Raw genomic sequence first — 112,840 nt, 5'->3', positions numbered from 1 at the left:
CCCGGTCGCAGATCTCGGGGGAGCGGACCCGCGAGTCCACCTCGATGGGGTGCGCCGTGGTCGCGATGAGCGCGACCCCGACGGTGTCGACGGCGCGGCGCAGCTGGTCGAGGATCAGCGCCGACACCGGTTCGGGGTCGGCGGGCAGCAGGGCGTCGATGTCGGTGACGAGCAGGACCCCGCCGGGGGCCAGGTCGGCGACGGCGGTGGTCACGCGGCGCAGCCGATCGTCGGCGGCGGTGGCGCCCACGCTCGGCCCGTCGAGCTCGACGACGCGACGGCCGGCGAGGACTGCGCGGGCGAGGGTGGCCTTGCCGACGCCGGCGGGCCCGGTGATCAGCACTCCGAGGTGGGGGGAGGCGCCGAGGGTGCGCAGCAATTCGGGCTCGTCGAGGGCCAGCTTCAGCCACTCGGTGAGCCTGCCGGCCTGGGTCTGCACGCCGACCAGGTCCTCCACCGGTGGCGGCGGCGGTGCGGGGATCGCGGGCCGGGCCGACGGGGCGGCGGCCGGGCGGGGGCCGGCGACGGCCCGCCCGGCCGGGGTGGTGCCCCAGCTCACTGCGGTGTTCGGTTGCACGCTCACCGGTGCGGCGGGGTCGACGGCGGTGACGGTGAGCAGTTCCGTGGTCCAGGCGATCCCGAACGTGCGGGACAGGGTGCGCGTGGTGGGGGCGGTGCTCGTGCCCGGTCCGAGATCGCGGGGCAGCAGCGACACCGCGTCGCCGACGGTGAGGACCTTGCCCAGCAGTGCCTGGCGCAGGGTGACGTCGTCGATCGTGTGGGTGGCGAGTGCCGATCCGGTGACCGCGACCGTGCGGGCGCCGTGGACGACGACCGGGCCGACGAGGACGGTGGCGTCCTCGCGCAGCCCCACGTTGGAGAGCGTCACGTCGTCGAGCAGGATCGTGCCGGTCGGCGTGCCAGCGGGGGCGAGGCCGGCGACGGCCGCGGTGCGGCGCCCCCCGATCAGCGCGATCGCGTCCCATTCGCGCAGGCCCAACGCGGTGAGCACCTCCGGGTGCACGCGGACGACGCCGCGGCGCGCATCGGCCGCGGAGGTGTTGAGGCGGACGGTCAACGCGAGTTCGGGGCTGCTCACCCCGCCGAGCCTAGAGCGTCGTCAGCGTCCGCGGGGGCGGCGCAGACCGAGTCGCGCGGCGGACTGCCGGGGTTGCGGGGCGCGCCGGATCGCGACCCGCCGTGGCCTCAGGGCGCGGTGCTCGGCGCGCAGGGCGCGCCGCTCGGACGGCTTGATGTTCCATGTCTCCGGCCGCGCCGCCACCCAGCGCTTGGAGCGGATCGCGAACGGGATGTGCGCCAGGTACAGGCCGATGAGGACGAGCATGAGCACGTACGGGTAGGTGACCAGCGCGGCCGCCGCGACCGCCACGAGTACCAGGAGGATCACCGCGTAGCGGGGCGGCACGGACACCGACTTCATCGCCAGGGTCGGTATCTGACTGACGACGAGGGCGGCGGTGAGCAGCGTCCAGGCGGCCACGACGGGGTAGGAGTCCCACCAGCCCTCACCCCACTGGATGTGCGCGGCGACCGGCGCCAGGGCGACGAGGGCGCCGGCGGGGGACGGCACGCCGACGAAGTACTCGCGGGCGTACGCGGGCACCGTGTCGTCCTCGAGCAGGGTGTTGAACCGGGCGAGGCGCAGGACGATGCTGACCGCGTACAGCAGGGAGATGATCCAGCCGAACGGGCTGCCGTCCAGCAGCGTCACGTACAGCACGAGGGCCGGGGCCACGCCGAACGCCACCGCGTCGGACAGCGAGTCCAGCTCGGCGCCGATCTTGGTCGTGGCGTCCAGCAGGCGGGCGATGCGCCCGTCGAGGGAGTCCAGCACCGCTGCCGCGCCGATCATGCCGAGGGCGGTGCCCAGCTGGCCGTCGAGGGCGAACTTCACCGCGGACAGGCCGGCGGAGAGCGCGAGGATCGTGATGACACTCGGCAGCAGCCGCACGGCCTGCGGGCGACCGCGGCGTTTGCGTTCCGGGGCTGCCGGGGAGGCGGCGGACGGGCTCACGGCAGCTGGGCGATGACGGTCTCGGCGCCGATCGTCTTCTGCCCGCGTTCGACGAGGAGGGTGCTGCCCGGGGGCAGGTAGGTGTCGACACGGGAACCGAAGCGGATGAGGCCGTAGGTGTCGCCGATCGGCAGCGTGTCGCCCGCCTTCGCATCGCACACGATGCGGCGGGCGAGCAGCCCGGCGATCTGGACGACGGCCACGTCGGCGCCGTCGCGGGTCTCGAGGAGCATGCTGTTGCGTTCGTTGACCTCGCTGGCATCGGCGAGGTCGGCCGAGAGGAACTGCCCGGGGCGGTGCACGACCTTGGTGACGGTGCCGCCGACGGGGCTGCGCTGGACGTGCACGTCGAGCACGGACAGGAAGATGCTCACCCGCGGCCGCGGCTCGGTGCCCATCTCGAGTTCGGCGGGCGGCACCGCGGTGTCGACGAGGGCCACCTCGCCGTCCGCCGGGGCCACGACGACGCCGACCCGGTTGGGCGGCACCCGGTGGGGGTGGCGGAAGAATCCTGCGGTGGCGGCGGCCGAGACGAGGCCGGCGCGACGGACCCACTTGCGGTTGCGGCCGAGCGCCGCGACGGCGAGCGGGGCGGCGACGAAGGGGATGCCTGCCGGGTGGAGCGGTGGAATCGTCTTGCGGACCAGTTCGAGAACGTGCTCGACGCTGGTGGGCGGTGGGGTTCCGGGGGGTGTGGGCTTTCGGGCCACGGCTCCTCTTAGTGTCGCGCGGTGTGACCCGCGGGCGTGCGGCCCGCGGGCTAACACAGCCTACGCGAGGAGGGTCACCGTGCGAGGGCCGCGCCCTCGGCCTCGCTCCTGATGCGCGCGAGGGTGGCGTTCATGCCGACCACCATGTCGTCGTCGAAGGCGGTCGCGCCGCCGAGGACCTTGTCGATGAGGAACTGCGAGACCTTGCTGGTCCCGGTGGGCGCCTCCCGTCGCTGGATCACCCGGGTGCCGGTGTCGGTGGGCTCGAGGGTGAACGACCAGACGGTGCGGTTCTCGTTGACCCGGAAGCGGAGCAGGCGCCCCGGCTCGAAGGCGAGCACCTTGGCGGTGGTGGGCCACACGAGCAGGCCCTTGCGGTTGACATTGATCGTCTTGGTCCCGACGCCGACGGGTCCGCCGAGCACGGCCATCTTCCGGCACTGCGGGCTCCACTCGCCCATCCGCTTCAGGTCGGAGATCACATGCCACACCTGCTGTGGCGATGCGGCGATCTCGACGGTGGCTTCGAGGGTCTTCGACACGGGGCCTCCCTGATTCTTCGCGTAACCGCGAGTTACAAATACTGCCCGTCGATCATAGCCGAGTCTGTGACGCCTGCCACCCGGACGTGCACCACCTGCCGGCGGGGAGGGCCCGCAACGAGCCGCGGCCGGGGCGCCTCCGGTGGCCAGCGCCTTCCCGTCCGGCGAGGGTCCGGCCGAGCAGTACCAGGCCCCACGGCCCGATCACCCAGACCGGCCACGGGTACACGGCCGCGCCGACGGCGATCGACACGATCGCCCAGATCACGAGGTTGATCGTCCCGGCTGCGGCCCAGGCTCCCCACTCGATCCGCTGATGCAGGGGGAGCCGGCGGTCCGCGGTGCGGGCCGGGGCGGGCGGGGGTGCGGGTGAGGCCGGGGGTGCCGCCGGAAGGTCGCTCAGTACCCGGTGCGCCTCGTCGGTGGTGACGGACCGATACACCTCGCCGACCCGCTGGTCGAACTCGCCGATCGTGAGCCGGCCGGCGGCGAGATGCCGGCCCAGCTCGTCGACGAGCCGCTCGCGTTCGGGGTCGGAGATCCGGACACCGTTGACGTATTCCATCGCTGCCTCCTGCGGAGGGTCGAGACCACTGAGGTTCCACAGTGGAATGTCGATACCACTATGGTGGATATGCCACAGTGGAATGTCAAGCCCCGGGGAAAGGTGTCCGCCATGGTCGACCGTCCGCTCGATGCCCCCGCGGCTCGTCCGCTCGATGCCCCCGCGGCTCGTCCGCTCGATGCCCCCGCGGCTCGTCCGCTCGATGCCCCCGCGGCTCGTCCGCTCAACGCCACCGCGGCGTCGCTGCTGGGATTCCTGCACGAGGGTCCGAAGACCGGGTGGGATCTGGTGGTGACCGCGCAGGAGCGGATCGGGAAATTCTGGTCGATCACGACCAGTCAGGTGTATCGCGAACTCGCCGCCATGGAACGGGCCGGTCTCGTCGAGGCGGGCGAGGTGGGCCCGCGCGACCGCAAGCCCTTCGCGCTCACCGCCTCCGGCCGCGCCGCATTCGCCGAGTGGATCGAACGCGAACCCGGACCGGAGAACATCCGCTACCCGCTGCTGCTCACCGTCGCGTTCGGCAGGCACCTGCCGCCCGGCAGGCTGGCCGAGATGCTCGCCGTCCACCGCGCCGCGCACGAACGCCGGCTCGCCGACTACGAGCGCGCCGCCGCCGAGCACTGTGCGGACCCGTACTCGTCGGCGACCCTGGACTTCGGCATCGTCTACGAACGGGCCGTGCTCGAGTGGTTCGGCCGGGTGGCGGACACGCTGGGGCCGGCCTCGTGAACCGGAGGCGTGGGACCGTGCCCACCTGACGATCGACGCGGCTGTGGCCGGTCCCGACGATGCGGTCACCACGATCCGGCGCGAAGCCGGCCTTCTCGACCCCGATTCGGCGGCGCGCCGGCCGGTGCCGGGGACACAATCCGGATAGCGCGTATCGATCGGGAGGTGGCCGTGGCCGAGGAGGTCGTCGTCGGGGTCGGTCCCGTCTCGACGGACGAGGTCCTGCGCGTGGCGCGGTCCGGCGTGCCGGTCCGGCTCTCCGCGGACGCGCTCGCCCTCATCGGCGCGGCCCGTGCCGTGGTCGACGCGCTCGCCCGCGACCCCCGGCCCGCGTACGGCATCACCACCGGGTTCGGGGCGCTCGCCACCCGCCACATTCCCCCGGAATCGCGAATCGATCTGCAGCGCAGCGTGATCCGCTCTCACGCCGCCGGGACCGGTCCCGAGGTGGAACGGGAGGTGGTCCGCGCGATGATGCTGCTGCGCCTGTCCACCTTCGCCACCGGGCACACCGGGGTCCGCCCCGGAACCGCCACGGCCTACGCCGCGATGCTGAGCGCGGGAATCACGCCGGTGGTGCCCGAGCACGGCAGCCTCGGCTGTTCCGGGGACCTCGCGCCGCTCGCCCACGTGGCCCTCGTCCTCACCGGCGAGGGCGAGACCCGCGACGCCGCCGGCACGCTCGTGCCGGCCGCGCAGGCCCTCGCCGCGGCGGGCCTCGCGCCCGTCGTGCTCGCCGAGAAGGAAGGGCTCGCCCTCATCAACGGCACCGACGGGATGCTGGGCATGCTGGTCCTTGCCTGCCACGACCTGCGCGCCCTGCTGCGGCTCGCCGACGTCACGGCCGCGATGAGCGTCGAGGCCCTGCTCGGCACCGACCGGGTCTTCGCCGCCGACCTGCACGCCCTGCGGCCGCACCCCGGCCAGGCCGTGGCCGCCGCCAACATGACCCGGCTCCTCGCCGGCTCCGCCGTCGTGGCCAGCCACCGGACCCCGGACTGCCCGGTGGTGCAGGATGCCTACTCGCTGCGGTGTGCCCCGCAGGTCGCGGGCGCCGCGCGCGACACCCTGACCCACGCCGAGCAGGTCGCCGGACGCGAACTCGCGGCCGCGATCGACAACCCGGTCGTCACCCGCGACGGCCGGATCGAGTCGAACGGCAACTTCCACGGCGCCCCGCTGGCGTACGTCCTCGACTTCCTCGCCGTCGTCGTCGCCGACGTCGCGAACATCAGCGAGCGCCGCACCGACCGGCTGCTCGACGTGGCCCGCAGCCACGGCCTGCCGCCGTTCCTCGCCCACGATCCCGGCGTCGACAGCGGGCACATGATCGCCCAGTACACCCAGGCCGCGCTCGTCGCCGACCTCAAGCGCCTCGCCGTGCCCGCCGCCGTCGACTCGATCCCGTCGTCGGCCATGCAGGAGGACCACGTCTCGATGGGCTGGTCCGCCGCCCGCAAGCTGCGCCGCGGCCTCGCCGCGCTGACCCGTGTCCTGGCCATCGAGGCACTCACCGCGGCACGCGCACTGGACCTGCGCGCCCCGCTCACCCCGGCCCCCGGCACCGGCGCGGTGGTCGCTGCGCTCCGCCGGCACGTGGCCGGGCCCGGCCCGGACCGGCATCTCGCCCCGGAGATCGACGCCGCGGCCCGGCTCGCCGCGAGCGGAGAACTCGTCGCCGCGGCGGAATCCGCGATCGGGGCCCTGGACTGATCGTCAGCGGAGCGGGTCGAACTGCCGCGGCACCGCCGCCCGCGCACCGGTCATCGCGCCGGCCAGCAGGCGGCCGGTCAGCGGGCCCAGCGCCACGCCCCACATGCCGTGACCGCCGGCGACGAACACGCGCGCGGAGCGGGTGCCGCCGACCAGCGGCAGACCGTCCGGGGTGCAGGGACGCGAGCCCACCCACTCCTCCGCCCGGGCGGCCCAGTCGACGCCGGTCAGCAGCGGCCGCGCCGCGTCGACGATGGCCTGGATCCGCCGCGGGTCGAGCGGGGCGTCGGGCCGGCGGAACTCCATCATCCCGGCGATGCGGAACCGATCGTGCAGCGGCGTGCACGCGACCCGCTGGGCCGGGAAGTAGATCGGGTTCTTCGGCAGGTGCGCCGGGCGCACGCTGAAGCTGTAGCCGCGACCGGCCTGCACCGGCATCCGGACCCCGAACGGCCGGGCCAGGTCGTTCAGCCGGGCCCCGGTGGCCAGCACCACCGCATCCGCCGCCCGGTCCCCGCCGCCGGTGCCCACCACGCGCACGTCCCGCGGGCCGTCCCGGACCGCCTGCACCTCGAACCCGGTGACGACCTCACCGCCACGGTCGCGCACCGACTCCGCCAGCGCGGCGACGAACCGCGGCGGGTCGACGAACCGCTGCCCCCGCAGCCGGATCCCGGCCCGCACCCCGTCGCCGAGCAGCGGCTCCAGGGTGCGGATCGTGTCCCCGTCGAGCAGGTCGAAATCCACCTCGCCGCCCGCCGCGACCACCTGCCGGAACTCCTCGACGAGCACGCGACGGTCGTCCTCGGACGCGAACGCTGCCAGGAACGGATCCGCCGGGCGGGTCTGTTCGACGACACCGCCGCGGGCCAGATCGTCGTAGGCGCCCAGCGCCATCCGGTTCACCTCGGCGAACACCGCCATCGCCGCGCGCCACCGGCGGGCGGTGCAGTGCCGCGCGAATCCCGCCAGGAACCGCCACAACCGCAGGTCGACCGCGGGCGGCACGTACACCGGGGACGACGGCGTGAGCATCGAACGGATCCCGTACCGCAGCACCGCCGGCTCCGGCAGCGGCAGGGTCAGCGCGGGGGCCAGCCAGCCCGCATTGCCCCACGACGCATCGGCGGCCACCCCGGTGCGGTCGAGCACCGTGACCTCGACGTCGCGCTCCTGCAGGAACCAGGCCGCCGACAACCCGACGAAGCCCGCCCCGACGACGACCACCCGACGAATCGCCATGACGCACTCCCGATCTCGAGGTACCCCATCACCTCCATCATGGACCGTCGCCGGGCTCGGTGCCCGCGAACCGGGGGTGGTCGCCCGCCGGCCGCCCCGTGACGATCCGGTGGATCAGCCGGGCCGCCGCCCGGGCCGTGCGCCCGTCGACGTCGACGGCCGGCGCCAGCTCGGCGACGTCGACGAGCGCGAGCCTGCCGCTGCGCGCCACGACGTCGCACACGTGCTGCACCACCTCGAACGCGACGCCGCAGGCCGCCGGGGCGCTCACCCCGGGCGCCACCCAGCCGGGCAGCACATCGAGGTCGATCGTCAGGTGCACCGCGTCCACCGCGCGGACGAACTCCTCGACGAACGTCTCCACGACGGGCAGGTTCGTCGCGCGGCACTCGTCGTCCAGCAGGTACCGCACCCCGAACTCGTCCGCGGCGGCGAACAGCGCGGCCGTGTTGCTCGGCTGCGCGATGCCCAGCACCGCGTAGCGCAGCGACCTGCCCTGTTCGCGTTTGCGTTCGGCCATCTGCCGGAACGGGGTGCCCGACGTGGCGACGGGCGCCGCCCGCAGGTCGAAGTGCGCGTCCAGGTTCAGCACACCCCAGCGGGTCCCGGCCCGCGCGGCCGCGGACCCGGCCCAGCCCAGGTAGCTGCCGAAGGCCACCTCGTGCCCGCCGCCGAGCACCACCACCGCATGCCCCGCGTCGAGCAGCGCGGTGACCGCCGCGCCGAGGCGGCGCTGCCCGTCCTCGAGGGCGCCGCCGCGCACCGCGACGTCGCCCGCGTCGTGGATCGTCGCCGGCGCCGGCAGCGCCAGCGACGCCAGGGCGCGCCGCAACGCGACCGGCCCGTCCGCCGCGCCGGGCCGCCCCTGGTTGCGGCGCACGCCCTCGTCGCTGCGGAATCCGATCAGGACCTGCGCCCGCGCGGCGTCCGCGGGCAGCGGCGCCACCACGTCGTGCCAGCGCAGGTGCTCGGGACCGGGGCCGTCGTCGCGGCCTGTCCACGGCGCCGGCGGCACGTCGACCGGAATCCTCACATCCGCAGTCCTTCCTGCCAGACCTCCCGGACCAGCTGCACTCCCGGCCGGTACGCCAGGTGCAGGTACGACGGCGCGTCCAACGCGATCAGATCTGCCCGTGCGCCCTCCCGGACGACGCCGACGTCGTCCCGGCGCAACGCCGCGGCGCCCCCGGCGGTCGCCGCGTGGACCGCCTCCTCCGGGCTCATGTGCATCTCGCGCACCGCCAGCGCGATGCAGAACGGCATGCTCGTGGTGTAAGAGGTGCCGGGGTTGCAGTCGGTGGCCAGCGCGACGGTGACATCCGCGTCCAGCAGTGCCCGCGCGTCCGGATACCGGTTGCGCGTGCAGAAGTCGGCGCCCGGCAGCAGCGTCGCCACCGTGCCCGAGCCGGCGAGCGCCGCCACGTCCGCCGCCGTCGTGTAGGTGACGTGGTCCACCGATGCCGCACCGACCTCCACCGCCAGCTGCACGCCCGGCCCGGGACCGAGCTGATTGCCGTGCACCCGCGGGGTGAGGCCGTGCGCCATCCCTGCCTGCAGCACGGCCCGGCACTGGTCGGCGTCGAACGCGCCCCGCTCGCAGAACACGTCGATCCACTTCGCGTGCGGCGCGCACACGGGGACCATCTCCTCGCACACCAGCCGGACGTAGTCGTCGGGGCGGTCCGCGAACTCCGGCGGCACGGCGTGCGCGGCGAGCAGCGTCGTCTCCGGCGTGAACACCTCGGCCACCCGTAGGCAACGCAGCTCGTCGGCGACGGACTGGCCGTACCCGGACTTGCACTCGACCGTGGTCGTCCCGGACTGCCACCCCTCGGCGACGAGCCGCGACACCGTCGCCCCCAGCGCGCGATCGGTCGCCGCGCGGGTCGCCGCGATCGTCGTGGCGATGCCGCCGGCGGTGTAGGGGGCACCGGCCATGCGGGCGGCGAATTCCTCGGCGCGCTCCCCGGCGAACACGAGATGCGTATGACTGTCGACGAATCCGGGCAGCACGGCGCGACCCTGCAGGTCGTGCCGGTCCGCGGCGGCCCCCTCGGGGACCCGGTCGCGCGGCCCCACCCACCGGATCAGACCCTCGCCGACGAGCACCGCGGCGTCCACGAGCACCCCCAGCGGGCCCCGGTCGAGTTCCGGGTCGTTCGTGACGAGGCAGCCGATGTTGTCGAGCAGTGTCCAGTTCCGCCCGGGCGACACGGCGTCAGCCCTCCCGCATCGGGATGCGCAGTCCGCGGCGCGCGGCGACCTCGGCGGCACGGGGGTAGCCGGCGTCGACGTGCCGGAGGACGCCGGTGCCGGGGTCGTTCGTCAGCACCCGCTCGAGCTTGCGCGCGGCGAGGTCGGTGCCGTCGGCGATGCACACCTGCCCGGCGTGCAGCGACCGGCCGATGCCGACCCCGCCACCGTGGTGGATCGACACCCACGACGCGCCGGACGCCGTGTTGACCAGGGCGTTGAGCAGCGGCCAGTCGGCGATCGCGTCCGAACCGTCGGCCATCGCCTCGGTCTCGCGGTACGGCGAGGCCACCGACCCGGCGTCGAGGTGGTCGCGGCCGATGGCGATCGGAGCGGCGACCTCTCCGGCGGCGACCATCTCGTTGAACCTCAGCCCGGCCCGGTCCCGTTCGCCGTAGCCGAGCCAGCAGATGCGGGCCGGCAGCCCCTGGAACGGCACCGCGCGCCCGGCCAGGGTGAGCCATCGGGCGAGATGCTCGTTCTCGGGGAACAGCTCGAGGACGGCACGGTCGGTGGCCGCGATGTCCGCGGGATCTCCCGACAGCGCGACCCAGCGGAACGGCCCGCGGCCCTCCTCGAACAGCGGACGGATGTAGGCGGGTACGAAGCCGGGGAACGCGAACGCCCGGTCGAAGCCGCCCTTGCGGGCCTCGTCGCGGATGGAGTTGCCGTAGTCGAACACCTCGGCGCCGCGATCGAGGAACCCGACCATGGCCTCCACGTGCCGGGCCATCGACCGGCGGGCCTGCTCGGTGAACCACACGGGGTCCTTCGCCGCGAGGGTGTGCCAGTCCTCGACCGTCACTCCGAGCGGCAGGTAGGACAGCGGGTCGTGGGCGGAGGTCTGGTCGGTGACGATGTCGATGGGGGCCTGCAGCGCGAGCAGCGCCGGCACGACGTCGGCGGCGTTGCCGACCACCCCGATCGAGCGGGGCTCGCGCGCATCCCGTGCCGCGAGCGCCGAGGCCAGCGCCGCCTCGACGCTGTCGGCCTTGGCGTCGAGGAAACCCTGCGCGAGCCGGCGGTCGACCCGGGCCTCGTCGACCTCGACGCAGATCGCGACGCCCTCGTTCATCGTGATCGCCAGGGGCTGCGCCCCGCCCATGCCGCCGAGGCCCGCGGTCAGGGTGACGGTGCCGGCGAGGCTGCCGCCGAACCGCTTGCGGGCGACGGCCCCGAACGTCTCGTAGGTGCCCTGCAGGATGCCCTGCGAGCCGATGTAGATCCAGGATCCGGCGGTCATCTGCCCGTACATCGTCAGCCCCAGCGCCTCCAGGCGGCGGAACTCCTCCCAGTTCGCCCAGTCGCCGACCAGATTCGAGTTGGCCAGCAGCACGCGCGGTGCCCACTCGTGGGTGCGCAGCACCCCGACGGGCTTGCCGGACTGCACGAGCAGCGTCTCGTCGCCACCGAGGGTCTCGAGGGTCCGCACGATCGCGTCGAATGCGGCCCAGTTGCGGGCCGCCCGGCCGGTGCCGCCGTAGACCACCAGGTCGTCCGGCCGTTCGGCGACGTCGGGATCGAGGTTGTTCATCAGCAGGCGCAACGCGCCCTCCTGTTGCCAGCCCCGGCACCGCAGCCCGGGACCGCGCGGGGCGCGCACGGGCCGCGGGCCCGGGAGGGCGGAGGGGGTCGTTCCGGTGGTCATGGGGCCTCCTCTCGAAACCGGCGAGGCGCGCCGGCGCCGCGACTCCATCCCATGACACTGCGGCGGACCGCCCCGCGACAACCGGTCCGGGCGGATGTGTCGGATCCGAGACCGAGCGGCCGGCCGCGGCCCGCCCCGGCGGCCCCTTGGAACAGCGGGGCGGCGCGGTCGTACGATTTCGTCGAACGTTCTGCTGTCGAAGGGAACCATCCATGACCACGGGTATCGAACAGCTCGAGTTTCAGGCGGAGACGCGTCAGCTGCTGGATCTGCTGATCCATTCGGTGTATTCGAACAAGGACACCTTCCTCCGGGAACTCGTCTCCAACTCGTCGGACGCGCTGGACAAGCTCAAGCTCGAGGCGTTCCGCAACAAGGACCTGCAGGTCGACACCTCGGATCTGCACATCGAGATCGAGGTCGACAAGGAGCAGCGCACCCTCACCGTCCGCGACAACGGCATCGGCATGTCCCGGGACGAGGTGGTCGACCTGATCGGCACCCTCGCGAAGTCGGGCACTGCGGAACTGCGGCGCAAGCTGCGCGAGGCGCAGGAGTCGGCCGCGCCGGAGGAACTCATCGGCCAGTTCGGGGTCGGCTTCTACTCGACCTTCATGGTGGCCGACAAGGTGACCCTGCTGACCCGCAAGGCCGGCGAGCACGACGGCACCCGGTGGGAGTCGAGCGGCGAGTCGACCTACACGATCGAGACGGTCGAGGGCGCACCCCAGGGCACGTCGGTGACGCTGCACCTCAAGCCGGAGGACACCGAGGATCACCTGTTCGACTACACGGCCGAGTGGAAGATCAAGGAGATCGTCAAGCGCTACTCGGATTTCATCGCCTGGCCGATCCGGATGCAGGTCGAACGCACCAAGCCCGCCGAGGGGGAGGGGTCCGTCGCCGAAGTGGTCCGCGAGACGGAGACCCTGAACTCGATGAAGGCGCTGTGGGCGCGCTCGAAGGACGACGTCTCCGCGGAGGAGTACAGCGAGTTCTACAAGCACGTCAGCCACGCGTGGGACGAGCCGCTCGAGGTCGTCCCGATGAAGGCCGAGGGCACATTCGAATACCAGGCGCTGCTGTTCATCCCGTCGCAGGCGCCGTTCGACCTGTTCATGCGCGAGCGCAAGACCGGGATCCACCTCTACGTCAAGCGCGTGTTCATCATGGACGACTGCGAGGAGCTGATCCCGGAGTACCTGCGGTTCGTCAAGGGCGTGGTCGACGCCCAGGACCTGTCGCTCAACGTCTCGCGCGAGATCCTGCAGCAGGACAGGCAGATCCGCGCGATCCGCCGGCGGCTCACCAAGAAGGTGCTGTCCACGATCCAGGACATGGCGACCACCGAGAAGGAGAAGTACCGGACCTTCTGGTCGCAGTTCGGCCGGGTCCTCAAGGAGGGTCTGCTCTCGGATTTCGACAACCGCGACACCCTGCTCGCCGTGTCCTCCTTCGAGTCCACGCACAGCGAGGACTCGACGACGACGCTCGCCGAGTACGTCTCGCGGATGAAGGAAGGCCAGGACGAGATCTTCTACATGACCGGCGAGTCCCGGCAGCAGATCGAGAGCTCCCCGCACATGGAGGCCTTCCGCGCCAAGGGCTTCGAGGTGTTGCTGCTCACCGACCCGGTCGACGAGATGTGGGTGGGGTCCGTGCCCGAGTTCGAGGGCAAGCCGTTCCAGTCGATCGCCAAGGGCGAGGTGGATCTCGGTACCGAGGACGAGAAGAAGGCCGCCGAGGCCGAGCGTGAGGAGCGGGAGAAGGAGTACGCCGACCTGCTGTCGTGGCTCGGCGAGACGCTCGACGAGCACGTGAAGCAGGTGCGGCTGTCGTCGCGGCTGACCACGTCGCCCGCATGCCTCGTCGGCGACACGTTCGCCATGTCGCCCGCCCTCGAACGGATGTACCGGGCGTCGGGCCAGCCCGTCCCGCACACCAAGCGCATCCTCGAGCTCAACCCGGACCACCCGTTGGTCACGGCGCTGCGCGACGCGCGCGCCCGGCACGCCGACGACCCGACGCTCGGCGAGACCGCCGAGTTGCTGTACGGCACCGCGCTGCTCGCCGAGGGCGGCGAACTCGACGACCCGGCGGCGTTCGCCCGTCTGCTCGCCGATCGCCTCGCACGCACGCTGTAACCGCTCACCCCTTCCGGCCGAATGTCACATCGCGTCGATCGAATCGACGTGGTGTGACATTCGGTCCGTGCGTGGTGAGGGTGCGGCGACCCGATAGGCTCACACCATGGCCGGCGTGGACGGGGTGTTGTTCGATATCGAGGGCGTGATCGTGACGTCGTGGGAGCCCGTGCCGGGCGCCGCCGAGGTGCTTGCCGGGCTCCGCGAGCGTGGGGTGCATCGGGCCTTCCTGACCAACACCACGTCGCGGACCTGCGCGCAGATCGCCGAGAGCCTCACCGGGCTGGGCATGCCGGTCGAGCCCGCCGAGATCGTGACGGCCGCGTCCCTCACCGCCGAGTACCTGCGCCAGACCTACCCGGACCGGCGCTGCTGGGTGCTCAACCACGGCGACGTGGAGGCGGACCTCGAGGGCATCGTGCGCGACGAGGACGATCCCGAGGTGGTCGTGCTCGGCGGGGCCGGGCCGGAGTTCAGCCACCGCGCCCTCAGCCGCGTCGCCGAGCTCATGCTCGACGGGGTGCCGGTGGTCGCGATGCACCGCGGCTCCACGTGGCAGTCCGCGGACGGCCTGCGCATCGACACCGGCGTGTACCTGCCCGGTCTCGAGGAACTCACCGGGCAGACCGTCGTCGCGGTCGGCAAGCCGTCGATGCGGGGCTTCCTCGCCGCGGCCGAGCTGATGGGCACCGAACCGGACCGGATGGCCGTGGTGGGCGACGATCTCCACGCGGAGGTCATCCCCGGCCAGCGCCTCGGCATGACGGGAATCCTGGTGCGCACCGGCAAGTTTCGGCAGTCGGTGCTCGACCTCGCGGTCGAGCGTCCCGATCGGGTGATCGATTCGGTCGCCGCCCTGCCGGAGCTCCTCGACACGCTGTGACGCCGTCTCGCCCCGGGCGGGTGTGACCGGTACCCTCGCCGCCGGGGGAGTCGCCCCCGTCCGGGCATCCGAGCCCAGCGAGTCCCGGCCCAGCGCAGAGGAGACCTTGTTGTCCATCCGATCCATCCGTGCCGTCGTAGTCCCCCGCCGCCTCCTCCGGGCCGGTGTCGTCGCCGCTCTCGGCGTCGCGTCGGCCGCCCTGCTCGGCGTGGGTACCGCGACGGCGGCGCCGGTGACGTGCGTGTCGCCGCCGTCGGCCAACGAGATCCTGGTCTCCGACGCCGCCAGCTGCGGCGCGACGGCCGCCGAGGGCGGCACGGCCCACTCCTTCGCCTCCGAGAGCGGCACCGCGGTGTCGGCGGCGCAGACGGCCGGCGCGGCCGAGGCCCACGCGACGGGGTTCGGGACCGCCCTGAGCGGCGCCCAGAACGGTGGCCGCTCCTACGCGTACGCCCTCGGCGGCGGACTGAGCCATTCCTCGGCGCAGGGCCCGGTGACGACGGTGTCGGTCGCGGGCTGGGGATCGGGGGCGACGGCCGATCCGACCGGGGTGACCTGCGTCGGCCCGCAGTCGTTCGCCGTCAACACGGCCACCGGTCAGTGGTGCGCCGTCGGAGTCGGTTCCACGCGTCGCTGAGAACACACCGCAGCGGTCTTGCGCGACGGGGGTGGCGGGTGCTCCAGACCTTGCACTCGCCACCCTTGAGTGCTAAGAATGCTCTTGGCACTCGCAACACGTGAGTGCCAGGTCGGGACGGTGAGGCCGGGAATATCGACACCCCTGGTCGTCCGTCGCGGGCACTGCTTCCGGCCGAAGGCGTACATGGGGCGACCCGACGAGCGGTCGCCCTGCGTGTCACCCCCATATCCGGAGGATCACTTCGCAATGGCCAAGATCATCGCGTTCGACGAAGAGGCCCGTCGCGGCCTCGAGCGGGGCCTGAACAGCCTCGCCGACGCTGTCAAGGTGACGTTGGGGCCCAAGGGTCGCAACGTCGTGCTCGAGAAGAAGTGGGGCGCCCCCACGATCACCAACGATGGTGTGTCCATCGCCAAGGAGATCGAGCTCGAGGACCCGTACGAGAAGATCGGCGCCGAGCTGGTCAAGGAAGTTGCCAAGAAGACGGACGACGTCGCGGGTGACGGCACCACCACCGCCACCGTGCTCGCCCAGGCGCTGGTGCGCGAGGGTCTGCGCAACGTCGCCGCCGGTGCGAACCCCCTCGGCCTCAAGCGCGGCATCGAGAAGGCCGTCGAGGCCGTCACTGCCAAGCTGCTCGACACCGCCAAGGAGGTCGAGACCAAGGAGCAGATCGGCGCCACCGCCGGCATCTCCGCGGGCGACCCCGCGATCGGTGAGCTGATCGCCGAGGCCATCGACAAGGTGGGCAAGGAAGGCGTCATCACCGTCGAGGAGTCCAACACCTTCGGCCTGCAGCTCGAGCTGACCGAGGGCATGCGCTTCGACAAGGGCTACATCTCGCTGTACTTCGCCACCGACGCCGAGCGTCAGGAGGCCGTGCTCGAGGACGCCTACATCCTGCTCGTGTCGGGCAAGATCTCGACCGTCAAGGACCTGCTGCCGCTGCTGGAGAAGGTCATCCAGTCCGGCAAGCCGCTGGCGATCATCGCCGAGGACGTCGAGGGTGAGGCTCTGTCCACCCTGGTCGTCAACAAGATCCGTGGCACCTTCAAGTCGGTCGCCATCAAGGCCCCCGGCTTCGGTGACCGCCGCAAGGCCCAGCTCGCCGACATCGCCATCCTCACCGGTGGCGAGGTCATCAGCGAAGAGGTCGGTCTCTCCCTCGAGACCGCCGGTCTCGAGCTGCTCGGCCGTGCGCGCAAGGTCGTCGTCACCAAGGACGAGACCACCATCGTCGACGGTGCCGGCGACGCCGACGCCATCGCCGGTCGCGTGAACCAGATTCGCGCCGAGATCGAGGCGTCGGACTCGGACTACGACCGCGAGAAGCTGCAGGAGCGTCTGGCCAAGCTGGCCGGCGGCGTTGCGGTCATCAAGGCCGGTGCCGCCACCGAGGTCGAGCTCAAGGAGCGCAAGCACCGCATCGAGGATGCCGTCCGCAACGCCAAGGCTGCGGTCGAGGAGGGCATCGTCGCCGGTGGTGGCGTCGCGCTGCTGCAGGCCGCGCCGGTTCTGGACGACCTGAAGCTCGAGGGTGACGAGGCCACCGGTGCCAACATCGTCAAGGTTGCCCTCGAGGCCCCGCTGAAGCAGATCGCCTTCAACGCCGGCCTCGAGCCCGGCGTCGTCGCCGAGAAGGTCCGCAACCTGCCCGCCGGCCACGGCCTCAACGCCGCCACCGGCGAGTACGAGGACCTGCTGGCTGCCGGCATCAACGACCCGGTCAAGGTCACCCGCTCGGCGCTGCAGAACGCGGCGTCCATCGCGGCCCTGTTCCTGACCACCGAGGCTGTCGTCGCCGACAAGCCGGAGAAGGCCGCCGCTCCCGCCGGCGACCCGACCGGCGGCATGGGTGGCATGGACTTCTGATCCACGCCCGACCGTCTTCGAGGCCCGGTTCCACTTCGGTGGGGCCGGGCCTCGTGGCGTCGAGGGCTCGGCCCGGGCCGAGCGGCGGGGAGCGCAGGCCCCGGCGTGCGCGAAGTTCCGCCGGGTGCAGGAATGCCTACCGCCGCCGGGAAATCGGGGAAATGTTCCGCCGCGCCGAGTGCTGGAGTGCAGTTCGGGGCGGCCGCGCGGCGCTTCCCGGGCGGCCGGGGACGCAATTCTTTTCGTTAAACATTCCGTTTTTCCGCACTCGCAATGCGGAAATCTTCGCGTTCCGGAATTTTCCGCTCTGCACCTGCATAAATGCCGCGGAAATGCATCGAGAACAAGGCTGCATTTCCGGGGTGTGAATTGTCTCACGCCCTGAATTCGCCGGCTCGCAGCGCACAATTCGCGGGGCCCGTGCCACACTCGGAATTGTGATCGGGAACGATCCGGTCGCGTGCAGAAGCGGCGGGCCGGAAATTCCGGCCGGTCGAGAAACACGAGACAAAGGAGTCGGACAATGCTCGGATCCGTTCAGGACATTCTCAACCTCCTGCTGGAGACCTTCGGTGACTTCACCGACATCCTCGGCACGGGCAGCGCGGAGGCCGGTGAGACCACCCAGCAGGCCGTGAGCTGATCGTCGGCCCGAGAGGGAGTCGGAGGGTTTCCCTTCTCGAGCTGCCTCGATCCACAGCACTCGGCCGCAGCGGCACACGTCGTCGCTGCGGCCGAGTGCCGTCCGGGGTTTCCGGTGTGACCGGCCCGTTCCCATCGAGGGGTGATTTTTCCGATTTCTGCGTTCTCGACTCGTGACATGTTGTAACAATGGCGTCGCGGTCGCAGTTCCAGGCCGCGCATCCGTGACACCGACGAAATCAAGGAGGAGTCGCCATGGGGTCTCTCGCGGACATCATCGGCTGGGTACTCGAGAATTTCGATCTGCTGGAGGTTCTGGACTCGCTGAGCGCTGGCGACGACTAGCAGCCACCCACCACCTGGACGGAGAAGATCATGATCGGCAGCCTGCTCGACCTCATCACGCCCATCCTCGAACTGATCGCCGACCTCGGCTCCGGCAGCACGGACTAGTCCCGGGCCCGAGACCGCAGTCGAATCGCAGCCGCAGCCGCAGGATCTCCTGCCGCTGTGGCTGCGGTCGTGAGGTGTCCGGCCGGTTCACACCGCCACGGCCGCGGCGACCGCACGCTTCGCCAGCCGCGCCGCGATCGCGGCACACACCAGCAGCTGGATCTGGTGGAACAACATGAGCGGCAGGACGATCAGCCCGATCGGCTGGCCCGGGAACAGCACCGTCGCCATCGGCAGGCCCGTGGCGAGCGACTTCGTCGAGCCGCAGAACAGGATCGTCGCGCGGTCCTCGTAGGAGAAGCCCAGGCGCGGTGCGCCGAACCACGTGATCGCCAGGACCAGCGCGAGCAGCACGAGGCACACGCCCACGAGGGCGAGCAGCCGCGCGGGCGACAGGCTCGACCAGATGCCCTCGTTCATGCCGCGGCTGAACGCGACGTACACGACGAGCAGGATCGAACCGCGGTCGACGATCTTCAGCGGCCTGCCGTGGGCCTTGACCCACCCGCCGATCCAGCGGCGCACGAGCTGGCCCGCGAGGAACGGAACCAGCAGCATGAGCACGATGTCGAGCACCGCAGAGGCGCTGAACGTCACGCCCTGCGTGGTCATCGTCAGCGCGACGAGCAGGGGCGTGACGAAGATGCCGAGCAGGCTCGACGCGCTGGCGGAGACGACCGCCCCCGGGATGTTGCCCCGCGCCACCGAGACCAGCGCGATCGACGACTGCACCGTCGAGGGCAGCAGGCACAGGTAGAGGACGCCGAGATACAACGGCTCGGTCAGGACCTCCGGCACGAGGACCTTCGTCGCCAGACCGAGCAGCGGGAACACCGCGAACGTGGTGGCGAGGATCGTCAGGTGCAGGCGCCAGTGCTTGAGGCCTTCGAGGGCCTCGTGCGTGGACAGGCGAGCCCCGTAGAGGAAGAACAGCAGGCCGATGGCGATCTTCGAGGCCCACGTGACGGCGGTCAGGGCCGTGCCCTCGGCCGGCAGCAGCGCCGCGATCGCGACGGTGGCGAGGATGCCGACGAGGAAGGGGTCGAGGCGTCCGAGCACGGGGATCCTGGAGAACATGAGTCGACGCTAGGCCACCGCACGCCCATCCAGGAAACCGATCACCGCGATTACTGTCATCACGAATCGTGATTGAATACCGGGGTGTTCGATCCCGTCCACTTGCGCAGCTTCCTGGCCGTGGAACGCGCCCGCAGCTTCACGCTCGCCGCGCGACGGCTCGGCCTGCGCCAGTCCACGGTCAGTCAGCACGTCGGCAAGCTCGAGCAGGCCGCCGGCCGCCGGCTGTTCCTGCGGGACACGCACGCGGTCGATCTCACCGCCGACGGCGCAGCCATGCTGGGCTTCGCCCGGGACATCCTCGATCGGCACGACGCGGCCCGGCGGTACTTCTCGGAGTCGCCGATCAGCGGGCGGCTGCGCTTCGGGGCCTCGGAGGACCTGGTGCTGCACGAACTGCCCGCCATCCTCGCGGAGTTCCGGCGCAGTCATCCCCGGGTGGATTTCGAGCTCACCGTCGCGCTGAGCGAGGACCTGCATCGGCGCCTCGACGACGGGGACCTCGACCTGGTCTTCGGCAAGCGCCGGCCGGGGGAACGACACGGGGAGCTGATCTTCCGGGACCGGCTGGTGTTCCACGCCGCACCGGACTTCGTGGTCGAGCCCGACGGGCCGATCCCGCTGGTGACGTATCCGCCGCCGGCGCTGACCCGCGAGATCGCCCTCGACACGCTCCGGCGCGCCGGACTCGGAGCGCGCATCACCTGCACCACCGACAGCCTCAACGGCCTGCGCGCAGCCGTCCTCGCCGGGCTCGGCGTCGTGCTCCACGCTGCCCGGCTGCCGCCGGCGGGGCTCGTTCCCGTGCGCGCGGGACGACTGCCCGACGCGGGGGAGGTCGAGTTCGTGCTGCTGGCGCGGCGTTCGGTCCTCAACGAACCCGAGCGGGCACTGCGTGCCGTGATCCTCGCGAACGCCGACCGGCTCGGCCGGGACGGCTGACCGTCGTTGCGCGCGGCGTGCGCCCGTTCCGGCCGGCGGAGCGGGCGCACGCCGCGGGGGAGAGCGGTGAGCTCGTCCCTCTCACTCGGGCAGCAGCATCCACAGCGCCAGGTAGACCAGCGCCGCACCGCCTCCGGTGACGAACGCGGCGACCACCACACCGGCGCGGACGAGGTTGACGTCGATGCCGAAGTATTCGGCGAGACCGCCGCACACGCCACCGAGCATGCGCTGCGAGCGGGAACGGGCGAAGGGACGGGGACCGGGGGTGCTGTTCTCGAATGTCATGCGACAAGCGTGCCGCCGCGGGCCTGCCGGCCACATCGGGTGACGCCCCGATTCCTACCCTGATCTTTCGTCTCGGGGTTCGTCCTCAGCGGCGCTTGGCGAGCGTCTTCTTGAAGATCACCAGGGGCAGCAGCATCCGGGCGATCAGCGCGACGGCCCACACGATCACCGTCGCGAGGATCCAGGTCGCCGCGCCCCGGATCTGCAGGCCGTCGCTGACGAGCGAGGTGACGATCAGCGCCACCAGCGTCGAGATGAGCGCGCTGCTGCCCAGGAGCGCAGGGGTCTTGGTCACCGCCAGCTGACGCAGCAGGGGGTCGACGAGCATCGCGGCCACGGTGAACAGGACGACGGCGATGACGAAGGCGACGCCGTCGAGCGTCATGCCGGGCAGGACCCAGGCACCGACGAGCAGCGCCAGAGCGTTGGCGAGCAGTGCGACGACCGCGGACGCGAGCAGACGGACCATGCCAGGAGACTAGTCCCCACCGGCCGGGAGGGTGAACCGACAAGCCGACGAGGCGGGCCGGAATCCCGGCCCGCCTCGAGGCGCCGGATCGTCGGCGCGGCGCGAGAACTCGTCAGATGCAGACCACCGCCAGGCCCACGCCCCGCCAGACCTGCGTCTCGACGCGCTCGAACTCGTCCTTGTCGTGGTTGTACCGCATGTCGATCTCGGTGCGGTAGCCCCTGTCGCGCTGTTCGGTGACGTGGCAGTCGCCGGATGCCGTGCCGGCGCGGTTGACCACGCCGTACGGCACGCCCTGCGCCTCGAGCGCGGCCCGGGCGCTGTATTCGCTCATGCCGACCACGTTCGGAGCCGGCTGGGCCGCCGCCGCGGTCCCGGCGCCCAGCAACACCGACGCGGCCGCCGCGCACACGGCCGCGGTGACGGAGGTGCGCAGCAAACCCCTTCCACGGCGGGATCTTTCGGGAACGGAGTGGGAACTGCTCGTGGTGGATGTCATGCCTTTCAGCGTGCCGACCGGCGGGCCGGCTCCACATCGGGTGACGCCCCGATCCCTACCCTGATCTTTCGTCTCGGGGTTCGCGCGCCGTGTGCTCCGTAGGATCTGTGCATGGCCGGACCGACGCGTGTGGCGCTCGCCCTGGGCAGCGGGGGTGCCCGCGGCTACGCCCACATCGGCGTGATCGAGGTGCTCGAGGAACGCGGCTTCGACATCACCGGGGTGGCGGGCTCGTCCATGGGCGCGCTCGTCGGCGGGCTGTACGCGGCGGGCAAGCTCGACGACTACACCCGCTGGGCGACGTCGTTGACCCAGCTCGACGTGCTGCGCCTGCTCGACGTGTCGCTGTCCGCGCCGGGCGCCATCCACGCCGAGAAGATCCTCGACAAGGTGCGCGAGATCCTCGGCGACACCCCCATCGAGGGGCTGCGGATCCCGTATACGGCGGTCGCGACGGACCTGGCCGCCGGTCGGTCCGTGTGGTTCCAGCGCGGCCCCGTCGACGTGGCGATCCGCGCCTCCATCGCGATCCCCGGCGTGATCACCCCGTACGTGCTCAACGGGCGGGTGCTCGCGGACGGCGGAATCCTCGATCCGCTGCCACTCGCCCCGATCCTCGCCGCCGGTGCCGACGTCACCATCGGTGTCAGCCTCGGGGCGGAGGAGCGCGACGTCGAGGGCGGCGCCCCGGCCCACGCGAGTGCGGAGCCGCGACCGGTCGACGAGTGGATCGGCCGCTTCCGCCGCAGCGCCGCGCAACTGCTCGAGCGCGACGTCGTCCGCTCGGTGGTCGGTCGCTTCGGCAGCGGGCAGGTGGCACGCAGCGATGCCGTGGAGGACGTGGCGCCCGAGGAGACCGAGGTCGTCGACGATCCGGTACCGGTCCCGAAGCTCAGCCGCTTCGAGGTGATGAACCGTTCGCTCGATCTGATGCAGTCGGCCCTCGCCCGGTATCAGCTCGCCGGGTACCCGCCGGACGTGCTCATCCGCGTCCCTCGCAAGTCGGGACGCAGCCTCGACTTCCACCGTGCGGCCGAGATGATCGCGCTCGGCCGCAGCCTCACGGAGTCCGCCCTCGACGCCGCGGGGCTCGGCGTCGCGCCGGTCGCCGAACCGGCTGACCCGGACACCGGAACCGCCTAGGCTGAGCCGGTGGAGACCGTACCGATCCAGCTGCCGGGCGGCACGACGACGCCGGTCCGCCTGTTTCCCGGTCCGGAACACCCGGCCCGCATCGACGCGCCACGGCCCGTGGTGGTGATCCTGCCCGGCCTCGGGATCCCGGCGGGCTACTACGAGCCCGTCGCCGAGGCGCTCACCGGGCACGGGTTCGACGCCGCGCTCTGCGAGCTGCCCGGGCAGGGCGACAGCCGCCCCCGTCCCGGACCCGACAGCGACTACGGCTACCAGGAACTGGTGGCCGTCGACCTGCCGGCGATGTTCGAGGTGGTGCACGAACGGTTCCTCGACTCCACCCCGTACCTCCTGGGGCATTCGATGGGCGGTCAGCTCGGGGTGCTCTATGCCTCCCGCAATCCCGGACGCCTCGGCGGGCTGATCCTCGTCGCCGCGGGCACCCCCTACTACCGTCACCACGCGGGCATCCGCGGGCCGGGTCTGCTCCTCGGGTCCGCGGCGATGTCGATCACCGCGAGCGTGGCCGGGTTCTGGCCCGGCGATCGGCTCGACGTCGCCGGTTTCGGCCGCCAGTCCCGGCTGCTCATCTCGGACTGGGCGCGCCTGGCCCGCAGCGGACGTTTCGAGCCCCGCGGCGCCGACGTCGACTACGAGCGGCGGCTGGCCGAGCTGAGCCTGCCGGTCCTGTCGGTCACCGTCGAGGGCGACGACATGACGCCCGTCCCCGCCGCCCGGCACCTGCTCGAGAAGATGCCCGCCGCGGACGTGACGACGTGGCACCAGTCCCGGCCGCTGGGGCACAACGGGTGGATCCGCGACAACACGGACACCGTCGACCGCATCGCCGCCTGGTTGAAGGACCGGTGAGCGCGGCCTCCTACCGGGACAGCATGCGCTCGAGGAACGTGAACGTCAGTGCCGCCTTGAACGCGGCCTGGGCGTTGTCCGCGGCACCGCCGTGCCCGCCCTCGATGTTCTCGTAGTACCAGACCTCGTGCCCCTGTTCCTCGAGCCGGGCCACCATCTTCCGGGCGTGACCGGGATGCACCCGGTCGTCCCGGGTCGAGGTGGTGATCAGGATCGGCGGGTACGCCGCGTCCGGGTCGGTGTTCTGGTACGGCGAGTACTCGCGCAGGAAGGCCCACTCGTCGGGGTCGTCGGGGTCGCCGTACTCGGCCATCCACGACGCCCCGGCGAGCAGCAGGTGATACCGCTTCATGTCCAGCAGCGGCACCTGGCACACGATCGTCCCGAACAGTTCGGGGTAGCGGGTGAGCATCACGCCCATGAGCAGACCGCCGTTGCTGCCGCCCTGGATGCCGAGCCGGTCGGCGGTGGTGATGCCGCGCGCGACCAGATCCCGCGCCACCGCGGCGAAGTCCTCGAACACCCGGGGCCGGTTCTCCTTCAGCGCCTGGGTGTGCCACTGCGGCCCGTACTCTCCGCCGCCGCGGATGTTGGCGATCACGTAGGTGTACCCGCGTTCGAGCCACGCCAGGCCCACGCCGCCGCTGTACGCCGGCACCATCGAGTTCTCGAATCCGCCGTAGCCGTACAGCAGGGTCGGCGCCGGGGACGAGGTGTTGCGGCCCACCACGAAGTACGGAACCTGGGTTCCGTCGTCCGAGGTGGCGAAATACTGTGTGACGGTCACGTTCTCGGCGTCGAAGAACGCCGGGGCCTGCTTGATCGACTCCAGCGGGCTGCCGACCGTGCCGGACAGCAGCGTCGCGGGCACGGTGAAACCGCTGGAGTTGAGGAAGAATTCGTCGCTCTCGAGCGGGTCGACGTCGATCACGGAGGTGGAGGTCGCGGCCGGCACGTCCTCGAGGGGCCGATCGGTCCACCCGTCCGCTGCCGGGGTGAGCATCCGCACCTCGGTCTGCACGTCGCGCAGCGCGACCACCAGCAGGTGGTTCCGCGTCCAGGCGTACTGTTCCAGCGAGGTGTGCGCGTCCGGGGCGAACAGCACCGTCATCTCGCGCGACCCGGCCAGGAACTCGGGGTAGTTCGCGGCCAGCAGGGTGCCCGCCGGATGTCCGAGCCACGGCGACCGGGTCCTGATCAGCAGGTGGTCGCGGTACACGGAGACCTTCGCGTCGTCCGGGGCCTCGATCCGGACGAGCTCCCCGTCGGGCCGCAACTCGAAACGGTGCGACGTGTAGAAGTCGATCGCGCGCTCGACGAAACTGCGCTCGAAGCCGGGGGTGCGGTCGTACCAGGCGGAGACGGCGACGTCGGACTTGTCGCCCTCGTACACCGTTTCGGCCGCGGACAGCGGGGTACCGCGGCGCCAGCGCTTGGCCAGGCGCGGATATCCGGAGTCGGTGAGCGAGCCGTCGCCGAAATCGGTGCCGACGTACACGGTGTCCGCATCGATCCAGCCGATGTCGGTCTTCGCCTCCGGCACCGTGAAACTGTCCGGCCCGTCGACGAACTTCCGTGATTCCACATCGAACTCGCGGATCACGGTGGCGTCGGCGCCGCCGCGCGACAGGCCGATCAGGGCCCGGGACTGGTCGGGCCGCAGCACCTGCGCGCCCGACCACACCCAGTTCTCGCCCTCCGCCTCGGCGACCGCATCGAGGTCGACCAGCACGTCCCAGTCCGGGGCGTCGCGCAGGTACTGCTCCATGGTGGTGCGCCGCCACAGACCGCGCACGTGCCGAGCGTCGCGCCAGTAGTTGTACAGGTACTCGCCCCGACGCCGCGCGTACGGAATGCGCGCGTCGGTGTCGAGGACCTCCCGGATCCGGGACTGCAGCGTCTCGAACGCCTCGGTGCGGGTGTACTCGTCGACGGTGCGGTCGTTGTGCGCGCGCACCCACCCGAGTTGCTCGTCGCCGGTGACGTCCTCGAGCCAGAGGTACGGGTCGTTCGTGTCGTCGGTCATCTGGTGTTCGGCGCGGATACTCCCTCGTGCACGGGGGAGAGAAAGCGCCGTCCTCCTCTCGAGGGGTGTGAGGGTGTCGGGGAAACCTGTCGGTGGGTCCGGTTGGCGTGCCCGGTATGGGGGTCGAGGTGGTGCGCTACAACTACCGGTTGCGGCCGGGCAGTATCGCCGAACATGCACTGATGCAGGAGTGGCATCGTTGCCGATTCCTGTGGAACGAGGCGGTGCACCAACACAAGGCCGGTGGCAGGCCTACGTTCGGGAAGCTGGCCAAGCAGTTGACCGAAGCGCGGAAACGCTCGTCGTGGTTGCGGGACGGTTCCCAGGTGGCGCAGCAGCAGACGCTGCGAACCTACGCACAAGCGTTGGAGGCATCCTTCACGGTGCAAGGGCGTGGCCGCCCCAGAGGCAAGTCGCGGAAGACGACGTCGCCGTCGCTCGAGTACACCCGGCGCGGCTTCCGGATCCGGGACGGGCGGTTGGTGCTCGCCAAGGGTGTCAGCATCCCGGTGGTGTGGTCGCGGGAGTTGCCGTCGGAGCCGTCGAGTGTGCGCATCACCCGCGATTCGTTGGGGCACTGGTACGCCTCGTTCGTGGTGACCCGCGAGGTGGAACCGGCACCGGGAGCCCCGGGCGGTTCCGGGATCGGTGTGGATTGGGGTGTGGCCCGGACCGCGACGACCACCGACGAGAGATTCGACCTGTCCTACGGTGGGCATCGGAAACGCTGCGCGGCGGAGCCGGCGAAAGCCCAACGGAAGATGGCGCGCCGCCGCGGGAAGGGCCACCCGCCGTCGAAGGGCTACCGGCGCGCCCGCCCACACGTGGCGAAGATCGTGACGAAGGCCGCGCGCCGGAACCGGCACGAGGCGCGGGTGTGGGCGAAACGTGTGGTCGACAACCATGAGTTGATTGCGGTGGAGGATTTCCGGCCGCGGTTTCTGGCGAGGTCGACGATGGCTCGTCAGGCCGCGGACGCGGCGATCGGGTCGGCGAAACGGGAGTTGATCGAGCGGGGCAGGCGGGCCGGCCGGAAGGTGGTGATGGTGCGGCCCGCGTACACGACCACGACGTGTTCGAGGTGTTTCGCGAGAACCAAGCAGCGTCTCGAACTCGCAGAACGGATCTTCCGGTGCCAGGGCTGCGGCTATATCGCATGCCGGGACCGGAACGCTGCCAGAGTGGTTCCGGCTGTGGCGGAGCGTGGCCACACCGGTGTCGACGACGTCAGTCAATCGGATCACCTCCTTCGGGTCGGTGCTGCGGTTGCGGTCTGAGCTGGGAATCTCCTGCCTTCAGGCAGGAGAGGCGTTGAGGGCAATTGTTACCCATCCGGCCCCGGGCGACCCGGTGGGGACCGCGGCGCGCGACGCAAACGCCGCACCCGCCACACTGGCGGCATGCAGCTCCACCCCTCCGACGCCCAGCGGGACTGGCTCGACGACCGCGTCCGCAGCGACCAGTTCCTGCTGTTCTGCTTCGAGGGGCCGGCCGGCGACCCCGACCGTCTGGTAGCGGAGCTGCGGCGACGGGCGTCGGCCGTCGTCGAGCTGCGGCTGCACGCCGTGGCGGTGCCGGGCGATCTGGACTATCCGTACTTGGCGACCGGGCCCGTCGGCGCCGACCGGTTCGTCGTGCACCGGCTGCCGGATCCGTCCTGGCCGGGCGTGCAGGAGGCCCTCGGTGAGCTGCTCACCGACCGGCTCGACATCCGGGCCTCGCCGTGGCGGCTGCACCTGGTGCCCGGCGTGACGGGGGCACCGCGTTGCGCCGCGGCCGCAACCGTTGTCGTGCTGCAGGTTTCGCACGCCTTCGCGGACGGGACTCGCGCGTCCGCCCTGGCCCGGGCGTTGCTGTCCGGCACCGCCCCCGCCGGCGACGGGGCCCCGGCCGGGCCGGAGGCGCCGGCGGTGCCGGTGATGCTGCTGCGGGCCGCGGCCCGGGTGCCGCTCCAGCTGGGCTCGCTGCTGGTGACGGGGGCACGCGCGGGTCGCGCCGAACGGGAACTGGCCGATCCGGCCGTCCCGCCGCCGACCCCGGGCTGCCCGCCGAGCGCCGTGAACACCGATCCCGGCCCGCGGCGTGCCGTGCGGACGATCGTGTGCCCGGCGACGGACCTGCGCACGGTGGGGACCGTGACCGTCGGTGCGCTGACCGCGATCGGGTCCGCGCTCGCCGAGTTCCTCGGCGACTTCCCGGCCGACCGGCTCGGCGCGGAGGTGCCCGTCTCCCTCGCCGGAAACGGGTTGTCGCGCAATGCCTACCGCAGCACCGGCGTCCGGCTGTTCGCGCACGTGTGCGATCCCCGTGAACGCGCCGCGGCCATCGCGGACGACCTGGCGCAGCGGCGGCGACGGATCACGCATCCGGCCATGGATCTGCGGGATCGTCCGCTCGCGCACGTCCCGGCCCCGCTGCTGCGGTTCGGGCTCGCCCGCGCCGACTTCGGCGCGGTGCCGCGGACCGTCACCGGCACTACGGTCGTGTCGAGCGTGTACCGCGGCGCCGGCGATCTGGTGCTCGGTGGCGCCGTCGTGCGCTTCACCGCCGGGTTCCCGGGCCTGTCGCCCGTCATGGGACTGACCCACGGCGTGCACGGGATCGGCGACGTGGTCACGCTGTCGGTCACGACCAGTCCGCAGGTGCTCGAGCCCGGGGAACTGGACCGGTACGAGACCGTGCTGCGTGCCGCCGTCGCGCAGGTGGCGCGCGCGTAGGGAAGGTGTGCCCGGACCGCCCCGGGCGCTGTCGAGCAACTGCTTGGTTCGGGACGGTTGCGACTGTAGCGTGCCGGTCGGAACCGGATCGACGAGGGAGTGACGATGGGTGTGTATGCGGTGACCGGTGCGGCGTCGGGGATGGGCCGGGCCGCCGCGGATCGGCTGCGGGCAGCCGGTCACACGGTGATCGGGATCGACCTGAAGGAGGGCGACGTCGTCGCCGACCTCTCGACCCCGGCGGGACGTTCCGACGCGGTGCGGCAGACCCTCGAGCGGGCCGGGAACCGGCTCGACGGTGCGGTCCTCGCCGCGGGCCTCGGTCCGGTGCCCGGCATGGAACAGGCCATCGCCCAGGTCAACGTCCGGGGCGTGATCGAGCTGCTCGAGGGGTGGCGGCCGGCGCTCGCCGCGACCGGCAACAGCAAGGTCGTCGTGTTCGGGTCGAATTCGACGACCACCACCCCGGCCGTCCCGATGTCGGCGGTGCGGGCGTTTCTCGCGGGCGACCTGGAGAAGGGCGTGCGGCGGGCGGGCCGGATCCGGCCGGCGGCCGCCCCGTTCACCTACGCCGCGTCGAAGATCGCCGTCACCCACTGGGCACGCCGGAACGCGGTGACCCCGGACTGGGCGGGGTCGGGGATCCGGCTGAACGTCCTCGCGCCGGGCGCGGTGGCGACGCCGTTGCTCGAGACTCAGCTCGCGAGCCCGGAAGGTAAGCGGGTCAGGAGTTTTCCGGTTCCGATCGGCGGGTTCGGTGATCCCGACCGGATCGCCGAGTGGGTGGGGTTCATGCTCTCGCCGGCCGCGGACTTCCTCGTGGGTTCCGTCGTGGTGGTCGACGGCGGCAGCGAGGCGTGGTTCCGTGCCGTCGACTGGCCGCGACCGGTGCCGGTGCGGAAGGTGCTGCGGTACGTGCGGCGGATGCGGAGCTTCCGCCGCTGAGGAAGTGCTTGCGCCCGAGGGGGCGGTTGTCGCGGGCGGCTCTCGATGTTCGTCGCGGCAGCGCCCCCCTCGCCCGCGGCAGTGTCCCCCCTTGCCTGCGGCAGTGTCCCCCCTTGCCTGCGGCAGTGTCCCCCCTTGCCTGCGGCAGTGTCCCCCCTTGCCTGCGGCAGTGTCCCCCTTGCCTGCGGCAGTGTCCCCCTTGCCTGCGGCAGTGTCCCCCTTGCCTGCGGCAGTGTCCCCCTTGCCTGCGGCAGTGTCCCCCTTGCCTGCGGCAGTGTCCCCCTTGCCTGCGGCAGTGTCCCCCTTGCCTGCGGCAGTGTCCCCCTTGCCTGCGGCAGTGTCCCCCTTGCCTGCGGCAGTGTCCCCCTTGCCTGCGGCAGTGTCCCCCTGCCTGCGGCAGTGTCCCCCTTGCCTGCGGCAGTGTCCCCCTTGCCTGCGGCAGTGTCCCCCTTGCCTGCGGCAGTGTCCCCCTTGCCTGCGGCAGTGTCCCCCTTGCCTGCGGCAGTGTCCCCCTTGCCTGCGGCAGTGTCCCCCTTGCCTGCGGCAGTGTCCCCCTTGCCTGCGGCAGTGTCCCCCTTGCCTGCGGCAGTGTCCCCCTTGCCTGCGGCAGTGTCCCCCTCGCCTGCGGCAGTGTCCCCCTCGCCTGCGGCAGTGTCCCCCTCGCCTGCGGCAGTGTCCCCCTCGCCTGCGGCAGTGTCCCCCTCGCCTGCGGCAGTGTCCCCCTCGCCTGCGGCAGTGTCCCCCTCGCCTGCGGCAGTGTCCCCCTCGCCTGCGGCAGTGTCCCCCTCGCCTGCGGCAGTGTCCCCCTCGCCTGCGGCAGTGTCCCCCTCGCCTGCGGCAGTGTCCCCCTCGCCTGCGGCAGTGTCCCCCTCGCCTGCGGCAGTGTCCCCCTCGCCTGCGGCAGTGTCCCCCTCGCCTGCGGCAGTGTCCCCCTCGCCTGCGGCAGTGTCCCCCTCGCCCGCGGCAGTGTCCCCCTCGCCCGCGGCAGTGTCCCCCTCGCCCGCGGCAGTGTCCCCCTCGCCCGCGGCAGTGTCCCCCTCGCCCGCGGCAGTGTCCCCCTCGCCCGCGGCAGTGTCCCCCTCGCCCGCGGCAGTGTCCCCCTCGCCCGCGGCAGTGTCCCCCCTCGCCCGCGGCAGTGTCCCCCCTCGCCCGCGGCAGCGTCCCCTCGGCCGCGCGATCACCCGCTCGACGCCGTGCGCCTGCCCGATTCGTGCCTCATGTCGGGGCTACCGGCAAGTAACCGGACCATCCGCAGACACGCCGGAGCGGCAGGTCTACCCTGTTTGTTCGTGACCTCACACTATGACGTCGTTGTCCTCGGAGCCGGTCCCGGTGGGTACGTCGCTGCTATCCGCGCGGCACAGCTGGGACTGAGTACCGCCATCATCGAGAAGAAGTACTGGGGTGGTGTCTGCCTGAACGTGGGCTGCATTCCCTCCAAGGCGCTTCTCCGCAATGCCGAACTGGCGCATCTCTTCACGAAAGAGGCCAAGACGTTCGGCATGTCGGGGGACGTGTCCTTCGACTTCGGCGCCGCCGTGGACCGCAGCCGCAAGGTCGCGGACGGCCGCGTCAAGGGCGTGCACTTCCTGATGAAGAAGAACAAGATCACCGAATACGACGGTGCGGGTTCCTTCGTCGATGCCAACACCATCTCCGTCGAGCTCAACAAGGGCGGGACCGAGACGGTGACCTTCGACAACGCGATCATCGCGACCGGTTCGGTCACCAAGCTGCTGCCCGGCACCGAGCTGAGCAAGAACGTGGTCACCTACGAGGAGCAGATCCTCACCCGTGAGCTGCCGGGCTCGATTCTCATCGTCGGTGCCGGTGCCATCGGTATGGAGTTCGGCTACGTGCTGGCCAACTACGGCGTGGACGTCACCATCGTCGAGTTCCTCGACCGTGCGCTGCCCAACGAGGACGCCGACATCTCCAAGGAGATCGCGAAGGCGTACAAGAAGCTGGGCGTGAAGATCATGACCGGTGCCGCGGTGCAGTCGATCGACGACGACGGCAACAAGGTGACCGTCGCGATCAAGGACAACAAGTCCGGCAACGTCGAGTCCGTCGTCGTCGACAAGGTCATGCAGTCGGTCGGGTTCGCCCCGCGCGTGGAGGGCTTCGGCCTCGAGAACACCGGTGTCGCCCTCACCGACCGCGGCGCCATCGCCATCGACGACGTGATGCGCACGAACGTGCCGCACATCTACGCCATCGGTGACGTCACCGCCAAGCTCATGCTGGCGCACGTCGCCGAGGCGATGGGCGTGGTCGCGGCCGAGACCATCGGTGGCGCCGAGACCCTCACCTTCGACGACTACCGGATGATGCCGCGCGCGACGTTCTGCCAGCCGCAGGTCGCCAGCTTCGGCCTGACCGAGGAGCAGGCGCGCGACGAGGGTTACGACGTCAAGGTCGCGACCTTCCCCTTCACCGCGAACGGCAAGGCCCACGGCCTCGGCGACCCCAACGGCTTCGTCAAGCTGATCGCCGACAACAAGCACGGGGAACTGCTCGGCGGCCACCTGATCGGCCCCGACGTCTCCGAACTTCTGCCCGAGCTGACCCTCGCGCAGAAGTGGGACCTGACGGTCAACGAACTGGCCCGCAACGTCCACACCCACCCGACGCTGAGCGAGGCGCTGCAGGAGGCCATCCACGGCCTCGCAGGGCACATGATCAACTTCTGATCCCAGCGCGTCGAAGATCCTCCGCACGGGCAGATCCCCGTTCGGATGTACCGGCCTCAGCCCGTGGCGACCGAAACGTCGCCGCGGGCTGTCGTCGTCTTCGGAGACGAAACCTGATTCGATACCCGTGACGCGGGGTACCTTCCCCCCATGGCGGAACGCGGCGCGCGACCCGAGGTACATCCGATTCGCAGGATGATGTTGCGTGCCGTGCGCCACCTGTTCACCCCCCTTCGTCCCGACGACTACCTCGAGATGATCAATCCCCTGTGGACCACCAGGGAGCTGCGGGGCCGGGTCGAGCGGGTGGTGCCCGAAGGTTCCCGTGCGGCGTCCGTGCTGATCCGTCCCGCGTACGAGTGGCAGGGGCACCGTCCCGGCCAGTACGTGCGGCTGGGGGTGATCATCGACGGCGTCTACCACTGGCGCGCCTATTCGCTGACCTCCGATCCCGAGCCCGAGGACGGGCTGATCAGCGTCACCCCGAAGGTGGTCGAGACCGGCGTGGTCTCGCCGCACCTGGTGCGCCGGATCCGGCCCGGCGACGTGGTGCGGCTCGGCGAGGTCGAGGGTGTGTTCACCCTGCCCGACCCGCTGCCGGGGAAGATGCTGTTCGTCAGTGCCGGTAGCGGTATCACGCCGATCATGAGCATGCTGCGCAGCCTGGACCACCGCGACGCCCTCGACGACGTCGTCCTGGTGCACTCGGCCCGTACCGCCGACGAGGTCATCTTCGCGTCCGTGCTGCGTGACCTCGATGCGCGTCGTCCCGGGTTCCGCCTGGTGCTGCGGCTCACCGCGGAGCAGGGCCGCATGACGCCGGCCGATCTGGACGAACTGTGCCCCGACTGGCGGGAGCGGGAGGCGTTCTGCTCCGGACCCGGCGAGATGCTCGATGCGTTCGTCGAGCACTGGAACGACCACGGTGATCCGAAAAAACTCCACATGGAGCGTTTCCAGCCGATCATCGGCGGGAATGCGGGGTCGGGTGAGGGCGGCACGGTCCACTTCCTCGACAGCGAGGCCGACGTCGAATGCGACGGCGGCACGCCGATCCTGGTGGCGGGCGAGAAGGCCGGCCTGCAGCTTCCGTACGGATGCCGGATCGGAATCTGCCATACCTGCGTGGGCACCCTGCGGTCGGGCAGGGTGCGGGACCTGCGCACGGACGAGGTCGCCGAACCCGTCGGCGCCGCGGTCCGCACATGCATCCACACCGCCGAAGGCGACATCGAAATCGAGCTGTGAACGAAAGGAACGCGAGATGACGACGGAGATCGAAAGTCCGCTCGCGCATCTGAGCGAGGAAACGCTCGAGGCATTGGCGAAGGAGTTCGACGCCATCCACGACCGGGTCTACGCCGACCTGGGGGAGCGCGACCGCCGCTACATCAAGACGGTGATCGCGACGCAGCGACAGCTCGCCGTCGCCGGCCGTGCCCTGCTGCTCGGCTCGGCGTCCAAGCCGGCGTGGGTCGCGGGCACCGCATGCCTCGGCATGGCCAAGATCCTCGAGAACATGGAGATCGGCCACAACGTCATGCACGGGCAGTGGGACTGGATGAACGATCCGGACATCCACTCGTCGGTGTGGGACTGGGACACCGCGTCGACCGCGGCGGGCTGGAAACACTCGCACAACTACATTCACCACACCTTCACCAACATCCGCGGCAAGGACAAGGATCTCGGGTACGAGATCATGCGGATCGACCCGCACCAGAAGTGGCATCCGGTCTACCTTGCGCAGCCGTTCTACAACGTGCTGCTCATGGCGTTCTTCGAGTGGGGCGTGGCGCTGCACGACCTCGATCTCGATGCGCTGTGGGCGGGGGAGAAGACCCCGGCGCAGGTGCTCGGCGAACTGAAGGGCATCGCAGGCAAGGCGCGGCGGCAATTCGTCAAGGACTACGTGGGCTGGCCCCTGGTCTCCGCCGGCGCGTTCGCCGCCGTGCAGCTGCTGTCGGGCGGACGGATTCCGCAGCCGGCCACCTCCCGGATCGGGCGCCGGCTGCGCGGACTCGGCCGCCTCGGGGGTGGCCGCGCGGCCGGCCGCCGGGCCGACCTCGTCGCCGACGTGCTCGACAAGGTCCTGCCGGGCGTGGAGAGGACGTTCCTCGCCACCCTGGCGGCGGACTTCACCGCCAACATCATCCGCAACGTGTGGTCGCACGCGATCATCTTCTGCGGCCACTTCCCGGACCAGACGTACACCTTCAGCCGGAAGGAGGTCGAGAACGAGAGCCGCGGCGGATGGTACGTCCGCCAGCTGGTCGGTGCGGCCAACATCGAGGGCAGCCCGCTGTTCCACGTGATCAGCGGGAACCTCGGCTACCAGGTCGAACACCACCTCTACCCCGACATGCCGAGCACCCGGTACTCCGAGGTGGCGCCCGAGGTGAAGGACATCTGCGAGCGGTACGGACTGCCGTACAACACCGGGCCCCTGTCCAGGCAGTGGGGCACCGTGCACCGGACGATCCTGCGCCTCGCGTTCCCCGGCGGCAAGCCGCGGCCGAAGCCCGGTCCGTATCGCAGCGCGGACGATCCGTCGTCACGGAAGCCGGCGACGAGCGAGGCCGCCCGGTTCCGCAGCCGACTGCCCGCGGACCATCCCGCAGCAGGCCCGGAGCACGAGCACGGTGGTGTGGAGGTCGAACTGCCGCCGCGCTGACGATCGTTGCTACGGCCGATGGGTTCGGTCGTACTCCGCTTGTGCCGCAAGCAATTCCGGCATGCTCGACTCGAGTAGCCCGATGAGGGCGCGCAGGTGCTCGGCTACCTGCGCGCCGAGCGGCGTGAGGCTGTACTCGACCTTGGGCGGAATGGTCGTTTCCACCCGTCGGTGGACGAGGCCGTCGCGCTCGAGCTGCTGCAGCGTCTGGGACAGCATGCGCTCGCTCACCCCGTCGACGTGGCGGCGCAGTTCACCGAACCGGTGCGGGCCCTCGCCCAGGGCGGCCAGGGCGAGCACGCCCCAGCGGCCGGTCGCGTTCTGCAGGACCTGCCGGGACGTGCACGCGCGGGCGAACACGTTCGCTTCGAGTGCGGGATCCGTCGTCACGCCCCCCAGCGTACATGTGCGAACACTTCGTGGCGTACTTACTTGATAGGTTGCACTTACGATTAGTAAGTGATTTGATGGCGGTGTTCCCGACTTCCGTTCTCGAGGAGATCTCATGACCATCGCCGTCACCGGTGCCACCGGGCACCTCGGCCACCACGTCGTCACCGCTCTGCTCGACCGCGGTGCCGAGCCGTCCGACGTCGTCGCGATCGTCCGCGACGCCGCGAAGGCTGCCGACCTCGCCGCCCGGGGCGTGCAGGTGCGCGTCGCCGACTACGGCGACCGGGACGCACTCGTCGCCGCCCTGGCCGGCGTCGACAAGCTCCTGCTGATCTCCGGAAGCGAGGTCGGCCGGCGGATTGCACAGCACACCAACGTCATCGAGGCCGCGAAGGCCGCAGGGGCCGGCCTCGTGGCCTACACCAGCGTCCTCGACGCGCAGCGCAGCCCCCTGGCCCTGGCCGCCGAGCACAAGACCACCGAGGACCTGCTCGCCGCCTCCGGCCTGGACGTCGTGCTGCTGCGCAACGGCTGGTACTGGGAGAACTATGCCGCAGCCGTCGACACGGCGAAGGCGACCGGCGCCCTGTTCGGCGCCGCCGGCACCGGCCGCGTCGCCGGTGCCGCCCGCAAGGACTACGCGGAGGCCGCCGCCGCCGTGCTGCTCGCCGGCGACCAGGTCGGCCGGATCTACGAACTCGGCGGCGACGAGCGCCTCACCTACGTGGAACTCGCCGACGTCCTGTCCGGGATCGTCGGCGTGCCCGTCGCCTACAAGGACCTGCCCCGGGACGAGTACACGAAGGTCCTCGAGAGCGCCGGGGTGCCCGCTCCGATGGCCGCTATCCTCGCGGACTCCGACGCGGGCATCGCCGTCGGCGCCCTCGACACCGACAGCGGCGACCTGCAGCGGCTCATCGGACGCCCGAGCACGCCGGTGGCCACGGCGCTGAGCCGGTAATCCACGCGGCGAACCGGAATCCGCCCACGACACAGCATGGGCAGATTCCGGCTCCGCGAGCGGATCCAGGTTGTCCACAGGCGGCCGCTTCATCCCCAGATGTGCCGGTGCGTCCCGATCTGCGCCGGCTCGACGCGGCGCATGCGCCACGCTCGGTCCATGACCGATCCCACAGCCCTGACCAGACGGGATCTACTGGCGCAGGGTGTCACCGACGACCGGCTCCGCGCCGCGCTGCGGACAGGCGACCTCGTCGCGCTGAAACGGGGCGTGTATCTGCGGCGGGCGGACGACGGCCCGCTCGACGACACCGGCCGGCACCGGATCCTGGCACGGCACGTCGGCTCGGGTCTCCGCCCGGGGGATGCGCTCAGCCACGTGTCCGCCGCCGTCCTGCTGGGCCTGGACGTGTGGAACGCGGATCTGCGCCGCGTACACGTCTCGCGGACGTCCGCGAGTGGGCGCAGGGTCACGTACCTCCACGTCCATGCAACCGACTGGTGCGACGGCGATGTCGTCACGCTCGACGGTGTCCGCGTCACCTCGGTGGCGCGCACCATCGTCGACCTCGGCCGGTCGCTGCCACTCGAGGAGGCGGTCGTCGCCGGGGACTCCGGACTGCGTGCCGATGCGTCCGCCCGCGACCGGTTGCCCGCAGTTCTCGCCGCGGCCCGTCACCGCACCGGGGTGTCCCGGGCCGCCGCCGTCGTGGACCTGCTCGACGGACGGAGCGAGAGTGTCGGGGAGTCGGTGTCGCGCCTGCGCATGGCGCGATTCGGCCTGCCTGTACCTGCCCTGCAACACGAGGTCGTGGCTCGGGACGGGCGCCGGTACCGCGTCGACTTCTTCTGGGAATCGCAGGGCGTCGTCGGCGAATTCGACGGTGCCGGGAAGTACGCCGACCGCCGCGACCTCGTCGCCGAGAAGCACCGCGAGGACGCTCTGCGTGACCTCGGCTTCGAGGTCGTGCGGTGGACATGGGCCGACCTGGAGCGGTTCGAGGTCGTCGCCCGGAGGTTCGCCCGGGCCGTCGCTCGAAGATCCACGCGCTGAACCGGAATCCGCCCACGACACAGCGTGAGCGGATTCCGGTTCAGCGCGGGAATTCAGCGAGTCCGGTAGGCCACCCAGCCGCCGAACTCGGTGATGTCGACGGCGTCCGCCGCGGCGTCGTGCGTGCAACCGAATCCGACGACCCACCGCCCGTCCGAGAGTTCGACGCTGGTCAGCGTCATCGGCGCGGGCAGCGCGGCCAGGAACCGGCCCAGGCCGGCCTCCGAGACCCGGAACACCTCGCCGGCGATCGGCGCGCCCCGGCCGGCGCCGTGGCGGACGAGACCGGGCTTCGGGGGAGTGGTGTTCAGCGCCGTCAGGCGGTACGCGTCGGACGTGTGGACCCCCTCGACGAACCGGGCACCGATCTCCTCGAGCTGGAAGTGCAACGGCTGGTCGCGCAGGTGCGCCCCGAACACCGCCAGCTCGACCCCGCCGGAGGCGAATCCCGGCGCGGCGACGCCCGTCAACCGCGCCGCGAGATCCACGGCGACCTGGTCGGCGAAGGCCGGCACCACGACCATCACCCCGAAGGGATGGCCCTCGGCGGTCGAGGCACCCGGTACCGCGACCGCGGCCATGTCGAGCAGATTGCAGAAGTTCGTGAATGTGCCCATCCGCCGGTTGATCCCGATCGGGTCGGACTGTACCGCCGCGATCGTGGGATGCTCGGTGGTCGTGGGCAGCAGCAGCCCGGCGAATCCGTCGAGGAGGTCCGCCGCGAACGCCTTGGCCTGGGTCAGGGTGTCGAGATCGGCCACCAGTTCGTGCGCCGCGGGGCGCTCCGCGGCCGCGACGATCGCCGCGACCGTCGGATCCGCCCCGGCGGGGTTCGTCGCCAGGAACTCTCCGACGGCCGCGTACCGCTGCGCGACGACGGCACCGTCGTAGAGCAGTGTCGCCGCGTCCAGCAGTGGCGAGACGTCGACCTCGGTCACGTCGAGTCCCGCCGCACGCCCTGCGGCGACGGTGCGCGCGAACGCCTCTCGATACTCGTCGCACAACTCGACGAGGTCCTCCGCGCGCGGCACCGCCACACGCGGCGTGGACGGCGCGGCGAACGGCACGTCCGACGGCCACCTCCGGGAGCGCGGGTCGCGCGGTTCCGGCCCGGCCATCACCTTCGCCGCCGTCACGGCCAGGTCGAGCGACGTGGCGAACACGGTGAGGCAGTCGTAGTCCACGCACGCCGGCACCACGCCGTGGGCCGGGATCACGCCGAGCGTGGCCTTGATGCCCACCAGTCCCTGCAGCGCGGCCGGAACCCGGCCGGATCCCGCGGTGTCCGTGCCGATCCCGATGTCCGCGATGCCCAGCGCGACCGCGGTCGCCGAGCCCGAACTCGATCCGCCCGATACGCGTTCGGGATCCCAGGAACAGCGCACCGCCCCGTACGGGCTGCGGGTGCCGACGAGTCCGGTGGCGAACTGGTCGAGGTTGGTCTTGCCCAGGATCACCGCACCGGCATCGACGAGGCGCGCGACGCCCGACGCGGTGTCCGTGGGGGTGTAGGCGAACTCGGGGCAGCCGGCCGTGGTGGGTAGTCCGGCGACGTCCACGTTGTCCTTCACCGCCACGAGCAGGCCCGCGAGCGGCAGGTCCTCGCCCGCCGCGACGCGCGCGTCCACGGCGTCGGCGTCGGCGAGCACATCCGCGGCCGGCCGCAGCGCGATCCACACCTCGGGCCGGTCCACCTCGCCGAGGCGGCGCAGCGCCGCCTCCGCCCGGGCCCTGCTCGACGACGGCGCAGCCGAAAGTCCATTTTCCACAACGATGCTCATGCTGCTCCGATCACGAGAAGGGGGGTGCCGGGGGCGACTTTCGCGCCCGGCCCGACGAGGACCTTCAGGACGGTCCCCTCGACGGCTGCCGGCACGGGCATTTCCAGCTTCATGGCCTCGAGGATGACGGCGGTGTCGTCGGCGGCGACCCGTTCGCCCTCTGCCACCTCGACCCGCCACACGTTGCCGACCATGGGGGCCTCGACGACGACCGATCCCGCCGGCATCCCGGCGAGCGGGTCGACGGGCTCGACCACCTCGATCGGCGCCGGCTCGGTGCGGTCGAACTCACCGGCCGCGTGCCACGCCTGCTTCTCGGTCTCGAACGCCGCGGACTGACGCTCGTGGAACGCGTCGATGGACTCGGCGTTCTCCGCCAGGAACCGCAGGTGGTCGGCGAGGGCGAACGTGCCCTCGGAGACCTCGGCGTCGAACCGGCCCGCCAGGGACGCGGCGCGGTACTCGAGCAGCTGCTCCGGGCTCACCGGTTCCCACACGATCCGGTCGAAGAAGCGGAACAGCCACGGCTTGCCGTCCTCGAATGGGCCGGCCTGGCGGTACCCCGACCAGATCGGCACCGTCCGCCCGATCAGCTGGTAGCCGCCGGGGGACTCCATGCCGTAGACGCACAGGTACTTCCCGCCGATGCCCACGGCGTCCGACGGGGTCCACGTGCGCGCCGGGTTGTACTTCGTCGTCACGAGCCGGTGCCGGGGATCGAGCGGAACGGCCAGGGGTGCACCGAGATACACGTCGCCGAGGCCGAGGACGAGGTACTCGGCGTCGAACACCGTGTCGCGGACCTGCTCGACCGAGTCGAGTCCGTTGATGCGCCGGATGAACTCGGTGTTCGACGGCAGCCACGGCGCCGAGTCGCGCACACCGCTGTGGTAGCGGGAGATCGCCTCGGAGATCGACGGGTCGTCGAACGAGAGCGGTAGCCGGACGGTGCGGCTGGGCACTACCAGATCGTGGGTGGCCGGCAGTTCCGTCTCGAGGTCCTGCAGGGTCCCGAGCAGCCGGTGCTGGGGCAGCACCTCCGGGTCGAAGTGCACGTGCAGCGACCGCACCCCCGGCGTGACGTCGACGATCCCCGGCAGGCGCACGGCCGCGAGCGCCTCGGACAGGGCGTGCACCCGCATCCGCAACCCCAGGTCGAGCACCATGTCGCCGTACTCGACGAGGATGTTGTCGTCGCCGCCGCGCAGGTACACCACCTCGGGACGGTCCAGGAACGCCGGGGTACCGGCCAGCCGGCCGCCGTCGAGCGCGGCGGGCCGCGCCACGGGCGGGACGTCGCGGGCGCGGGCCGCCGCGCCGCGCAGCTCGACCGCCGCCTCGTCGGTCACGGGAACGAACCGCACCGAATCCCCGGGCCGGATCTGCCCCATCTTCCAGCGGTGACCGGAGACGACCGTGAGCGGGCACGCGAACCCGCCCAGGCTCGGGCCGTCCGGACCGAGCAGGATCGGGGTGTCGCCGGAGACGTTGAGCGCGCCCACCGAGTAGGGGTTGTCGTGCAGGTTCGACGGGTGCAGCCCGGCCTCGCCGCCGTCCGTCCGCGACCAGGTGGGCTTGGGGCCGTCCAGGCGGATGCCGGTGCGGTTCGCGTGGGACTGCACCGTCCACGTGGTGTCGTAGAACTGGGCCAGGTCGTCCTCGGTGAAGTAGGCCGGGGCGGGCTGCGGACCCTCGGTGACGGCGAGATGCCACGTGTGGGTGAACTCCGGGCGACGGTCCACGGGTACAGGTGCCGGGCCGGCAGGGGCGGGCGACTCCGCCACGCCGAGCACATCACCCGTGGCCAAGGCTCTACCGGTGACGCCGCCGAAGCCGCCGAGGGTGAACGTCGCGGCGCTGCCGTGGTAGCGCGGGGCGTCGAGCCCGCCCCGCACCGCGACGTAGGTGCGCAGGCCCTGCTCGGCCGGGGCGCCGACGTCGAGCACGCCGCCGGCCGGCACCTCCACGGGCTCCCACATCGGCACGGGCACCCCGTCCACGGTGGCGACGACCGGGGCGCCGGTGACGCACACGAGCGTCGGGTCGGAGAACTTCAGGCGTGGGCCCTGCAGCGTGCATTCCAGCGCCGGTGCCCCCTCCGGGTTGCCGACGGCGCCGTTGGCCGCGCGCATCGACAGGTCATCCATCGGGCCCGACGGCGGAATGCCGACCTCCCACAGGCCGATCCGGCCGGGGAAGTCCTGCACCGTGGTCATGGTGCCCGCGCGCAGCACGTCGATGCGGTGGCCCGTCGCCCGCACGTCCCGCAGCGTCGCGGTGGTGTGTGCGGCCTCGAGCACCGGCTCGGCGGTGCAGATGCGCCGCAGCTGCGGCAGGTTCGTCTGCACGCCGTACAGGTGGGTGTCGTCGAGCGCCTCGGCGAGCGCCGCGAACGCGGTGCGCCGGGACTCGCCGCGCACGATGATCTTGGCGAGCATCGGATCGTAGAACGAGCTCACCTCCGTGCCGGTGTCCACCCACGTCTCGACGCGGGTGTGGGCCGGGAACTCCACGGCGGTGAGCAGTCCGGCGCTGGGCCGGTAGTCGTGCCCCGGGTCCTCCGCGTACACGCGCGCCTCCACGGCGTGACCGGTGATCCGCGGTCCGCCGTCGGGCAGCGCGTCGAGCATCTCGGTCTCGCCCCGGCCCAGCCGCAGCATCCACTCGACCAGGTCCACACCGGTGACCTCCTCGGTGACCGGGTGCTCGACCTGCAGGCGGGTGTTCATCTCGAGGAACGACGCCTCGCCGCGTTCGACGTCGTAGACGAATTCGACGGTGCCGGCGGAGCGGTAGCTCACCGACGAGGCGAGCCGGCGCGACGCCGCGAGCAGTTCCTCGACGACCGCGTCGGGCAGGTTCGGGGCGGGCGCCTCCTCGACGACCTTCTGGTTGCGACGCTGCAGCGAGCAGTCGCGCGTGCCGAGGCTGATCGTGCGGCCGCAGCCGTCGCCGAACACCTGCACCTCGATGTGGCGGGCGTGGGCGACGAACCGTTCGAGGAACACGCCCGACGAGGAGAAGTTCGCGGACGCGAGGCGCTGCACCCGCTCGTACGCGTCCCGCAGCTCGTCGGGGGTGTGACAGGCCTGCATGCCGATGCCACCCCCGCCGCCGACGGCCTTGAGCATCACGGGGTATCCGACGGTTTCGGCCGCGGCGACGGCGGCGTCGACGGACGCGAGCAGGCCGCTGCCCTCGACGAGCGGGACGCCGACGGCGCGCGCCGCCTCGCGAGCGGTGTGCTTGTCGCCGAAGACCCGCAGCTGCTCGGGCGTGGGCCCGATGAACGCGATGCCGGCCGCCTCGCAGGCGGCCGCGAATTCCGCGTTCTCCGAGAGGAACCCGTACCCGGGGTGGACCGCGCCGGCGCCGGTCGCGAGGGCGGCCTCGATCACCAGATCCGCCCGCAGGTACGACTCCGCGGCCGGGGCGGGACCGAGGCGCACGGCCATGTCCGCCATTTCGACGTGGGCGGCGGACGCGTCCGCATCCGAGTACACGGCGACGGTCTTCAGCCCCAGTGTGTGCGCCGAACGCATGATCCGGCAGGCGATCTCGCCACGGTTGGCGACGAGCAGGGTGTCGAAAGCGAACGTCACGACAGGCTCCTTCGGTGACGGGGAAGAGGAAGGTATGGGGGCGGAACCGGATGTCAGCGCGCGAACGACATCGCGGTGACGGCGCGGGTCACCCGGTCGAGCACCACCGCGAGGGATTCACCGATGTGCCGGTGCAGCAACCGGTGGGCACGCTCGAGCTCGTCGCCGAGCACGGCGTCGACGATGGCGAGGTGCTCGGCGATCGACGTCTCGATCCGGCTGTTGACCATGAAGTCGTACATCCGCACGTGCCGGATCCGGGAGTTGACCGACTCGAGCGAGCCGGCCAGTTCCGCGTTGCCCGATGCGGCGAGCAGTGCGACGTGGAACTCCTCGTCGAGCACCACGAAGCCCGGTTCCTGCTGCGGCGGGTCGGCGGACAGGCGCAACCACCGTTCGCGTTCGGCGGTGAGGGCGGCGCGGTCGTGCCGCACATCGGGGTTGTCGATCGCCCGCGCAATGCCCTGCAGTTCCAGGGTGATCCGCAGCTCGTAGAGGTCGCGGATGCGGGGGATGCTCGGCGGCACCGGCGAGAATCCGTACTCCTCACGGCGCAGCAGGCCGTCCGCGCACAGCATCGCGAGGGCTTCCCGGACCGGGGTGCGGGAGATGCCGAAGCGCGCGGACAGTTTCGGCTCGGTCAGCCGCTCACCGACCGGGATCGAGCCGTTCATCAGCTCGGTGCGCAGTTCCCGGTACACCCGCGTCCGGAGCGGTTGCGCCGTGGCTGTATCCGTACGTGTCGACATAGCTGTATACGCTATGGACGTCGTGTTTCGCCGAGATTGCCCGCGGTAAAGCGGCGGTTAGGAAGAACTCTCAGAAGTCCCGCTCGATGCGTAGCACGCCGATGGTGGTGGCAAGTCCGTCGTATTGCGCTACCAGCAGGCAGAATTCGACCATCCGCCGGTCGTCGAGGTGAGCGGCCAGCGCCTTCCACGTCCCGTCGGCGAGGTCCCTGGTGGTGACCAGTTCGTCGACGGCCGCGAGCATCGCCCGGTGCCGCGGGCTCCAGCCGGGGGCCCCGGGCCCGTCGAGGACGCGCTGCAGGATCTCCGGCGTGATCCCGGCTCGGCGGCCGAGCCGGGTGTGATGGTCCAGCTCGTAGCCGCACTCGCGCAGGTGCGCCACGCGGAGGATGACCAGTTCGGATTCGAACCGGGGCAACCGCCCGAACGGCATGAGCTTCCCGGAGTAGTGCAGCCAGCCGCGGAACAGGCCACCGGTGCGGCCCAGGGTGCTGAACAGGTGCGCGTCCTTCGTGCCGGCCACCGTCGAGAGCACGCGCCAGGCCGCCCAGTTGAGCGGGCCGAGCTCCCTGAACCGTCCGGGCCGGATGCGAGGTGACATGCCGGTCAGTCTCGCACGGCGCGCGCCAATCGGGCCATCGTCCGGGCCTGCTCGGCGCGCTGCACCACCACCGCCCGGGACGTGTCGATGTGGGCGAGGAGCTGGGCGTGGGCGTCCTCGAGACGGCCCGCGAGCACCGACTCCGCCACGCAGATGTGCTCGTCGACGGTCGCCGTGATCCGGTCGTGCGTCAGGTAGTCGAACATGCGCACGGGCCGCACCTTCGCGTTCACGGTGGCCAGCGCGTCGCACAGGGCCGGGTTGCCGGCGGAAGCCAGCAACGCCAGGTGGAACTGTTCGTCGAGCCCGACGAAGCCCGCATCCGGCTCGGGCAGGTCACGGCGCAGCGCATACCACCGGTCGAGCTCGGCGCCGAGCACGTGGGGATCGTGCCGGATCGACGGATCGGCCAGCGCGCGACGGATCCCGCGCAGCTCCAACGTGGTCCGCAGCTCGTACAGATCGGCGAGGTCGTCGAAGCGCGGCCGGTACGGGAACAGGCCCTGCTCGCGCCGCTCGACCAGCCCGTCGGACACCAGCCGCGCCAGCGCCTCCCGCACCGGCGTGCGGGAGACCCCGTACTGCTCGGCGAGGCGTTCCTCGCCGAGCCGTGCGTCCGGCGGCAGGACGCCCGTCATCAGGTCCGAACGCAGCGCCCGGTAGACCCGGTCGCGCCGCGTGCCACCGGTGCTCATCAGATCGCCATGGCCGCGCGGACGGTGCCGGCGGCATCCGTGCCGCCGTCGCCGGTGGCGGTGATGCGACCGGATTCGAGGACGTAGTACCGCTGGGCGGCGTGCAGGGCGAAGCCGATGTGCTGCTCGACGAGCAGCACCCCGAGGTCGCCGCGCCGGCTGAGTTCGACGACGGTGTTCTCGATCTCGGCGACGACCGACGGTTGGATGCCCTCGGTGGGTTCGTCGAGGATGAGCATGCGGGGCTCGGTGATCAGGGCGCGGGCGATCGCCAGCTGCTGGCGCTGGCCGCCGGAGAGCAGGCCGGCGCGTCGGTCCAGCAGCGGCACGAGGGCGGGGAACAGGTCGAGCATCTCGGCGACGAGCTGCTTGCCGCGTCTGCGCCCGTCGGCGACGACCTGCAGGTTCTCGGCGCAGGTGAGCTGGCCGAAGGATTGTTGTCCCTGGGGGACGTAGGCCAGGCCGCGGGCGACGCGCGCGGACGGCCGCAGCGCGGTGACATCCTCGCCGTCGAACACGATCCGGCCGAAGGTGGTGGGCAGCAGGCCGACCGCGGCGCGCAGCAGGGTGGTCTTGCCGGCCCCGTTGTGGCCCATGACGGCGACGACCCCGTCGGCGGGGACGGTGAGGGTGGCCCCGTGGATGATCTCGGTGCGGCCGTAGCCGGTGCGCACGTCGACGAGCTCGAGCATGTCAGGCCTCCTGCGCGGCGGTCGCGGTGCCCAGGTAGACCTCCTGGACCTGGGGGTTGTTCTGCACCTCTTCGACGGTGCCGTCGGCGATGACCCGGCCCCGGGCCAGGACGGTGACGGAGGTGGCGAAGGCGCGCATGAAGTCCATGTCGTGTTCGACGACGACGACGGTGCGCTGCGCCCCGATCCGGCGCAGCAGCTGGCCGGTCTCCTCGCGTTCGTCGTGGCTCATCCCGGCGACCGGCTCGTCGAGCAGCAGCACGTCGGAGTTCTGCACGAGCAGCATGCCGATCTCGAGCCACTGCTTCTGCCCGTGCGCGAGGATGCCGGCGGGCACGTCGCGCAGGTCGGTCAGGCCGATCGTCTCGAGGGCTTCCTCGATCTGCGGCAGCACCGTCGTGCGGCGGCGCAGCAGCGACCACGGGGAGCGGCCGGAGCCGGCGGCGATGTCGAGGTTCTGCAGCACGGTGAGTTGTTCGAACACCGACGCGGTCTGGAAGGTGCGGCCCACACCGAGGCGGGCGATCTTGTGCACCTTCTTGCCGAGCAGTTCGATGCCGGACTTGGTGACCGACCCGGTGGCCGGCACCAGGCCGGTGACGGCGTCGACGAGGGTGGTCTTGCCGGCGCCGTTGGGGCCGATGAGGAAGCGCAGGTCGCCCTGCAACAGGGTCAGGTCCACCCCGTCGACGGCGGTGAAGCCGTCGAAGCTGACCCGCAGGTCGCGGATCTCGAGGTACTCGCTGGACATGCCGGCGTTGCCGCCGTAGTGGGGTTCGGTCATCTCACCGGCTCCATCGTCGTGGTCGGTTCGGGAATCGGCTGCGCCGGGCCGGTGCGGGTGCGTCGCCGGCGCAACGTCGCCAGCCCGGCCAGGCCGGCGGGGAAGAACCCGATGACGACGATGAACAGCAGGCCCTGGGCGTAGGTCCACGCGGAGGGGAAGTTCTCCGACAGGGCGGTCTGGGCCCACGCGACGCCGATGGCGCCGAGGACCGGGCCGAGCAGGGTCGTGCGTCCGCCGATGGCGACGCCGATGAGGAATGCGATGGAGGGGACGATGCCGACATCGGCGGGGGAGATGATGCCGACGATGGGCACGAACAGCGCCCCGGCGATGCCGGCGAAGAAGGCCGCCGCGGCGTAGGCGACGACCTTGACGTTGGCGGGGTCGTAGCCGAGGAAGCGGACCCGCTCCTCCTGGTCGCGCACGGCCACGAGCAGCTCGCCGTAGCGGGAGAACATCAGCTGCCGGGTGAGCGCGACGACGGATAGCAGGACGCCCGCGGCGACGAAGAACAGCATCCGCTTGTTGGCTGGGTCGGCGAGGGACAGGCCGAAGAAGCTGCGGAAGCGGTTGAGCCCGTTCGATCCTCCGATCGACTGCTGGCCGATCAGCAGGATCGCGAAGGCGGCGGTCAGGGCCTGGGACAGGATCGCGAAGTAGGCGCCCTTGACGCGGCGTTTGAACACGCCGAGCCCGAGCAGCACCGCCACCAGGGCGGGCAGCACCAGGATCGCGACGATCGTCACCAGCGGAGAGGCGAACGGCGCCCAGTAGCCGGGCAATTCGCGGATGCCGGCGATCTGCATGAAGTCCGGGACGGTGTCGCCGCGCAGCCCGGCGTCGGCGATCTTCAGGTGCATCGCCATGAGGTAGGCGCCGAGGCCGAAGAAGACGCCCTGGCCGAGGGTGAGCATGCCGCCGCGGCCCCACGCGAGACCGATGCCGACGGCGACGATCGCGAAGCACAGGAACTTCGCGAGCAGGTTCAGGCGGAAGTCCGACAGCACGGCGGGGGCGAGGGCGAACAGAACGAGTGCGGCGAGGGCGAACCCGGCCCACGTGCGGGCCGGTCCGGGTCGGGTGAGCGCCGGCAGACGTGTCGGGGCAGGCATCAGACCAGGCTCCTTGTCTTGACCGCGAACAGGCCCTGCGGCCGGACCTGCAGGAAGATCACGATGAGCACGAAGACGATCACCTTCGCGATCGATGCGGTGGTGGAGTATTCGATGAACGAGTTGAGCAGGCCGAGCGCGACGGCCGCGATGACGGCGCCCTCGATCCGTCCGAGGCCGCCGATGACGACCACCAGGAACGCGTCGATCAGGTAGGACTGGCCGATGGTGGGACTCGTGGAGCCGATCAGGGTCAGCGCCACTCCGGCCAGGCCGGCCAGGCCGGAGCCGAGGAAGAAGGTGGTGATGTCGGTGCGCCGCGACGAGATGCCCACGGTCTCGGCGAGATCGCGGTTCTGCACGACGGCCCGGATGCGCCGGCCCATCGGGGTGAACTTCATCGCCGCGATCAGGATCACCACACACACCACGGCCAGCGCGAGGATGAACAGCCGGGTCCTGGGCACCACCGCCCCGAGGATCTCCACGCCACCGGAGAGCCACTGCGGCGCAACCACGTTGACGGCGGGTGCGCCGAAGATGTCGCGGGCGGCCTGTTGCAGCAGCAGGCCCACGCCGAAGGTCACCAGCAGGGTGTCGAGCGGGCGGTGGTACATGCGGCGGATGAGGGTGACCTCGAGCAGCACCCCCATCACGCCGCCGACCAGGAAACCGACGAGCAGCGACACCAGCAGGGACACCCCGGCGGCCGAGACCACCTGCTGCACCACGTACGCGGTGTAGGAGCCGGCCATGATGAACTCGCCGTGGGCCATGTTGATCACGCCCATCTGCCCGAACGTCAGCGACAGGCCCAGCGCCGCCAGCAGCAGGATCGAACCGATGCTCAGGCCCGTGAACAACTGTCCTACAACGACATCCATGTCGCCTCCCTTCTCGTCGGCTTCCCGGTCACGGTGGTCAGCTGCCGGACAGGCCAGCGGCCCAGTCGTAGCTCTCGAGGTACGGGTCCGGCTCGATCGCCCCGTTCGACTCCCACACCGTGTAGATCAGTCCGTCGCCCCGGATCTCGCCGATGCGAGCCGTCTTGGTGATGTGGTGGTTGTCCCCGTCGATCGTGACGGTGCCCTCCGGTGCGTCGAACGAGACGCCGTCGGCCGCGGCCTGCACGTCGGCGACGGCGAACGAGTCCGCCTTCTCGACGGTGTTCTTCCACAGGTACACCGACGCGTACGCGGCCTCCATCGGGTCGGAGGTCGGCTTGTTCGCACCGTACTTCGCCTTGTACGCGTCGACGAACGCCGTGTTCTCGGGGCCGTCCACGGTCTGGTAGTAGTTCCAGGCGGTGAGCTGGCCGGTGATGTTCTGCGCGCCGATTCCGACCACTTCCTCCTCGGCGATCGACACCGAGATCACCGGCATGTCGGCAGCGGTGAGGCCGACGTTGGAGTACTCGCGGAAGAAGGCGACGTTCGAGTCGCCGTTGAGGGTGTTGAACACCGCGTCCGCGTCGGCGGTGCGGACCTTGTTGACGATCGTGGAGAAGTCGGTGGACCCGAGCGGGGTGTAGTCCTCACCCTTGATCTCGATGCCGTTGGCCTCGGCGTACGCGCGGATGATGCGGTTCGCGGTCTGCGGGAAGACGTAGTCGCTGCCGACGAGGTAGAGGGACTTGACGCCCTTCTCCTTCAGGTAGTCCAGCGCCGGCACGATCTGCTGGTTGGTGGTCGCGCCGGTGTAGAAGATGTTCGGCGACGACTCGAGGCCCTCGTACTGCACGGGGTAGTACAGCAGCGCGTTGTTGTCCTCGAACACCGGCAGCATCGCCTTGCGGCTCGACGACGTCCACCCACCGAACACCGCGGCCACACAGTCGGAGCTGATCAGCTTCTCGGCCTTCTCGGCGAACACCGTCGGCTCCGACGCGCCGTCCTCGGCCACGATCCGGATCTGCTTGCCGAGAACGCCGCCGTTCGCATTGATCTCCTCGACGGCCAGTGCGATCGAGTCACGCACCGTGACCTCGGAGATCGCCATGGTGCCGGACAGCGAGTTCAGCGAACCGACCTTGATCGTGTCGCCGGAGGTGTCGACGCACGAGGCGGACCCGGCAGCGTCGGTACTGTCGGTGGCCTTGCTGCCGCAGGCGCTGAGCACGAGGCCGACGGCGGCCAGCGCGGCCGGCGCGGCGACGGCGCGCTTGGCGAACTTGGACGTGGCAACTGGCATGGAGGTGCCCTTCTTCGAAGGTGGGAGCCGGACGGGGCCCGGTGTATCCGGGCTGCGTATACAGCGCTGTATCCGTGGACCGAAGAGTAGGCGGCCGGTGTTGCATGGGAATGTCCTGCGGTGACGAGTTCGTGACCCGTGTTACGGCTCGATTTCCGAACGCGCACACGCCGAGGTCCGGATGTATCCGCGCCTCCGCAGGACAGCGGCGCGCTCCTTTCATCGCGCGGCTGTCCTGCCGCCGTGCGGGTTTCCGGACGACCTACCGCCAGCGACGACGGGTGGCGGCGTCGATTCGCGCACGAACGTCGTCGAAGTGGAAGAGTTCCGACCACGTCCAGCGCACCACTTCGTATCCCTGTGCCCGGATCACGTCTTCACGAAGCTTCTCGCGACGCACCGTCTCGGCGCTTGCGCCGGGTCCGCAGACCGGTACTTGCCCATGCCGTCGAACTCGGCGACGACGCCGAACTCCTCCCGGAAGAAGTCGGTGCGCGCGACGAATGCGCCACCGGCTGTCCGTATCTCGAAGTGCAGGACCGGGTCGGGCAGACCTGCCGCCCGAATGCGGATGCGGCTGATCGACTCGCCCGGACTCTCGCTTCGTCCGTCAAGGAATGCGCACATTCGTCGAGCCGCCGCAATTCCGGTTCGCGTGTCGGCTGCTGTCAAGGCGGCCGGGAGTGCGGCGTGGGCCGCAGGCCGCAGCCTCAGTGCAGAGTCGCCCAGCACCACTGCACGGTCGGCATCCAGGCAGCGTGCCGTGTCGACGATCGTGCGCGCCGCCGAGGCCACCCGTATCCCGTCCACGATCTCCACATCGCTTGGTGCGAAAGGTGTTGCGTGCACGTGTAGTTGGGAGGTGCGACGGCCGCCGGAGGGTTGATTCCGACTGACGTGGACCAGCGTGAGGTCCGGACGCCACAGAGCGAACCCGTGCACGACGGCGACGGAGGTGTGGCTCATCACGGCCTCGGGGCCGAGCTTGGCGGCGGCCGCGCATACGCGCACCAGGCACCGGCCGGCGTCGTCGCGGTCGGCTGCGATCTCCCTGGGCAGGTAGACGCCTGCGTCGAGACGCTCGAGGGCGCCGGTGCGCAGTGCTCGGCGGATCTCGTCCTCGGTGAGCCCGGAGCGGACAGCGTCGCGCCGCATGATCGGGGTGTGGTCGGTCATGGCGAACACGGTGCCCCGACGGAGGTGCCCTTCGGCGTGAACTCCGCGCTCCGGACCGGATCTGGGGAGCGATCGTCCGGTTGTGGAGAAAATCGATGACGCACTGCCGCGCCGTCCCCGAGGTGTCTCACGACCATCCTGGCAATCAGCGGGGGTTGGGCGCGCGGCTGTCCGGCCGTCGCGCGGGTGTCACTTGATGAGGTAGGGGGACACCGAGCTCTGGTGCTCGTTGATGACGAGCTCCTTCCCGAGGGGCGGGAACGCGCGCTGGGGGCAGTTCAGCCGCTCGCACACGCGGCAGCCGGAGCCGATGGGGGTACCGGGGTTGCTGTCGTCGAGGTCGAGGCCGTCGGCGTAGACGAGGCGGTGCGCGTGGCGCAGCTCGCAGCCGAGGCCGATCGCGAACGTCTTCGACGGCTGGCCGTAGCGGGCGGCGCGGCGCTCGACCGTGCGGGCGACCCACAGGTAGCGACGCCCGTCGGGCATCTGCGCGAGCTGGGTCATGATCTTGCCCGGGTACGCGAAGGTCTCGTACACGTTCCACAGGGGACAGGTCCCGCCGCTGGTGGAGAAGTGGAAGCCGGTGGCGGACTGGCGCTTGGACATGTTGCCCGCCCGGTCGACGCGGACGAACGAGAACGGCACGCCGCGCAGCTTCGGCCGCTGCAGGGTCGACATCCGGTGGGCGATGGTCTCGTAGCTGACGGCGTAGAAGGCGGAGAGCCGCTCGACGTCGTATCGGAAGTCCTCGGCCATCTCGTGGAACTGCGCGTAGGGCAGCATGATCGCCGCGGCGAAGTAGTTGGCGAGGCCGTGGCGGGCCAGGGCGAGGGAGGCCTCGCTGGTGAACGCGCCCTCGGCGACCAGCTTCTCGATCAGCTCCCCGCACTCGAGGTGGGCGAGCTCGGTGGCGAGCTTGAAGACCTGCTGGCCGCCCGACAGCCGCGCGGAGATCTCGAGGACGCGCGTGGCGGGGTCGAACCGGTGCAGGACGTTCTCGCCGAGGTCGACGCGACGGACGAGCTGTACGTCGTGCACCGTCTCCATGCGCTTGATGATGCCGCCGGAGATGTCGCCGCGGTGGAAGCGGATCCGGGTGGCGAGTTCCTCGGCGGCGGTGTCGAGATCGTGCAGGTAGTTCTGCCGCTGGTAGAAGTAGTCGCGGACCTCTTCGTGCGGCATGGTGATGGTGCCGCTGCCGCTGCCGTCGCTGTAGCGGTCCTCGGTGGCGGCGGCGAGCTGGGCGGTGGTGTTGCGGAACCGCCGGTGCATGTTGACCATGGCCCGCGCCAGCCCGGGGTGCGCCGACACCATCGCGGCGATCTCCTGGGCGTCGGCGTCGATGCCCATCTCCTGATCGAGGGCCACCTCCCGCATCTCGGCGATGAGCCGGGTGTCGTCCTGGGACGAGAAGAACGTGGTGTCGACACCGAAGACCTCGCTGATGCGCAGCAGGACCGGTACGGTGAGCGGCCGCACGTCGTGCTCGATCTGGTTGAGGTAGCTGGCCGAGATCTCCAGGGTCTTGGCCAGCGCCGCTTGGCTGAGTCCCCGCTCGGTGCGCAGCTGGCGCAGGCGGGCGCCGACGAACGTCTTTGGCATCAGCCCAGCGTACGAGCGTCTACGCAGCTTCGCAACGACAGGTTCGCAACGTTAGCGCTCTACTCGAGTCCCAGCCAGGACCCCGGCGCGAAGGCCTCGTAGTGGACGGCGTCGGGCGATACTCCCGCGCCGAGCAACGTCTGCCGGATCGACCGCATGAACGGGACGGGACCGCACACGTACACCTGCGGATCCTTCGGCAGCTCGACCCCGTCGAGCGGGGTGTGGCCGTCCTCGCGGAGCTCTTCGAACTCGGAGTAGCGGGTCAGCATGCGGGCCCGCGGCAGACGGTCGACCAGGGCCTGCGTCTCGGCGCGCCGCGCATGGTCGTAGCTGGACCGGTCGACGTGCACGACCAGGACCTCGCGCTCGGAGCGGTGCGCCGCCAGGTGCTGCAGCGCCGCGAGCGTCGGGGTGACGCCGATGCCGGCGGAGATCAGCACCAGGGGAGCGTCGGCGTCCTCGACGACGAGGCTGCCGAACGGATGCGAGACGACGAGTTCGGTGCCGATGCCGACGCCGCCGACGAGGAGCTGGGAGACGATCCCGCCCGGGACCCGCTTGACGGTGACGGCCCACTCCCCCGGGACGTGGCTGCGCACGAGGGTGTACTGGCGGATCTGCCGGGTGCCGTCTCCCAGGGTGGTCGCGACGGAGATGTACTGTCCGGGAAGGAAATCCGGAAGCGGGCTGCCGTCGAGGGAGCGCAGGGTCAGGGTCGCGACCTCCGCGCCGTCGAACTGGACGTCGGTGACCACGACGACGCGCCAGATCTGACCGGGCCGGACGCCGGCCTTGTCGTAGAGTGCCGACTCCTGCTCGATGAGCGAGTTGGCCATCAGCGTGTAGACCTCGCGCCAGGCCGCGGCGACGTCGGGGGTGACCGCGTCGCCGAGCACCTCGCCGATCGCGGCGAACAGCTGGTGCCGGACCACGTCGTAGTGGGGGGCCTGGACGCCGAGCGAGGCGTGCTTGGCGGCGATCCGGGCCATGATTGCGTCGATGTCGGCGGCGTCCTCGGTGACGAGCAGCGTCGCGAAGGCGGCGACCGAGCTCGCGAGCGCCTTCTGCTGCTCCCGGTTCTCCTGGTTGGTGCGGTTGAACAGGTCGGTCCGCAGCGACGGCGCGGCTGCGAAGAGCTTTTCGTAGAACAGTTCGGAGATCTGGCCGATGTGGGCGCCGACGACCGGGAGGGTGGCCTCGATCACCGGCTTCGACGTGGCGGAAAGGATGGCGCCCTCCTCGACTCGTGTGCGAGTGGGGAGTGGGCACGCCCGAGCGGCGTGACCGGCCCCGACTGGTCAACGCGCACATGGTAGTCGAGCGATCCTGGCCGACCCCCGATTCGACCGGGGCGACTTCCCGATTTGCCCGACCTCCGGGTGTGAAACTCGTCACAATCTTCGTGGTGATCCGCGGCTCCGTCGCTGGTGGGCCGCGGGTGCGGGGCAGTGTCGTCGGCCGCCGGGCGGCGCGCCCGCCGCGGAACAATGCCGAGGTGATTGCTACCGACGGGTAGCTATCGGGGTCCGGGTCAGGTTCGTTGGACGCGCCAAAGGTTTACAACCTTTGCAAAGCCTGGGGAAAAACTAGCGAAGATTGGCACTAGCAACAGGTAGACGGCACTTTCCGGGTGTGTCATTGTCGAGTGGTACATCCGAAAGGTTCGCGAAGGATGTGAAGTAGTACGCACGTACTGCAGAGCGTTCGGCGCGGATCCGATCTAGAGAGTGGAGCTTAGATGTCGACCACCGGCACCCCGAGGACCGCTGAGGAAATCCAGAAGGATTGGGACACCAACCCGCGCTGGAAGGGGATCACCCGCAACTACACGGCCGAGCAGGTCGTCAAGCTGCAGGGCACCGTCGTCGAGGAAGCCACCCTCGCCCGCCGCGGCTCGGAGATCCTGTGGGACCTCGTGAACAACGAGGACTACATCAACTCGCTGGGCGCCCTCACCGGCAACCAGGCCGTGCAGCAGGTCCGCGCCGGCCTCAAGGCCATCTACCTGTCCGGCTGGCAGGTCGCCGGTGACGCGAACCTGTCCGGCCACACCTACCCGGACCAGTCGCTGTACCCGGCGAACTCGGTGCCGCAGGTCGTCCGCCGCATCAACAACGCGCTGCTGCGCGCCGACGAGATCGCCAAGATCGAGGGCGACACCTCGGTCGACAACTGGCTCGCCCCGATCGTCGCCGACGGTGAGGCCGGCTTCGGTGGCGCGCTCAACGTCTACGAGCTGCAGAAGGCCATGATCGCGGCCGGTGTCGCCGGCTCGCACTGGGAGGACCAGCTCGCGTCGGAGAAGAAGTGCGGTCACCTCGGTGGCAAGGTGCTCATCCCGACCCAGCAGCACATCCGCACCCTGACCTCGGCTCGCCTCGCGGCCGACGTCGCCGACGTCCCGACGGTCGTCATCGCCCGCACCGACGCCGAGGCGGCGACGCTGCTGACCTCCGACGTCGACGAGCGTGACCGTGAGTTCCTCGACGGCACCCGCACCGCCGAGGGCTTCTACGGCGTCAAGAACGGCATCGAGCCCTGCATCGCGCGTGCCAAGGCCTACGCGCCGTACTCCGATCTGATCTGGATGGAGACCGGCGTGCCGGACCTCGAGGTCGCCAAGAAGTTCGCCGAGGCCGTCCGCAGCGAGTTCCCGGACCAGCTGCTCGCCTACAACTGCTCGCCGTCCTTCAACTGGAAGGCGCACCTGGACGACGCGACCATCGCGAAGTTCCAGAAGGAGCTCGGCGCGATGGGCTTCAAGTTCCAGTTCATCACCCTCGCCGGCTTCCACTCGCTCAACTACGGCATGTTCGACCTGGCCCACGGCTACGCCCGCCAGGGGATGACCGCGTTCGTCGACCTGCAGGAGCGCGAGTTCAAGGCCGCCGCGGAGCGTGGCTTCACCGCCGTCAAGCACCAGCGTGAGGTCGGCGCCGGCTACTTCGACGCCATCGCCACCACCGTCGACCCGAACACCTCCACGGCAGCCCTCAAGGGCTCCACCGAGGAGGGCCAGTTCCACTAGGAACCGGCAACCGGATGTAGGTGCGCGGCGGGATCTCGGACGACCAGGTCCCGCCGCCGCCGTATCCACCCCCTGTCATAACCCCTTTCACGACCCCCCACATGACGAGTAGGAGCTGACGTGACCAGCGAAAAGATTCAGCGCGTCGGCGTGATCGGCGCCGGGATCATGGGCGCAGGTATCGCCGAGGTGTGCGCACGCGCTCATGTCGACGTACTTGTGTACGAGCAGACCCGCGAGCTCGCGGCTGCCGGGCGTGCCCGCATCCTCCGGTCCCTCGACCGCGGTGTCAGCAGCGGCAAGATCACCGAACGGGAGCGTGAGCAGGCCGCCTGGCGGCTGCGCTTCACCTCCGACCTCGGCGACTTCGCCGATCGCCAGCTCGTCGTGGAGGCGGTCGTCGAGGACGAGAAGGTCAAGGCCGAGATCTTCGCGGAACTCGACAAGATCGTCACGGATCCGAACGCGGTGCTGGCGTCCAACACCTCGTCGATCCCGATCATGAAGCTGGGCATCGCCACCACCCGGCCCGAGCGGGTCATCGGCATGCACTTCTTCAATCCGGTTCCGGTGCTGCCGCTGGTCGAGCTGGTCACCACGCTCAAGACCGGCCCCGCGGTCTCCCAGCGCGCGGAGGCCTTCGCCTCCGAGGTGCTCGGCAAGCAGGTCGTCCGGTCCTCCGACCGGGCCGGCTTCATCGCCAACGCGCTTCTCGTGCCCTACCTGCTGTCGGCGATCCGGATGGTCGAGTCCGGCTTTGCCACCAAGGAGGACATCGACAAGGCGATGGTCCTCGGGTGTGCCCACCCGATGGGTCCGCTCGCGCTCACCGATCTGGTGGGCCTGGACACGGTCAAGTCGATCGCCGACTCGATGTACGGGGAGTTCAAGGAGCCGCTGTACTCGGCTCCGCCGCTCCTGCTGCGTATGGTCGAGGCCGGCCTCGTCGGCAAGAAGTCGGGCGCCGGCTTCTACGAATATGCCGACAACGGTCGTGCCGCCAAGAAAGTCAGCTAGGTAGGTAGCACCACACCGCACCTCGGCGCCCGTGTGCCGACAGCACAGCCGTCGCGCTGACTGTCGGGACACGGGCGCGAGGTGCATCGAGGGAAAGGTCGACCCCGAATGGCCAGCACTGCAGACGGATACGGCTCGAGCATCCTCGGGTATCCGCGCATCGGACCCCGTCGTGAACTCAAGCGTGCCCTCGAGGCCTACTGGCACGGCACCGGGACCCGCGACGAGCTCGTCGCGGTGGCCCGCGAGATCCAGGAGTCCACCTGGAGCGAGCTCGCCGCCACCGGGCTCACCCAGGTGCCCGGTAACACGTTCTCCTACTACGATCACGTGCTCGACAACGCGCTGCTGTTCGGTGCGATCCCCGAGCGGTTCCGCCCGCTCGTCGGCGAGCTCGACCCGCTCGACTTCTACTTCACGCTGTGCCGGGGCCGCGAGGACTTCCCGCCGCTCGAGCTGGTCCGCTGGTTCGGCAGCAACTACCACTACCGGCAGCCCGAGCTCGACGAGAACACCACCTTCGCGCTGAACTCGGCGGCGGTGCTCGACGAGTTCGAGCGCGCCAAGGCCCGCGGCATCGACCTGCGCCCGGTCGTACTCGGTCCGGTGTCGCTGCTGCTGCTGTCCAAGGTCTCGCAGACGTCGGAGCAGGACGGGTTCTCCACCCTCGAGCTGCTCGACCGGCTGCTGCCCGAGTACGAGAAGCTGTTCGCGGAGCTCGCGCGCGCCGGCGCCTGGTGCGTGCAGCTCGACGAGCCCTCCTTCACCGAGGACCGCACCCCGGAGGAGCTCGCGGCCTTCGCGCGCGCCTACGACACGCTCTCCCACGCGCCGCTGCGCCCGCGCCTCCTCGTCACCGGCCCCTACGGTCACCTCGGCGAGGCGTTGCCCATCCTGGCCGCCACCAAGGTCGAGGCCATCGGTCTCGACCTGGTCAACGGCCGGATGAGCGCGGAGGAGCTGGCCGCGGTGCCCGGCCTCAAGCGCAAGCGCATCTACGCGGGGGTCGTCGACGGCCGCAACGTGTGGAAGGCCGACCGGCACCGCACGCTCGAGTACCTGAGCAGCCTCGCGGCCGTGACGCCCGACCTGGTGGTCTCCACGTCGTGCTCGCTGCTGCACGTGCCCTACGACGTGCTCGCCGAGTACGACATCCCCGGCGACGTGGCGGACCGGCTGGCCTTCGCCAAGCAGAAGGTGGGCGAGGTGGTCTCGCTCGCCAAGGCGCTGACCACCGGCGCGGAGGAGCGGTGGCGCAAGCCGCCGACGTCGGTGCACTTCAAGCAGAAGCACGCGATCCGCGCCCGCGTCAACGCCCTGCGGCCCGAGCACCGGCGCCGCGTCCCGTACGAGGAGCGGCGCGCCGCGCAGCAGGAGCGGCTGAAGCTGCCGCCGGTGCCGGCGACCACGCTGGGGTCGTTCCCGCAGACGGACGAGATCCGCAAGGCCCGCTACGAGCTGGGCGAGGGCCGCATGTCGTGGGACGACTACGTCAAGCGCATCCAGGAGGAGATCGAGTCCACCGTCCGGCTGCAGGAGGACATCGGCCTCGACGTGCTCGTCCACGGTGAGCACGAGCGCAACGATATGATCCAGTACTTCGCCGAGCTGCTCGAGGGCTTCGCCACGACGCACTTCGGCTGGGTGCAGGCGTACGGGTCGCGGTGCACGCGCCCGCCGATCCTCTACGGCGACATCGTGCGGCCGAAGCCGATGACGGTGGAGTGGATCGCGTTCGCGCAGTCGCTGACCGACAAGCCGGTCAAGGGCATGCTCACGGGCCCGGTCACGATGCTGGCGCGGTCGTATGTGCGTCAGGACCAGCCCCTGCACGAGACGGCCGACCAGTTGGCGCTCGCCATCCGCGACGAGATCGCCGACCTCGAGCGGGCGGGCATCGCCATCATCCAGGTCGACGAGCCCGCCATCCGGGAGCTGCTGCCGTTGCGGCAGGACGGCCGGGCCGAGTACCTGGACTGGGCGGTCGACGCGTTCCGGCTCGCGACCGGGGGCGCCAAGCCCGAGACGCAGATCCACACGCACCTGACCTACTCCGGTCAGGCGTCGGTGGTCGACGCGATCGAACGGCTCGACGCGGACGTCACGGCGATCGTCGCGACCCGCTCGATCCGCTGGGTGCTCGAGGCCATCAAGGACAAGGCCCTCACACACGGTGTCGGCCCCGGCGTCTACGAGAGCCGATCGGCGCGCATCCCCGACATCGACGAACTCGACGAACTGCTCAGCACCGCAGCGGAATCCGTCGAACTCGACCGCTTGTGGGCGAATCCGGACGGCGGGCTCAAGACCCGGCACTACTGGCAGCTCGAGCCGTCGCTGCGCAACCTCGTCGCCGCCGCACGTCGTCTTCGGCGACGCGCGGCCGGGCAGTAGGCCGGCAGGCCGCGCCCGTCGACGCGCACCCGCGGACAGCCCCCGCGGGTGCGCGTCGTGTCGCCGGCCGGTAGGCATGTCTGCATGACTACCGTTGCTGCGTACGCCGCCACCGCGGCGGACAGCCCCCTCGTCAAGACCACCATCGAGCGGCGTGAGCTCGGTCCGCTCGACGTGCTCATCGAGATCAGGTACGCCGGGATCTGCCATTCCGACATCCACACCGCCCGCAACGAGTGGGGCGGCACCCGCTACCCCGTCGTTCCCGGGCACGAGATCGTCGGGGTGGTGACCGCCGTCGGCGCCGAGGTGACCAGGCATGCCGTCGGCGATCGCGTCGGCGTCGGCTGCTTCGTCGACTCGTGCCTCGCGTGTGAGGCCTGCACCAGCGGCGACGAGCAGTACTGCACCAACCGGGTCACCGGCACCTACAACGCCGTCGGCCGCGACGGCGAGGTGACCCAGGGCGGCTACTCCACCCACATCGTCGTCACCGAGCACTTCGTCCTGAAGATCCCCGACGGTCTTGCGCTCGACGCCGCGGCGCCGCTGCTCTGCGCGGGCATCACCCTGTTCTCCCCGCTCCGGCACTGGGGCGCCGGACCGGGCAGGAAGGTCGCCGTGATCGGGATGGGCGGGCTCGGCCACGTCGGCGTGAAGATCGCCGCGGCGATGGGTGCCGAGGTGACCGTGCTGGGGCACTCGCCGGCCAAGCGGGAGGACGGGCTGCGCTTCGGTGCCGTCGACTACCGCGTAACGACCGATCCGCAGACCTTCAAGGATCTGCGGGGCACGTTCGACCTGATCGTCAACACCGTTTCGGTGAACCTCGACCTGGATGCCTACCTGTCGCTGCTCGCCCGCAACGGCACCCTCGTCGAGCTGGGCCTGCCCGAACACCCTCTCACGGTCCGAGCGTTCTCGCTCGCGCAGAACCGGCGCAGCCTCGCCGGTTCCATGGTCGGCGGCATCCCGCAGACGCAGGAGATGCTCGACTTCTGCGCCGAGCACGGCATCGGCGCGGAGATCGAGGTCGTCTCGGCCGACCGGATCAACGAGGCGTACGACCGCGTCGTCGCGAGCGACGTGCGCTATCGGTTCGTGATCGACGCCGCCACCATCTGAGCCGGGCGGGCAGGTGTGAGACCGCGGCGGCCGGGTACTCCCGCCACGTATCTCGAGACGTGGAGGAAATGTGAAGAAGGCGTTGTACCGGCCCGTGAGCCTCGTGGTGAGTTCCCTGGCGGGCGTTGCCGCCGGCATGGTGTTCAGGAAGGTGTGGGCGCTCGGCGCCGGCCAGGACGATCCGCCGGAGGCCATGGACAGCCGCTTCGGGTGGCGGGAGGTGCTGGTCTCCGCCGCCGTGCAGGGAGCGATCTTCGGTGCGGTGAGCGCGGCGGCGAACCGCGCGAGCGCGGTGGGCTTCCGCCGCGTCACCGGCACCTGGCCCGGGAAGGAATGACGACGCCCGGGGCCTGCGGGTCCTAGAAACCCTCGCCCAGTTGTTCGCGCAGCTGGGCGAGGGTTTTCGTCAGCAGCCGGGACACGTGCATCTGGGACACGCCGACACGTTCGGCGATCTGGGTCTGGGTCATGTTCCCGAAGAACCGCAGCAGCACGACCGTGCGCTCACGTTCCGGCAGCGCAGCCAGCAACGGGCGCAGTGCCTCGTGGTTCTCCACGTGCGCGAGCGCGGCGTCGTAGTCGCCGAGAGTGTCCGCCAGGGTGACGCCGTCGTCCCCGGCCGGGGCCGGACGGTCGACCGAGACCGCCTGGTATGCGTTGCCGGCGACGAGGCCCTCCGCCACCTCCTCCGGGTCGAGGTCCAGCTCGGCGGCGAGTTCGGCAGCCGTGGGGGCGCGGCCCAGGCGCTGTGACAGTTCCCCGGTTGCCTTGCTCAGCGCCAGATGCATCTCCTTCATCCGGCGCGGCACCCGCACCGCCCAACCGGCGTCGCGGAAGTGCCGGCGCACCTCGCCCATGATGGTCGGAACCGCGAAGGACACGAAGTCCGAGCCCCGCTCGGGGTCGAAACGGTCCACGGCGTTGACCAGGCCGAGGCGGGCGACCTGCAGGAGGTCGTCGAATGCCTCGCCGCGGCCGTCGAACCGGCGGGCGATGTGTTCCGCGAGGGGCAGGCATCGTTCGACCAGGCTGTCCCGCAAGACTCCGCGCGCGGGATCGTCCTCGTCGAACGTCACCATTTCCTCGAAGAGGGGGATGACGTCGGCGTATTCGTCGGCGGCTCGGCCGCTGCGCCGTTGGGCGCCGGTCCCCGTCACAGAACAGCGCTGCTGTCGGTCAGGGACACGTCGATCGTGGTGACGGAGCCCTCGTCGGATTCGTCCACGTTCACCTCGACCGAGTCGGCGAGTGCGTTGAGCACATGCCAGCCGAAGGTCCGCGAGTCCGCCGTCAGTCCGCCGTCCACCGTCGGAGCGGACGCGCTGATCCGCAGTGCCGGCGGCATGGCCTGGAACCGGCACGACAACGTTGCGCCCTGCGGGGCCCGGGTGATCAGCCGGGTGCCCGCCTCGTCGATCGCGAGCTTGACGTCGGCCACCGCGTCGAGGTCGAAGCCCTGCTGCAGAGCGATGGCGGCAGCGACCGCGCGCAGGACGGGGAGCTGGCCTGGTTCCGCCCGTACCCGCAACTCCACTACGGGGTGGGTGCGTTCGAGGGCCGAGTCGATCGATGCCGTGTTCGCCATGTGTGTCGTTTCTCCGTTGCGGCAGGTGGGGGCCCGGGCGAGCGGGGGTTCCTGGCGAGACTACCCGCGGCGCGGGGTTCTCAATCATGCGGAAACGCGCGCCGCCGGGGCGGCGCCGCGCCAGGTCGATCCGCCCTTTGCGGTGCCGCAGGGGCTGCCGTAGGGTATGGGTGAGGTTGAGCACACAGCCTGACTCGGAGGCGCCGCACATCCGCGGTGACCGGTGTCGGTGCGGTCCCCGCTCTGTCGACGCTTCCATCCTCTTTCCACGATGGGAAGCTCATGTCTGTCGTTTCTCAGCGCAAAGTCACATCGCTGTGGGTCACCCGATCGGATCGCTCACCGGTCTCCTTCCATACGTCCGCGGGTGCCGATTTCTCCACGGAGAGAATCAGTTCCGGCCTCGTCCGGGTCGCAGTGGCGGGCGAGCTCGACATGCGCAACGCCCCGGCGTTGCGCAGCTACGCCGGCGACCAGCTGCACCCGTCGTCGCGCCTGGTGCTCGATCTTTCCGACGTGGAGTTCTTCGGGTCGGCGGGCCTGACCGTGTTCGACGAGCTCGACACCTTGGCCCGGCGCCGAAGTTCCCGGTGGGCCCTCGTGGGCGGACGGCCGGTACACCGGCTGTTGCGGGTGCTCGGCGACCCGGTCCACGCGCACGCCTCGCTCGAGAGTGCGATCCACGCCCTGCGGGTTCCGGCCTGATCCGGCTCTCCCGAAGCGAACCCCCCGTCGGGGCGGGGCGCGGATCACACCGGCTTCGGCAGCTTCGGCGGGCGGTTGCCGCGGGGATCGACCGCCAGGACGAGCAGCAGCACACCCAGCACCAGGTGCAGCCAGTTGTCGGCCGCGTTGACCGGCACCACGTTGGCGTGGCTGTCGTGGCCGAGGACCATGCCGAAGGCCGACAACGCGAGGTACCCGGCGCCGCCCGCGATCAGGTAGATCCGCGACGCGCGGATCCCTCGGGCGGCGAGGATCCCCGCCGCCCCGTATGCGAGGTGCAGCACGTTGTGGGCGATCGAGACCCGGAACAGGCCCAGCAGATGCGCATTCGACTCCTGCCCCGCGAGGGCCATCGAGCCGTACCCGCTGGTCAGTCCGGGCACGAACCCGAGCACCCCGATGAGGAGGAACACGATGCCGATCGCGAAGGCGTAACCCTGGATCCGGGTGCGCTGCACCCTGGGATACGGGCTGGATCGGATCATCGTTCCTCCATCGGGGTGCGCGGGGCACCGCGCCCCGGGACGCAGGGATAGCCCGGGCGGGTCGCCCCGAAACCCCCGGGCGGGTCGCCCTCGAAACCCCCGGGCGGGTCGCCCTCGAAACCCCGTCCGACCGTCGTCTGAGCGGCTCAGCCCCCGACGAGGACGCCGGACGAGATCGACCCGTACACCAGGGTCAGAACCATCAGCCCCCAGCCCGTGCCGTGCCAGATCGGCCACGTCCCGCCCGAGCGCCACACCCGGTAGGTCTGCACGAATGCACCGACGGCCCCGAGGAGCAGGATCACCGTGGGGCCGATGGCCAGGACGAGCCGCGCAGGGTCGGTGCACACGAGGAATTCCTCGTCGGCGCATCGGTCACCGCTCACGGCGGCCCAGATCACGACCGCCGCCATCAGCAGCAGGGCGGCGGCGACGATCACGGCCGCGTACCGCACCGCCGCGCGGGCGGTGCGCGGGTCCCGCCATCGCTTCTCCACATCCTGCGTCACAGCACCTCCCTACGCCCGGTCGGCGCGGTCGGTGAGCGCAGCCTGACCCGATTGCCGGGCGCAGTGCGCGCAGCAGTACATGGTGCCGTCGGCCTCGACCCCGTGCCCGAGAATGCGGCAACCGCAGTGGGCGCACTGCGGAGCCATTGCCTGTGCGGCGCACTCGAAACTGTCGAACGTGCCCGAGACGTCGCCGCGGGTGACGGTGAAGGTCTTGTCGTAGTCGTTGCCACAGGTGTCGCACGTGGTCATCACGGTCCTCCTCTCCGATATCTGTCCTCCGGATCGGGTGCCCCACCCTCGGTCACGTCAAACGGCTCACACCGTCGTCGCCGGCCGGATCCGCGGTGCCGCCAGACCGAGGCCGAGCATGGTCACCGCCACGCCGAGGTGCAGCCAGTTGTCCGCGTCGTTGACCGGCAGGACGTTGGCGCTGCCCTCCGGCCGGACGATCAGCCCGTACAGGAACAGTGCGAGGTAGATCAGGCCGCCGACGATCAGGTACCAGCGCGCCAGATCTGCGCGCCGCGCCGCGACCACGCCCGCCAGACCGAAGACCAGATGCACCACGTTGTGCAGGAAGGACACGGCGAACACGCCCAGGAGCAGGGCGCCGGACTCGTGGCCGAAGGCCAGTTCGTCGTAGTTGCCCGTCACCCCGGGGACGAAGCCGGCGATCCCGACGACCAGGAAGAGCGTGCCTGCCGACAGTGCGCCGAGCTGGACGATCGAGCGGGTGCTCTCCGGCTGGCCGGCGCGCTGGGCGGGCTCGAGTGGTTCGGTCATGATCCGCGCATACCCCGTACTGTCCGCTTCAACCTGGGCGGTGCGGCGGTTTGGCCGAAGACTACGCCGGGAACTCGATCGGCGGTGGGCCCCATGCTCCGGCCGCGCCCCTCGGCGAGTTCCCCGGGGCTGCAGGCCGCCGAGAGAAAGGAGTGGGCGATGAACACCCCCGATCCGCGGAACGTCCCTGACCCACAGGCGCATCCCGGCACCGATCCCGAGCCTGCCCGCACCCCCGATCTCGAACCCGGCGGGGGTGTGGCACCGGGCTCGACACCACCCGACTCGGGCTCTACCTCCGGTCTGTCGGCCCCCGAGCCGCGGACGCGGAACCGATTCCCGCCCACGGGGATTCTGACGATCGGTGCGATCGTACTGATCGTCGTCCTCTTTCTCGTGGTGATCGTGGGGATTCTGATGTAGGTGGCGCAGGCCTGCACGATTTGCCGGGGTGCCGACGGGGTACCCGTGGTTCGCAAGTGAGGAACGCCGACTGAGGGAGAGTCGCATGGCAGAGAACACGAGCGGTCCGAGCGAAGGCGTCAAGGGCGTCGTCGAAGACGTCAAGGGAAAGGCCAAGGAGGCGACCGGCGCCGTCGTCGGCAGCGACGAACTCACCCGCGAGGGACGGGCCCAGCAGGACAAGGCCGACAGCCAGCGCGAGGCCGCGAAGAAGGAAGCCGAGGCGGAGAAGGCACGCGCCGACGCCGAGGTCGACGAGGCGCGCCAGCGCTCGCATCAGCAGTGAATCCGCATCGCAGTGAATCGGTGACCGGCCGCGCAGGCGGTCGCGCCCGTCGTTCGTCCACGACCCGGGGGCCGTTCGGCTCCCGGGTCTTCGCCCCGGAGGAGGAGCGATGCGTATCCTGACGTTCGTTGTGCTGGTGTGGCTGGTGATCGGTGCGATCGCCGCCGGGCAGCGGGGGTACTTCACGGAAGCCGAGCAGAGCTGCGCCGACTTCGCCACCGTCGCGGTGACGGTGATCGCGGGGCCCCTCAACTACGCCGGAGTCAATCCGAAGGTGGAGTGCGAGCTTCCGCAGCCGAGTCCGTGACCGGACCCGCGGGATGTCGCGGCGACGGGATCCGCTCGTGCGCGGTCATGAGCAGATGGTCGAAGGCGGTGCGAAGCGTTGCCGGTGCGTCGAGTCCGGTGGTGACGTCCCGGACGAGTTGCTCGGCGAGCGTGCGGAGCTTGACATTCGACTCCTGGGACCGCCAGGCGAGGATCTCGAAGGCGCGGTCCGCCGGAATCTTGTAGACCGCCATGAGCATGCCCTTGGCCTGTTCGATGACCGCGCGGTGGTGCGCGAGCGCCGAGACCGCCTCGTCGACGCTGTGCCGGACCTCGTCGTCGTACGCGTCGGACAGGTCCAGGTAGAAACCGGCCGTGCCGATCACCCGTCCTCGCTCGTCGAGCAGGCGGTCGCCGATCACGACGACGGGCCGGACCGTCCCGTGCGTGTCGATGATGCGATGCCGGCTGCTGAACGGCTCGCCGTTGCGCTGCAGGGCGCCCAGCATGGCCGCGACGTGGGCCCTGTCCTCGGGATGCTTGTGCTTGAGCAGCAGGTCGGTGGTCGGCCGTACGGTCCCCGGGGCGTACCCGTGCATCCGCGCCACGTCGTCCGACCATTCCCACCTGTCGTTGTCGATCAGGTAGCGGAAACTCCCGACCCGCTGCGGCTTCCCGCTCGCGAAGACCCGTTCGAAGGCGTCGTCCACCGGCGTGTCGCCGGCGTCCACGATCGGTTCCCTCATGCAACGATTATGCCTCCGGTGACGGGCACTACCGCTGCGGGATCGCGTGAGGTGAGGTGATCTAGCCGGCGCGTTGCTCGGCGTTCGCGAACACTTCGACGAGGGTGGCGCAGAAGGCGGGCAGATCCCTCGGATTGCGGCTCGACACCAGGTTCCCGTCGACGACCACTTCCTCGTCGACCACGTTCCCGCCCGCGTTGCGGATGTCCGTGCGGACGCTGGGGTAGGACGTCAGCGTCCGACCCCGGACCACGTCGGCCTCGACCAGTGTCCAGGGGCCGTGACAGATCACCCCGACGGGCCGGCCCGACTCGACGAAGTCCCGCACGAACGCCACGGCGGCGGGATCCTGGCGCAGATGATCGGGGTTCGTGGTACCGCCGGGCAGGATCAGCGCGTCGAAGTCCGACACCGACGCCTCCGCCACCACCTGGTCGACCGGGTGCCGGCCGGCCGCGTGCACGTCGGACTTCATGGCCTGGATCTCGCCGGGTTCGGGCGACAGCAGGCGCACCGTGCCGCCCGCCTCCTCGACCGCCCGGCGCGGCTCCACCAGCTCGACCTCCTCGACGCCGTTCGTGGCGAGGACGGCGACCGTGCGTCCCGCCAGCCGGCCGTTCCCTGAAGCGCTCATCGCGAAGTCGTCCTTTCGTCGTGGGAAGGTTCCCCGATCGCGTACCCGAGGCCGGCGACCGGGAAACGTCACTCCGGTGCCAGATCCCGGGTGGCAGGGCCTTCGAGCAGGCGCCCGTCCGCGGCGAAGCGGGAGCCGTGCAGCGGGCAGTCCCAGGAGGCTTCCGCGTCGTTCCATCGCAGCACGCCACCGAGGTGGGGACACACCGCGGACACCCGGTGCGTGGTGCCGTCGACGGTGCACACCCCGACCGGGCGGAGCTTCTCCCGGCGTACCGTGCCGCGGCCCTCCGGCGGGGACGCGCCGTCGCCGGACAACTCGGCCCGCACCCATCCGCGCGTCATCTCCACCGCGACCGCGGCATTGAGCCGGGTGGCTGCCGGAAGATCGAAAAGCTGTGTGGGACTCCAGGCCTGGAACGCCGACGCCCATTCCGGAGCCGTCTCGCCGAGAATGCGGGCCGACAGCAACCGCGCCGCCGCCACCGCGTTCGTCATGCCCCACTTGCCGTAGCCGGTGCCCACGAGCAGCCGATCGTTGCCGGGCAGCAGCGGGCCCACGTACGGCAGGTGATCGAGCGTCGCATAGTCCTGCGCCGACCAGCGCGCCACGGTCTTCGCACCCGGGAAGTGGCGGCCCGTCCACGCCACGAGATCGTCCGCGGCGCCCCGATGGTCGTGTGCCCGCCCGACGGTGTGGCCGTTGCCGCCGACGAGGAAGTACCGCTCCCCGTAGGCCGTGCGCAGCGACCGCGTCGGCGAATCCACCGACAGATACATCCCGCTCGGAATGTCGCCCGGTACCTCGAACGCGGCCGCGTACGACCGCTGGGGCTCGAGCCGGGCGAAGAACCCGCCGCGGTCGAGGATCGGCGTCCCCGTCGCCAGCACGATGTGCCCGGCCCGCACCTCACCGTGATCGGTGACCGCGACGCATCCGTTCCGGTCCGAGCGGACCTTCCGGACCCGGCAGCCGGTGAACAGGGCGCCCCCGCGCTCCCGCAGTTCGCGGGCCAGTTCGTGCAGCAACGGCATCGGATCGATCTGCGCCTGATCCGGCAGCGTCACCGCCGCGGCCACGGGGTACGGCAGTTCCGTCTCCGTCGTCATGCGGGCGTCGAGACCGGCCGCGCGGCAGGCCTCGTGCTCGGCGCGCACCGTGGCCACGCCGTCCTCGCCGGCGCTGTAGGTGAAGGCGGCCGCGGATTCGACCGGCAGGCCCCGCTCCCGGCACAGCTGCACCACCCACCGTTGCGCCTCGAGGTTGCCGGCCACGTAGTTTCGCAGGACGTCGCGGGAATGGCCCCGGGCGATGCTGGACAGGGTGCTGCCCTGCAGCAGGCTGATCTTGCCGGTGGTGTTGCCGGTGGTGACGGCGCCGACCGTGCGGGCCTCGAGGACGGCCACGCGGTGTCCGGCGCGCGCGAGCAGGAGGGCGGTGGCCATGCCGGTGAGGCCGGCGCCGACCACCACGGTGTCGAAGCGGGCCGGGCCCTCGGGCCACGGCGTGTCGTCGGTGCGGGCGGTGTCGGTGCGGGAGAGCCACAGTGAGGTCACCTGTGAGGGATGCCCCGTGCCGCGCCCGGGAAACCCGCGCCGGTCACCGGTCCTGCGCCGGGCCGGTCGAGGTTTGCGCCCCGTCGTGCGGGGTAGGCCGTGCAGAGCCGGCAGTGCGTCATAGTGCCGGTCCGGCAGTGCGTCATGGTGCCGGTCCGGCAGTGCGTCATGGTGCCGGTCCGGCAGTGCGCCGCACAGTCCACGACGAGAGGTGCCCGGACCACCGGGCGGGAGGATCGGCGATGAAAGCAGTGACATGGCAGGGCAAGCGGAAGGTGAGTGTCGACACGGTCCCCGACCCGAGGATCGAGCAGCCCACCGATGCGATCATCCGCGTCACCACCACCAACATCTGCGGTTCGGATCTGCACCTGTACGAAGTGCTCGGACCGTTCATGTCGCCGGGGGACATCCTCGGCCACGAGCCCATGGGGATCGTGGAGGAGGTCGGTTCCGAGGTCACCTCGATCAAACCCGGCGACCGCGTGGTCATTCCGTTCCAGATCTCGTGCGGCAGTTGTTTCATGTGCGGGGACGGCCTGTTCTCCCAGTGCGAGACCACCCAGGTCACCGAGCAGGGCACCGGCGCGGCGCTGTTCGGGTATTCGAAGCTGTACGGGAGCGTGCCCGGTGGCCAGGCGCAGTATCTGCGTGTGCCGCATGCGGATTCGACCCACATCTCGGTTCCGGAGGGGCCGCCGGACTCGCGGTTCGTCTACCTGTCCGACGTGCTGCCCACCGCCTGGCAGGCCGTGGAGTACGCGCATGTCCCCGACGGGGGTTCGGTGACGGTGCTCGGCCTCGGGCCCATCGGCGAGATGGCCGGACGGATCGCCGTGCACCGCGGCCACCGGGTGATCGGTGTCGACATGGTGCCCGAGCGGCTCGCGCGCGCCGCCACCCGCGGCATCGAGACCATCGACCTGAAGGAGGCCGGGAACTCGCTGGGCGAGATGATCCGCGACCGCACCGGCGGCCGCGGCACCGACTCGGTGATCGACGCGGTCGGCATGGAAGCGCACGGGTCACCCGTCGCCACCGCCCTGCAGACCGCGACGGGGCTGCTGCCGTCCGCGTTGTCCGCGCCGCTGATGACCCACGTCGGTATCGACCGGCTGCACGCCCTCTACACCGCGATCGACGTGGTGCGCCGGGGCGGCACCCTCTCGCTCAGCGGCGTGTACGGCGGCATGACCGACCCGATGCCGATGATGACCCTGTTCGACAAGCAGATCCGGCTGCGGATGGGTCAGGCGAACGTCAACCACTGGGTGCCGCAGATCATGCCGCTGCTCACCGACGACGATCCGCTCGGAGTGGACACCTTCGCCACGCACCGGTTGCCGCTGTCGGACGCCCCGCACGCGTACGAGATCTTCCAGCGCAAGCAGGAGGGCGCGATCAAGATCCAGCTCGAGCCCTGACCGGTGCCGCCAGCGTCACACCAGGTCGGCCGCGGTACGCGGCAGATCCGCGGTGTCGACGTCGGCGGCCTCGAATGGGGAGCGCAACGCCGTCGCGGTCGCCCAGCCCTGGGCGAGCAGGCCCGCGTCGGTGTCCTCGGCCTCGTCGGCCCGGATGTCGCTGAAGGTCACGGTGACGTACTGGCGCTCCCCGTCGTCCGGGTCCTGGTCGGTTTCGCCGATGTCGGCCTGCACGGCGCCGAACGCCGCGAGCGGTGCCGTGCGCAGGCCGCGCAGTTCGCTCAGCGGGATGTCGGGCACGTTGACGTTGAGCACCGTGCCGGGCGTGCCCTGCGTCAGCACCCACTGCAGGGCGTGCCGGGCGACGACCTCGGCACCCTCCCAGTGCTCGTGGACCGAACCGGACAGCGAGACCGCCAGGGCCAGGCTGCCGTGGTTGGCTCCGGTGAGCGCCGCGCCGACCGTGCCGGAGTGCAGGATCGCGTGGCCGGTGTTGGGGCCGTGGTTGATTCCCGACAGGACGATGTCGGGTTTGGGGCCGAACGCCCCGTACATCGAGACGAAGGCGATCAAGGCCGGCGACGCCTCGACGGCGAGCACCGTCGTGTCCGGCAGGTCCGGGAACGCCCGCGGCGCGACGACGAGCCGGCCGTCCTCCTCGAGTGCGCTGAGCGACGCGCTGGCGCCGCTGCGCTCGGCATGGGGGGCGGCCACCACCACGTCGAGACCGGCGTCCACCGCCACCCGGGCGAGCACCGAGATGCCGTGGCTGTCCACCCCGTCGTCGTTGACGATCAGCGCTCTCACGTTCCTACCTCCCGCTCTTCCCCTTCGCGAACGGCCGGACCTCGACGCTCTCGGCGACCTTGTCGACGAGCTCTCGCTGCCCCGTGGCCAACCCGTGCCGCGTGACGTTGACGGCGCCCGCCGCGGCACCGAGCTGCAGGGCTTCGACCATCGTGGCTCCGGCGGCCAGCGCGGCGCCCATCCCGGCGGTCATGGAGTCGCCGGCGCCGCGGTGGTCGGCGATGTTCAGCGGCGGCGCGACGACTTCCCACAGCTCGCCGTCGACGAGGGCGAGGGCGGGGTCGCCGGCGCGGGACAGCACCACGTTGCGGGCGCCCTGCGAGACGAGTTCCTTCATGGCCGCGGTGAGGTCGTCGACGTCGTCGGACTTCGCCCTGCCGTCCTCGAGGAGATCCTCGTGACTGACCTTGAGCACGGCGAGACCGCCCTCGAGCGCCGCGGTCATGGTGGGGCCGGACAGGTCGGCGACGACGGGAACACCCAGGGCGGTCAGGTCGGCCGCCAGCCGGGTGTAGACGTCGTGCGGCACCGCCCGGTCGGAATGCGGGCCACCGAGCAGCGCCACGTCCGCCTCGAGGCCCTCGGCCAGCGCCGCGCCGAACAGGTCGTCGGCCTCGTGCCGGTTGAGCGTCGGCGGCGGAACCTCCACGATCTCCTCACGCTCACCCCCGCGGCGGTCGTGCACGTACGAGCCGTTCTGGCCGGCGGTGAACACCGATCGCACCGATACGCCTTCCCGTGCGATGAGATCGCTGACGACGGGGCCGGTCTCGCCGCCGAAGGTGCCGCACAGCCGCACCTTCAGGCCGAGTGTGACCGCCATGCGGGCGATCCAGAAACCCTGCCCGCCGGCGTGGACGTGCAGTTCCGGGACATCCGACGGCGACGACTCGATGGTGACGGTGAGCAGGGGAGTGGGTGCGAAGACGAAGGCGGAGGGCGCGCTGTCGTCGTTGCCGTCTCGGGGAGCGGGGTTCATGCATGTCCTTCGAAATGGGGAGGAGACGGCGCCCGCGGTGGCGGACGCGCGGTTCGCGTTGCGGTGCGGCCTCGGTCAGGCCGTGCCGTCGGGGGAGTCGGCCAGGACGGGATCGTAGACGGGGGCGTTCGGCACCTCGGGCGGGCGCACGTTGGCGCCGAGCGAGTACGCGAGGTGCCCGCCCAGCAGGCCGCCCAGCCCGATCAGTGCCGTGCCGGCGGCGCTCAGGGTCACCGCGCCGGGACCGGAACTGCGGCGGCGCCGGCGGTAGGACAGGGCCATGAGGGCTGTTCCGGTGCCGTTGACGGCCGCGTGGATCAACCCCACCCGGCGCTGCACGGTGTCGGTGTGCGCCCAGTCGACCCAGCCGGTGAGAAGCGTCGGCGGCGTCGCCACCAGGCCGAGCCCGATCAGCCGCCGCGCGGTCTCGGGTTGCCGCAGGGCGTCGAAGACGCCGGCCGCGATCCACGCCCCGATGGGAACGGTCACCAGCGCCGGGTGCAGCGGGTGGCCCACGGGGGCGCCGTGCAGCACGGCGCCGAGCGGGCTGTCCGCCAGCCGCCCGACCTGTTTGCGCAGCGCCTCGGCGGGACCGTCCAGTCCCGTCGCCGACTCCGCCGCGGAGTACAGGATCTCCATCTGCGAGTCCGTCATGCCCACGGGCATACCCCGCCCCCACCGGGTGAAACCTGCCACGACGGGTGTACGACGCAGATTGCCGGGGTATCTCCTGCGATCATGAGACAGCGCATCGTGATCACCGGCGCCAGCGGCAACGTCGGCACCGCCCTGCTGCGGCGCCTCGCCCGGCGATCGGAGCCGCCGGAGATCGTGGCCGTCGCCCGGCGCGTGCCACCGCCCACCGACCCCTACGACGGCGTGACCTGGCACAGCGTCGACCTCGCCGCACCCGGCGCCGAGACCGGGCTGCGCCCCCTCCTCGAAGGGGCCGACGCCGTCGTGCACCTGGCCTGGGGCTTCCAGCCCTCGCACCGGCGGGACTATCTGCGCCGGACCGGAGTGGACGGCACCGCCGCCGTGATCGGGGCGACCCTCGCCGCCGGCGTCGGACACCTGGTGCACATGTCCTCGGCCGCGGTGTACGCGGCCGGGGCCTACGGCCGGGCGGTCGACGAGTCGTGGCCCGCGACCGGCATCGAATCGTGCGCGTACAGCATCGACAAGGTCGCGGCGGAACGGCTGCTCGACGAGCGGATCGCGGGCGCGGCCGCGGCGCCGATCGTCACCCGTTTCCGGCCGGGCTTCATCGGCCAGTACGCGGGCGGCAGCGCGCTGCGCCGCTACGCGGTGCCGGGATACGTGCCCGACGTCGTACTCCGTCACCTGCCGTTGCTGCCCGTGGACCCCGGAACTGCGATCCCCGCCGTGCACGCCGACGACGTGGCCGCCGCGCTCGATGCCGCCCTGGAGCGGCGGGTGCCGGGCGTGTTCAACCTCGCGACCCCCGAACCGCTGCGTGCGGGCGACATCGCCGGGGCGTTCGGGGCCCGTGCGATCCCCGTACCGCGGCAGGTGCTGCGGGCCGTCGTCGAGGCGACCTGGCAGGTCCACCTGCAACCGATCGCCGGCGGATGGATCGACCTGGCCTACAACACCCCGATGCTCGACTGCGACCGGGCCCGCCGAGACCTGGACTGGGCACCGACAGTTCCGGGCCCCCAGGTGTGGCGCGAGGCCATCGCGGGTATGCAGGCCGAGGCCGGCACCGACAGCCCGGTCCTGCGCAGTCGCGGGCCGCTCGAGACGATGAGGGTCCTGCTCGGCCGCGGGACCGTCGGGCGCCGCGTGCCGCCGTGACCACTCGCGGCGGAGCGACGAGAGAGGGTATCGGGATGAGCGAAACAGCGCAGCGCGACACCACGGCGACGCCGCAACAGGTGTGGGATGTCCTCGCCGACGGCTGGTCGTACGCGGGCTGGGTGGTGGGCGCCTCCCGCATCCGGGCCGTGGACGACGCGTGGCCGGCGGTGGGCAGCCGCATCCACCACTCGGTGGGGGTGTGGCCCGCCCTGCTGAACGACCATACCGAGGTGGTGGAATCGATCCCCGGCAGGGAGCTGAAGCTGCGTGCGCGGGCGTGGCCGGCCGGGCAGGCCGAGATCACCATGCGCCTGCACGAGCGGCCCGGGGGGTGCCGGATCGAGATGGCCGAGAAGGCCGCCGCCGGCCCGGCTCAGTTCGTACCCGGTGCGATCCAGGCCCGGCTGGTGCTGCCGCGCAACGTCGAGTGCCTGCGCCGGCTCATGCTCATGGCCGAACACGCCACGGAGCCGAAGGGCGTCGGAGAGTGAGCACCGAGACCGTCGACGCCGTCGTCGTCGGCGCCGGCCAGAACGGCCTGACCGCGGCGGCCGTGCTCGCCGACGCCGGCTGGGACGTCCTGGTGCTCGAGGAGCAGCACGAGATCGGCGGCGCCGTCCGCACGGCGGAACTGCATCCGGGCTTCCGTATGGACCTGTTCAGCGCCTTCTACCCCCTCGCGGCGGCGTCCCCGGCGTTCCGCGCGCTCGACCTCGCGTCGCACGGGCTGCGGCTGCGGCGGGCGCCGCGGGTGTACGGGCACGCCGCCGGGCCGGACGACAAGGACGCCGCGGTGGTCTACCCGGACGTCACCGAGACCGCGGCGGAACTCGAACGGCGCCACCCCGGCGACGGGACCACCTGGATCCGCCTGGCCGAGCAGTGGAAGGGCATCCGTGAGCCCTTCCTGAGCACCCTGTTCGAGCCGTTCCCACCGGTGCGCGGCCCGGCGGGGCTGATCCGCCGGCTCGGCACCGCGGACGCACTGCGCTTCATGCGGATGCTGGCGTTGCCCGCCCGCCGGATGGCCCAGGAACTGTTCGGCGGTGAGCACGCGCGGCTCCTGCTGCTCGGCAACGCCATGCACGCCGACACCCCAGTGGACTCGGCGGGCAGCGGAATCATGGGATACGTCCTGACCATGCTCGCCCAGGACGTCGGCTATCCGGTGCCCGAGGGCGGCGCCGGGGAGCTTGCGGCGGCCCTGGCGCGGCGCGGCGAACGCAGCGGGGCCCGGATCCTGTGCGGCCGGAAGGTCACCGGCATCGAGGTCGGCGGCGGTGTGGCGACCGAGGTCCGCACCGAGCAGGGGGAGCGGTTCCGGGTACGGCGCGCGGTACTGGCCGACGTGTCCGCGCCGGCACTGTTCGGTTCGCTCCTGCCCGCGGACGCCGTGCCCGCCGCGGTCCGCGACGACCTGCGGCGCTTCGAGTGGGACACGCCCGTCGTGAAGGTGAACTACGCGTTCGACCGGCCGATTCCGTGGCGCTCACCGGCGCTCGCGACGGCCGGGACCGTCCACCTCGGCGCCGACGCCGACGGTCTCGTGCACTGGTCGGCCGACCTCGCGACCGGCCGCGTCCCGGAGCACCCGTTCATCATCTTCGGCCAGATGACCACCACAGATCCTGCCCGCTCCCCGGAGGGAACGGAAAGCGCCTGGGCGTACACGCATCTGCCGCGCGGTGTCGCCGACGACGCCTCCGCGGAGGAACTCGCCCGGCGCGTCGACGCCGAACTCGAGGCGCACGCGCCGGGGGTGCTGAGCTCGGTCGTGCACCGCAGCGTGCAACGTCCGCGCGACCTCGAGGCCGCCAACGCGAACCTCGTCGGGGGGGCGGTCAACGGCGGCACCGCCCAGATCCATCAGCAGCTCGTGTTCCGGCCGTTGCCCGGCTTCGGTGGTCCCCGCACGCCGGTCGAGGGTGTGTACCTGGCCGGCTCGTCCACCCATCCCGGCGGTGGCGTCCACGGGATGTGCGGGTGGAACGCGGCCCGGGCGGCCCTGCGCGACCACGGCATGGGCGGCAGGGTTCGGCGGCGGCTGAACGGGGCGATCTCGGACGTGCTGATGCGCAGCTGAATTCCCGGTGCCCTTGCCGAACGCGGAGATTCACACGTTTCGGGGTTGAGCGATTCGCCGACGGGGTATCAGAAGTCATGGGAACGCCAGTGGGAACACCGATCCGGCAGGTGCACAACCCTTCCCTCGTGCCGCGGGCGCTGCGCGAGGTGGAAGGCGGAGTCGCCGCAATCGCCGCGGGCATCTGCGTGATCGCCGCCGTCGGCGTGGGTGTGCTCTCCGCTTCCGCCGTCACGGGCATCGGGGCCGGACTCGCCGTGGCGGCGGGACTGTCGTTCATGCTCGGTTCGCTGGCCCCGACCGGGGCGGCGCCGGCCGGCGCGCGCCGGGAGCCCGACCGTGCCGGGCCCTCGTTGTTCCGCAACCGTCCGGACGGCGCCGCGGCTCCCGCATCGCGGCGCACCGCCGTCACCGCCTTCCGCCCGCACCACGTTTCGGGCGGCCGCTTGGAGGGGTACTCCCACGTATGACAACGACGTCTCGCCCGGAGTCCAACGTGTCCCTCACCCGGTCCACCCACGGGGGCCGTGCCGTCGCAGCCGGGGTCCGGTAACGTGCCGGCGCCCAGGAGGGTGTGGCGACTGCCCGGTGTGTACCGCCCGCAGGAGGATTCGCATCTGCTCGCCGGCGCACTCGATCGTGCGGCGGCGCCCCCCGGCGCCAAGGTGCTCGACTTCTGCACCGGCACAGGGTTCATCGCCGTGTCGGCGGCCATGTCCGGTGCCGGGTCCGTGACGGCACTGGACATCGCTCCCCGGGCGGTCCTCGCGGCGCGTATCAACGCGCGGTCGCGGCAGCTTCCCATCCGGGTCCTGCGCGGCGGACTGGACGAAGCCGACCGGCACGGACCGTTCGACGTGGTGCTGTCCAATCCGCCCTACGTACCGCACGCGGCCGGGGACGGTGACGCCCGCTGGGATGCCGGTGCCGACGGGCGGGCGGTGCTGGACCCGCTGTGCCGGAGCCTGCCGAACCTGTTGTCTCCCGGCGGTTTCGCTCTCGTCGTGCATTCGGAGTTCTCCGGGGTGGACGAGACGCTCGTCCGGTTGCGCGACGGCGGTCTCAAGGCCTCCGTCGTGGCGCGTCGCCGGATCCCGTTCGGGCCCGTGATGCGCAGCCGCGCCGGGTATCTGCGGGCGCGTTACGAACTGCCCGCGGGCGTCGACACCGAGGAAGTGGTGGTGATCCGTGCCGATCGAACACACTGCCCGTGAAGTAGCCACGGACGGCAGCCCCCGGGACACGTCTTCCGGGGGCGTCGCTGTGCCCGGCCTGTGCCCGGGACTGCGGGTGGAGGGTCTCGCGGGGGCGGAGCCCAGGGTCGTCCGCCTGGTCCGCGGCGGTCCCGTCCTGGTCGAGGGCCCGGTGCGCATCGTGACCGAGGACGGCGACGAGGTGGAATCGGACCGGTTCGTCGTCGCGATCTGCCGGTGCCGGCGCAGCGAGCGGTACCCGCTGTGCGACACCAGTCACCGCCGGTCCCGGCGCGATCCACGCTGAGACCCGCCGGTTCCGGCGGGGTGCCGGTCGTGCCGGGTGCGCACGACGCCGGTGGACAACGCGGGGCGGGCGGTTCCCGAGAGGAACCGCCCGCCCCGCAACGCGTTTACGCGTCGTCACGCGTCATGCGTCAATACCAGTACTTCCGGCCGCCGACAGCCCGGCCCGTCGCTCCGAGGATCGCCAGGATTGCGCCTACCACCAGGAGAATGATCCCGAGCGTCCACAGGATAGAGATGTTGGTGAGGAAACCCACCACGAGCAGAATCAAACCCAGAATGATCATGAGTGTCACCTCGCTGTCGGTGCCCGTTGCCGGTCGGATCCGGGCCGTGCACAGGGGATACCCGCATCGGATGTGCCGAAACCTCGCGAACCGCTCGTGGTGGGAAGGATGTGCACTTCGCGTCGATCCGTGGCGCGCGGACGGCGCCAGTGGCATTGTCGGGTGCATGCCTACTTCGGAGAACCCCGGGGACAGCGTCCCCGGCGAGTACAGCGTCGACGACGAGGACCAGTTGCAGCCGGAGGATTCCCTGATCGACCGCGGTGTCGACGACGTCCTCGACGAGGGATTCTCACCGATGGAACGGCCCGTCGGCCTCGAACGCCACGAGACCTTGGACGAACGGCTCCGCGAGGAGGAGCCCGAACGCGAGGACGACGAGGGGGAGAACGAGTTCCGCAGCTCCGTCGCCGAGGCGGGCCGGGCGCGCGCGGGACGCCTCGTCGCGCCGGACGAGGGCACCGCGGAGGACGTGGATTCCGAGCTGTTCGGCACGGACGTAGGGATCGACGGGGGCGCGGCCTCCGCCGAGGAAGCGGCCGTCCACCTGATCGAGGAGGAGGAGCCCGACCGGCAGGACTGAACGGCGGCCGCCCGGCACCCGAGAACTCGGATGCCGGGCGGCGATCGGCCGGAGGGACGCTCAGACGGCTCCGGCGCCGAGCAAGGACGACTCGTCGTCGTTCCACCGCTCGAGCACGTAGGCGGCGAGCCGGCCCTCGAGGTATTCCATCGCCTCCGCGCCGAACGCGATGTCGCCCGCGCAGCGCGGATCCCGTTCCACCAGATCGCCCACCACGTCGTAGCGCAGCACCTGCTCGTGCACCGCGTCCGCCTCGATGTGCTCGGTGTAGAAGTGGATGCAGGCGCTCGGCGCGCCGAGGCGTTCGAGGCCGCGTGCCATGCGGCGCGCCATCGGGGAGGAGGTGATCTCCGCGGAGGCGAACAACCCCACGAGCTTCGGGGTGTGTGCGCGGTGCAGCCCGCACAGGGACATGAAGTTCACCGTCGCGAGCGTCTCCGCCGGCACCCGGTCCAGATACGCCAGGTATCCCGGGTCGAGTCCGGCCGCGGCGAGCAGGTCGAAGTAGAGGGTCGAGTGCATGCGGTCGGCCCGGCCGCCGCCGTACTCGTCGAACTCCACCGCGACGAGCGCCGCTTTCGCCCGGCCCGTGAGCCGGGGGATGGCGAACGAGTGCGGGTCGGCCTCCTTGAGGTGGTAGACGGACCGGTGCACGAAGAACTCGCGCACCTGCTCCCAGGTGCCGCGTTCGCAGATGTGGTGGGACACGCCCCACGCGTCCTCGGGTTCGCGGCACAGGTCGTCGAGCACCCGCTGGGGATCGTTGCCCGAGGGCACGTCGGCGTGCAGCCGGTCCAGGAACAGCCCCTCGAGGCCGGCCCGGACGGTCAGCGGGCCCGGCGCCCATTCCCAGCCCGCGTCGACTCCGTCGAACCCGCGGTAGGACAGTTCGTACAGCACCGTCAGGGCCAGCTGGGCGTCCTCGCCGTAGGGGTCGATCCCGGCCACCTCGATCGGCCAGATCGCGGTATCGGCCGGACGCGCGAGCCGCTCGATCACCTCTCGGGAGACAGGGCCCCGGGCCCGCGGAAGGGCGGAGGACTGCATCACGGCGGTCGGCGAATTCGCAGGCATGTGCGCGGATACCCGGACCCGATTCGTGCGAAACGCCCTGTGTGGGACGGGTTCGCGCGGGTATCCGCCCGGGCATGAACGGTGACAACAGCGACAACGAGAACACGGCGCCCGGGGGCGAGGACGTCGAGCGCCCGCCCCACACGATCGACTATCCCGGTGCGACGGCCGACATGGCCGAGCGGCCCCGCGACGAGATGCGGGACTACCGGGGCCGTGACCTGCTCGCCGGACGCAAGGCCCTGATCACCGGCGGCGACTCCGGCATCGGGCGCGCGGTGGCGGTGGCCTTCGCGAAGGAGGGAGCCGACGTCGCGATCGCCTACCTGGAGGAGCACGACGACGCCGAGCACACCGCGGAACTGGTGCGGCGTGCAGGCCGTGCATGCCATCTGCTCCCGGGCGATCTCGCCGCCGCGGAGCACTGTCGCGCGGTGGTCGCCGACGCGGCCGCGGCGCTCGGCGGCCTGGATCTGCTGGTGAACAACGTCGCGTATCAGGAGCCGGTGGACGACCTCACCGAGCTCGACGACGCCCAGTGGCGGCGGACGTTCGCGGTGAACATCGACAGCTACTTCCACGTGACGAAGGCGGCGCTCGCTCACCTGCCCCGCGGCTCCGCGGTGATCAACACCGCCTCCATCAACGGTCTGCGGGGCAACAAGTCGCTGATCGACTATTCGGCGACGAAGGGCGCGGTGCTCGCGCTGACGTACTCGCTGGCGCAGTCCTTCCAGGATCGGGGAATCCGCATCAACTGCGTGGCGCCGGGGCCGGTATGGACGCCGCTGATCCCCGCCACCATGGATGCGGAGAAGGTCGCGACGTTCGGGCAGCAGGCCCCGTTCGGCCGGGCCGCGCAGCCCGACGAGATCGCGCCCTCGTACGTCTTCTTCGCCTCCGAGACGATGTCGTCGTACTACAGCGGTGAGGTGCTCGCACCGATCGGTGGCGAGACGCTGCCCGGCTGAGCCCGGTCACCGCCGCCGGTAGCGCCAGGGGTAGGCGACCCACAGGGTCAGGAACAGCACGACCGTGACGACGCCCGCGGCGATGCCGGCGGCGGTATTGACCACCAGTCCGACGACGAGCACGACGACGCCGGTCATCGCGACGCCCAGCAGGAGCAGGCCTGCCATGGCGAAGCGGTGCGCGGTGTTCACCAGCTCGGGGAGCCGGCGCTGCCGGAAGAGCAGGCGGTGCATGCCCACGGGAGCGACGAGGAGGATGGTGGCCGCGATCGACGCGAGCACGGTGACGAGGTAGACGCCGCGCTGGAAGTCGGTGAGTGCGTCGAACCGGCTCTGGAACGGCAGGGTGAGCAGGAAGCCTGTGAGGAGCTGGACGCCGGTCTGCACGACGCGCAGCTCCTGCAGCAGGCTCGACCAGTTCCGGTCCAGCCGCTGCACGGGGGTCTCGTGCCGGACCTGCCTGTTCCAGTCTTCGTTCGGCACCGCTTCGGGCTGCACGGTCTCGGCATGCCCCGTACGGTGCCCGTCAAACCTCCGCAGCGACGACGGCGGCCCACTTGTGACCTGCGTCACTGTGGGGGTACTGTCGGCTCCACCAGGGACAACGGCGCTCTGAGGAAGGAGAGCGGTCATGAAGCTCAATCTGTTCGTCGCATGGACCGGGTACATGCTCGCGTTGCTCTCGATCGTGAGTCTTGCGGCCTTCCTCTACGCCGCGGGTTCCGGCAACGGCGGGTGGGCGCTTGTCGCCGGCATAGTATGCGTCGTCGCGGTCGCGTCGGCGATCGCGATGATCGGCACGACCGTCCATCACGACCACCGTCTGCATCGCGAGACGCCGCACCTGTTCTGACGGTCCGGTCCCGCCGCCGCCTCACGCCTCGGCCAGGCGCCGCTTCTCGAGTTCCACGTCGAACCCGGCGAGCGGCCAGTCCAGGTCGAGGCCTTCGAACGCGTCGATGAGCAGTTCCATGACGGCGATGCGGCTGTACCACTTGCGGTCGCAGGGCACGACGTACCAGGGGGCGTGATCCGTCGACGTCTTGTCGAGCATCGCCTGGTACGCCTCCTGGTACGCCGGCCACAGCTTGCGTTCGGAGACGTCGCCCGGGTTGTACTTCCAGTGCTTGTCCCGCCGCTCGAGCCGTTCTGCCAGGCGCCGCTTCTGCTCCTCGAGCGAGACGAACATCGCGACCTTGATCAGCGTGGTCCCGCTGTCGACGAGCTCACGCTCGAACTGGTTGATCTCGTCGTACCGGGTGCTCCACACGCTCTCCGGTACGAGGTTGTGGACCCGTACGATGAGGACGTCCTCGTAGTGCGAGCGGTCGAACACGCCGAGCTGCCCGGCCCGCGGCAGCGCCTTGTTGATGCGCCACAGGTAGTGGTGGCGCCTCTCGTCAGGGGTGGGCACGCCGAACGACGTGTGGTCGACGCCCTGCGGATCCACGTGGCCGATCACGTTGCGGACCATGCCGCCCTTGCCGGCCGTGTCCATGCCCTGCAGGATCAGCAGGATCGACCGGCGGTCGCCCGAGCGCCCGTTGGCGAACAGCATCTCCTGTAGCCGCGAGAGCACCGCGCCGCGTTCCTCGATGAGCCGTTCGCCGGTGGCCTTGTCGCCCGAGAAGCCCGGGGTGCCGTTGGTGTCGATCTCGGCGACCCTGGTCCCCGGGTGGGCGCGGAGCACCTCGACGGCCGGCGTCTGCCACGGATCGGTGCTCTTGACGGTCATGATGCCGAGGGTGCCACATCCGGCGACCGGATCAGCCGGGTTCGAGCTCGGTGTCGTCGGGGCGGGTGGGATAGGGCGGGGCCGAGACGCCGTCGACCATGTGGCTGCCCCACAGGTCCGTCTCGGTGATCCGGACGGTCGCCGGCGCGGGGCCGCCGGGCCCGGGCACGGTCAGGTGGAGGTCGGTGCCGGGGGAGAGGTCGGTGCCCGGCGGCAGGGCTGCCGCGAGGCCGCGGATCCGGCCGCGCCAGCGGTAGCGCCCGCTGATGGGGTCGAACGCTCCGGCCAGCTGCACCTCCGTGGTGGCGTGCTGCTCGCCGACGGTGACCTCGGCGGGGCCGCGGTAGCCGTCGGGTTCGTCGTCGTGTGGGTCGGACATGCCCGCGACTTTACATGTAAACGCCAGTTACATAAATCTGGTCACGGCGTGCCGGCCTCCGGGAGCAGCGGGTGCGGCCGGCTCTTGAACCGGGCCGGCGAGCCGCCGACGGCGGCGATCCCGGAGATCCCGCCCCAGGTCATCATGGTGAGGTAGTCGGTCAGGTCCTCCGCCGACATCGACTTGTTGGAGATCCACCAGTGGGTGGCGAGCTGGATCGCGCCCACGATCGCGTACGCCCACGGCACGGAACCGCCCGAGTCCATCTCCAGATTCCGGAGCCGCTCGCCGATCACCGTCGCGACGAGTTCGGCGATCATCCGCTCCGAGTTCGCCACGACATCGCGCCCGGCCGCGGCGCTGTTGGTCATCACGTACAGGTACACCTCGGGATCCGAGGCGACGGTCTCGACGTACGTGGCGATCGCGACCCGGGTCAGGTCGTACTCGTCGAGATCCTCCGCCACCGCCGCGTAGATGCGCGGAGCGAGGATCGTCTCCACGTACCGGAGCATCGTCGCCGTGGTCAGGTCGTTCTTGTCGGTGAAGTACCGGTAGAGAACCGTCTTGGACACGCCGATCTCGGCGGCGATCTCGTCCATCCCGACGTCGCGCCCGCGGGACCGGATCGCCTTGATCGTGCCGTCGACCAGTTCCTCGCGCCGGGCGATCTTGTGCTCGTGCCAGCGGCGCTTGCGCCCGTCCTGCTTGGTCGGCGCGGCGGCTGTCGGGACCGGCGTGTCGGTCGGGGGCAGGGGCTGGGGAACTCGGTGGTTCGGCACTGGGTGGCACATCCGTTCGCTGTCGATCGTCCGCCCAGTTTATAAGGGGGTGTGCCGCACCCCGTGCGGATGTCCCGTTCCCAGGGGGGACGGTGTGCCGAACCCGCGTCCCGCCCCTGCGGGTGGCGGGTTCGGCACAATGGTGGAGGTGCAGCTGATGAGCATCGACGATGACGCCAAGCGCAGGGATCTGCGGCGGATGAAGGCGGTCGCCACCGGCTTTCTGCTCGCGGCGACCGCGGTCTACCTGTTCTGCCGCTGGCAGGAGTCGCGCGGTGCCGGCGAATGGGTGGGGTACGTGCGGGCGGCCGCCGAGGCCGGGATGGTCGGCGCGCTCGCGGACTGGTTCGCCGTCACCGCGCTGTTCCGGCATCCGCTCGGGATCCCCATTCCGCACACGGCCATCATCAAGCGGAAGAAGGATCAGCTCGGGGCGAGCCTGAGTTCGTTCGTCGGCGCCAACTTCCTCGCCCCCGAGGTGGTGTCGGAGAAGGTCGAGAACGCCCGGATCCCGCTGCGGCTGGGCACCTGGATGGCCGAGCCCGACCACGCCGAGCGGATCGCGCAGGAGACGTCGACGGTGCTGCGGGGCCTCGTGACGGTCCTGCGCGAGGAGGACATCCAGCAGATCATCGACAACACCATCGTCAAGCGCATCGCCGAGCCGGAGTGGGGGCCGCCCATCGGCCGGGTGCTGTCCGAGCTCCTCGCCGAGAACCGGCAGATGCCGCTGATCGACATGCTGGCCGAGCGGGCCCATCAATGGGCCCTCGGCAGCCAGGAGACGATCGACCGCATCATCAGCCGCGACTCGCCGTCGTGGTCGCCGAAGTTCGTGGACCTGCTGCTCGGGGAGCGGATCCATCGCGAGCTCGTCGAGTTCACCTGGAAGGTGCGCTCCAACCCCGACCACGAGGTTCGCGTGGCCGCGAACCGGTTCCTCGCCGACTATGCGCGGGACCTGCAGCACGACCCGGTCACCATCGCCAAGGCGGAGAAGGTCAAGGCGGAGATCATGGGCCGCGAGGAGGTCACGCAGCTGGCTTCCGCGACGTGGCGGGCGGCCAAGCGGATGATCCTCGAGTCGGTCGACGATCCGCACAGCACGCTGCGGACGAAGGTCACCGAGAACGTCATCCACTTCGGCGTGCGGCTGATGGAGGACCACGAGCTACGCGGCAAGTTCGACCGCTGGCTGCTGGACGGGGCCCGGTACATCGCCGCCAACTACGCCGACGAGATCACCGCGGTGATCCGGGAGACGGTCGAGCGCTGGGACGCCGAGGAGGCGAGCCGCAAGATCGAGCTGCAGGTGGGACGCGATCTGCAGTTCATCCGCATCAACGGCACGGTGGTCGGATCGCTCGCCGGCCTGGCCATCTACACCCTGTCGAACCTGCTGTTCGCGTGACGTGCCACACCTGCTAGCAGAGTGCTTGCTACAGCTAGCACTTGCGCGTACGCTGAGGTTGTGTCCACGAAGGAATCGGGTGAACCCGCCGACGGGGGGGACGGTGACAAGGACGACGCGTCCGGCGCCACCGAGATCGCTACCCGGGTAGTCAGCACTGCCGCCCAGGACATCGGCAGTTTCATCCGCTCGCAACGCGAGGCGGCGCAGGTGTCCCTGCGTCAGCTGTCCCAGCTCGCCGGCGTCAGCAATCCCTACCTGAGCCAGATCGAGCGAGGGCTGCGCAAGCCCTCGGCCGAGGTGCTCGGTCAGATTGCCAAGGGTCTCCGGATGTCCGCGGAGGTCCTCTACGTCCGGGCCGGGATCCTGGAGCAACGTCCGCAGAGCGCGGTGCGCGACGCGCTGCTCGCCGACGCCGTCCTCACCGAACGGCAGAAGCAGGTCCTGCTCGACATCTACGAATCGTTCTGCCGCGAGAACGGTTCCCGCCCGTCCGGGGCGGCATCCGCACCGGGGACATCTGCCCCCGAGGCATCCGCATCCGAGACGTCCGCATCCGAGGCCGCCGCCCCGAAGGGCGCGACCGACCCCGACCAACAGGAGAACTGACATGACCGATCCGAAGACCTTCGCCACCCCGCTGTATGCCGCCGTCGGCGCCGGCGACGCCGTGGTCCAGGCCGTGGCCGACGTGGTGGCCCGAACCCGCCGTCGCGCCGAGACCACCCAGACCGACGTCACCGACCGGGTCGACAGCGCCCGGGGCCGTCTCGCCGACTTCCAGGAGGACCTGACCGAGAACGTCGAGTCCCTGCGCGAGCGTCTCGCGGGCCTGCCGGCCGAGCTGCCCGAGGATCTCGCCGAGCTGCGCGAGAAGTTCACTGCCGAGGAGCTGCGCAAGGTGGCCGAGGCATACCTGAAGGTGGCCTCCGACATCTACACCGCGCTCGCCGAGCGCGGCGAGGAGACCATCGAGCGGCTGCGCAAGCAGCCGGTCGTCGAGGAGAGCATCGGCCGCGCCGAGGCCGCGTTCGGTGACGCCGTCGAGCTCACCGAGGATGCTCTCGGCACCGTGGCGCGGCAGACCCGCGCCGTGGGCGAGCAGGCCGCCAAGCTCGCCGGTCGCGCCGCCGGCCGGATCGAGGAGACCGCCGGCGATGTCGGCGAGGCCATCTCCGGTGCCGGTGAGGAGGCCGGTATGCGGGTGCTCGATCTCGGTGGCCAGGCCCAGGAGGCCGCCGAGGAGGCCGCCGACCGGGTCGAGACCGCCGCGCTCGAGCTCGACGAGGCCGCCACCAAGGTCGAGGAGGCCGCGGAGAAGGCCGCCGCGCCGAAGACCCCGGCCAAGGCGCCCGCCCCGGCTGCGGCCAAGGCTCCGGCCAAGACTCCGGCCAAGGCGCCCGCCAAGAAGGCCGCGCCGCGCAAGACCACCGGCGCCTGATCTCGACCGGTCGGTAGAACCGCCGACGGCCCCCACGCGACCTCCGCGTGGGGGCCGTTGCTCGTACCATGGGGACGTGCCCAACGTCGATTCTCTCGCCGCCCTGATCATCTTCGCTCTGCAGATCGTCGCGCTCGCCGGGGCGGGCTTCGCGCTGCTGCATGCCGTGCGGCAGCCGGCCGAGGCGTTCCCCGCGGTCGACAAGCTCACCAAGCCGGTGTGGCTCGGCATCCTCGCCGCCTCGCTGCTGGTGATCTTCGTCTTCTGGGGCACCTTCATGATGCTCGGGATCATCGCGGTCATCGCCGTGTGCGTGTACCTCGTCGACGTGCGGCCGCGGGTGGACGAGGTGCAACGACGCCGGTGGTAGCTCTCCCCGGGAGCCTTGACAAGCGCCGACAGGTTGGTGACACTTCGAGTAACGGGTAACAACCGAGACGAGGTGATCGACGATGGCGCTCACCCGGACCTTCCGCACCGCCGACCGTCAGGACACCGCCGAACGCCTGCTGGCGTCCGCGGCGCGCTCCTCCTACGACCCGGCCCTCGAGATCGACTGGGACGCCCCCGTCCCTGCCGACAAGTACGGCATGACCCCCGAGTGGAGCAGCCTCTACGGCACCGCCCTGTGGGAGTCGATGACCGAGCGGCAGCGGATCGTACTGACCCAGCACGAGGCCGCCAGCATCGCCGGCACCGGCATCTGGTTCGAGATGATCCTGATGCAAATGCTCGTGCGCGACCTCTACCGCCGCGACCCCGCCACCCCCTACGTCCAGTTCGGGCTCACCGAGATCGCCGACGAGTGCCGGCACTCGACGATGTTCGCGCGCGCGGCACAGCACTTCGGGATCCCGTCCTACCGGCCGAAGCGCTGGATCCGGGAGAGCGGCCGGCTGTTCAAGGCCACCGCGAGCGGATCGCTCGCCTTCGGCGGCACCCTGTTCGCCGAGGAGATCCTCGACATGATGCAGCGCGACTTCATGCGCGACGAGCGGGTCCAGCCCGTCACCCGCACCGTCAGCCGCATCCATGTGATCGAGGAGTCCCGCCACATCCGGTACGCGCGTGAGGAGATCATCCGCCGCACGCGCCACCTCTCCCGTGCCGACCGCGCACGCGTCCGGCTGCAGCTGGGCATCTCCGCGTACTTCGTCGTCACGAGCCTGGTCCACGACGACGTCTACGCCGCTGCGGGACTCGACGTCGCCGAGGCCACCGCCGCGGTCCGCGCCAACACCCACTACCACGACCGGCTCCGCGAGGGCGCACGACGGACGATCGAGTTCCTCGACGACGTCGGCCTGATCGGGGGACCGTCCACCCTGCTGCTCCGCCGCGCCCACGTCCTGTGACCGCGCGACCGTCCCCGGCCGCCGCACGTCGCGACGGCCGTCGTTCCAGCAACCAGGAGAACAACACAGGTGAAGAAGCCGTCCCGCAGGACCACCCTGGCGATCGCCGGGGTGGCCGGCGCCGCTGCCGTTGCCGGCCTCGTGGCCTACCGCGCCCGCCGACGCCGCGCCGTGGTGCGCGCCGCCGACCGGCCACCGCACGCGCTGCTCGCGCCGCCGACGGTGGAACCCGACGTCATCGACCTCACCACCGACGACGGTGCCCATCTCAACGTCCGAGCCTACGGCGACCCGGACGCCGACCCGATCGTGCTCAGCCACGGATGGACCTGCAACGCCGACTACTGGATCCCGCAGATCAACGCCCTCGCCGGCCGCTACCGGGTGATCACCTACGACCAGCGCGGACACGGCCGCAGCGACCTCGGTACCCGGACCTTCGGCCCCGACGTCCTCGCCGACGACCTCGCCGCGGTCCTCGAGGCGACGGTGCCGGCCGGCCGCAAGGCAGTCCTCGCCGGTCACAGCATGGGCGGCATGAGCATCATCGCGTGGGCCGGCCGCCACCCCGATCAGGTGCGGGAGAAGGCCTCCGGGGTGCTGCTCGCGAGCACCGGCACCGACAGCCTGCTCGCCGAGGCCGCGCTGCTGCCGTCCCGGCTGGGGCGGGTGCAGGAGCCCGTCGCGCGCCGGCTCCTCGGCGCCGCCCTTCCGCTCGTCGCCTCACCCGTCACCACCCGGGCCCTGAAGTACGTCGCGCTCGCGCCCGGTTCGAGCACCGCCGAGGTCGCCTTCTGCGAGAAGATCGTGCTCGGCTGCACGCCGCGGGCCCGCGGCAACTGGGGCACCGCGCTGAGCGCCTTCGACATCCGCGACGGGCTCGACCACCTCACGGTGCCGACGACCGTGCTCGTCGGCACCGCGGACCGGCTCACACCGCCGGTGCACGCCCGCAAGCTCGCCGAGACCCTGAAGACCTGCGGGCACCTCGAGCGGCTCGTGGTGCTCGACGGGATCGGGCACATGAGCTCGGTCGAGGCGATCGACGCCTTCGACGACGAACTGCTGCACCTGGCCGAACGCGATCGCATGCCGGCCGGCGCCTGAGGGTCCCATCCGCGGCGGGCGCGGCGCCGAACCCTCGGTGTAGTCCACCGGGAGGAGACCCATGACAGTGGCCCGCCACCGCGCGGCCCGCGCCTTCGCCGGCCTCGTCGCGTTCGGAGTGGTCCTCGGCGTCGGAGAACTGCTGGCCGTGCTGATCGGGCCCGCCTCGTCGCCGTTCTACGCCGTCGGCGCCACCACGGTCGACCGAGCCCCGGCGTGGGCCCGCGAGTTCGCGATCGACACCTTCGGCACGTCCGACAAGCCGGCGCTGTTCATCGGCATGTCGGTGATCCTGGCCGTACTCGCCGTGGGGGCGGGGCTGCTCGAGCAGCCCGGCCGCCCGCGCGGTGGCCTCGTGATCCTCGCCCTGGCCGCGGTGGGCGTGTACGCGGCGCTGAGCCGGCCGGGCGCCACGGCCGTCGCCGCGCTGCCGACGGTCGCCGGCGCCCTCGCGGGCGCGGCGCTGCTGCAGTACTCCATCCGGCTGCTCGCCCGATCCGACGTCCGCGACGGCGTGCCGGAGACCCCGGCGTCGGGGTGGCCGCGCCGGCGGTTCCTCACGGTGGTCGGCTCCGCGGCCGCCGTGGCCGTGGCCGCCGGCGCGACCGGCCGATACCTCACCGACCGGCTGACGCGGGCCGTCGAGGACCGCACCCGGTTCCTGATCCCGCGGCCCGCCCAGCCCGCCGCATCCGTGCCGGCCGGCACCGAGGTGACGGTCCCCGGGGCCACCCCTTTCCTCACCTCACCGGCGGAGTTCTACCGCATCGACACCGCGCTCCGGGTACCGCGGTTGCGCACCGCCGACTGGAGCCTGCGCATCCACGGGATGGTGGAACGGGAGATGACGCTGACCTGGGACGACCTGGCCGCGTTCGAACCCGTCGAACGGATCCTCACGCTCACCTGCGTGTCCAACGAGGTGGGCGGCGACCTGGCCGGCAACGCCCGCTGGATCGGATACCGGATGAGCGACCTGCTCGCGCGCGCCGGGGTCCGCCCCGACGCCGACATGCTCCTGTCCACCAGCGTCGACGGCTTCACCTGCGGCACCCCCGTCGATGCCGTCCTCGACGGCCGCGACGCCCTGCTCGCCGTCGCGATGAACGGCGAGCCGCTGCCGTTCGAACACGGATACCCGGCCCGGCAGGTGGTGCCGGGCCTGTACGGGTACGTCTCCGCCACCAAGTGGGTCGTTGACTGGGAACTGACCCGCTTCGACCGGGCCGAGGCCTACTGGACGCGGCGCGGCTGGGCGGAGAAGGCCCCCGTCCGGACGGCGTCGCGCATCGACGTCCCCGCCGCGTTCGGCCGGCTCGAACCCGGGCCCGTGATCGTCGCCGGTACCGCGTGGGCACAGCATCGCGGCATCGACCGCGTCGAGGTCCGGGTCGACGGCGGCCCCTGGAACGACGCCGTGCTCGCCGAGGAGTACTCCCTCGACACGTGGCGGCAGTGGACGTGGCGGTGGGACGCGACGCCCGGTACGCACGTGCTCGAGGTGCGGGCGACGGACGGCGAGGGCCGGGTGCAGGACGAGCAGCGTCGCCCGCCCATCCCCGACGGCGCCACCGGCTGGCACAGCCGCACCGTCACGGTCGGGTGACGGGCGCGCCCCGGAACGGGACGTCAGCTGAAGACGACGGTCTTGCTGCCGTGCACCAGCACCCGGTCCTCGAGGTGCCAGCGCAGACCGCGGGCCAGCACCAGCTTCTCGACGTCGCGGCCGAGGCGCACCATGTCGCCGACCGTGTCGGCGTGACCGACGCGCACCACGTCCTGCTCGATGATCGGGCCGGCGTCCAGCTCGGGGGTCACGTAGTGGCACGTCGCGCCGATCAGCTTCACGCCGCGCGCGAAGGCCTGATGGTAGGGGCGTGCGCCGATGAACGACGGCAGGAAGCTGTGGTGGATGTTGATCGCCCGGCCCGCCCAGTGCTCGCACAGCTCGGGCGGCAGGATCTGCATGAACCGCGCCAGCACGACGGCGTGCGGATCGTGCACGTCGACTAGCTTGCGCACCTGCTCGAACGCGGGCCCGCGCTGTTCCGGGTCCTTGGGGAAGGACACGTAGTGGAAGTCGATGCCGTGCCGGCGGGTCACCCGCTCGAGGTCGGGGTGGTTCCCCACGACCGCGCAGATCTCCGCGTTCAGCTCGCCGGCGGCCACCCGGCCGAGGATGTCGTGCAGGCAGTGGCCCTCCTTGCTGACGAGGAGCACCACCCGCTTGGTCTCGCCGGTGTCCTGCAGCGTCCACTCGGTCTCCGGGCCCAGCTCCGCCGCGACGGTCGCGAACCGCTCACGCAGTTCGTCGAGGCCGAGCGGGATGGAGGAGGCACGCACCGCCTGACGAGTGAAGAACCAGCCGCTGTCGGGGTCCGCGTGGTAGCCGGCTTCGACGATCGAGCCGCCCACGTCCGCGAGGAAGGTCGAGATGCGGGCGACGATGCCGGTGGCGTCGGGGCAGCCCAGTGACAGTACATACCGACGGTCGTCGGACGAGGCAGCGGAGGTCATGCCGTCCAGTGTCTCAGGTGTGCAGCCGGGTCGTTCCGGCCGGTCACACCGTCGCCGGGGGCCGCCGGACGGTGGCGGTCCCGACGAGGGTCGTCGCGTCGATCGTGTGGATGCCGCGCTCGGTGACGGCCGCCAGGAACTCGGCGCGCACCGCGGCGACCGCGTCGGCGTCGAGCCCGGCCAGGGCTGCCCGCAGGCCCGTCGCGGTCACCAACGTCCAGCACAGTTCCTCGGTGGCGGGCAGCAGATTCGACAGGGTGCGTACCTCCACCGAGTGGGTGCCGGCGGCCGCGAGCCACGCCTCGAGGGTGCGCGGCAGATCGATCGCGTGCAGCGGTGTCCGGTCGCGCAGCGACGGCCGGCCCGCCACCGCCGGGTTGCGGCGGCCGACGACGTCGAACAGCGTCGCGCTGATTTCCTCCATCGCGCCGGCCCGCCACACGGTGACGCCGATCCGGCCGCCGTGCCGGACCAGGCCGACCAGGCGGTCGAACGTGGTGTCCATGTGGGGCAGCAGGAACACGCCGTAGGAGATGGCGAGCGCGTCGTACCCGGCCTCCGGGACCGCGGACGGCGGTTCCCACGTGGTGGCGTCGGCGCACACGAAGTCGATGTTCTGCAGCGCCCGCTCGGCGGCGACGAGCCGGCCGAGCTCGAGCAGTTCGTCGGCGACGTCGATCGCGTGGACCCGGCCGGTCGGTCCCACCGCCGCGGCGGCGGGCAGCGCCGAGGCGCCGGCGCCGCAGCACACGTCCAGCACCGTCGCGCCGGGACCGGGCCCGAGCTGGAAGACCAGCGCCTGCCCGGCCGGGCCCCACACCGTCGGGGTGAGCCGGTCGAAGTCGCCGCTCGCGTCGTCGAAGGTGCTCGCGAGCCGTGCCGTCTCGTCCACTGCGTCGGTCATGCCTCGTCCTCGGGTTCTCGAATCCGAGGACGGAACCTCGGATGCCCAGCGGGAGTGCAGCCGATACCCTATTGCAGTTCCGAACGTTTCAGTTCCGAATGCTGAATGGCGAGCACCCGGGACGTCGAGCGGGTACATCCCGCGTCGAGCGGGTGGATTTCGCGGCGAACCGCGAGGGGAGGGCTCAGGAACCGCCCGCTCGCCACCACAACAGCCCGCTCGCGCCCGTGCGACGAGCGCGGCGCGGCGGCCTTCACGTGCTCGCCGGAGGGGACGGGCACCCTGCGGATTGCTCACACCCCGATTCGATGAGGGTGGGTGTAGATGTTCATGGTGTCCTCGCGCAGGAAACCGACCAGGGTCAGCCCGGATTCGTCAGCCAGGTCGATGGCGAGTGAGGACGGTGCGGAGACGGCGGCGAGGACGGGGATGCCGGCCATGACCGTCTTCTGGGCGAGTTCGAAGGAGGCGCGGCCGCTGACGAGCAGGACCGTTCCCCGGGCGGGGATGCGGTGGTTTTCGGTGGCCCAGCCGACGATCTTGTCCACGGCGTTGTGCCGGCCGACGTCCTCGCGCAGGGCGAGCAGGTCACCGGTGGCGGTGAACAGGCCGGCGGCGTGCAGGCCGCCGGTGCGGTCGAACACCTTCTGCGCCTCGCGCAGGGTGTGCGGCATGCCCGACAGGGCGGTGGGGTCGACGACGACGGGGTCGTCGGCGGGGGCGTGGCGGGTGCGTTGGCGGATCGCGTCGAGGGAGGCCTTGCCGCACACTCCGCAGGAGGAGGTGGTGTAGAAGTTGCGCTCGATGCCGGTCTCGGGCAGTGCGACGCCGGGGGCGAGGTCGATGTCGAGGAGGTTGTAGGTGTTGCGGCCGTTCTCGTCGGTGCTGTGGCAGTAGCGGATCGCGGCGATGTCGCCGCGGTCGCCGACGATGCCTTCGGTGAGCAGGAAGCCTTGGGCGAGTTCGATGTCGGAGCCGGGGGTGCGCATGGTCACCGCCAGCGCGGTGCCGTTCACCCGGAGTTCGAGGGGCTCTTCGACGACCACGGTGTCCGGGCGTGTCGACTGTCGGTTCGCGTGGATGCGGGTGATGCGGGTGCGGGTGGTTACTCGTCCCATGCGGCGCTCCGATCGACGAGTTCGCCTCGCCCGGGTGATCGGGGAGCGGAGTCGGGGAGGGCCGGCCGGGCGCCGTGCCCGGTGCCGCGGCGCCCTCGCGCCGAGGGGTGTGGGCTTCGAGGCGGATGGTGACGGCCTTGGACACGGGGGTGTTGGACTTGCGGGCGACGTGGTCGAGCGGGATCAGGGGGTTGGTTTCGGGGTAGTAGGCGGCGACGTTGCCGACCGGGGTGGGGTAGGGGACGAGCCGGAAGTCGTCGGCGCGGCGCGCTTCGACGGTGCCGTCGGTGCGGGGCCATTCGGAGATCAGGTCCACCCGGTCGCCCGCCGCGAAGCCGAACGACTCGAGGTCGCGGTCGTTGACGAACAGCACCCGCCGGCCGCCCTTGACGCCGCGGTAGCGGTCGTCGAGGCCGTAGATGGTGGTGTTGTACTGATCGTGGGAGCGCAGGGTCTGCAGGATCAGCCGGCCCTCGGGCACCGGTACCCAGTCGAGGTCGTTGACGACGAAGTTCGCCTTTCCGGTGGCGGTGTGGAAGCGGCGCTCGTCGCGGGGTGGGTGCGGCAGGACGAACCCGTCCGGTCGGCGGACCCGGGTGTTGAAGTCGTCGAACCCGGGCACGACGCGGGCGATGGCGTCGCGGATGGCGTCGTAGTCGTCGGCGAACGCGCGCCACGGCACCGGGTGATCCGGCCCGAACAACGCCTGCGCGAGCTCGCAGACGATGGCGACCTCGCTGCGCAACTGTTCGCCGGCCGGCGTCAGGCCACCGCGGGACAGATGCACCACCGACATCGAATCCTCCACCGACACCAGTTGTTTGCGGCCGTTGCGGACGTCCTTGTCGGTGCGGCCGAGCGAGGGCAGGATGATCCCGGTGCGCCCGTGCACGAGGTGGCTGCGGTTGAGTTTGGTCGAGATCTGCACCGTCAGCGCGCAGTTGCGCAGCGCGGCGGCGGTCACATCGGTGTCCGGGGTCGCGGAGAGGAAGTTGCCACCCATCGCCATGAACACGTGCGCGGCGCCGTCGCGCATGGCGCGGATCGAATCGACCGCGTCGAGGCCGTGCCTGCGGGGACTGCGGATGCCGAACTCGTCGTCCAGAGCCTGCAGGAAGGACTCGGGCATCTTCTCCCAGATCCCCATCGTCCGGTCGCCTTGGACGTTGGAGTGCCCGCGCACCGGGCACACCCCCGCTCCGGGTTTGCCGATCATCCCCCGCATGAGCAACAAGGCCACGGCGTCCTCGATGGTGGCCACACCGTGGGTCTGTTGGGTCAGGCCCATCGCCCAGCACACGATGGTGGCGTTCGAGGCGATCAGGGCGCGGGCGGTCTGTTCGATCTGCTCGCGCGTCAGGCCGGTCGCCTCGAGCACCGTGGCGAGGTCGACGGCCCGGATGTGCTCGGCCCACTGCTCGAACCCGGCACACCGGCTGTCGAGGAACTCGCGGTCGAGCACGGTGCCCGGCCGACGGTCCTCCTCCTGGAGCAGCAGCTTGGCCAGGCCTTGGAACAGGGCCTGATCCCCGCCGATGCGGATCTGCAGGAACTCGTCCGCGATCTGTGCGCCGTCACCGAGCACGCCGTTCACCTTCTGCGGGTCCTTGAACCGCAGCAACCCGGCCTCGGGCAGGGGGTTGATCGCGATCACCGTGGCGCCGTTGGCCTTGGCCTTCTCGAGCACGGAGAGCATGCGGGGATGGTTGGTGCCGGGATTCTGGCCGGCGATGAGGATCAGGTCGGCGTCTTCGAGGTCGGTGACCGACACCGAGCCCTTGCCGATGCCGATGGTCTCGGTCAGGGCGGTGCCGGAGGATTCGTGGCACATGTTCGAACAGTCCGGCATGTTGTTGGTGCCGAAGGACCGGATCATCAGCTGGTAGACGAATGCCGCCTCGTTGGAGGTGCGGCCGGAGGTGTAGAAGATCGCCTCGTCCGGATTCGGCAGGGCACGCAGGTGCTCGGCAATCACCGCATAGGCTTCGTCCCAGCCGATCGGCTCGTAGTGCGCCCTGCCCGGTCGGATGATCATCGGATGCGTCAGCCGGCCCTGCTGCCCGAGCCAGAAGTCCGTCTGCGCGAGCAACTCCGGAATCGAATGGGCGGCGAAGAACTCCGGGCCGACTTTCCGGGTGGTGGCTTCCTCGGCGACGGCCTTGGCGCCGTTCTCGCAGAACTCCGCGGCCTTGCGATGCCCCGGGGTCTCCGGCCAGGCGCAACCCGGGCAGTCGAAGCCGTGCCGCTGGTTCAGCCGGGCCAGGGTGCGGGCGGTGCGTAGCGGGCCCATCTGCTCGAGACCACGACGCAGCGACACCAGCACCGCGGGCACCCCGGCCGCGTAGGACTTGGGGTCGGTGATCTGGATGTCGTTCTCGTCGAAGACGTGCCGGTCCGTGGTGTTCGTCATGCGCTGTGTCGCACCCATCGATCGGTCGACGAGAACGCCTCGCCGAGAAGGAAACTGTCGCCGTGGCCGGGGTGAACTCGGGTGTCGGCCGGTAACGCCGACAGTGGCCCGGGCGCCGTGCTCGGCGTCGGGGTGTGTCCGGGCGCTTCACACCCGTGCCGGAGGACGTCGCCGGTGAACACCACGCCCAGGTGCGGAAGATGCAACGACACCGACCCGGGCGTGGCGACCGGAGTGTGCAGCACCCGGATCTCGTCACCGGCGACGGCGATGCGCTGCCCGTCGTCGAGTCGCCAATAGCGACGCTGCCCGTGCACCGCCTGCCACAACGCGTGGTCGGCCGGATGCAGCAGGATCGGAGCACACAGTCCCACGCCCACGTCGACCGCGGCCGAGACGTGGGCCCGGCCACCCTGGGTGCAGATCACCGCGGTGACACATCGGTCACCGACCGCGTCGGCGATGTCGGTGGCTCGACCACCCGCATCGACGACCACCACGTCCCGGTCGTCGCCGACCAGCCAGACGTTCGTTTCTCCGGGATCGGCGAAGAACGGCCCCGGGGGCCGTGCTCGTCGAACGCAGACGCGGTCGATCCGAAAACCCTCACTCACGTCAGGCTCGTACCGTCGGTCGGCTCACTGCACGTGTCCCCGACCCGAATACCCCTGGGCGTGAGCCTGCACCACAGGAACGCGCACCGCGGTAGGCCTTCCGATCGCACACGTGGTCCCTCGCATCTTCATCGAACACAGCTGGTCCTGCCCGACCGTCAACGGTCGTTGCCGGATCCACCGTAAAGTCCGCCGACTTGCCGACGAACTGGCCGAACGATCAGATCGGCCTCTCCCGATGGGCAGTGCGCCCAGGCCCTCGCGCTCCCCACCGCCAGTGAATTTCTGCGGGTGGCGCCTAGAATCGGAAGCAATCCGAGGTGGCGTCATGATCAAGTCCGCAGAGCACCGGCCGGCAGAACCGGCTCCCGGGAGTGCCGTGGTGCACCTGCTGCCGTGCCGGACTCGGTCCGAAGACCGGGTGCACGGTGTCCGGTGACGCCGCCGAACGTCCCGCTGATCCGCCTCCGAGGGAGCTTGCGGACGAGTTGAGCGCGGCCGGTTTCGTCGAGCCGCGGGTGGCAGGGCAGGGAGGTTTCGGCATCGTCTACCGCTGTCGTCAGCCCGCCCTCGACCGGGTGGTCGCGGTCAAGGTGATGAGCCCCAGTCCGGACGAGACCGACCGGGTGCGGTTTCTGCGCGAGCAGCAGGCGATGGGCCGGCTGTCGGGGCATCCGAACATCGTGCACGTGCTCGAGGCCGGCGTCACCCGTACCGGGCGTCCCTACATCGTGATGCCGTTCCACCGCCGGGACTCCCTCGAGGCCTGGATCAACCGGCGCGGGGCCCGCACGGTTGCCGAAGTTCTCGACATCGGCATCAAGATGGCCGGGGCGCTCGAGACGGCACACCGGGCGGGTGTCCTGCACCGCGACGTCAAACCGGCGAACATCCTGATCTCCGAGTACGGCGAACCGCAACTGACCGATTTCGGGATCGCCCGGCTGTCGGATCGGCAGGACACCACGCGAGGCTTGGTGGTGGGCTCTCCCGCCTACACCGCGCCGGAGCTGCTGCACGGGCAGTCTCCGTCGGTCGCCTCGGACGTCTACGGACTCGGCGCCACCTTGTTCACCGCGCTGGCCGGCCGGCCGGCCTACGCGCGGCGCCGCGGGGAGGAACTTGTGGCGCAGCTGCTGCGGATCAGCACCGAACCGATCCCGGATCTGCGCGAGCGGGATGTTCCGGAGGGTGTGTGTGCGGTGATCGAGCAGGCGATGGCCCGTGAGCCCGCCCACCGCTTCGGCACGGCGGCGGGGTTGGGGGAGGCGCTGCGCAGCGCCGGGGCGGACCTCGGTTACACCGTTGCCGACCTGCCGCTGCCGTTGGTCTGGGACGAGGAGAGCCCACCGCAGCCGGAAAGTCGCGAATCCCCCGCGACCGCGGCGTATCTGCGCCTCGACCCTTCGGCCGGTGCGTCCGTGCCTGCTCGCCCGCCCGCCGTGGCGACCAAGTACCGCCCCCCGGTCGCGGCTCACGCGATGGTGCAGCGCACCCGGCTGCTCGACCGGCTCAGTACCGCGACCCGGGCACGGCTGATCTTGATCCACGGCCCGGCCGGATACGGCAAGACCACCGTGGCCACCCAGTACGTGCGGATGCTCGAGCACGACGGCGGCAAGACCGCTTGGTTGTCGATTGACGAAGACGACAACACCCCCGCCTGGTTTCTCGCGCATCTCGTCGATGCGGTCACGGTGACCCTGCCCCGGCTGGGCAGAGAGCTGACCCGTGTCCTGGAGGCACACGGGGAGGGTGCCGAGCGGTTCGTGCTGACCACCCTGATCAACCGGACACACGCGGGCGGGCAGCACATCGCGGTGGTCCTCGACGACTGGCACCGGGTGACCAACCCCGCCAGCCGGGCCATCGCCCGGTTCCTGCTCGAGCAAGGGTGCCACCACCTGCAGCTGGTCGTCACCAGCCGGGCCCGGCAGGGTCTGCCGCTGAGCGGCCTGCGCGTGCACAACGAGCTGATCGAGATCGACGCCGCCGCACTACGCTTCGATGTCGACGAGTCCCGCCAGCTGCTCACCGGTACCACCGGATTGACCATGGAGGACAAGGACGTTGCCGAGCTCGAGGAAACAACCGACGGGTGGGCGGCGGCCCTGCAGCTGGCCTCGCTGGCAATACGCGAACACCGTGACCCCCGGACGGTCATCCGCCAGCTGTCGGGCCGGCATCGCGCTCTCGGCGAGTACCTCGCCGAGAACGTCCTCGACAGCCTCGAACCGGACCTGCTCGACTTCCTGCTGGCCACCGCGGTCAGCGAACGCACGTGCGCAGCCCTGGCCACCGCCCTGACCGGCCGCCGGGACGCCCAGGCCGTGCTCGAAGACATCGAAGAACGGGACCTGTTCCTCACCCGGCTCGACGAGGAGGGACAGTGGTTCCGCTACCACCACCTGTTCACCGACTATCTACGCCGCCGGCTCGAACGAGGCGACCCGGAACGCCTGCACGAGCTGCACCGGACCGCGGCCCGATGGTTCGCCGATCAACACCTGTTGAGCGCGGCGGTCGATCATTTCCACGCCGCCGGCGACGACGACGCGGCGATCGACGTGGTCGAGCGGGAAGCAATCCCACTGCTCGAACAATCCCGGATGAACACTCTGCTCGGGTTGGAGACCAAGCTACCGACGACCGCCGGCGCGATGCGGCCACGCCTGCAGCTGGCGGTGGCCTGGGCACACGCACTGCTGCACCACCGCGCTGCGGCCAACGACGCCCTCAGCCGCCTCGAGGCAGTGCTGCCGACCGTGTCCGGCGACGAAGAGGCTGACGCCCGAGCCGAGGCCGATCTCATCCGGGCCACCATCACCGTCTTCGACGACCGTCTCGACCACCTCGACGAGGCACTCGAGGCGTGTATCGCCCGCGCCGACAGACTCCGCCCGTGGATTCTGTGCGGTGTCGCGGATGTGGCCTCGTTCCGCGAGATCCAGCGGTTCGACTTCGACGAGGCCCGGCGCTGGCAGCAATGGGCACGCCCGCATCACCGCCGCGCCTCCGGGCCGTTCAGTGTCATCTACGGCTATTGCCTCGATGCAGTGGCCGCACGGGAACAACTCGATCTCGACGGCGCCGAGACGAGCCTGCGCCACGCCATGCACCTGGCCACCGCTTCCGACGAAGACAATTCCTACAGCTCCCGGCTCACCGGTGCCCTCCTCGGGGAATTGCTGTACGAACAGGGAAACCTCGCCGAGGCCGAAGGCCTGCTCGACGAGAGCTACAGCCTCGGCGCCGAAGGCGGAACCGTCGAGTTCATGCTCGCCACGTACGTCATCGGCGCTCGCCTGAAGCATCGCCTGGGGCAGCACGAACAGGCCGCCGAGCGACTGGCCGAAGGGGAACGGCTGGCACTGTCACTGCAACTGCCCCGCCTGGCGGTGTACATCACCAACGAGCGCATCCGGACGGGCATCGGGATATCGCAGGTCTCCCCGGACACCTTTCCTCCCGGGCTTCCGAGCGACGTTCCTGACGGGATCGCCCAGGTCACGGCCGAGACCACGGAAGAGGCGGCAATCCGGCTGCTGCTCGCCGCCGGCTCCGACAGTGCCCGGACACCCGCGTGCCGGCGCGCCCGAATCCTCACCGAGTCGATCAGCGCCACCGACCGGCCCAGAGCATCCCTCTATGCCCGCTTGTTGCTGACCGAGTGCCTTGTCACGGTCGGCTCACTCCCGGAAGCGGAACGGGTGTTACTGCCCGTCCTCGAGCAGTGTGCACGGTCGGGTTTGGTTCAGCCGGTGCTCGATACCGGACCCGCTGTGCGAGAACTCGTTCGGCGGGTCGGTTCGGAACGACACGGCCGCAGCATCAGCCCCGCCCTCGCCCACTTCCTCGATCGGCTGCACACAGCACCACAGCCGTCCGCAACACCGGAGAACACGTGAGTCCTCCCACCCCGGGCAGCGCCGAATCGAGCGCATCGCGACACCGCGATTGCCGCCCCGACGGCCCGCTCGGGCTAGCCGATCTCGTAGAACGGAGGCGCGTAGCGGAAGACCCCGCGCAGCTGCGGCCGATGGGCGGTGAGCGCGCGGGCCTGCAGGTGTGACGCCCATTCGGGCACGTCGGGTTCGACACCGAGCTCGGCGGCCGGGACGAACCCGAAACGGGGGTAGTAGTCCAGGTGCCCGAGCAGCACCACGAGCGGTTCGTCGAGGGCGTCCGCCGCGCCGAGCACCGCGTGCATCAGAGCGCCCCCGACGCCGGCGCGCTGCAACTCCGGCAGCACCCCGATCGGCCCGAGGGCCAGCGCCGGCTCGCCGTCGACCGTGCCGCGGGTGACGCACACGTGCCCGACGACCGTGCCCTCGGCGTCCGTTGCGACCAGTGACAGCCGGGGCAGCCACGCCGGGCCGGCGCGCAGCGCCTCGACCAGGCCGGGCTCGACCGGCTCCGCGCCGGCGGGGGTGAGCGGCGCGAATGCGGCGCGGTGCACGTCGCCGATCGCGGGGACGTCGGCGGGAAGTTCTCGTCGGATGAACACGAGAGCAGTGTGGACACCGGCGTCGGGCCGGGCAACGGAATATCGCTGTGGAAAGCTGACGGGTATGCCGGAGACCACCCTCACCCGTGCCCGGGTCGCCGCGATGGTCGACCACACCCTGCTCAAGCCCGAGGCGTCGGGGGCCGACGTGCGCGCGCTCGTCGACGAGGCCCGCGAGCTCGGCGTCTGGTCGGTGTGCGTGTCGCCGTCGATGCTGCCGCTGCGGGCGGACGGACTCGTCGTCGCCACCGTGGCGGGCTTCCCGTCGGGCAAGCACCATTCGCTGATCAAGGGCGCCGAGGCCCGGCTCGCCGTGGATCAGGGCGCCGCCGAGATCGACATGGTGATCGACATCGGAGCGGCCGTCGCCGGGGACTTCAACGCCGTGCTCGCCGACATCCTCACCGTCCGGGAGGCGATCGGGTTCGAGCCCGTGCTCAAGGTGATCATCGAGTCGGCGGCGCTGTCGGACGAGGCGATCGTCGAGGCGTGCCGGTCCGCCGAGCGGGCCGGCGCGAACTTCGTCAAGACGTCCACCGGGTTCCATCCCGCCGGGGGTGCGTCGGTGCACGCGGTGCGGCTGATGGCCGAGACGGTGGGCGGCCGGCTCGGCGTCAAGGCCAGCGGCGGCATCCGCACGGCCGAGGCGGCGCTGGCCATGATCGAGGCCGGCGCCACCCGGCTCGGCCTGTCCGGCACCCGCGCGGTGCTCGACGACCTGCCGGAGTGAGCACCGGGCCGCGGCCTCAGCGAGTATCGGGCCGCGGCCTCAGCAGTCGAGCTGGTTCTGCGACTGCTGTCCGGCCGGGGCCTCCGGCATCGTGTAGGCGCCGCCCTCGAGCGTCACCGCGATACCGGAGTCGGTGACCGACACCGCCATCGCCTGCATGTCCAGCGGGTACTGCTGCAGGCTCTCGGTGAGGATCTGGACGATGCCGTCGACCAGTGCCGTGGGCAACCCGATGCCGAACAGCGACGCGTCCACCGTCTCGACGGCGATCGCCCCGTTCCGGGCCTCCGGCCGCACGGTCAGCTCCACCAGGTCCGCGCCGCCCACGGTGAAGCGGAGGGTGCCGGCGTTCGCGTCCGGGGTGACGTCGGTGATCAGCGAGCCGAGCGGCAGGGTCTGCACCGTCGCGAGGATGCCCGACGACGGCCACACCACGTCGGCGCTCGAGCTGCCGATGGTCCCGGCCCCGGCGGCGCTCTCCCGCAGATCCACGTCGCGGACCACGGCGTGCACCTGCATCTCCTGGGCGGGGCCGAACGCCGTGTCGTCGCTGTCGAGCGTGACGGACGAGACCTGCTTGTCCACGAGCGAGAGCAGCACCGGCTTCCACCCGAGATCCACGTCGACGTTCGTGCCGAGTTCGCTCTCGAACGACTGCGCGAGGCAGTTGGTGGCACGGTTGCGGACGTACACCTCGGCGCCGACGAGCACCGCGACCAGCGCGACGGCGAGGGCGATGCCGATGGCGGCGAAGGGGATGCGCTTCCGGTTCGTCATGGTTCGGGATTGTTCCGAAGAACTCTGAGGAAGGTCTGTGAAGATGCGGTCCCACTACCAGAAAGTGTGAGGTGGGACACAGTTGTTCGGGTACTGTGGCGGCATGACGGGCTGGACGGAACCTGAACACGACGCCTCCGGCCGGGTGGATCCGGACGAGGCCCTGCGACATACCGCGCTCGCGCAGGCGGGCTTCTTCACCGCGCGCCAGGCCATTGCCCACGGCATCGCCACGATCGACTTCGTCGGCCGGATCGCGGCCGGGCACTGGGTCCGGATCGAATCGGACCTGTTCCGGCTCGGCGACAGCCCGCACACGAAGTTCGACGAGTTCGCGCAGTGGTGCGCCTGGTACGAGGGCGCGGCGGTGGTCTCGCACCAGAGCGCCGCCGACCTGCACGGCATGGGGCACCTGCAACCCCGCTTCCTGCACCTGTCGACGGCCGACCAGCGAACCGTGCCGAGCAACCGGCTCGCCCTGCACCACCGGCAGCTGCGCGCACAGGACTGCGAGCAGGTCGGGTGCTTCCGCATCACCACTCCCGCGCGGACCGCCGTCGACCTCGCCGCGGGTGGCGTCTCCCAGGAGGTCCTCGACGAACTCGTCGGCGACGCCATCGCCATCGGGCGGGTGACCTCGGCGCAGCTGCACGCCGCGGTCGCCGATCAGCCCGCGGCCGTCGCGGACCGCATCGAGCTGGCACTGCTCGCGGCCGGCTGAGCCTGCGCCGGGGCGACGAAGTCCCACGGCACGGTCAGCACGCAGTCCCGCAGCCGCCGGCGTTGCGATGCCGCCGGCACGCCCTGGGCGCGCAACAGGTCCAGCGTCGCGCGCCAGCGCACGCGCGGTCCGAACGCCGCGTGCGGTGCCGCCGACGCCCAGGCCCGATCCGCCGCCTGCAGCAGCTCGTGGATCCGTTCCCCCGGCACGTTGCGGTGGATCAGGGCCTTCGGCAGACGCTCGGCCAGGTCCGACGGGGCGTCCGAGTGGAACGGGCTCCACGCCAGCGTGAGCGTGCGCGGGCCGTGCTCGTCGAGCAGCACCCACGCGCACCGCCGGCCCAGTTCGTCGCACGTGCCGTCGAGCAGCAACCCGCCGGGCGCGAGCCCGGACCGCAGCCGATCCCACGCCGGCGCCACCGCCTCCTCGGGGTACTGGCGCAGCACGTTGAACGCGCGGATCAGCACCGGCCGGAGCCCGGCCAGCTCGAAGCCCCCGCGGGCGAACTCCACGCCGTCCCGCCCCGGCACCACCCGGTCGGGATCGATCTCGAGACCCACCACCCGCAGGCCGCGACGCACCGTGCGCAGCCGCGCGGCCAGCTCGAGGGTGGTCACCGGCATCGCGCCGTAGCCGAGGTCGACGACGAGCGCGTCGTCCCGGGAGTGCAGGACGCGGGCGACGTCGGGGTGGTGCATCAGCCAGCGGTCGCTGCGGCGCAGGCGGTTGATGCCCGTGGTGCCGCGGGTGACGACACCTTCCGGGCGCGGGGCGCGCACAGGGGACTATCCGAACCGGCGCGCGAGCCAGCCGGCGGTGATCTCCGCCTCGGTGCGGAACAGGTCGACGAGGTTGACGAGCATGAGCTGCTCGAGCTTGCCACCGATGAACGGCAGGAAGACCTTGGCCTCCGAGGTGGTGCGCAGGGTGCTGCCGCCGTCCGAGGCGAAGAGTTCCATCGTGCCGGTGAGGCTGCCGGGACCCGCGGGGACCGAGGCCTGGTAGCTGCCGGTGATGGTGTCGCCGAAGGGGGTGTACGTCTCCTTACGGGTGATGACCATGTCCTTCTTCATCACCGTCTGGGCGATCTCGGGCAGTTCCGTGCGCGGCAGGACGTGGTGCAGTACCAGGTCGATGCCGTCGTCCGACACCTCGAACTCCGCGAGGTGGTTCTCGGAGTACTTGCGCATCTCGACGATGCGCGCCTCCCAGTGCGCGCGGTCCGAGAGCGCCTCGTACACCTGCTCCGGGCTGTACGGATAGCGGGCGGAGTAGTCGATTCGCCGGGCCATGACACGCGAGGTTACCGGTTCGTTACCGAACGACGGAAATCGTCACCGTCCCGCAACGGCCTCGTCAGTGCGGCTCGGACAGCCACTTCGCGGTGAAGGTGCGCTCCACGTCGAACAGTTCGACGATCTGCTCGACGATGATGCCCTCGATCTTGCCGCCGAGGAACGGGATCCGCACCTCGGCCTCGCCGTCGATCTCGACGATGGTGCCCGCGCCGTCCGGCGCCATCGTGGAGGTGCCGTCCACCTTTCCCGGCAGCCCGTCCACGTGCGCGGAGAAGCGGCCCGTCGCGCGGTCCCCGGTCACCGGTTGCCACGACTCGTGCCGATGGATGACCAGGTCGCCGGGATGGAAGTTGGTGACGAAGCTCGGCAGGTGCTCGGCCGGGATGGACTGGGTCATGTGCAGGTCGATCGTCCCGTCACCGGTGCGCACGTCCTCGAGCGTCGCGCCCGGCCCGCCGATCTCCGCCAGGCGGCTCCGCCAGTAGTTCTCGTCGACGAGCGCCGCGTGCACCGTGGCGACGGGGAACGCGTAGTGCGAGTAATGGTCGATGCGGCTGCCCATGGTCGGCACGCTACCGTTTGCGGGTGTCTGATCCGCGTATTGGGGCCCAACTCGTCGAGGCGGGCGCCGTCGTGTCCGAGGACGTGCCGCTGTCGACGCTGACCACGCTGCGGCTCGGCGGTCCGGCCCGGCTGCTCGCCGAGTGCACCACCACCGACACCCTCGTCGAGGTCGTCCGCCTGCTCGACGCGGCACGCGTCCCCACCCTCGTCCTGGCCGGCGGCTCCAACCTGGTGATCGGCGACGCCGGGTTCGACGGTGTGGTCGTGCGCATCGCGACCACCGGGATCGAGCCGGGGGAGGACACCGTGCGCGCCGAGGCCGGCGCCGGGTGGGACGACGTCGTCGCCCTGACCGTGAAGGCGGGCCTCGGCGGGCTCGAATGCCTGTCCGGCATCCCCGGCTCCACGGGTGCGACCCCGGTACAGAACGTCGGCGCCTACGGCGTCGAGGTCGGGTCGATTCTGAGGGCCGTGCGGCTGCTCGACCGCACCAGCGGCGACGTCCGGTGGATCGGCCCCGAGGACCTCGGGCTCGGGTACCGCACCAGTGTCCTCAAGCACTCCGACGACGCCCTGGTCCTCGAGGTCGACCTGGCCGTGCGGCCGGACGGGGCCAGCGCCCCCATCGGCTACCGGGAGCTGGCGTCGGCCCTGCACGCCGAGGAGGGCGAGCGACGCCCGGCCGCGGAGGTCCGCGAGCAGGTGCTCGCCCTGCGCCGGGGCAAGGGCATGGTGCTCGACCCGGACGACCCCGACACCTGGAGCGCCGGATCGTTCTTCACCAATCCCGTGCTCGCCGACGACGAGCTGCCCCGCGTGCTCGCGGCCGTCGAGGAACGCGTCGGGCCCGACGTGCGGATCCCGCGGTTCCCCGCCGGTGGCGGCACCAAGCTCTCCGCGGGATGGCTGATCGAGCGGGCCGGGTTCGGCAAGGGCTTCCCCGGCCCCGGCGCGCCGGTGCGGCTGTCCACCAAGCACACCCTCGCGCTCACCAACCGCGGCACCGCGACCACCGCCGATCTGGTGGCCCTCGCGCGGGAGGTGCGCGACGGCGTGCAGGACGCGTTCGGTGTGCGGCTCGAGCCGGAGCCGGTCACCGTGGGTTGCTTCATCTGAGAGCCGGTCTGCCGGACCTGCCGCCGCGCTGCGACGCGACAGCGCGGCGGGCGTACTCTCGTCGGAGTGCTCCACCTGGGTGAACGAAGTCGTCGGTTGTTGTGGTTCGGGCTGCTCGCACTCGTCGCGGTGCTCGCGGCGTGCTCGTCGGGCCCCGGCGGGAGTGCGGTTCCCACCGGCACCGCGCCCGTCGTGTCGATCGTCACCGACCCCGCCGACGGCGCCACCGACGTGAACCCCACCACCCCGATCCGCGTCTCGGTCACCGACGGCGAGCTCACCGACGTCGCCCTCACGAACGTCGGAACGAGCACCGTCGTGCGTGGCGCCCTCGCCGCCGACCGCCGCAGCTACACCGTCGCCGAACCGCTCGGCTACGGCGCGACCTACCGCTGGTCCGGCACGGCCGTCGGCTCCGACGGCGCGGCCGTGGCCGTCGAGGGCAGCTTCGACACCGTCGACCCCGACCGGGTCGTCTCCGCGAACCTGAACATCGCCGACGCGCAGCCGGTCGGGATCGCCGCCCCGATCATCGTCCAGTTCGACGGCCCGATCACCGACAAGGCCGCCGTCGAGAAGGCCATGGTGGTCGGCACCGACCCGCCGACCGTCGGCAGCTGGGCGTGGCTGCCCGACGACAACGGCGGTGCCCGCGCGCACTGGCGCCCGCAGCAGTACTGGACGCCGGGCACGGCGGTGCACCTCGACGCGCGGCTCTACGGCCTCGACTACGGCGACGGCGCCTACGGGGCGGAGGACCTCACCCTCGACTTCACCGTCGGCCGGAGCCAGGTCGTCGTGGCCGACGCCACGTCGCACCGCATGCAGGTGGTGCGTGACGGGGTGACGATCATGGACATCCCGGTGAGCTACGGGCAGGGCAACGAAGCCCGCAACGTCACCCGCAGCGGCGTCCACGTGGTCACCGAGAAGCACGAGGACTTCCTGATGTCCAACCCGCCGTACTACGAGAACGTGCGGGAACGCTGGGCGGTGCGGATCTCCAACAACGGCGAGTTCATCCACGCCAACCCCGCGACCCTCGGCCAGCAGGGGGCGACCAACGTCACCAACGGCTGCATCAACCTCTCGCTCGGGGACGCCCAGGAGTACTTCGCGACGGCGATGTACGGCGACCCGGTCGAGGTGTCCGGAACGTCGATCGAGCTGTCCGCCGCGGACGGCGACCTGTACGACTGGGCGATCGACTGGCCCACCTGGCAGTCGATGTCCGCGCTGTAGGCAAGGCGCACTACCAGCGGTTGCGCACCTTCTCGGCGAATCCGAGAAGCTCGCGCACCTCGAGCCGGGCACCGTCGTCGAGCGTGACGTGGCCGGTGAACCGGCCGAAGACCTGATGCTGCGTCGAGCGCAGGACGAGGGCGTTCACGTCGGCGGCGCGGTCGAGGATCGGCTCGAACCCCATCTCGAACCGGCCGTCGTTGCTCGAGAACCGCCACGGCGCGCCGTCGTAGGTGCCGTGAGGCAGATGGAACCGCACCCGGTCCAGCTTGTGCGCCATGCCGTCGAGCAGGAGCATGTTCTCGCTTCCGGCGGCGGTGTCGCCGAAGCCGTGGCCGACGGTGAACCCGAAGGGACGCCCCTCGTGCCGTCCCGATGCGGACGCCCAGAACCAGGTGTTGTCGTAGGTCCATACGCCCCGGCCCCAGTCGAACACCCCGAACGCGGAGGCGGGGTCGAAGGTGTGCTCGCGGCCGCCGACCGTGATGGTGCCGGCGGCGGTGAGGCCGGGGATCTTCTGGTTGTAGTAGAACGCCCGCTCGTCGCCGGGGAACGGGATCGCGACGACCATCCGCTCGGCACCGGGCGGGGTGAGCACCACCTCGCCCGACAGGCCCCGCCCGCCCGCGAATCCGGGATGCCGGACGATCAGCCGCCGGGCGCCGCGCTCGTGCCGGAACTCGAGGCGCATTCCACGCCGGTCGACCACCACATCGCCCGCGTCCGCGGAGGCGGGCAACCGCAGCCGTCCGAGCGGAAACGGGATCATCGCGTTCTCGGTGGTGTCCGCACGGCCGGCCAGGTCGAGCCAGCTCACGCCGAGCAGGCCCATGTAGCCGTTGTCGGCGACGGTCAGCGCGAGACCGAACGGGCCGTCGTCGCCGTCGGCGAGCACGCAGTAGTAGTCCCACTCCTTGATCCGCCACCGCGGTGCCGCGACCCGGGACCGGTCGTAGGCCCGGACCTCGGTGCCGGCCCAGCCGGCCTCGGCGAGACGGCCCCGCACGTCGAGCAACGGCCCCGGGGAGAGGCGGCGTTGCCCGGCGTCCCTCTCGATGCCCACCGGTTCCTACTCGGCGGTGCGGTGGAAGCGCATGGGGCCGGCCTGGTCGCGCGGCTGCACGATGATCTGGTCCAGGTTCACGTGCGGCGGGCGCGACGCGACGAAACCGACGATCTCCGCGATGTCCTCGGCCACCAGCGGCGTGATGCCCTCGTACACCTTGGCGGCGCGCTCGGCGTCCCCCTCGAACCGCACGAGGGAGAACTCGGTCTCCACCGCACCCGGCGCGATCTCGGTCAGGCGCACCGGCTTGCCGAGCAGCTCACCGCGCAGCGTGCGGTGCAGCACTGCCTGGGCATGCTTGGCGGAGGTGTAGCCCGCGCCGTTGTCGTAGGCATGGAACGCCGCCACCGACGTGATCGTGACGATCAGGCCGTCGCCGGAGGCGACGAGCTTCGGCAGCAGGGCCTTCGTCATCCGCAGGGTGCCGAGGACGTTGGTCTCCCACATCCAGCGCCAGTCGTCGAGGTCCGCCTCGGCGACCGCGGCCATGCCCTTGGCGCCGCCCGCGTTGTTGACCAGCACGTCCACCTGGGGGAGCACCGTCGTGAAGGCGGTCACCGAGTCCTCGTCCGTGACGTCCAGCTCGAGGGCCGTGCCCCCGATCTCGTCCGCGAGCTTCTCGATCCGGTCGACGCGGCGAGCGCCGACGACGACGTGGAAGCCCTGGGCTGCGAGGGTTCGGGCGGTGGCCTCGCCGATGCCGGAGGAGGCACCGGTGACGACGGCCACGCGGGAATCGGGAGAAATCGTCATGCAGGCGATCCTAGGGTGCCCCGGATACGGTCGCGCGGGGGTCCGCGCGACCGCGGCGCCCGTCACGACGCGAGCGGGCGGGGCACCTCGACGACCGAGTAGGCGCTCGCGTCGCCGGCGACGGACCGGCTCGCCTCGCCGTGCACGCTCACCGGGACGTCCCCGGCGAGGGTGATGCGATTCAGGCGGCGGTGCAGGCCGTCGTAGTCGGCGACGGCGTAGTGCTGGGTGGCGCGGTTGTCCCACACCGCCACGTCCCCGGCGGCCCAGTTCCAGCGGGTGGTGTACTCCAGCCGGGTCTGGTGGTCCTGCAGCAGCCGGAACAGCGCCTGCGACTGCCGGCCGCTCAGCCCGACGAAGCCCTTGACGAAGTGGCCGAGCAGCAGCGACCGCTCCCCGGTCTCGGGGTGCACGCGCACCACCGGGTGCTCGGTCTCGAAGTACTCGGACCGGAACTCGGCGCGGTACTCGGCGACCCGCTCGTCGGCGCCGTCGCGGAGCTGCTCCGCGCTCTCGGCGGCGTAGTCGTACAGGTTGGTGTGGGTGGCCCACAGGTTCTCCGCCAGGGTCTTCAGCGGGGCGGGCAGGCCCTCGTAGGCCGCCACCCCGGAAGCCCACGTGGTCGAACCGCCGTAGGCGGGCAGTTCCACCGCGCGCAGGATCGACGCCTTCGGGATGCGGTCGACGAACGAGACGTCGGTGTGCCAGCTGTTCGCCTTGCCGTAGTCGGAGTCGATCGGCAGCACGTGCGCCCCGCGCGAGGTGACCGTCGGGTGCGCGGTGGTCGGCGTGCCGAGCAACTCGGCGAACGCGTACTGCGACGCGTCGTCGAGGTGGTGCTGTTCCCGGAAGAAGATCACCTTGTGCTCGGCCAGGGCGCGCCGGATCGCTTCGACGGTGGCCTCGTCGAGATCGCCGCCGAGCCGCACGCCGTCGATGCGGGCCCCGATGTGCCCGCCCAGACGGACCACGGACACGTCGCGAGCGGAGGCGGTGCGGGTATCGAAATCCACGGACATGGAGGACCTTTCGTAGATCGAACGTTGGTGCCGTCGACCTCATCACCGGCGGCGGGCCGGCGTAAGGGTTTCCGTCACCGTGATCGGGACCGTTGCCGCCGCCTCGCCGTGCGGATCGGACGCCGTGCGGATCGGACGCCGTGCGGATTGGACACAGTGGCGCGCGGCGGCTAGGTTGCGGATATGCCAGCTCGCCGTCTCCGTGCTCCGCGGGTCACCTACGTGACCGCCGCGCTGGGCTCGCGGCTGCCGCTGGCGCGCGAACTGTGTTGTCGCTGACACCGCCCTTCGCGCCCCGCTTCGTTTTCCCCGGCCGTCGGCCGGTGGGTCTCTGCCTCACGATCGAGCGGATCGGCGCCTCCCTGCCACGCCCCGGGTCTGCGGACCCGATCTCGAGGAAGAGCCGCAGTGACTGCAGTAGCTACGTCAAATGTCCTGTCCACCAATGTTATTCGCCCGACCTCCGGATCGGGCGTCCGTTCCCGTAGTGCCACCGCCCGGGTGCGATCGACGACGCGCGTGCAGATCGTGCCGCCCGAGCTGAAGGTCGCCGACGGCACCGCCGCCGCGGTGTTCCGGGTCGCCGCGGCGCGCGGGCCGATCTGCCGCGACCAGGCGGCGACGGCGACGGGCGCGAGCATCGCCACCGTGAACCGGCAGGTCTCGGCGCTGCTCGCCGCGGGCCTGCTCCGGGAGCGGCCGGATCTGACCGCGTCCGGTGCCGTGGGCCGGCCCCGGGTGCCGTTCGAGACCGACCACGAGCGCTACCTGACCGTCGGCATCCACATCGGTGCGGCCGTCACCGGCATCGTCGCGAGCGACCTGCGCGGGCGTGTGATCGGCGCGGTGGAGATCCCCACCCCGCGCGGCGGCCAGGAGGCGGCGCTCGGGGCGATCACCAGCAGCGCCAGGGCCTTCGCGTCGCGCTGGCACCGGCGCACGCCGCTGTGGGCGGGCGTCGCGCTCGGCGGCCGCGTCGACTCGGCCACCGGAACCGTGGACCACCCGCGGCTCGGCTGGGAGGATGCGCCCGTCGGGACCGTGGTGAGCCGGGGCCTGGGCCTGCCGGTTTCCGTCGCCGCGCACGTCGAGGCGATGGCCGCCTCCGAGTTGCTGCTCACCCCCGACCGCGACACCGCCGATGTCGAGGGCGCCACCCTGTACTTCTACGCTCGCGAAACCGTCGGTATCGCAATCGCATTCGACGGCCGGGTGCACACACCGCGCGGCGGCCCGGGCTCGGTGTCGCACCTGCCCACCGGATCGTCCGTGCCGTGCGCCTGCGGTGCCCGCGGATGCCTCGAGGCCACCGTCGCCGACCGTGCGGTGCTGACCCGGGCGCGGTCCGCCGGCCTGCTCGACGCGGGCGCCACGTCCGTCGCCGCGTTGTACGCGCTGGCCCGCAACGGTTCTCACGAGTCCCACGAGATCCTCGTGGAGCGGGCACAGGTGCTGGGGCGGTCCGTCGCGATGCTCCGGGACCTGTTCAACCCGGACCGGGTGATCCTCGGCGGCCAGGCGTTCACCGCGTACCCGGAGGCCGCACCGCACGTCGCGCGCGCGCTCGCGTCGCCGTCGGGCGCCGACGTCCGGGTCACCGGATTCGGCGACCGAGTGCAGGCGCACGCCGCGAGCGTGGTGTCCTTGAGTTCGCTGTACTCCGATCCGCTGGGCGCAATGCGCCGGGCGCTGGTCTGATACGCGCACGGAATGGCTATCCGCGCAGACGATTCGATTTCACGCGCGGACGACCGGGAGGCGCGCGGATGCGGGGCCGCCGGTCAGCCGCCGTGCAGTGGCGGGCCGTCCGTCGCGTCCGCCGGCACACCCCGCCGGTCCAGTTCGGCCCGCGCGCGGGCCAGACCGCCGTGCTCGAGCGCCGCGAGGGGCGACTCGTCCGCCCAGACCAGCGTGCCGCGGTCGCGGACGGTCACGCTCAGCGAGCCCGCGAGGTGCTCGAGGGCGCCGGGCACGTTGCGGCGCTCGAGTGGCAGCGGAACCGGCAGGACGTGCGCGGCGCTCAGCGGGGCGGTCGCCTCGATCTCGACGGTCCACCGCGGCCCGCGCCCGAACAGCGACCACCGCTCGTCGGCGACGTGGGCCCGCACCGGGGAGACCACGGGGTTGCCCAGCCGGATCACGGGTCCGTCCGGCAGGGCGACCACCACCGCCGTCACCTCGGTCCGCAGCGGTCCGGCGTGGACCTGCCCACCGGCGAAGGCGACGCACGCGGCGGAGTCGGTGAAGCCGTGCGCCTGGCCCCACCACCACGACTCCGGGAATCCGCCTCGGCCCCAGTTCTTCTCCGCGTACACCTGGGCGCCGTCCAGGTTCCACGTCTCGCCCCCGAGCACGGCCTCGCCCTCGGCTCGCCCGTCGAGCAGCCACGGGTGCCAGTACTGGTTGAGCGCGGGGACCGCGTGGAAGACGCTGGATCCGCCGAACCGGCGGCGGGGCCACGGCCGGGGCGCCGTCACCCGCACATCGAGGCGTGCGTCGTCGCCGAGGTCCACGCGCAGCCGGTCGGGCTCCCCGCGGAACGCCGTGCCCGCCGACGCGCCGAGCCGCCGCGGGTCGGCGAACCCCTCCGGATGCGCCGTCGTACGCAGGAATCCGCCCGGGTGCGCCGCCAGGCCGAGGGTCGCCCACGACCCGTCGGCGGCCCGGTTGACGCCGCACAGTGCGATCACCACCCGTCCGGTCCCGGGCTGGGTGAACCGCCAGAAGTACCCCTCCATCGCGACGTCGTGCGCCGCCAGCGGATCACCGAAGGGCAGGTCGGCGCCGGTGGCGCGGTAGCTCGAGCACAGCGACACGACGCTCAGATCCCGGCCCGGGCCGCGGCCGCGATGTCGTCGAGGTCCTGGTGCAGCGCCTTACGCGTCGCCCGCAGGGCCAGGGGAGCGACGAGCGCCGTCAGCGCCCGCCGGATCCGTCCCGGACGGCCGGCGTCGGCCGAGAACCGCACGGTCAGCGTCGTGCCGGCCCGCTCGGGGGCCACGTCGAACTCGGTGCGGTAGCGCACACCGCCGGATTCGGCCTCGACGGCCGTGTGCCGCCCCGGCTCCACGGCCGTCACGGTCATCTCCTCGGTCGCGGCCCTGCCGAACATCGTGCGGGTCTCGCGCCAGCGGGTGCCGACCTCGTAGCCGACGCCCGCGAGCCGTTCGACACTCTGCACCCCGCTCAGGATCTGCGGGGCCGAGTCGACGGAGGTCAGCACCCGCCACACCCGGTCGGGTGGTGCGTCGACGAAACGGCTCAGCTCGACGTGGTGGCCCATTCGCGCTCCTCTTCGGTCGGGTCGATCACAGGGGCAGGGCGTTCTCCTGCAGCGTCGGCTCCGCGCCGCGCCGGCGGAACCATTCGAGGCCGAACGCGCTCGCGAGCTGTTCCGGCGTCATCGCCAGCATCGGCCCGAAGTCACCGACCTGCGAGGCGTGCGCGAGCATCGCCGCCCGTTTCGCGGGGATCGTCGCGGACACGTCGATCGTGGTGGTGATCTCGGCCTCCGGCAGGCCGAACGTGTCCAGGTCCGGGGGCGACGCGTCCGGGCTCACGTCCGGGTTGGCGGCGAGCAGGCGACGGATGTGGTCCCGGTTCATCGCCGCCTCGTACACCGACGGGTGCGCGGTCAGCGCCTGGGCCCGGGCGCCGACGCGGTGCACCTGCACGTGGTCGGGGTGCCCGTATCCGCCGTTGGGGTCGTAGATGGTGACGACGTCGGCGCTCTCCTCCGCGAGCACGGCCGCGAGCCGGGCCGCGGCCGAGTCCACGTCGACGTTGCAGAACGCGGCCGGGTCCGCGTTCTGCGGCGCCCCTGCCATGCCCGAATCGGCGTAGCCCAGCGGCACCAGGCGGGCGACTCCCAGCGTCTCCGCCGACGCCTCGAGCTCGGCGCGGCGACGCTGCACCAGGGACTCGCCGGGACCGAGCAGCCCGTCGGGGACCTCGCCCGCGGCGCCGTCCGTCGCCACGACCAGCACCACCCGATGCCCCGCGTCCGCGGCGAGGCGCATCACCCCGCCGGTGGTGAACACCTCGTCGTCGGGATGGGCATGGAAACACACCAGCACGCTCACGTACTGCATGCTGGCACGAATGCGCTCCTACCGTGCACTGTTCACCGCGCCGGGCGCCGCCGCCTTCTGCCTGGCGGGGTTCGTCGCGCGGTTGCCGATCGCGATGGTCGGCATCGGCATCGTGACGATGTTCTCGCAGTTGCGGGGTGATTACGGCCTCGGTGGCGCCCTGGCCGCGGTGTTCGCGCTGTCGTACGCGGTGCTCACCCCGCTGGTCTCGCGGGCCGCGGACCGGCACGGGCAGTCCCGGGTC

The 112,840-nt window shown here is 71.1% G+C and carries 110 protein-coding genes and 2 pseudogenes (2 of these 112 only partly in view); 50 read left to right on the top strand and 62 right to left on the bottom strand.

Annotated features, from left to right (window positions below; genetic code table 11):
• The 5 genes from ISO16_RS09730 to ISO16_RS09710 form a co-directional block, all read right to left on the bottom strand.
• On the bottom strand, positions 1-1,099 hold the 5' portion of the coding sequence (locus tag ISO16_RS09730; protein ID WP_072635839.1) for an AAA family ATPase. The gene continues 1,082 nt to the left of window position 1, outside the view; only the first 1,099 of its 2,181 coding nucleotides appear in the window; it begins with the start codon at positions 1,097-1,099; its stop codon lies beyond the left edge, outside the window.
• Positions 1,100-1,120: 21 nt separating this feature from the next.
• Positions 1,121-2,035: a CDP-alcohol phosphatidyltransferase family protein gene (locus ISO16_RS09725; RefSeq protein WP_006932417.1), complete on the bottom strand. Its 915-nt coding sequence runs from the start codon at positions 2,033-2,035 to the stop codon at positions 1,121-1,123.
• Positions 2,032-2,745 (bottom strand): phosphatidylserine decarboxylase, encoded by a 714-nt coding sequence (locus ISO16_RS09720; RefSeq protein ID WP_006932415.1) that lies wholly within the window; start codon positions 2,743-2,745, stop codon positions 2,032-2,034. The genes ISO16_RS09725 and ISO16_RS09720 overlap by 4 nt, the downstream gene beginning before the upstream one ends.
• A gap of 74 nt (positions 2,746-2,819) precedes the next feature.
• Positions 2,820-3,287 carry an SRPBCC family protein gene (locus tag ISO16_RS09715; RefSeq protein WP_072635838.1) on the bottom strand — a complete coding sequence of 156 codons (468 nt, stop codon included), beginning with the start codon at positions 3,285-3,287 and terminating at the stop codon, positions 2,820-2,822.
• 52 nt (positions 3,288-3,339) lie between these two features.
• Positions 3,340-3,852, bottom strand: a complete 513-nt coding sequence (locus ISO16_RS09710) for a DUF1707 SHOCT-like domain-containing protein (RefSeq protein ID WP_072635837.1) — start codon at positions 3,850-3,852, stop codon at positions 3,340-3,342.
• A gap of 111 nt (positions 3,853-3,963) precedes the next feature.
• Here ISO16_RS09710 and ISO16_RS09705 point away from each other — a divergent pair, with 111 nt between their 5' ends.
• Both ISO16_RS09705 and hutH read left to right on the top strand, forming a co-directional pair.
• Positions 3,964-4,584, top strand: coding sequence for a PadR family transcriptional regulator (locus tag ISO16_RS09705; protein ID WP_230304507.1), 621 nt, complete (start codon positions 3,964-3,966; stop codon positions 4,582-4,584).
• 165 nt (positions 4,585-4,749) lie between these two features.
• The gene (gene hutH / locus ISO16_RS09700) at positions 4,750-6,297 is read left to right on the top strand and encodes a histidine ammonia-lyase (protein WP_050035665.1); all 1,548 of its coding nucleotides are present in this window, start codon (positions 4,750-4,752) and stop codon (positions 6,295-6,297) included.
• A 3-nt stretch (positions 6,298-6,300) separates the two neighbouring features.
• Here the strand turns inward: hutH and ISO16_RS09695 are convergent, their stop codons facing one another.
• The 4 genes from ISO16_RS09695 to hutU are packed head-to-tail and all read right to left on the bottom strand — an operon-like array spanning position 6,301 to position 11,440.
• The gene (locus ISO16_RS09695) at positions 6,301-7,539 is read right to left on the bottom strand and encodes an NAD(P)/FAD-dependent oxidoreductase (RefSeq protein WP_072635836.1); all 1,239 of its coding nucleotides are present in this window, start codon (positions 7,537-7,539) and stop codon (positions 6,301-6,303) included.
• Between the two features lie 37 nt (positions 7,540-7,576).
• On the bottom strand, positions 7,577-8,572 hold the full coding sequence (hutG, locus tag ISO16_RS09690; protein WP_072635835.1) for a formimidoylglutamase: 996 nt from the start codon (positions 8,570-8,572) through the stop codon (positions 7,577-7,579).
• Positions 8,569-9,753, bottom strand: a complete 1,185-nt coding sequence (gene hutI / locus ISO16_RS09685) for an imidazolonepropionase (RefSeq protein WP_072635834.1) — start codon at positions 9,751-9,753, stop codon at positions 8,569-8,571. Before hutI ends, hutG begins: the two co-directional genes overlap by 4 nt.
• Before the next feature lie 4 nt (positions 9,754-9,757).
• Positions 9,758-11,440: a urocanate hydratase gene (hutU, locus tag ISO16_RS09680; RefSeq protein ID WP_072635833.1), complete on the bottom strand. Its 1,683-nt coding sequence runs from the start codon at positions 11,438-11,440 to the stop codon at positions 9,758-9,760.
• Between the two features lie 212 nt (positions 11,441-11,652).
• Between hutU and htpG the strand changes: the two genes are divergently transcribed.
• The 4 genes from htpG (at position 11,653) to groL (ending at position 16,979) form a co-directional block, all read left to right on the top strand.
• The gene (gene htpG, locus ISO16_RS09675) at positions 11,653-13,584 is read left to right on the top strand and encodes a molecular chaperone HtpG (protein ID WP_072635832.1); all 1,932 of its coding nucleotides are present in this window, start codon (positions 11,653-11,655) and stop codon (positions 13,582-13,584) included.
• A 106-nt stretch (positions 13,585-13,690) separates the two neighbouring features.
• Positions 13,691-14,467: an HAD-IIA family hydrolase gene (locus tag ISO16_RS09670; protein WP_006932403.1), complete on the top strand. Its 777-nt coding sequence runs from the start codon at positions 13,691-13,693 to the stop codon at positions 14,465-14,467.
• Positions 14,468-14,576: 109 nt separating this feature from the next.
• Positions 14,577-15,104, top strand: coding sequence for a DUF6764 family protein (locus ISO16_RS09665; protein WP_006932398.1), 528 nt, complete (start codon positions 14,577-14,579; stop codon positions 15,102-15,104).
• Positions 15,105-15,353: 249 nt separating this feature from the next.
• Positions 15,354-16,979, top strand: a complete 1,626-nt coding sequence (groL, locus tag ISO16_RS09660; protein WP_006932397.1) for a chaperonin GroEL — start codon at positions 15,354-15,356, stop codon at positions 16,977-16,979.
• A 1,182-nt stretch (positions 16,980-18,161) separates the two neighbouring features.
• Here groL and ISO16_RS09655 read toward each other — a convergent pair.
• Positions 18,162-19,151, bottom strand: coding sequence for a bile acid:sodium symporter family protein (locus ISO16_RS09655; RefSeq protein ID WP_072635831.1), 990 nt, complete (start codon positions 19,149-19,151; stop codon positions 18,162-18,164).
• Between the two features lie 84 nt (positions 19,152-19,235).
• On the opposite strand from ISO16_RS09655, the gene ISO16_RS09650 reads away from it, so the two are divergent.
• Positions 19,236-20,093 carry a LysR family transcriptional regulator gene (locus ISO16_RS09650; RefSeq protein WP_072635830.1) on the top strand — a complete coding sequence of 286 codons (858 nt, stop codon included), beginning with the start codon at positions 19,236-19,238 and terminating at the stop codon, positions 20,091-20,093.
• An 81-nt stretch (positions 20,094-20,174) separates the two neighbouring features.
• Here ISO16_RS09650 and ISO16_RS09645 read toward each other — a convergent pair whose 3' ends face one another.
• The 3 genes from ISO16_RS09645 to ISO16_RS09635 all read right to left on the bottom strand — a co-directional run bounded on the left by ISO16_RS09645 (position 20,175) and on the right by ISO16_RS09635 (position 21,286).
• Positions 20,175-20,381 (bottom strand): PspC domain-containing protein, encoded by a 207-nt coding sequence (locus ISO16_RS09645; RefSeq protein ID WP_029545293.1) that lies wholly within the window; start codon positions 20,379-20,381, stop codon positions 20,175-20,177.
• 85 nt (positions 20,382-20,466) lie between these two features.
• Entirely contained in the window at positions 20,467-20,850 is a 384-nt protein-coding gene (locus ISO16_RS09640) for a phage holin family protein (RefSeq protein ID WP_029545290.1), read from the bottom strand.
• A 112-nt stretch (positions 20,851-20,962) separates the two neighbouring features.
• On the bottom strand, positions 20,963-21,286 hold the full coding sequence (locus tag ISO16_RS09635; protein WP_072635855.1) for a PASTA domain-containing protein: 324 nt from the start codon (positions 21,284-21,286) through the stop codon (positions 20,963-20,965).
• 174 nt (positions 21,287-21,460) lie between these two features.
• Between ISO16_RS09635 and ISO16_RS09630 the strand changes: the two genes are divergently transcribed.
• A complete protein-coding gene (locus tag ISO16_RS09630) occupies positions 21,461-22,492 on the top strand; it encodes a patatin-like phospholipase family protein (RefSeq protein ID WP_029545286.1) in 1,032 nt (343 codons plus the stop codon).
• Between the two features lie 9 nt (positions 22,493-22,501).
• A complete protein-coding gene (locus tag ISO16_RS09625; protein ID WP_072635829.1) occupies positions 22,502-23,353 on the top strand; it encodes an alpha/beta hydrolase family protein in 852 nt (283 codons plus the stop codon).
• Between the two features lie 10 nt (positions 23,354-23,363).
• On the opposite strand, the gene ISO16_RS09620 is transcribed toward ISO16_RS09625, so the two are convergent.
• Entirely contained in the window at positions 23,364-25,379 is a 2,016-nt protein-coding gene (locus ISO16_RS09620) for a prolyl oligopeptidase family serine peptidase (protein WP_072635828.1), read from the bottom strand.
• 116 nt (positions 25,380-25,495) lie between these two features.
• Here ISO16_RS09620 and ISO16_RS09615 point away from each other — a divergent pair, with 116 nt between their 5' ends.
• From ISO16_RS09615 to ISO16_RS09590, 6 genes are all read left to right on the top strand, one after another.
• The gene (locus tag ISO16_RS09615) at positions 25,496-26,656 is read left to right on the top strand and encodes an RNA-guided endonuclease InsQ/TnpB family protein (protein WP_072635827.1); all 1,161 of its coding nucleotides are present in this window, start codon (positions 25,496-25,498) and stop codon (positions 26,654-26,656) included.
• Between the two features lie 123 nt (positions 26,657-26,779).
• Positions 26,780-28,096, top strand: coding sequence for a wax ester/triacylglycerol synthase domain-containing protein (locus ISO16_RS09610; protein ID WP_072635826.1), 1,317 nt, complete (start codon positions 26,780-26,782; stop codon positions 28,094-28,096).
• Positions 28,097-28,201: 105 nt separating this feature from the next.
• On the top strand, positions 28,202-29,041 hold the full coding sequence (locus tag ISO16_RS09605; RefSeq protein WP_072635825.1) for an SDR family oxidoreductase: 840 nt from the start codon (positions 28,202-28,204) through the stop codon (positions 29,039-29,041).
• 1,289 nt (positions 29,042-30,330) lie between these two features.
• Positions 30,331-31,734 (top strand): dihydrolipoyl dehydrogenase, encoded by a 1,404-nt coding sequence (gene lpdA, locus ISO16_RS09600; protein WP_029545277.1) that lies wholly within the window; start codon positions 30,331-30,333, stop codon positions 31,732-31,734.
• A gap of 150 nt (positions 31,735-31,884) precedes the next feature.
• Complete coding sequence (locus tag ISO16_RS09595) at positions 31,885-32,982, top strand: ferredoxin reductase (protein ID WP_072635811.1); 1,098 nt, start codon at positions 31,885-31,887, stop codon at positions 32,980-32,982.
• Between the two features lie 16 nt (positions 32,983-32,998).
• Complete coding sequence (locus tag ISO16_RS09590; RefSeq protein ID WP_072635810.1) at positions 32,999-34,408, top strand: fatty acid desaturase family protein; 1,410 nt, start codon at positions 32,999-33,001, stop codon at positions 34,406-34,408.
• 9 nt (positions 34,409-34,417) lie between these two features.
• Here the strand turns inward: ISO16_RS09590 and ISO16_RS09585 are convergent, their stop codons facing one another.
• A complete protein-coding gene (locus ISO16_RS09585) occupies positions 34,418-34,798 on the bottom strand; it encodes a winged helix-turn-helix transcriptional regulator (RefSeq protein ID WP_083662549.1) in 381 nt (126 codons plus the stop codon).
• Positions 34,799-34,913: 115 nt separating this feature from the next.
• On the opposite strand from ISO16_RS09585, the gene ISO16_RS09580 reads away from it, so the two are divergent.
• A complete protein-coding gene (locus ISO16_RS09580) occupies positions 34,914-35,762 on the top strand; it encodes an SDR family oxidoreductase (RefSeq protein ID WP_072635809.1) in 849 nt (282 codons plus the stop codon).
• Between the two features lie 159 nt (positions 35,763-35,921).
• Positions 35,922-36,815 (top strand): hypothetical protein, encoded by an 894-nt coding sequence (locus ISO16_RS09575; protein WP_072635808.1) that lies wholly within the window; start codon positions 35,922-35,924, stop codon positions 36,813-36,815.
• Positions 36,816-36,868: 53 nt separating this feature from the next.
• Here the strand turns inward: ISO16_RS09575 and atzF are convergent, their stop codons facing one another.
• The 13 genes and pseudogenes from atzF to ISO16_RS09510 form a co-directional block, all read right to left on the bottom strand.
• Positions 36,869-38,596, bottom strand: coding sequence for an allophanate hydrolase (gene atzF, locus ISO16_RS09570; RefSeq protein ID WP_072635807.1), 1,728 nt, complete (start codon positions 38,594-38,596; stop codon positions 36,869-36,871).
• Positions 38,593-42,198, bottom strand: coding sequence for an urea carboxylase (gene uca / locus ISO16_RS09565; RefSeq protein WP_072635806.1), 3,606 nt, complete (start codon positions 42,196-42,198; stop codon positions 38,593-38,595). Before uca ends, atzF begins: the two co-directional genes overlap by 4 nt.
• A gap of 53 nt (positions 42,199-42,251) precedes the next feature.
• Positions 42,252-42,947, bottom strand: coding sequence for a GntR family transcriptional regulator (locus ISO16_RS09560; RefSeq protein WP_029545262.1), 696 nt, complete (start codon positions 42,945-42,947; stop codon positions 42,252-42,254).
• A 70-nt stretch (positions 42,948-43,017) separates the two neighbouring features.
• Positions 43,018-43,548, bottom strand: coding sequence for a carboxymuconolactone decarboxylase family protein (locus tag ISO16_RS09555; protein ID WP_072635805.1), 531 nt, complete (start codon positions 43,546-43,548; stop codon positions 43,018-43,020).
• A 5-nt stretch (positions 43,549-43,553) separates the two neighbouring features.
• Positions 43,554-44,243 carry a GntR family transcriptional regulator gene (locus ISO16_RS09550; RefSeq protein WP_006932958.1) on the bottom strand — a complete coding sequence of 230 codons (690 nt, stop codon included), beginning with the start codon at positions 44,241-44,243 and terminating at the stop codon, positions 43,554-43,556.
• Entirely contained in the window at positions 44,243-44,935 is a 693-nt protein-coding gene (gene urtE / locus ISO16_RS09545) for an urea ABC transporter ATP-binding subunit UrtE (RefSeq protein ID WP_006932959.1), read from the bottom strand. The genes ISO16_RS09550 and urtE overlap by 1 nt, the downstream gene beginning before the upstream one ends.
• 1 nt (position 44,936) lies before the next feature.
• Positions 44,937-45,719: an urea ABC transporter ATP-binding protein UrtD gene (urtD, locus tag ISO16_RS09540; RefSeq protein ID WP_006932961.1), complete on the bottom strand. Its 783-nt coding sequence runs from the start codon at positions 45,717-45,719 to the stop codon at positions 44,937-44,939.
• Positions 45,716-46,834, bottom strand: a complete 1,119-nt coding sequence (gene urtC, locus ISO16_RS09535) for an urea ABC transporter permease subunit UrtC (protein WP_051446196.1) — start codon at positions 46,832-46,834, stop codon at positions 45,716-45,718. The genes urtD and urtC overlap by 4 nt, the downstream gene beginning before the upstream one ends.
• Entirely contained in the window at positions 46,834-47,718 is an 885-nt protein-coding gene (urtB, locus tag ISO16_RS09530; RefSeq protein ID WP_006932965.1) for an urea ABC transporter permease subunit UrtB, read from the bottom strand. The genes urtC and urtB overlap by 1 nt, the downstream gene beginning before the upstream one ends.
• Before the next feature lie 37 nt (positions 47,719-47,755).
• Entirely contained in the window at positions 47,756-49,024 is a 1,269-nt protein-coding gene (urtA, locus tag ISO16_RS09525) for an urea ABC transporter substrate-binding protein (protein WP_006932975.1), read from the bottom strand.
• Positions 49,025-49,286: 262 nt separating this feature from the next.
• Positions 49,287-50,200: pseudogene (locus ISO16_RS09520) on the bottom strand (hypothetical protein).
• Positions 50,201-50,389: 189 nt separating this feature from the next.
• Entirely contained in the window at positions 50,390-51,802 is a 1,413-nt protein-coding gene (gene ramB / locus ISO16_RS09515) for an acetate metabolism transcriptional regulator RamB (protein WP_072635804.1), read from the bottom strand.
• A gap of 59 nt (positions 51,803-51,861) precedes the next feature.
• A complete protein-coding gene (locus tag ISO16_RS09510; protein ID WP_029545254.1) occupies positions 51,862-53,010 on the bottom strand; it encodes a globin domain-containing protein in 1,149 nt (382 codons plus the stop codon).
• A 533-nt stretch (positions 53,011-53,543) separates the two neighbouring features.
• On the opposite strand from ISO16_RS09510, the gene aceA reads away from it, so the two are divergent.
• The 5 genes from aceA to ISO16_RS09485 all read left to right on the top strand — a co-directional run bounded on the left by aceA (position 53,544) and on the right by ISO16_RS09485 (position 59,706).
• A complete protein-coding gene (gene aceA / locus ISO16_RS09505; RefSeq protein ID WP_006932982.1) occupies positions 53,544-54,833 on the top strand; it encodes an isocitrate lyase in 1,290 nt (429 codons plus the stop codon).
• A gap of 120 nt (positions 54,834-54,953) precedes the next feature.
• Positions 54,954-55,850, top strand: a complete 897-nt coding sequence (locus ISO16_RS09500) for a 3-hydroxybutyryl-CoA dehydrogenase (RefSeq protein WP_006932984.1) — start codon at positions 54,954-54,956, stop codon at positions 55,848-55,850.
• A gap of 108 nt (positions 55,851-55,958) precedes the next feature.
• The gene (gene metE, locus ISO16_RS09495; protein ID WP_006932986.1) at positions 55,959-58,244 is read left to right on the top strand and encodes a 5-methyltetrahydropteroyltriglutamate--homocysteine S-methyltransferase; all 2,286 of its coding nucleotides are present in this window, start codon (positions 55,959-55,961) and stop codon (positions 58,242-58,244) included.
• A gap of 84 nt (positions 58,245-58,328) precedes the next feature.
• Positions 58,329-59,369: an NAD(P)-dependent alcohol dehydrogenase gene (locus ISO16_RS09490; protein ID WP_072635803.1), complete on the top strand. Its 1,041-nt coding sequence runs from the start codon at positions 58,329-58,331 to the stop codon at positions 59,367-59,369.
• 70 nt (positions 59,370-59,439) lie between these two features.
• On the top strand, positions 59,440-59,706 hold the full coding sequence (locus tag ISO16_RS09485) for a DUF4235 domain-containing protein (RefSeq protein ID WP_006946450.1): 267 nt from the start codon (positions 59,440-59,442) through the stop codon (positions 59,704-59,706).
• A gap of 22 nt (positions 59,707-59,728) precedes the next feature.
• Here ISO16_RS09485 and ISO16_RS09480 read toward each other — a convergent pair whose 3' ends face one another.
• Together ISO16_RS09480 and ISO16_RS09475 are read right to left on the bottom strand one after the other, a co-directional pair.
• Positions 59,729-60,526, bottom strand: a complete 798-nt coding sequence (locus ISO16_RS09480) for a SigB/SigF/SigG family RNA polymerase sigma factor (RefSeq protein ID WP_006946451.1) — start codon at positions 60,524-60,526, stop codon at positions 59,729-59,731.
• Positions 60,523-60,954: an ATP-binding protein gene (locus ISO16_RS09475; protein ID WP_029545248.1), complete on the bottom strand. Its 432-nt coding sequence runs from the start codon at positions 60,952-60,954 to the stop codon at positions 60,523-60,525. Before ISO16_RS09475 ends, ISO16_RS09480 begins: the two co-directional genes overlap by 4 nt.
• A gap of 282 nt (positions 60,955-61,236) precedes the next feature.
• Between ISO16_RS09475 and ISO16_RS28915 the strand changes: the two genes are divergently transcribed.
• Complete coding sequence (locus ISO16_RS28915) at positions 61,237-61,659, top strand: STAS domain-containing protein (protein ID WP_072635802.1); 423 nt, start codon at positions 61,237-61,239, stop codon at positions 61,657-61,659.
• 44 nt (positions 61,660-61,703) lie between these two features.
• On the opposite strand, the gene ISO16_RS09465 is transcribed toward ISO16_RS28915, so the two are convergent.
• From ISO16_RS09465 to ISO16_RS09450, 4 genes are all read right to left on the bottom strand, one after another.
• A complete protein-coding gene (locus tag ISO16_RS09465) occupies positions 61,704-62,165 on the bottom strand; it encodes a DUF4383 domain-containing protein (RefSeq protein ID WP_072635801.1) in 462 nt (153 codons plus the stop codon).
• 146 nt (positions 62,166-62,311) lie between these two features.
• Positions 62,312-62,674 (bottom strand): hypothetical protein, encoded by a 363-nt coding sequence (locus ISO16_RS09460; RefSeq protein WP_072635800.1) that lies wholly within the window; start codon positions 62,672-62,674, stop codon positions 62,312-62,314.
• A 9-nt stretch (positions 62,675-62,683) separates the two neighbouring features.
• Entirely contained in the window at positions 62,684-62,926 is a 243-nt protein-coding gene (locus tag ISO16_RS09455; protein ID WP_029545239.1) for a hypothetical protein, read from the bottom strand.
• 66 nt (positions 62,927-62,992) lie between these two features.
• Entirely contained in the window at positions 62,993-63,460 is a 468-nt protein-coding gene (locus ISO16_RS09450; RefSeq protein ID WP_072635799.1) for a DUF4383 domain-containing protein, read from the bottom strand.
• Between the two features lie 159 nt (positions 63,461-63,619).
• Between ISO16_RS09450 and ISO16_RS09445 the strand changes: the two genes are divergently transcribed.
• The 3 genes from ISO16_RS09445 to ISO16_RS09435 all read left to right on the top strand — a co-directional run bounded on the left by ISO16_RS09445 (position 63,620) and on the right by ISO16_RS09435 (position 64,515).
• Positions 63,620-63,883: a DUF6480 family protein gene (locus tag ISO16_RS09445; RefSeq protein WP_072635798.1), complete on the top strand. Its 264-nt coding sequence runs from the start codon at positions 63,620-63,622 to the stop codon at positions 63,881-63,883.
• An 85-nt stretch (positions 63,884-63,968) separates the two neighbouring features.
• A complete protein-coding gene (gene mbp1, locus ISO16_RS09440; protein WP_006946464.1) occupies positions 63,969-64,208 on the top strand; it encodes a microaggregate-binding protein 1 in 240 nt (79 codons plus the stop codon).
• Positions 64,209-64,317: 109 nt separating this feature from the next.
• Positions 64,318-64,515: a hypothetical protein gene (locus ISO16_RS09435; protein ID WP_029545235.1), complete on the top strand. Its 198-nt coding sequence runs from the start codon at positions 64,318-64,320 to the stop codon at positions 64,513-64,515.
• Here the strand turns inward: ISO16_RS09435 and ISO16_RS09430 are convergent.
• From ISO16_RS09430 to ISO16_RS09420, 3 genes are all read right to left on the bottom strand, one after another.
• Entirely contained in the window at positions 64,472-65,221 is a 750-nt protein-coding gene (locus tag ISO16_RS09430; RefSeq protein WP_072635797.1) for a PAS and ANTAR domain-containing protein, read from the bottom strand. The two genes, ISO16_RS09435 and ISO16_RS09430, sit on opposite strands and share 44 nt — an antisense overlap.
• 61 nt (positions 65,222-65,282) lie before the next feature.
• Positions 65,283-65,855: a type 1 glutamine amidotransferase domain-containing protein gene (locus ISO16_RS09425; protein ID WP_072635796.1), complete on the bottom strand. Its 573-nt coding sequence runs from the start codon at positions 65,853-65,855 to the stop codon at positions 65,283-65,285.
• Positions 65,856-65,923: 68 nt separating this feature from the next.
• A complete protein-coding gene (locus ISO16_RS09420; protein WP_072635795.1) occupies positions 65,924-67,411 on the bottom strand; it encodes an FAD-dependent oxidoreductase in 1,488 nt (495 codons plus the stop codon).
• Between the two features lie 242 nt (positions 67,412-67,653).
• Between ISO16_RS09420 and ISO16_RS09415 the strand changes: the two genes are divergently transcribed.
• Positions 67,654-68,835 carry a zinc-dependent alcohol dehydrogenase gene (locus tag ISO16_RS09415; RefSeq protein WP_006946473.1) on the top strand — a complete coding sequence of 394 codons (1,182 nt, stop codon included), beginning with the start codon at positions 67,654-67,656 and terminating at the stop codon, positions 68,833-68,835.
• Positions 68,836-68,850: 15 nt separating this feature from the next.
• Here ISO16_RS09415 and surE read toward each other — a convergent pair whose 3' ends face one another.
• From surE to ISO16_RS09400, 3 genes are all read right to left on the bottom strand, one after another.
• Complete coding sequence (surE, locus tag ISO16_RS09410) at positions 68,851-69,642, bottom strand: 5'/3'-nucleotidase SurE (protein ID WP_006946475.1); 792 nt, start codon at positions 69,640-69,642, stop codon at positions 68,851-68,853.
• A gap of 4 nt (positions 69,643-69,646) precedes the next feature.
• A complete protein-coding gene (locus ISO16_RS09405) occupies positions 69,647-70,621 on the bottom strand; it encodes a PfkB family carbohydrate kinase (protein ID WP_006946476.1) in 975 nt (324 codons plus the stop codon).
• Positions 70,622-70,696: 75 nt separating this feature from the next.
• A complete protein-coding gene (locus tag ISO16_RS09400) occupies positions 70,697-71,287 on the bottom strand; it encodes a DUF2231 domain-containing protein (RefSeq protein ID WP_083662547.1) in 591 nt (196 codons plus the stop codon).
• Between the two features lie 72 nt (positions 71,288-71,359).
• Between ISO16_RS09400 and ISO16_RS09395 the strand changes: the two genes are divergently transcribed.
• The 6 genes from ISO16_RS09395 (at position 71,360) to ISO16_RS09370 (ending at position 76,025) form a co-directional block, all read left to right on the top strand.
• Positions 71,360-72,439: an NAD-dependent epimerase/dehydratase family protein gene (locus ISO16_RS09395; protein WP_072635794.1), complete on the top strand. Its 1,080-nt coding sequence runs from the start codon at positions 71,360-71,362 to the stop codon at positions 72,437-72,439.
• Between the two features lie 35 nt (positions 72,440-72,474).
• Positions 72,475-72,933: an SRPBCC family protein gene (locus ISO16_RS09390; protein ID WP_006946482.1), complete on the top strand. Its 459-nt coding sequence runs from the start codon at positions 72,475-72,477 to the stop codon at positions 72,931-72,933.
• Entirely contained in the window at positions 72,930-74,525 is a 1,596-nt protein-coding gene (locus tag ISO16_RS09385) for a phytoene desaturase family protein (protein ID WP_072635793.1), read from the top strand. Before ISO16_RS09390 ends, ISO16_RS09385 begins: the two co-directional genes overlap by 4 nt.
• 89 nt (positions 74,526-74,614) lie before the next feature.
• Positions 74,615-74,995 (top strand): hypothetical protein, encoded by a 381-nt coding sequence (locus tag ISO16_RS09380; RefSeq protein ID WP_072635792.1) that lies wholly within the window; start codon positions 74,615-74,617, stop codon positions 74,993-74,995.
• 102 nt (positions 74,996-75,097) lie between these two features.
• Positions 75,098-75,739, top strand: a complete 642-nt coding sequence (locus ISO16_RS09375) for a HemK2/MTQ2 family protein methyltransferase (protein ID WP_072635791.1) — start codon at positions 75,098-75,100, stop codon at positions 75,737-75,739.
• Positions 75,740-75,815: 76 nt separating this feature from the next.
• Positions 75,816-76,025: a CDGSH iron-sulfur domain-containing protein gene (locus ISO16_RS09370; protein WP_170914119.1), complete on the top strand. Its 210-nt coding sequence runs from the start codon at positions 75,816-75,818 to the stop codon at positions 76,023-76,025.
• A 130-nt stretch (positions 76,026-76,155) separates the two neighbouring features.
• Here ISO16_RS09370 and ISO16_RS09365 read toward each other — a convergent pair whose 3' ends face one another.
• Entirely contained in the window at positions 76,156-76,311 is a 156-nt protein-coding gene (locus tag ISO16_RS09365) for a DUF6131 family protein (protein WP_003937495.1), read from the bottom strand.
• Between the two features lie 166 nt (positions 76,312-76,477).
• Here ISO16_RS09365 and ISO16_RS09360 point away from each other — a divergent pair, with 166 nt between their 5' ends.
• On the top strand, positions 76,478-76,894 hold the full coding sequence (locus ISO16_RS09360) for a DUF5709 domain-containing protein (protein ID WP_029545216.1): 417 nt from the start codon (positions 76,478-76,480) through the stop codon (positions 76,892-76,894).
• Positions 76,895-76,954: 60 nt separating this feature from the next.
• On the opposite strand, the gene ISO16_RS09355 is transcribed toward ISO16_RS09360, so the two are convergent.
• Complete coding sequence (locus tag ISO16_RS09355) at positions 76,955-77,968, bottom strand: iron-containing redox enzyme family protein (RefSeq protein WP_072635789.1); 1,014 nt, start codon at positions 77,966-77,968, stop codon at positions 76,955-76,957.
• Positions 77,969-78,042: 74 nt separating this feature from the next.
• Here ISO16_RS09355 and ISO16_RS09350 point away from each other — a divergent pair, with 74 nt between their 5' ends.
• Positions 78,043-78,939 (top strand): SDR family oxidoreductase, encoded by an 897-nt coding sequence (locus tag ISO16_RS09350; RefSeq protein ID WP_072635788.1) that lies wholly within the window; start codon positions 78,043-78,045, stop codon positions 78,937-78,939.
• A 6-nt stretch (positions 78,940-78,945) separates the two neighbouring features.
• Here ISO16_RS09350 and ISO16_RS09345 read toward each other — a convergent pair whose 3' ends face one another.
• Positions 78,946-79,437: a DUF6328 family protein gene (locus tag ISO16_RS09345; protein WP_072635787.1), complete on the bottom strand. Its 492-nt coding sequence runs from the start codon at positions 79,435-79,437 to the stop codon at positions 78,946-78,948.
• Between the two features lie 133 nt (positions 79,438-79,570).
• Here ISO16_RS09345 and ISO16_RS09340 point away from each other — a divergent pair, with 133 nt between their 5' ends.
• Complete coding sequence (locus ISO16_RS09340) at positions 79,571-79,792, top strand: hypothetical protein (RefSeq protein ID WP_006946496.1); 222 nt, start codon at positions 79,571-79,573, stop codon at positions 79,790-79,792.
• Positions 79,793-79,813: 21 nt separating this feature from the next.
• Here ISO16_RS09340 and ISO16_RS09335 read toward each other — a convergent pair whose 3' ends face one another.
• The 3 genes from ISO16_RS09335 to ISO16_RS09325 are packed head-to-tail and all read right to left on the bottom strand — an operon-like array spanning position 79,814 to position 81,835.
• The gene (locus ISO16_RS09335) at positions 79,814-80,674 is read right to left on the bottom strand and encodes a polyphosphate kinase 2 family protein (RefSeq protein ID WP_072635786.1); all 861 of its coding nucleotides are present in this window, start codon (positions 80,672-80,674) and stop codon (positions 79,814-79,816) included.
• Positions 80,675-80,705: 31 nt separating this feature from the next.
• Positions 80,706-81,053 (bottom strand): DUF4873 domain-containing protein, encoded by a 348-nt coding sequence (locus ISO16_RS09330; RefSeq protein ID WP_072635785.1) that lies wholly within the window; start codon positions 81,051-81,053, stop codon positions 80,706-80,708.
• 41 nt (positions 81,054-81,094) lie between these two features.
• Positions 81,095-81,835, bottom strand: coding sequence for a TetR/AcrR family transcriptional regulator (locus tag ISO16_RS09325; protein WP_006946502.1), 741 nt, complete (start codon positions 81,833-81,835; stop codon positions 81,095-81,097).
• A 139-nt stretch (positions 81,836-81,974) separates the two neighbouring features.
• Here ISO16_RS09325 and ISO16_RS09320 point away from each other — a divergent pair, with 139 nt between their 5' ends.
• From ISO16_RS09320 to ISO16_RS09290, 7 genes are all read left to right on the top strand, one after another.
• The gene (locus ISO16_RS09320) at positions 81,975-83,246 is read left to right on the top strand and encodes a DUF445 domain-containing protein (protein ID WP_029545205.1); all 1,272 of its coding nucleotides are present in this window, start codon (positions 81,975-81,977) and stop codon (positions 83,244-83,246) included.
• A gap of 60 nt (positions 83,247-83,306) precedes the next feature.
• The gene (locus tag ISO16_RS09315) at positions 83,307-83,855 is read left to right on the top strand and encodes a helix-turn-helix domain-containing protein (protein WP_006946504.1); all 549 of its coding nucleotides are present in this window, start codon (positions 83,307-83,309) and stop codon (positions 83,853-83,855) included.
• Position 83,856: 1 nt separating this feature from the next.
• Positions 83,857-84,687, top strand: coding sequence for a hypothetical protein (locus tag ISO16_RS09310; RefSeq protein WP_006946505.1), 831 nt, complete (start codon positions 83,857-83,859; stop codon positions 84,685-84,687).
• A gap of 76 nt (positions 84,688-84,763) precedes the next feature.
• Entirely contained in the window at positions 84,764-85,057 is a 294-nt protein-coding gene (locus ISO16_RS09305; RefSeq protein WP_006946506.1) for a DUF2516 family protein, read from the top strand.
• 82 nt (positions 85,058-85,139) lie between these two features.
• On the top strand, positions 85,140-86,042 hold the full coding sequence (locus ISO16_RS09300; RefSeq protein ID WP_072635784.1) for an AurF N-oxygenase family protein: 903 nt from the start codon (positions 85,140-85,142) through the stop codon (positions 86,040-86,042).
• A gap of 69 nt (positions 86,043-86,111) precedes the next feature.
• Positions 86,112-87,149 carry an alpha/beta fold hydrolase gene (locus ISO16_RS09295; protein WP_006946508.1) on the top strand — a complete coding sequence of 346 codons (1,038 nt, stop codon included), beginning with the start codon at positions 86,112-86,114 and terminating at the stop codon, positions 87,147-87,149.
• Between the two features lie 61 nt (positions 87,150-87,210).
• Positions 87,211-88,755 carry a molybdopterin-dependent oxidoreductase gene (locus ISO16_RS09290; RefSeq protein WP_072635783.1) on the top strand — a complete coding sequence of 515 codons (1,545 nt, stop codon included), beginning with the start codon at positions 87,211-87,213 and terminating at the stop codon, positions 88,753-88,755.
• Between the two features lie 23 nt (positions 88,756-88,778).
• Here ISO16_RS09290 and purU read toward each other — a convergent pair whose 3' ends face one another.
• The 5 genes and pseudogenes from purU to ISO16_RS09265 all read right to left on the bottom strand — a co-directional run bounded on the left by purU (position 88,779) and on the right by ISO16_RS09265 (position 94,712).
• The gene (gene purU / locus ISO16_RS09285; RefSeq protein ID WP_006946510.1) at positions 88,779-89,666 is read right to left on the bottom strand and encodes a formyltetrahydrofolate deformylase; all 888 of its coding nucleotides are present in this window, start codon (positions 89,664-89,666) and stop codon (positions 88,779-88,781) included.
• A gap of 43 nt (positions 89,667-89,709) precedes the next feature.
• Complete coding sequence (locus ISO16_RS09280; RefSeq protein ID WP_072635782.1) at positions 89,710-90,570, bottom strand: class I SAM-dependent methyltransferase; 861 nt, start codon at positions 90,568-90,570, stop codon at positions 89,710-89,712.
• Between the two features lie 293 nt (positions 90,571-90,863).
• Positions 90,864-91,688, bottom strand: coding sequence for a formate dehydrogenase accessory sulfurtransferase FdhD (gene fdhD / locus ISO16_RS09275; RefSeq protein ID WP_072635781.1), 825 nt, complete (start codon positions 91,686-91,688; stop codon positions 90,864-90,866).
• A gap of 115 nt (positions 91,689-91,803) precedes the next feature.
• Positions 91,804-94,098, bottom strand: a pseudogene (locus ISO16_RS09270) (FdhF/YdeP family oxidoreductase); the annotation flags it as partial.
• Positions 94,095-94,712, bottom strand: coding sequence for an MBL fold metallo-hydrolase (locus ISO16_RS09265; RefSeq protein WP_006946520.1), 618 nt, complete (start codon positions 94,710-94,712; stop codon positions 94,095-94,097). The pseudogene ISO16_RS09270 and the gene ISO16_RS09265, both read right to left, overlap by 4 nt.
• A 488-nt stretch (positions 94,713-95,200) precedes the next feature.
• Between ISO16_RS09265 and ISO16_RS09260 the strand changes: the two genes are divergently transcribed.
• A complete protein-coding gene (locus ISO16_RS09260; RefSeq protein WP_072635779.1) occupies positions 95,201-98,620 on the top strand; it encodes a serine/threonine-protein kinase in 3,420 nt (1,139 codons plus the stop codon).
• Between the two features lie 74 nt (positions 98,621-98,694).
• Here the strand turns inward: ISO16_RS09260 and ISO16_RS09255 are convergent, their stop codons facing one another.
• The gene (locus ISO16_RS09255; protein WP_072635778.1) at positions 98,695-99,219 is read right to left on the bottom strand and encodes a GNAT family N-acetyltransferase; all 525 of its coding nucleotides are present in this window, start codon (positions 99,217-99,219) and stop codon (positions 98,695-98,697) included.
• A gap of 64 nt (positions 99,220-99,283) precedes the next feature.
• Between ISO16_RS09255 and deoC the strand changes: the two genes are divergently transcribed.
• Positions 99,284-99,949, top strand: a complete 666-nt coding sequence (gene deoC, locus ISO16_RS09250) for a deoxyribose-phosphate aldolase (protein WP_006946525.1) — start codon at positions 99,284-99,286, stop codon at positions 99,947-99,949.
• Between the two features lie 39 nt (positions 99,950-99,988).
• Here deoC and ISO16_RS09245 read toward each other — a convergent pair whose 3' ends face one another.
• Positions 99,989-100,726 (bottom strand): LmeA family phospholipid-binding protein, encoded by a 738-nt coding sequence (locus ISO16_RS09245; RefSeq protein ID WP_072635777.1) that lies wholly within the window; start codon positions 100,724-100,726, stop codon positions 99,989-99,991.
• Between the two features lie 103 nt (positions 100,727-100,829).
• Between ISO16_RS09245 and ISO16_RS09240 the strand changes: the two genes are divergently transcribed.
• Positions 100,830-101,447 carry a type IV toxin-antitoxin system AbiEi family antitoxin domain-containing protein gene (locus ISO16_RS09240; protein WP_029545192.1) on the top strand — a complete coding sequence of 206 codons (618 nt, stop codon included), beginning with the start codon at positions 100,830-100,832 and terminating at the stop codon, positions 101,445-101,447.
• On the opposite strand, the gene ISO16_RS09235 is transcribed toward ISO16_RS09240, so the two are convergent.
• The 3 genes from ISO16_RS09235 to ISO16_RS09225 all read right to left on the bottom strand — a co-directional run bounded on the left by ISO16_RS09235 (position 101,393) and on the right by ISO16_RS09225 (position 103,307).
• Positions 101,393-102,226: an SAM-dependent methyltransferase gene (locus ISO16_RS09235; RefSeq protein ID WP_072635776.1), complete on the bottom strand. Its 834-nt coding sequence runs from the start codon at positions 102,224-102,226 to the stop codon at positions 101,393-101,395. The genes ISO16_RS09240 and ISO16_RS09235 overlap by 55 nt on opposite strands.
• Before the next feature lie 6 nt (positions 102,227-102,232).
• Complete coding sequence (locus ISO16_RS09230; protein ID WP_006946528.1) at positions 102,233-102,739, bottom strand: DUF2505 domain-containing protein; 507 nt, start codon at positions 102,737-102,739, stop codon at positions 102,233-102,235.
• Between the two features lie 64 nt (positions 102,740-102,803).
• Entirely contained in the window at positions 102,804-103,307 is a 504-nt protein-coding gene (locus ISO16_RS09225) for a DUF2505 domain-containing protein (protein WP_006946535.1), read from the bottom strand.
• Positions 103,308-103,378: 71 nt separating this feature from the next.
• Between ISO16_RS09225 and ISO16_RS09220 the strand changes: the two genes are divergently transcribed.
• Both ISO16_RS09220 and ISO16_RS09215 read left to right on the top strand, forming a co-directional pair.
• The gene (locus ISO16_RS09220; protein ID WP_072635775.1) at positions 103,379-104,425 is read left to right on the top strand and encodes a UDP-N-acetylmuramate dehydrogenase; all 1,047 of its coding nucleotides are present in this window, start codon (positions 103,379-103,381) and stop codon (positions 104,423-104,425) included.
• A gap of 66 nt (positions 104,426-104,491) precedes the next feature.
• Positions 104,492-105,667 (top strand): L,D-transpeptidase, encoded by a 1,176-nt coding sequence (locus ISO16_RS09215; RefSeq protein ID WP_195886197.1) that lies wholly within the window; start codon positions 104,492-104,494, stop codon positions 105,665-105,667.
• 10 nt (positions 105,668-105,677) lie between these two features.
• On the opposite strand, the gene ISO16_RS09210 is transcribed toward ISO16_RS09215, so the two are convergent.
• The 3 genes from ISO16_RS09210 to ISO16_RS09200 form a co-directional block, all read right to left on the bottom strand.
• Positions 105,678-106,730 (bottom strand): DUF2804 domain-containing protein, encoded by a 1,053-nt coding sequence (locus tag ISO16_RS09210; RefSeq protein WP_072635773.1) that lies wholly within the window; start codon positions 106,728-106,730, stop codon positions 105,678-105,680.
• A gap of 6 nt (positions 106,731-106,736) precedes the next feature.
• Positions 106,737-107,486, bottom strand: coding sequence for an SDR family NAD(P)-dependent oxidoreductase (locus ISO16_RS09205; RefSeq protein ID WP_072635772.1), 750 nt, complete (start codon positions 107,484-107,486; stop codon positions 106,737-106,739).
• A 62-nt stretch (positions 107,487-107,548) separates the two neighbouring features.
• Positions 107,549-108,505 carry a TauD/TfdA dioxygenase family protein gene (locus tag ISO16_RS09200; protein WP_072635771.1) on the bottom strand — a complete coding sequence of 319 codons (957 nt, stop codon included), beginning with the start codon at positions 108,503-108,505 and terminating at the stop codon, positions 107,549-107,551.
• A gap of 450 nt (positions 108,506-108,955) precedes the next feature.
• On the opposite strand from ISO16_RS09200, the gene ISO16_RS09195 reads away from it, so the two are divergent.
• A complete protein-coding gene (locus ISO16_RS09195; protein WP_442800826.1) occupies positions 108,956-110,203 on the top strand; it encodes an ROK family protein in 1,248 nt (415 codons plus the stop codon).
• An 83-nt stretch (positions 110,204-110,286) separates the two neighbouring features.
• On the opposite strand, the gene ISO16_RS09190 is transcribed toward ISO16_RS09195, so the two are convergent.
• From ISO16_RS09190 to ISO16_RS09180, 3 genes are read right to left on the bottom strand one after another with little or no spacing between them, the layout of a single operon-like run.
• Complete coding sequence (locus ISO16_RS09190) at positions 110,287-111,321, bottom strand: tocopherol cyclase family protein (RefSeq protein ID WP_072635770.1); 1,035 nt, start codon at positions 111,319-111,321, stop codon at positions 110,287-110,289.
• 5 nt (positions 111,322-111,326) lie between these two features.
• Positions 111,327-111,788, bottom strand: a complete 462-nt coding sequence (locus tag ISO16_RS09185) for an SRPBCC family protein (RefSeq protein WP_072635769.1) — start codon at positions 111,786-111,788, stop codon at positions 111,327-111,329.
• 25 nt (positions 111,789-111,813) lie between these two features.
• Positions 111,814-112,596 (bottom strand): PIG-L family deacetylase, encoded by a 783-nt coding sequence (locus ISO16_RS09180; RefSeq protein WP_072635768.1) that lies wholly within the window; start codon positions 112,594-112,596, stop codon positions 111,814-111,816.
• Here ISO16_RS09180 and ISO16_RS09175 point away from each other — a divergent pair.
• Positions 112,595-112,840, top strand: the 5' end (the start) of a protein-coding gene (locus ISO16_RS09175) for an MFS transporter (RefSeq protein ID WP_072635767.1). Its footprint extends 945 nt past the window's final position; 246 of the gene's 1,191 nt are visible here — the first part of the coding sequence; its start codon is at positions 112,595-112,597; its stop codon lies off the right edge, out of view. The genes ISO16_RS09180 and ISO16_RS09175 overlap by 2 nt on opposite strands.

The sequence above is a fragment of the Rhodococcus sp. M8 genome (genome assembly GCF_015654185.1).
GTDB lineage: Bacteria > Actinomycetota > Actinomycetes > Mycobacteriales > Mycobacteriaceae > Rhodococcus > Rhodococcus aetherivorans.
Note: the sequence above shows the minus strand (reverse complement) of the source record. Positions and strands in the feature narration are given on the sequence as shown.

Bases quoted from the DNA above. Each gene is read 5' to 3' on its own strand.
- ISO16_RS09710 (WP_072635837.1), bottom strand. From the start codon at position 3,852: ATGGAATACGTCAACGGTGTCCGGATCTCCGACCCCGAACGCGAGCGG.
- ISO16_RS09705 (WP_230304507.1), top strand. From the start codon at position 3,964: ATGGTCGACCGTCCGCTCGATGCCCCCGCGGCTCGTCCGCTCGATGCC.
- ISO16_RS09695 (WP_072635836.1), bottom strand. From the start codon at position 7,539: ATGGCGATTCGTCGGGTGGTCGTCGTCGGGGCGGGCTTCGTCGGGTTG.
- hutU (WP_072635833.1), bottom strand. From the start codon at position 11,440: ATGACCACCGGAACGACCCCCTCCGCCCTCCCGGGCCCGCGGCCCGTG.
- htpG (WP_072635832.1), top strand. From the start codon at position 11,653: ATGACCACGGGTATCGAACAGCTCGAGTTTCAGGCGGAGACGCGTCAG.
- ISO16_RS09670 (WP_006932403.1), top strand. From the start codon at position 13,691: ATGGCCGGCGTGGACGGGGTGTTGTTCGATATCGAGGGCGTGATCGTG.
- groL (WP_006932397.1), top strand. From the start codon at position 15,354: ATGGCCAAGATCATCGCGTTCGACGAAGAGGCCCGTCGCGGCCTCGAG.
- ISO16_RS09655 (WP_072635831.1), bottom strand. From the start codon at position 19,151: ATGTTCTCCAGGATCCCCGTGCTCGGACGCCTCGACCCCTTCCTCGTC.
- ISO16_RS09645 (WP_029545293.1), bottom strand. From the start codon at position 20,381: ATGACATTCGAGAACAGCACCCCCGGTCCCCGTCCCTTCGCCCGTTCC.
- ISO16_RS09640 (WP_029545290.1), bottom strand. From the start codon at position 20,850: ATGGTCCGTCTGCTCGCGTCCGCGGTCGTCGCACTGCTCGCCAACGCT.
- ISO16_RS09630 (WP_029545286.1), top strand. From the start codon at position 21,461: ATGGCCGGACCGACGCGTGTGGCGCTCGCCCTGGGCAGCGGGGGTGCC.
- ISO16_RS09620 (WP_072635828.1), bottom strand. From the start codon at position 25,379: ATGACCGACGACACGAACGACCCGTACCTCTGGCTCGAGGACGTCACC.
- ISO16_RS09615 (WP_072635827.1), top strand. From the start codon at position 25,496: ATGGGGGTCGAGGTGGTGCGCTACAACTACCGGTTGCGGCCGGGCAGT.
- ISO16_RS09610 (WP_072635826.1), top strand. From the start codon at position 26,780: ATGCAGCTCCACCCCTCCGACGCCCAGCGGGACTGGCTCGACGACCGC.
- ISO16_RS09605 (WP_072635825.1), top strand. From the start codon at position 28,202: ATGGGTGTGTATGCGGTGACCGGTGCGGCGTCGGGGATGGGCCGGGCC.
- ISO16_RS09595 (WP_072635811.1), top strand. From the start codon at position 31,885: ATGGCGGAACGCGGCGCGCGACCCGAGGTACATCCGATTCGCAGGATG.
- ISO16_RS09590 (WP_072635810.1), top strand. From the start codon at position 32,999: ATGACGACGGAGATCGAAAGTCCGCTCGCGCATCTGAGCGAGGAAACG.
- ISO16_RS09580 (WP_072635809.1), top strand. From the start codon at position 34,914: ATGACCATCGCCGTCACCGGTGCCACCGGGCACCTCGGCCACCACGTC.
- ISO16_RS09575 (WP_072635808.1), top strand. From the start codon at position 35,922: ATGACCGATCCCACAGCCCTGACCAGACGGGATCTACTGGCGCAGGGT.
- atzF (WP_072635807.1), bottom strand. From the start codon at position 38,596: ATGAGCATCGTTGTGGAAAATGGACTTTCGGCTGCGCCGTCGTCGAGC.
- ISO16_RS09560 (WP_029545262.1), bottom strand. From the start codon at position 42,947: ATGTCGACACGTACGGATACAGCCACGGCGCAACCGCTCCGGACGCGG.
- ISO16_RS09555 (WP_072635805.1), bottom strand. From the start codon at position 43,548: ATGTCACCTCGCATCCGGCCCGGACGGTTCAGGGAGCTCGGCCCGCTC.
- ISO16_RS09550 (WP_006932958.1), bottom strand. From the start codon at position 44,243: ATGAGCACCGGTGGCACGCGGCGCGACCGGGTCTACCGGGCGCTGCGT.
- urtE (WP_006932959.1), bottom strand. From the start codon at position 44,935: ATGCTCGAGCTCGTCGACGTGCGCACCGGCTACGGCCGCACCGAGATC.
- urtD (WP_006932961.1), bottom strand. From the start codon at position 45,719: ATGACCGAACCCCACTACGGCGGCAACGCCGGCATGTCCAGCGAGTAC.
- urtC (WP_051446196.1), bottom strand. From the start codon at position 46,834: ATGCCTGCCCCGACACGTCTGCCGGCGCTCACCCGACCCGGACCGGCC.
- urtB (WP_006932965.1), bottom strand. From the start codon at position 47,718: ATGGATGTCGTTGTAGGACAGTTGTTCACGGGCCTGAGCATCGGTTCG.
- urtA (WP_006932975.1), bottom strand. From the start codon at position 49,024: ATGCCAGTTGCCACGTCCAAGTTCGCCAAGCGCGCCGTCGCCGCGCCG.
- ramB (WP_072635804.1), bottom strand. From the start codon at position 51,802: ATGCCAAAGACGTTCGTCGGCGCCCGCCTGCGCCAGCTGCGCACCGAG.
- aceA (WP_006932982.1), top strand. From the start codon at position 53,544: ATGTCGACCACCGGCACCCCGAGGACCGCTGAGGAAATCCAGAAGGAT.
- metE (WP_006932986.1), top strand. From the start codon at position 55,959: ATGGCCAGCACTGCAGACGGATACGGCTCGAGCATCCTCGGGTATCCG.
- ISO16_RS09490 (WP_072635803.1), top strand. From the start codon at position 58,329: ATGACTACCGTTGCTGCGTACGCCGCCACCGCGGCGGACAGCCCCCTC.
- ISO16_RS09475 (WP_029545248.1), bottom strand. From the start codon at position 60,954: ATGGCGAACACGGCATCGATCGACTCGGCCCTCGAACGCACCCACCCC.
- ISO16_RS28915 (WP_072635802.1), top strand. From the start codon at position 61,237: ATGTCTGTCGTTTCTCAGCGCAAAGTCACATCGCTGTGGGTCACCCGA.
- ISO16_RS09465 (WP_072635801.1), bottom strand. From the start codon at position 62,165: ATGATCCGATCCAGCCCGTATCCCAGGGTGCAGCGCACCCGGATCCAG.
- ISO16_RS09455 (WP_029545239.1), bottom strand. From the start codon at position 62,926: ATGACCACGTGCGACACCTGTGGCAACGACTACGACAAGACCTTCACC.
- ISO16_RS09450 (WP_072635799.1), bottom strand. From the start codon at position 63,460: ATGACCGAACCACTCGAGCCCGCCCAGCGCGCCGGCCAGCCGGAGAGC.
- ISO16_RS09445 (WP_072635798.1), top strand. From the start codon at position 63,620: ATGAACACCCCCGATCCGCGGAACGTCCCTGACCCACAGGCGCATCCC.
- mbp1 (WP_006946464.1), top strand. From the start codon at position 63,969: ATGGCAGAGAACACGAGCGGTCCGAGCGAAGGCGTCAAGGGCGTCGTC.
- ISO16_RS09435 (WP_029545235.1), top strand. From the start codon at position 64,318: ATGCGTATCCTGACGTTCGTTGTGCTGGTGTGGCTGGTGATCGGTGCG.
- ISO16_RS09430 (WP_072635797.1), bottom strand. From the start codon at position 65,221: ATGAGGGAACCGATCGTGGACGCCGGCGACACGCCGGTGGACGACGCC.
- ISO16_RS09425 (WP_072635796.1), bottom strand. From the start codon at position 65,855: ATGAGCGCTTCAGGGAACGGCCGGCTGGCGGGACGCACGGTCGCCGTC.
- ISO16_RS09415 (WP_006946473.1), top strand. From the start codon at position 67,654: ATGAAAGCAGTGACATGGCAGGGCAAGCGGAAGGTGAGTGTCGACACG.
- ISO16_RS09405 (WP_006946476.1), bottom strand. From the start codon at position 70,621: ATGAACCCCGCTCCCCGAGACGGCAACGACGACAGCGCGCCCTCCGCC.
- ISO16_RS09400 (WP_083662547.1), bottom strand. From the start codon at position 71,287: ATGCCCGTGGGCATGACGGACTCGCAGATGGAGATCCTGTACTCCGCG.
- ISO16_RS09395 (WP_072635794.1), top strand. From the start codon at position 71,360: ATGAGACAGCGCATCGTGATCACCGGCGCCAGCGGCAACGTCGGCACC.
- ISO16_RS09390 (WP_006946482.1), top strand. From the start codon at position 72,475: ATGAGCGAAACAGCGCAGCGCGACACCACGGCGACGCCGCAACAGGTG.
- ISO16_RS09365 (WP_003937495.1), bottom strand. From the start codon at position 76,311: ATGATCATTCTGGGTTTGATTCTGCTCGTGGTGGGTTTCCTCACCAAC.
- ISO16_RS09360 (WP_029545216.1), top strand. From the start codon at position 76,478: ATGCCTACTTCGGAGAACCCCGGGGACAGCGTCCCCGGCGAGTACAGC.
- ISO16_RS09355 (WP_072635789.1), bottom strand. From the start codon at position 77,968: ATGCCTGCGAATTCGCCGACCGCCGTGATGCAGTCCTCCGCCCTTCCG.
- ISO16_RS09350 (WP_072635788.1), top strand. From the start codon at position 78,043: ATGAACGGTGACAACAGCGACAACGAGAACACGGCGCCCGGGGGCGAG.
- ISO16_RS09340 (WP_006946496.1), top strand. From the start codon at position 79,571: ATGAAGCTCAATCTGTTCGTCGCATGGACCGGGTACATGCTCGCGTTG.
- ISO16_RS09335 (WP_072635786.1), bottom strand. From the start codon at position 80,674: ATGACCGTCAAGAGCACCGATCCGTGGCAGACGCCGGCCGTCGAGGTG.
- ISO16_RS09330 (WP_072635785.1), bottom strand. From the start codon at position 81,053: ATGTCCGACCCACACGACGACGAACCCGACGGCTACCGCGGCCCCGCC.
- ISO16_RS09320 (WP_029545205.1), top strand. From the start codon at position 81,975: ATGGTGGAGGTGCAGCTGATGAGCATCGACGATGACGCCAAGCGCAGG.
- ISO16_RS09310 (WP_006946505.1), top strand. From the start codon at position 83,857: ATGACCGATCCGAAGACCTTCGCCACCCCGCTGTATGCCGCCGTCGGC.
- ISO16_RS09300 (WP_072635784.1), top strand. From the start codon at position 85,140: ATGGCGCTCACCCGGACCTTCCGCACCGCCGACCGTCAGGACACCGCC.
- ISO16_RS09290 (WP_072635783.1), top strand. From the start codon at position 87,211: ATGACAGTGGCCCGCCACCGCGCGGCCCGCGCCTTCGCCGGCCTCGTC.
- purU (WP_006946510.1), bottom strand. From the start codon at position 89,666: ATGACCTCCGCTGCCTCGTCCGACGACCGTCGGTATGTACTGTCACTG.
- ISO16_RS09280 (WP_072635782.1), bottom strand. From the start codon at position 90,570: ATGACCGACGCAGTGGACGAGACGGCACGGCTCGCGAGCACCTTCGAC.
- fdhD (WP_072635781.1), bottom strand. From the start codon at position 91,688: ATGGGACGAGTAACCACCCGCACCCGCATCACCCGCATCCACGCGAAC.
- deoC (WP_006946525.1), top strand. From the start codon at position 99,284: ATGCCGGAGACCACCCTCACCCGTGCCCGGGTCGCCGCGATGGTCGAC.
- ISO16_RS09245 (WP_072635777.1), bottom strand. From the start codon at position 100,726: ATGACGAACCGGAAGCGCATCCCCTTCGCCGCCATCGGCATCGCCCTC.
- ISO16_RS09240 (WP_029545192.1), top strand. From the start codon at position 100,830: ATGACGGGCTGGACGGAACCTGAACACGACGCCTCCGGCCGGGTGGAT.
- ISO16_RS09230 (WP_006946528.1), bottom strand. From the start codon at position 102,739: ATGGCCCGGCGAATCGACTACTCCGCCCGCTATCCGTACAGCCCGGAG.
- ISO16_RS09225 (WP_006946535.1), bottom strand. From the start codon at position 103,307: ATGGGCAGCCGCATCGACCATTACTCGCACTACGCGTTCCCCGTCGCC.
- ISO16_RS09205 (WP_072635772.1), bottom strand. From the start codon at position 107,486: ATGACGATTTCTCCCGATTCCCGCGTGGCCGTCGTCACCGGTGCCTCC.
- ISO16_RS09200 (WP_072635771.1), bottom strand. From the start codon at position 108,505: ATGTCCGTGGATTTCGATACCCGCACCGCCTCCGCTCGCGACGTGTCC.
- ISO16_RS09185 (WP_072635769.1), bottom strand. From the start codon at position 111,788: ATGGGCCACCACGTCGAGCTGAGCCGTTTCGTCGACGCACCACCCGAC.
- ISO16_RS09180 (WP_072635768.1), bottom strand. From the start codon at position 112,596: ATGCAGTACGTGAGCGTGCTGGTGTGTTTCCATGCCCATCCCGACGAC.